Genomic DNA, 115343 nt, shown 5'->3' on the forward strand with positions numbered 1-115343 from the left:
CTTCAATCGCTTGGAATAAGTCAGATACTAAACGTACAACGATTTGCTGAACACGTTCATCAACAGGACCTGTTGCAGTATCAACGTTCATTTTTTTGACTAAAGCATTAATTTGTTCGCGGTTCATACTATTTCTCCTTAAGTATGCTTGCTGTGTGGTGGCTGACTTCTAATGTGTTTGAGCTCGCTGCCACAATCCTTGTTTAAAATGACGCTAAAAAACCTCTGGATGTATTGATGTCATGGCCTGAATCAATCAAGCCAAGACACTTAAAACTTAACGATCATCTTCACGGATAGAAGATGGGTGGCGATTTAACGCCATTACTTCGATATTCATATATGGGTAAAGCGGAAGACCTTGTAAAATTGAATGAAGCTCTTCATTGCTTTCGACATCAAAAATACTGATGTTTGAATACTGACCTGTGATTCGCCAGATATGACGCCACTTGCCTTGTTGCTGTAACTCTTGCGAATACGCCTTTTCAACAGCTTTAATCTCATTCGCTTTTTCAACTGGCATATCCAGTGGGATGTTCACATCCATTCGTACATGAAACAGCATGTCTCACTCCTGATGTATCACGTCGCTTATTTGCGGCGAAGGTTGTCAATCTTGTCTAAATCCAACTCAATACCTAAACCATTGCCTTGAGGCAGATGTAATTCGAAATCACGATATTGAAGCGGGGTCTTTAAAATTTCGTCAGTTAACAGCAATGGACCAAACAATTCAGTGCCATATGCCAAATTCTCAAAGGTCGAGAACAAATGTGCAGAAGCGATGGTGCCAACAGAACCTTCAAGCATCGTGCCACCATACAGATCTACACCAGCGAGGTTTGCAATGGTTGCTACATCACGACCTTCGAGTAGGCCACCAGACTGAGCAACTTTTACAGCAAACACAGAAGCAGCATTACGCTTCGCTAAACGATAAGCTGTACTTGGACCCATCAATGACTCATCCGCCATAATGGCAATATCAAAACGACGAGTTAAACGCTCCATGGCATCAATATTGTCAATCGCACATGGCTGTTCAATTAGATCCACACCACCATCTTGCAGAAGCTGAATACCTTTGATCGCTTCTAACTCAGACCAAGCACGGTTCACATCGACACGGATAGAAATATCAGCACCTAACGCTTTTTTGATGGTGAGAACATGCTCAACATCTGCTTCTACAGCACGAGAACCAATTTTTAATTTAAAGAAGTTATGACGCTTAGCTTCGATCATCTTTTTCGCTTCAGCGATATCTTTATCTGTATCACCAGAAGCCAACACCCAAAGTACAGGAACGCTGTCACGCAGACGGCCACCTAACACTTCAGACAGCGGCAAACCTAAACGTTGAGCCTGAATATCCAGTAAAGCAGTTTGAATGGCACATTTTGCAAAACGGTTGCCATTAATATTCTTCTTCAACACTTGCATAATTTGAGCAATGTTGAAATCAGTAAAAGTTTTGAGTAGTGGAGCAAAATAAGTATCGATATTGGTTTTGATACTTTCAGGGCTTTCTTCACCATAGCCTAAGCCACCGATGGTGGTTGCTTCGCCCCAACCAATGAAACCATCCGAAGTTTCGATTTTAATGAGGACTAAGGTTTGAGTTTGCATCGTTGCGACCGCCATCTTGTGTGGGCGGATCGTCGGGATTTCAACGAGCAAGGTTTCAATATTTTTGTACATGCAGCAATATATTCCATTAATATATGCTAAATACCTTATTTGAAATAAAGTATTGAAAATAGAGGTTAAGTAGTATATTAAAATACTAAAAAAGTATGGATTGAGGAAATTTCAATGGAATTAAGAACATTAAGGTATTTTGCTACTGTGGTCGAAGAAAAAAGTATTACAAAAGCTGCTGAAAAATTATGTATCGCACAACCACCACTTACACGACAAATCAAAAACTTAGAGTCAGAGTTAGGTGTCGTATTATTTGAAAGAGGCATGAGACCGATCAAAACAACTGAAGTTGGAGAATTTTTTTACCAATATGCTGTACAGATACTGACCTTAACAGCACATGCTAAATCGATGGTAAATCGATATAAAGTGACAGATACTACCGTACGAATTGGGTATGTTGGTTCGCTTTTTTATTGGAAATTACCTGAGATTATTGATTATTTAAGAAAGCATATTGCAAATATAAAAGTTGAATTAGTGGAATGCGGAACCAGAGACCAGGTAGAAGCTTTGAAATTGGGAAAAATTGATATTGGGTTTGGTCGATTAGGAATTAGTGATCCTTCAATAAAAAGAATAGTGATCGAAAGAGAGCAACTTTTTTTAGCAGTGCACAAAGATCATACATTAGTGACCCAAAATGTTAAGGAAGTACATTTATCACAATTGGTCAACGAACATATTTATATATATCCAAATACTCCTAAACCAAACTTCTCAACTTTTATTCAAGGAATATTCTCTGAACTTGACTTAATTCCACAAAATCTGATCGAGACGAGAGAAATCCATATGGCATTGGGGATGGTGTCATCTGGTGAGGGGGGGTGTATTATTCCAAAGAGTGCATGCTCTATAGGTATGAAAAATTTGAAATTTATACCAATTCTAGATAATGAGGCTGAAAGTCCAATTACAGTTGCCTATAGAAGTATCGATAATAATGAATACATCAAACAAATATTAGATTATCTAGACGAATTGAAGAGCATGAACTAATTTTTATGATTAGATTAATATAAAATATCTATTTATATGTAATATTTAATGGAAAAATAAATAGAATAATAATGTTAAAAATGATATTAATTTTATAAATCAGCATAAATTGGCATGGATTTGTCATAGGGATAGCGCTGATCTATAAAATATTTAGGATGATTTCGATGGAAAAAATTTCCGAGTTAAAGAGTAATGATGCAAAAAAAAAGGATATTTATGCTTGGTATGTTGTAATACTTTGCATGATTGCATATATATTTTCTTTTATCGATCGTCAAATTTTGGCTTTGATGATTGAACCGATAAAAGCAGATTTGAATTTAACAGACACGCAATTCAGTTTACTTCACGGACTAGCTTTTTCTTTATTTTACGCATTCATGGGTCTTCCATTGGCTTATATCGCAGATCGATTCTCAAGACCAAAATTAATTGCTGCCGGGATTGTATTTTGGAGCATTGCAACAGCTTTATGTGGTTTAAGTAAGAACTTTATCCAGTTGTTTTTGAGCAGAATGGGCGTAGGAATTGGTGAAGCTGCTTTGTCACCTGCAGCCTATTCAATGTTTAGTGATATGTTTGCAAAAGATAAATTGGGTCGAGCTGTCGCTATTTATTCGATTGGATCTTTTGTTGGTGGGGGAATCGCATTCTTAGTAGGTGGTTTTGTCATTGGATTACTCAAGGACATGTCTCTTATTGCTGTACCCTTATTTGGAATGTTAAAGGCATGGCAAGTGGCGTTTATTTTAGTAGGTTTACCAGGAGTCATTATTGGCATATTGGTACTTTTAACTGTTAAAGATCCTAAGCGTAAAGGGCAAATGGTCGATGCGCAGGGGAACGTGGTAAAAGTAAAGCTTAGTGATACTTTTAAATTTTTGAAAAAGCATAAAAAAACATTTACATGTCATTATTTGGGATTTACTTTTTATGCCATGGCATTGTTTTGCTTAATTAGCTGGACACCTGCATTTTACATACGACATTACAATATGACAGCTACTGAAGTGGGCTATATGTTGGGTGCCGTGTTACTGATTTCAAATACTTTAGGTGTATTTGCGGCTGGTTGGATGAATGATTATTTTATTCAAAAAGGCAGAAAAGATTCGCCTATGTTTGTGGGTGTGATTGGAATCGTAGGTCTGATTATTCCAATGATTTTGTTTTCACAAGTTAATGAATTATGGCTATCAGTTACATTGTTGGTTGTTGCAATGTTTTTCGCTTCTTTCCCAATGCCGATCTCAACAACAGCAATGCAAATGCTTTCGCCAAATCAATTACGTGCCCAAATCTCATCTATCTTTTTACTCATCAGTAATTTGATTGCTTTAGGTATTGGTACCACATTAGTGGCTTTAATTACGGATCGTATTTTTGAAAATCCTTTAATGGTCGGTTCATCGATATCTATCGTTGGTGCAATATCATGCGTATTGTGCTTTGTATTATTGAAAGTGGGTTGTAAAGCCTTCGAAAATAGTTTGCAAGTTGAGTCTAAATAAATCATGTCTGAATAAAATAATGAGGGTACACCTATCATGTATTTATCGAATCTGAAACTTTTAAAGAAATTCAACTTATTGTCTTCAAAAGATTATTTTCAGATTAAAGATGTGATAGGACAATACTTGTGCCCTCATCAATTTGAAGTATTGAATGATGAATCTTTAGAAGTAAAATTAAGTGGGTTTTCATTTGGTCAAGTTGCACTATTTGAATTAAGTTACAATGCTCCAGTTCAAATTAGTTTTGGTGCTGAGTGTCAAAGTTATCTGTTTAGATTTAATTTGGAAGGGGAATGTAAAGTCAAATATGATCATTCAACTTATCAACAACGTCCTGGATTACTTACAGTTTCTCATCCTCATTTTGAAAATAGAATTGAACTCCAAGCCAAATGTAGAAATATCATATTAAAAATTGATCATGAGTTGATCAACACTGTTTTATATCGCTTGTTGGGGTATATCCCTCAAAAAAATCTTATTTTCGATAGTGGCATTTCCTATACATCTGAAGAAAGAATTTCAATTTTAGAAACACTGAACTACTTATGCTTTGCATATTCAAATATTGAAAACTGGTGGCAAATTTCTGATAGCTTTAGTTCATATTTGACTGAGTTATTACTGATCAAAATTCCACATAATTTCAGTGAACGAATCGCAGATAAAAAATATCAACTCATCCCAAGTTATATCAAAAATGCAGCTCATTTGATTGAGCAACATTATATGGAAGCAATCTCGATTGAGGAAGTTGCGAGGCTTGTAAAAGTCTCGGTAAGAACGCTTCAAAAGGGATTTAATACCTATTTGAACCAAACGCCTCTCAGTTTCATGACATCAATCAAATTGGACCGAGTTCATCAAGAACTTAAACACACTCAGGTTGATCAGCCTATAATTGATATCTTCAATGCTCATGGTGTAAGAAGTTTTGGACACTTTACTCGGCTTTATAAAAAACGTTATGGATGCACGCCTTCAGAAACCGTGAAACAAAACAAATTAATAGAAATAAATTCGTAATTCGAATAGCAGCACCGCTTTTTGACGCGAGTAAAAGGAAGAATCTTTCCTACTATCACAATACACAATAAATATGTAAGGGAAGAAAATGAAAATCACGGTTCTTGGCGGTGGACATGGATGTTATGCATCAGCAGTGGAGATGGCGGAAAAAAATCACGAAGTTAAATTATGGCGAAGAGATCGAGATTCACTAAAAGAATTAGCGAAATATGGTGAGCTTACTGTAAAAGACTTTCGTGGCACTAGAACAGTATCTGTTGGGGATGAACATCAAAAAATCCAACTTGAAACTGATTTATCCAAAGCTATTGAAAACGCTGAATTGATTATTATTCCTTTACCCGCAACAAGCCATGAAGATTTATCGATTGAAATAGCACCCTACTTAACATCTGGTCAAGTCGTATTTTTACCCCCAGGTACTTTTGGAACATACCTATTTGCTCAAGCAATGCTTAAAGTTGGAAATAAGTCTGACGTGGCTTTTGCTGAAACGGGTACTTTGCCATATTTAGTAAGAAAACATAGTCCGAATTCTATCGTGATTAGTGTATATGCGACGCGATTGCCTACTGGGGTCTATCCAGCAAAATTAAAAGATCATGCTATTAGAGTATTAAAGCAAGCTTATGACAGCATCGAGCCTATAGAGGATGCTTTGAGTGGAGCTTTAATGAATGCAGGACCCATTATTCATCCTCCATTAATTATGCTCAATGCTGCACCTTTAGAACATTTTGATGTATGGGATATTCATAATGAAGGTACTCAACCTTCAGTGAGGAGAGTAACGAGCTTATTAGATCAAGAGCGAATGAATATTCGTGAAGCATTGGGATACTCGAAACAGCATTTCCCACTCGCAGATCATTACAATAAAGAGGGTGAAGGAGATGAGTGGATGTATGGTAGGGGGGCACATGATAAGTTGACTGACAGTGGCGATTGGCGCGAGAAAATAGATTTACATTTACATCGGTATATGCTCGAAGACACACGATTAGGCCTGTCATTTATTGTATCGGTTGGTAAGTATGTTGGAGTCAAAACGCCGATTGCTGAAGGGCTTCTGAATATCGCATCATCAATTACCGGTAGGGATTTGTATAGTGAGGGTCGCACTCTTGAAAATTTAGGGTTATTTGATTTAACACAGCAACAATTAAAACACCTGTTGAACTCCGGAGAGCAATCTGCATGATTAAAAATATTATTATTGTAGGTGCAGGTAGAATGGGTAATGCGATTGCGATCGCATTCGCATATGCAGGAATTGAGATTGCACTTGTAGACGTAAAAGATCGAAACCCAGCAGAAAAAAATGAATTTCTGCAAAAATGGAATGACAGCCTCGACCAAGAGTTGCATCTCTTAGAACATATCGGGATGTTAGTGAATGATCAATGTAAAGTATTAAAAGAAAGAATTCATTTCTATTTCAAAGATAATCAAACTATTGATTGGAAAAATTGTGAATTAATTATTGAAGGTGTACCTGAAATAATGACTCATAAACAACACTGTTTTCGGTGGTTGGAACCCTTAATTTCTAAAAACTGTATTGTGGCATCAACGACTTCGACCTTTTTGGTCACTGATATAGCAAAATTAATTTCTCATCCAGAACGTATTGTTAATGCGCATTGGCTTAATCCTGGATATTTAATGCCTTTAGTTGAGCTAAGCCGATCTGAGCATACTGCTGATATAGCAGTAGAAAAACTAAAAACATTACTTGAGGCAATTGGTAAAGTCCCTGTGATTTGTAATGCAGTTGCTGGATACATTGTTCCAAGAATTCAAGCATTGGCAATGAATGAAGCAGCGAGAATGGTTGAAGAACACGTAGCAAGTGCTGAGGATATTGATAAAGCGATTCGTACAGGTTTTGGTTTGCGTTTTTCTGTGTTAGGTATGCTAGAGTTTATCGATTGGGGTGGAGGAGATATTTTGTATCATGCTTCTGAGTATTTGAGAGAAGAACTTGGTGAGCGTTACAAAGCCCCTGATATTATCAAAAAAAATATGATGGAAAATAGAAATGGCATTAGAGAACTATCAGGTTTTTACAAATATGAAAGTATGGATATTTATCAATATAAACTAAATGTCATATCAAAATTCGCTGAAAATTTGCGATTTAATCAGCTTATTCCACAATATGAAATTATGAAATAAGCGTTAGTAGGTAAAAAGATTTTAGTCTTTTTACCTATTTGGCATTAAATTGAATATTTTCTTTAATTGTAAATTTAGTGACTCAAGTTCTTGTTCATCAAAAGAATTTAATATACCAGCTAAAGTAACACGATTGATCTGATTAATTTCATCCACAAGACCATATCCTTTTTCAGTGAGCTTCACCATAGAAATCCTTTCATCATGAGGGGATGAGAAAACTTCAACTATCCCTTCTTCGACTAATCTATAGATTGCCTTAGTTGCAGTTGTTAATTTGATTGTTGCTAAATTAGCTATTTCAGTGATATTGGCTTCACCGAGAGCATTTGTACTCAAAATGATTTTTCTTTTTGTATTATCGAGACCTATTTTTTTTAAAGATTTATCAATCAATTGGGAATACTTACCATTAACTTGAGATATCCAAAAAAATGGAAAATTTTCCAAACTTTTGGGATCGTTATTTGGCAAATAATTTTCAAAATTTTTTAACATGAGCAGCAATTAAACTTAAAAAAATATAATTGATTATACAAGAAAAAAGACAAAGATTATTTTATTTCAAAATAACTTGACAAATACATTAATTTTTCAGATATTGATGTTGAGTATAAAAATACATGGAAAAGTGAATTGAATATTATATCTAGAAGTCTCTCTTTAGGAGATGGAAAAATTAGAGTCATGGTTAAAGACTCAATTGATATACAAAATGAAGTGACGACACTTGGAACTCAGGCGCGCGTTGAATCATGCCCTGCAAACTCACACGCTGAAATTATAAAAAATATACTCAACAGTGATTGCAAAATTATTGGAAAAACTCATCTTCATGAACTTGCATTCGGTATAACTGGAGTAAACAAAAACTTCGGAACACCTTTAAATGTTAAGTATCCGAAGCTTATTCCTGGAGGTTCTTCCAGTGGTTCGGCTGCAGCTGTTGCGGCGGGTCTAGCAGACTTTAGTATTGGTACAGATACAGGTGGCTCAATTCGTATGCCAGCCGCTTGCTGTGGAGTGTATGGTTTAAAACCTTCATTTGGGCGTGTTAGCCGTGTTGGGGTTTGGCCAAAAGATACCACTTTAGACTGTGTTGGGCCATTCGCATCAGATATCAATAATCTGATTCTTGCTATGCAAATCATTGATCCTACTTTTAAACAAATCCAAATTGATCAACAGCAGATTCAATTAGGAATATTGCGTGTCGAAGCGGAATCTGAAATTTGGCATGTCTTAGATGCTGAGTTAACAAAAATTGATTTACCTCAAAAAAATCTAGTCATAAACAATATTGATGAAGCATATCAAGCAGGTATGTCGATCATTAATTATGAAACTTGGGGTGCATATCATGATCTTACTCAAACTGGACTTCTAGCCAATGATGTTCAGCAGCGTTTATTAAAAGCATCTGAAACCACTCAAAAAGATGTTGAAAATGCTGAATTAATCAGAACTGAATTCACAAAGCAGATCAATGATTTACTCAACAACGTTGATGTCTTGATACTGCCGACACTACCTCAATTTCCACCTAAATTAGACGAAGCTGAAAATACTGTTGCTTTCCTCAATTTAACTAAGCTCGTGCGACCATTTAATTTATCGGGCCATCCAGCGCTCACGATTCCATATGAAACATCAAATGGCTTACCTGTCGGTATGCAATTAATCGCTAAGCATGGTGAAGATGAAAAATTGTGTGCTATTGCACAACACATTGTCGATATTACGAAGCATTCACAAGGAGGTGGCAAATGAGCAATTTAGCCAAAGATCAAACTGAGAGCTTGATTGATCTTGAAGAATTATGTCAAGAGATTAGACAGCGAGCGTGTTCAGGTGAATTCGACGAACAAGCATACGTGAGTCAAGACATTATTCAAAAACTGAAATCAATTGGGGTATATCGTGCTTTAGTTCCTAAACGTTTCGGTGGTGATGAGGTTTCACCGCGTACGTTTTGTGAACTTATTGAAAGGCTTTCTAAAGCAGATGGATCAGTAGGTTGGGTTGCAAGTTTTGGTATGAGCCCAGCTTATCTTGGGAGTTTACCTGAAGAGACACTTTCTGAACTTTATAAAAATGGCCCAGATATCGTTTTTGCTGGTGGAATTTTTCCACCGCAAGCTGCTCAAGTGACCGATGATGGTTTAGTTGTAAAAGGCCGTTGGAAATTCTCAAGTGGTTGTAAAGGTGCAGATATCGTTGGTGTAGGCATTGCCCCGATCAAAGATAATGAATCTCATGGCTTACCACGTATGGCTGTTTTACCAGCGCATAAAGCACAAATTGAAATGACGTGGGATACAGTAGGTTTAAAAGGCACAGGTAGTCACGATCTCATTGTCGATAATGTACTTGTACCTGAGCATTGGACTTTTGTTCGGGGTGAGCCATCTAAACTCAGCGAACCATTTTTCAAATATCCATCCCTCTCTTTGGCGACTCAAGTCCTCACCGTAGTCGGAATTGGCGTAGCCTCGGCGTCATTGGAAGAATTTAGAAAATTAGCTCCAGGTAAGTCGTCGATTACTGGAGGTGCAGAAATTGCTAATCGACCTATCACTCAGTACGAATTTGCGAAAGCTGAAGCTGAGTTCCTAGCTGCAAGAACATGGTTCTACAACACCATGGATATTGTATGGGAAGAAGTACTCAACGGGCGAAAACCTGAACCACATTTAATTAGTGATATGCGTCTATCTTGTACACATGCGGCAAGAGTCTGTGCAAAGGTCACCCGCAAAATGCAAATGTTAGCTGGCATGACTGCCATTTATACCAACCATCCATTTAGTCGCTTTGTGAATGACACGAATGTCGTGACACAGCATGCATTTATGGGTGATGCAACTTTACAAAATGCTGGTGCGATGAGCTTTGGGCTTAATCCGACACCTGGATATTTATAAATGACCGAAAAGAAGGAAATCGAAATGGAAGCTAAAAAATCATTACGCGTATTATTCTGTATGGGGATTAACCAAAACTTCTTTGATGCAGAGCCAGCAGAAGCAAAAGCAGTATGGGCAGCATTTGGTGAAATGTGGAATGGTATCCATGATTTACCTGGCGTTCATGTATACGGCAACTTAGATGATGATCAAAGCATGGTAGGTGCAAGTACGGGTTGGCCTTGGACAACCTATTTATTGGCTGATGTACCTGATATTGAAACAGTTCATGCTGCATGTAATTTATTCCGTACGACTGTGGTCGGAGAAGGTCCATATAAACTTTGGAAGTATTGCAAAGTTGAAGCAAGAGTTGGTCGTGAATTAATTATTCAACGATAAGGATATCGATATGGTCGACTCTAATGAACTCAAAAGCATTCTTCAACGTCTTCAACAGTTGGAAGCGCAGAATCAAATTCGTAATTGCCTAAATCGCTATATGGAAATTTGTGATGAACTTAATCAAAACACAAATTTAGAAGCGCTGATGGATTTATTTGATCGTGAGTGTATTTGGGAGGGGGTAGGGAAAAAATACGCCCAGTCATTTGGTCGGCTTGAGTCTTGGCAGGCAGTATATGACATGTTTAAAAAATACACGCTGAAGGACTCGCATTTTGTTATGAATGCACATTTTGTGAATTCTGAACAAATTTATATTGAGGGTGATGTGGCTGTTGGACACTGGTTGATGTTGCAAACATCAACTTTCAAAACGGGTGCAAGCCACTTGAATGCAGCCAAACTGACAATCCGTTTTAAGCAACAAAATAATGGCATTTGGAAAATCAAACACTTCCAAACAGAAAATATTTTCAGTCGACCAGTAACGCATTGGACCAGTGATGATGAGTTACCAGTACCGCAATCAAATTAAGTCGGTTGAGTTGCATAAGTTATAAGGGAATACATGATGAATAGTGCAATACCAGTTCAAAATATTGAAATTGATTACAATGAATTAGTTCAAAGTGACCGAGTGCATACCTCTTTATATAAAGATGCACAAATCTTTGAAGATGAAATGGAAAAAATTTTTTACAGCACTTGGGTTTGGGTTGCTCATGCAAGTGAAATTCCAGATGCTGGTAGTTATAAAACGATTAATATTGGTAAACAACCTGTAGTTGCTGTACGGGATCGTAAGAAAAAAGTCCACGTTTTACTCAACCGCTGTCGCCATCGTGCTGCTACAGTTTGTGAGCATAAAAAAGGCAAAACAAATAGCTTTGTATGTCCATATCATGGTTGGAGTTACGCTTTGGATGGTACATTGCGTGGCGTTCCTTCACCTGAAAGTTATGGCGAATGTTTAGATAAATCTGAATTTCCACTGATCAGCCTACGTGTAGAAGAATATAACGGTATGATCTTTGCAACCTTCAAAGACGATATCGAGCCATTAGAAGACTTTTTAGGTGCTGCGAAAAAGTGGATTGATCTATTCATGAAGCAAGGCGCAGGTTATCCAGTCAAAGTATTAGGTGAACATCGTTTTACATTCCCAGGTAACTGGAAGATTCAGTTGGAAAATACAACTGACGCGTATCATTTCCCATTAGTTCATAAATCATTCTTAAGTTCTGTAGACGAAAAAACAGAAGAGCTTTTCAACTTTGAAAATCAACCAGGCTATGTTGAAGATCTAGGAAATGGTCACAGCGTGATGGTGATGATTCCAGAACTGGTAGATCTTGATGAAGAGTTGATGGAGCGACCAATCCAAGAGCGTTTTGAAGAACTTGCCCAAGCGCTGCGTGAAGAAGGTCATGAGGAACTTGAAGTTCGTCGAATTTGCCGTGCTGTCGGTGGTTCGGGCTTTAACTTAAATATTTTCCCTAACATTGCATGTTCTATGGCGTTCTTCCGTGTAATGCAACCATTAGCGGTAGATAAAACTGAAATTCACCACTCAGTGATTACGATGGATGGTGGACCACAAATTGCCAACCAATATCGCCTACGTCTACATGAACATTTCCAAGGTCCTTTCGGTTTTGGTACGCCAGATGATGCGGAAGCTTGGGAGCGTGTACAGCATGGTGCAAATGCGGGCAATGATCTTTGGATCATGTTGAACCGTGGTTTACCAGGAGAAGTCAAAACTGAAGATGGTCTGAAGAGTGACGTGAGTGCTGAAACAGGCATGCGTGGCGCTTACCAACAATGGAAAAAGTTGATGACGGCTTAAGGGGAAGAGCATGAAAATTAATTTAAATCTTTTGAACGAAGTAACAGCATTCATTTGGGCTGAAGCTGACATGTTAGATCATTCAGAGTATCAAGCATGGTTAAATTTATGGAATGAAAATGGCAAATACATCATTCCAATTGATCCATCATTGACAGATTACGAAAACCATTTGAACTATGCATATGACAATCACCACATGCGTCAATTACGTGTAGAGCGTTTAGAAAATGGTGAAGCAATCTCGACAGCTCCCAAGGCCAATACTGTTCGCAGCCTGTCACGTGTGCGAATTATTGAAGAAACTGATCAAAAGATAATTTTACGCTGTGCACAAAATTTAAGAGAGTTCCGCAAAGAAAATTTGCGTCATTACACTGCTGATGTGATTTATGAGCTAATACGTCAAGAGAATGGCGAACTCAAAATAGACCGTAAAATTATCAATCTAGTCAATTCGACAGATACCTTAGCTGGTATCAGTTACATTCTATAGGAGGTGACCATGTCACAAGTTGTTTTGGTTACTGGTGCTGCCTCTGGTTTAGGTAATGTGATTGCTGAATATTTTGCTGAACAAGGGCATCAAGTTATTTTAACTGCAAGTACCTTAGAAAAAGCGGAAAGCGCTAAAGCTGCGAGTCAGTATCCATCGCAGATGTATCCCTTAAAACTGGATATATCAGTAGAGCAGGACTTTAGAGATGCAGTGAGTTGGATTGAAACTCATTTCAACAAGTTGGATGTTTTAATCAATAACGCCACAGTAACTAAAGCAACTCCTGTCCTTGAAATCACTGCGAGAGATTTTGATTGGGTGACACAAGTCAACCAACGAGGAACCTTTCAGTCATGTCAAATTATTGGTCAATATATGGCATCTAAAGGCTTTGGTCGAATTATCAACATGGCTTCGTTGGCTGGTCAGAATGGTGGTACTGCAACAGGAGCACATTATGCAGCTTCAAAAGGTGCAATCGTAACTTTGACTAAAATTTTTGCAAAAGAATTTGCCGCTAAAGGTGTGACGGTAAATGCCGTAGCACCAGGACCAATGGAGTCTCCAATAGTACACAGCGTTGTTTCAGATGAAAAAATGGAAGCGTTTATCAATAATATTCCTGTTAAGGCTTTAGGCAGTATGAGTTTTATCGCTGAAACTTGTGCTTTGTTAGCATCCCCACAAGCAGCTTTTGTGACAGGAGCAACATGGGATATTAACGGAGGACTATTTATGCGCTAAGCATTGGCTTAGTCATAAAGGGGGAAAACTATGAACGAAAAATACTCCGTAATAGTAAATAAAAGATCAGTAGAAGCGGAAAATGTTGTTGTCTTAGATTTAATTTCAGCAACTGAGTCTCCATTACCTGAAATCGAAGCTGGATCACATATCGATCTATTCCTGCCTAATGGTTTAATCCGTCAGTATTCTCTATGTCAAGATCCTAGTTTAAAAGGTGTTTTTCGATTAGGGATCTTAAAAGATGAAGCATCAAGAGGGGGATCACTGTCGGCGTTTAATGACATCTCTGAAGGGATGCAACTACAAGTCAGCCATCCTAAAAATTTGTTCCCATTGTTAGATGCATCTCACAGCGTTTTAGTTGGTGGTGGTATTGGGATTACACCGTTAATTACCATGGCTTATGATTTATTGAATAAGAATAAGTCATTTGAATTGCATTATTGTGCAGCCTCTAAACAAACTGCTGCATTTGTAGATGAAATCAAGCAAGGTCCCTTAGCGAGTTATACAACTTTCCATTTTAAAGATGATGGTGCAAATCATCGTGAATTTTTTGATCACGCAATGAAAGATATTGCCAAAGATTCACATTTATATACCTGTGGTCCTAATGGATTTATGGATTGGATTATTAATCTTGCTGAGTCTAAGGGTTTTAGTTCCGATCAATTACATAAAGAATATTTTCAGGTAGATATTGATTTAGGTGGCGCTAGTTTTGAAGTTGTTGCACAACAAAGTGGTAAAACGATTCAAGTAGCTCCAGAGGAAACTATTCTGCAAGCTTTAGCGCGAGAAGGGATTAAAGTCGAGTTATCGTGCGAACAGGGCGTTTGTGGAACGTGTATGTGTGATGTGCTTGAAGGCGAACCCGATCATCGAGACGTCTACTTTACTGACGAAGAAAAAGAAAGTAATGAGCAGATTTTAGTGTGTTGTTCTCGATCAAAAACACCGAGATTAGTTTTAGATATTTAATAGTTGAATTGCCATCATGGAAGGTCATTTTGGGATTCAGGAGAAGGGAATGAATAGTTATCAAAAATCGGAAGAACAAGCTATTGATCCGATGAAATTCCGCAGAGCACTCGGTAATTTTGCAACTGGGGTTACTATTATTACAGCGCAAAATGCGCAAGGTGAAAAAGTGGGTGTAACTGCCAATAGTTTTAACTCAGTTTCATTAGACCCACCTTTAATCTTGTGGAGTATTGATAAAAAATCGACCAGTTTTGAAGTTTTTAAAAACTCTAGTCATTTTGCAGTCAATATTTTATCTGGATCACAAATCGAGGTATCGAATAAATTTGCTAAACGCAATATTGATAAATTCGAAGGAGCAAACTACCGTTTGGGTGTAGGTAATGCTCCAGTTCTGGAAAATTGCTCTGCTGTTTTTGAATGTGAATTATTTCAAATTGTAGAAGGCGGGGATCACTGGATTATTATTGGAAAGGTCGTTAATTTTCAAGATGAAGGTCGTAGTCCATTAGTATATCACCAGGGTGCGTACTCAGCAGTAACACCACACCCAATGTTAAGAATTAAAGATTCAAATCCGGTCCAAACTGATGATTTGGGTCAACTATATCAAGGTAATTTATATAATAATGTTGCCTATCTCATGAGTCGAGCATTCAAGTTTTATCAAAATGATTATATCCCAAAGCAATTAGTCACAGGTTTTAGAACGAGTGAAGCTCGAATGCTTTTAGTGCTAGGCAGTGGTGCAAGTTCATGCAAAGATGATTTGCCACGTGATATAGCAATGCCTATGCGAGAAATAGAAAGAGCAGCGGAAATCCTTAAGAAAGATGAGCTACTAGTCGAAACAGAAGAATTCTACCAATTAACAGATAAAGGTAAAAAAACCTCACATTATTTATTTGATATTGCTGATGAGCATCAAAATGAAGTATTTGCAAAATACAGTGACCAAGAAAAGAATACTTTTATCACCATTCTAAAAGATATTGCGGGTATTCATTAAATCAAATTGGGCTAAATGTTAGATCATTTGGCCTTTTTTTCAATCTATAAAGATTTAAAAGGGATTTAATTATTAATTAAGGTATATAAATATACTTAAAAGAAAATTGAATTTTCTATGGAATTGGAAAAGAATTGGGTTGAATATATGAAATTTCATATAGCTGAATAGAAAAAATTAAACAGGGTTGAGTGAGAAAATCAGTAAAAAACTAAGGGGAAGTTGAGTGAAAAAGTTACCTACATTTGCAATACTAGCAATTTGCTGTAATACAGCAGTTTATGCGGACTTGGTAAAAGATAGTCAAACGACAATAAATTTAAGAAATTTCTTTATTGATCGAAATAACACAACACAGCCTGATGTTGGTAGTTGGTCACAAGCATTAGGTCTAAAGTTTAGTTCAGGTTATACCAATACACCCATTCAGGTGGGTTTTGACGTGACTTCAAGTTACGCACTAAGATTATCAAATCATAATGCTGAAAGGTCTGATTCGATCTTACCATTTGATCCCATAAAAAATGAGCAAGAACGTAGTTATAATAAATTTGGTGCAACCTTAAAGCTGAAATATAAAGATTCTGAGCTATTAGTTGGGGAACTTTCGCCAAAAACACCTGTTGCATTTATTGATGATTCACGTCAGTTGGTGACAACATATGCTGGTGCGGCATTTGAAACCAAAGCCATTCAAGATTTAAAACTGTCTGCTGGACGAATCACGCATATTAATGCGCGTAATGATGATGAGTTTGAAAAACTAAGCTTGTTTGCACCAGGTAAAGCAAGAATAGAAAGTAATGGTTTAAGTTATGTTGGTTTAGACTATAATTTTAGCCCTAAAATTTCAGGCTCTTACTGGTTTGGTCAGCTGGAAGATATTTATAACCAACATTATTTAAATGCAGCATATAACACTCAAATTGGCGACTCTAAAATCAAATTAGATGCACGTTATTTCCATAACAGTGAAGCTGGTGACAAATACTATGGAAACATAGATAGCAAAACATTTGGCGTTCAGGCCAACATTCAAAATGGCTCACATAGTTTTGCTGCAGGTGTTCAAAAAAATTCCGGGGATACCAATTTTCCAACATTTGATGGATTCGCTCCTCAACCGTTCCTACATACTTGGTCAACTTTAGGTTTCATCAAACCTGAAGAACTTACTTATCATGCACTTTATTCTTATGACTTTAAAAATGTTGGTTTGCCGGGTTTAAGAACGACTTTGCGTTATTTATATGGTACGAACATAGAGCGTAATGGCCTACCAGATAATAAAGAAACTGAAGCTAATTTCATTGTCGGCTACACCGTTCCAGAAGGGTCTTTTAAAGGGTTGGGTATAGAATGGAGGTATATCGACACGACTACTAAATATGGTGCAGGAACAACCAATGGTAATGATTTTGTTGAAAATCGAATCATTACTACATATAGCTATAAATTCTAATTACATAAACAGTTAATGGACAAACTGGAGATTATATGATGTTTAAAAAATTATTATTATCAACAAGCTTAATCGCAATTGCCACTTATGCTCAAGCTGATATCACGATTGGAGTTGTGACATCATCATCCGGACCTGTAGCAATGGTAGGTATACCACAAAAAAATACAGTTGCTTTATTACCTAAAAAAATTGGTAATGAGAACGTTCGATATATTTCTCTTGATGATGCGAGTGATCCTACAGCATCTGTCAAAGCTGTCGAGAAACTAATTAAAGAAAACAAAGTTGATGCAATCATTGGTCCTTCTGGTTCACCAAATGCTTCTGCTGTGATTGGGACGATTGCTAAAGCGAAAGTACCTCTTCTTGCACCGGTTGGAACTTCTACGATAGTCATGCCAATGACGGATCAAAAAAAATGGGTGTTTAAGACCACTCAGAATGATGAAATCATCGCAGAAGCGCTTGTGCAAGATATGGTGAAGCGAAAAATTACAACTCTAGGATTTATCGGTACTGCTGATCCGTACGGAGAAAACTGGGGAAAAGTCTTAGCGAATTTAGCAAAGAAAAATGGGATTAAAATCGTTGCTCAAGAATCATTTCAACGTCAAGATACTTCTCTAACTGGTCAAGCGTTAAAACTCATAAGTAAAAAACCACAGGCAATTCTAGTTGCAGCACCAGGTAGTTCAGCAGTGCCTCCACAAACTGCTTTATATGATCGAGGCTATCGAGGGCAAATTTATCAAACGCATGGTGCGGCTTTAGATCAATATTTAAAAATGGGTGGCAAGAAAGTAGAAAATACGATTTTAGCTGCCAGTTTAATGCTTGTTTTAAATGAAGTATCTAATACACATCCTTCTAAGAAAATTGCTACTAAATATATCAATGATTATAAAGCAAAATATAAACAAACACCTGCAACTTTCGGGGCAAATGTGTATGACGCAGGTATTTTGCTTGAAAAAGCTGTACCGACTGCTTTGAAAAAAGCAAAGCCTGGCACCGTGCAATTCCGTGAAGCTCTACGTGATGCATTGGAATCTACAAAAGAAGTCGCAGGAACTCAAGGCGTGTATAACATGAGCCCATCTGATCATAGTGGATTTGACAAGCGTGGGCGTGAAATGATCATTGTTAAAAATGGTCAGTGGAAACTACTGAAGTAAATTTAGCTTTTCATCATAAATAAACTCAGAGCGATATGCATATATCGCTCTAGGTAAATTCATCCTCAAAAAAGGGTAGGAAGATGTTATGGATTTAAATATCGCGTTAATTTTGGGGCAGGATGGTATTACCAGTGGTGCTATTTATGCATTATTAGCGCTATGTATCATTTTAGTTTTTACTGTCACTCGGATATTACTTATTCCATTGGGTGAATTTGCTGTATTTGGTGCATTGACTTTGGCATCCATTCAAGCAGGTATTCCAAGCTTAATAGTTTGGCTGGTAGTTGCGTTTTTTATTGTCAATACAAGTCTGGATTTATACGCTAAATTTTTTAAAAATCAAATATTTAATATCAAAATTTTTATTGCGTCATTGATTTATATTTCTTTGATCGTTATCGCAATGTACACACTACCTTTAGCGACGCTTCCAATGCCAATTCAAGTTTTATTGACTTTGGCTGTGATTACACCGCTTGGTCCTCAAATGTATCGCACTTTTTTTCAACCTTTAGTCGCAGCCAAACCTTTAGTTTTATTGATCGTGTCGATAGCGGTTCATGTGGCATTAGTCGGTTTAGGACTCGTGATATTCGGTCCAAATGGTGCTCAAACACAACCATTTAGTGATAAAAGCTTTGAAATTGGGACTCTTGTTTTAAGCAGTCAAACTTTGATCATTATCGTTTCATTCTTTGTGATGATTTTAGTGCTTTGGTATTTCTTTGAAAAAACACTCTATGGTAAGGCATTGCATGCAACCGCTGTCAATCGAGTCGGTGCACAGCTCATGGGTATTTCTCCAATCTTTGCGGGCAAACTGACTTTTGTTTTAGCTACATTTATCGGAACGTTATCAGGCATTTTAATTGCACCGATCACAACCCTGTATTACGACTCAGGATTTATTTTAAGTCTGAAGGGATTTGTAGGGGCAATCATTGGAGGACTAATCAGCTTCCCAGTCGCAGCAATTGGTGCCGTGATTGTTGGTGTTATTGAGTCTTTCTCGATGTTTTGGGCAAGTGATTACAAAGAAATCATCGTCTTTACATTAATTATTCCTTTCTTACTTTGGAAATCGCTCACAACTCGTCATGTTGAGGAGGATGAAGAATGAAATCAAAAACTTATTTCTTTATATTTGCGCTTATTGTATTCATCAGCCCATTTTTTTTACCGACCTATCAAGTCACTTTATTGAACTATATTGGTCTAAATGCATTAGTCGTGTTGGGTCTTGTATTGGTGACAGGCGTTGGAGGCATGACTACATTTGGTCAAGCAGCCTTAGTGGGAATTGGCGCATACGCAACTGCTTACTTAACTGTGACTGAACAATTACCAAGTTTCCTCGCATGGACAGGTGGAAATCCTTGGTTTGGACTTCTGCTCGGAATAGTTATCACAGTCGCATCTGCGATTTTGGTGGGTGGCTTAACACTTAAACTTTCAGGGCATTATCTGCCTTTAGGTACGATCGCTTGGGGCATTTCACTTTATTATTTCTTTTCCACCATTGAAACTTTAGGTGGGCATTCTGGAATTTCGAATATTCCCTCTATTTCTATCGCAGGATTTGCCTTTGATAATGGCAACAAAATGTTCTACCTCATTTGGCTCATTGTATTCATTGCCATTATTTTGACAAAAAATCTTTTAAATTCTCGAGAGGGTCGAGCAATCCGTGCTTTGAAAGGCGGACAAGTAATGGCTGAGTCTATGGGAGTAAATACGTTTAGAGCAAAAATGATCATCTTTGTGATTGCTGCAATTTTTGCATCAATTTCAGGGTGGCTTTATGCACACACGCAAACTTTTATTAACCCGACACCTTTTGGACTCCAAATGGGTATCGACTACTTGTTTATGGCGTTGTTAGGCGGTGTCGGTAGTATTTGGGGTGCAATATTAGGTGCAGGCATATTCACCATGGTACGCCAATGGTTGCAAGATGCTTTGCCTATTATTTTTGGCGGACAAGGTCATTATGAAACAATCGTATTTGGATTAATCATTGTTGTATTGATGCAAAAAGCACCATCAGGGATTTGGTCATTTATTACTAAGTTGATCCCAAATAAATATAAGCCAGTAGATTTATATCCTTCAATCCACCCCATTCCTCAAATGGACAAAGTAGAAAATCAAATCAACAAGGGTGAATTGATATTAGATGCGAAGAACATCACGAAAAAATTTGGTGGCTTGGTTGCGAACAATGAAATGAATCTGAAAATTCACGCTGGAGAGGTTCTCGCTTTAATTGGTCCGAATGGTGCTGGTAAAAGTACCATGTTCAATCAAATATCAGGTGTAGATGTTCCAACAAGTGGTGAAGTTTTATTTAAAGGTAAAAAAATAAATGGCATACCATCCAGAGAAATTGCCAAATTAGGATTAAGTCGCACATTCCAACACGTAAAAATATTGCCTGAAATGACTGTATTAGAAAATACAGCCATAGGTGCACATTTGCGCGGAGAAAAAAGTGTCATCTCATCCATGTTACTTCTTGATCGAGTTGAAGAAAATGAACTTCTCAATGAGGCTAAATATCAACTAGAACGTGTAGGGCTTGGAGAATATTTGTATGTCGAAGCTGGCAGTTTAGCACTCGGGCAGCAACGTATTTTAGAAATTGCACGTGCTTTATGTGCGAACCCAAGCTTATTACTACTTGATGAGCCCGCAGCAGGATTAAGATTTAAAGAGAAACAAGCCTTAGCTGAACTTCTATCTAAATTACGTGCTGAAGGTATGGCAATTCTCTTGGTCGAGCATGATATGGACTTTGTCATGAATCTCGCAGACCGAATTGTGGTCATGGAGTTCGGTCAAAAAATTGCTGAAGGATTACCAGAAGAAATTCAAAAAAATGAAGCTGTATTGGAAGCTTATTTAGGAGGTGCTGCATGATCACAATGCTTGGAAATCAAGAGGGCACGCCTCTGCTAGAAGTAAATAATTTGAGTGTTGCTTACGGAAAAGTCGAAGCGCTTTCAAATTTTAATATGCGTGTTAATCAAGGCCAAATTGTTTCTGTTGTTGGTCCAAATGGTGCGGGTAAAACAACTTTATTGTCTGCAATTATGGGGGTGCTGGGTTCTAAAGGAAACGTCGATTTCGATGGGCATGTGGAGCAATGTCCACAGGTTGAGCAAATGGTGATTCGTGGGCTCGGATTAGTGCCTGAAAAACGGGAGTTATTTGGAACAATGTCTATTGAAGACAATCTTATGCTTGGCGCTTTTCAACGCTATCGCCAAAGAGACAAAGAAATTTTCAGCACTTTAGATGAAGTGTATGACATTTTTCCTCGTTTGAAAGAAAGACGATCTCAGCAAGCAGGAACACTTTCTGGTGGTGAACGACAAATGCTTGCAGTGGGTCGTGCACTCATGGCTAAACCTAAATTGTTGATGCTTGATGAGCCGAGTTTGGGATTAGCACCACTCATCACTCGAGAAATTTTTAAGGTGATTGACCAATTAAGAGGACATGGCGTGTCTATCTTGTTAGTTGAGCAGAATGCCAGAGCTGCTTTAAAACTTGCAGATTATGCTTATGTCCTTGAAATGGGAGAACTATCAATGGAAGGAAGGGGCTCTGATTTAGTTGAAGATCCAAGAATCATCGAAAGTTACTTAGGAATTAATAGTAAGCATCAAGACGTATTAGCTATATAGAACATAACAAATCATACGATTTTCAGGGATTTGAATGGATGTCAAAAAAAATTTTGGTATATGGTGCTGGAGCCATAGGCTGTGTAGTTGCTGCTAGATTAACGCTAGCAGGACACCAAGTCACTGTTCTAGCGCGAGGGGAAAAAGTCGAAACGCTAAAGCAAAAAGGGATTCATTTAAAAGATGTACTGGGTGAATTTCAAGTACATCCATCTCGAATTGTGGATACTGAAGAATGCATTGAAAAACAGGATTTTATATTTATAGCAACCAAGTTTAACGCTTTATACGAAATCTCAACTCAGCTGAAGCGTTATATGCATAACGCGACAGTCATCGTGCCGTTAATGAATGGAATACCCTTTTGGTATTTTTACGGTTTAGAGAATAACTCTAAAAAATCAAGGATAAATTGTTTAGATCAACAGGGAGTTTTAAACGAGCATTTTCCATTAGAACATTTAATTGGCGCTGTTGTATTTATTACAGCGCAAAGTGTCAATGAAAATGAGGTCAAATCAGACAATCCATATTTGTTGATCTTTGGTGAGCCGAGTCATCAAATGACTGAACGATTACATGCGCTTGTTGAATTGTTTGAAAATACAAGTATCGAAGCACGACCCGTAGAGAACATCCGAGATCAAATGTGGACCAAGGTTATGGCTAACTTGAGCTCCAATCCATTATCGGTTGTGGCTGATGCTCCGCTAAGTAAAATTTATTCTGATCACAATTTAACTCGAATTACGCAACAAATTTTATATGAAGTTCGAGCTGTTGCGGCTTGCTATGGCGCTCGTATCAATATCGACCCAAACACATTTTTAAAATTGGGTGCAGAGATGGGGGAAACATATACATCAATGTGGCATGACTACAAAAATCATCGCCCTTTAGAGTTAGCACCCATTGCAGAAGCTGTATTTGAATTGGCAGATGCTTATGAATGTCCGATGCCGACATCCAAACTTATATATGAATTAACGGTCTATTTAAGCGAACAAGCCAGAACAAGGAATAATGAAGATGAAAAATAATGTATTGAATGTGTCTGAAGCTGAATGGGCGCTCAGAGTTAAATTAGCGAATTGTTATCACCTTATTGATTATTTTGGTTGGACGGAAACAATTTTTAATCATGTCTCAGCGCGCTTACCTGGAGCTGAACACTATTATTTAGTAAATCCTTTCGGCTTGAACTATACGGAAATCACACCCGAAAATTTATTAAAAGTTGATTTAAACGGTAATAAAGTGATTCATTCTGAATATGATGCCAATCCTGCAGGATTTGCTTTACATAGTGCTGTTCATGGTGCTCGTGATGATATTCGATGTTTAATACATACACATACCACACCAATCAGTGCCATTGCACAAAAGGAAGATGGCTTTAAAAATGACAATTTTTATGGTGCGCAGTTATATGGTCGGGTAGGCTATCATGCCTTTGAAGGCATTACCTTATTCGAAGAAGAAAAACAAAGAATGATCAAAAGTTTAGGTGATCATCACATTCTGGTACTTAGAAATCATGGTGTAGCTGTGGGAGAGAGTACGATTGAAAAAGCTTTTTTCCTACTCTGGACAGTTCAACGAGCCGCAGAAATACAATGCCAAGCGGATTCAATGCGTGGTGACGATGTTAAATTAGATCATATCGTAAAACAGAAGTGTGCAGACTTAACTCAAATGTTAATTCAAGAAAGTGCTTTCGCAGATAAGTTTTTTAATGCGATGGTTCGAAAAATGCAGGAAAACAAACACTAGTTCAGGGATAGATTGCGATGAATACGATATTAAAAGAAAAAATCAGTCATAAGTCGGCATGGGTGGGCAAAGACCTAAAAAATCAGACAGATTGGATTTATTATTTAAGCGAAGAAATGCTTCATGAATTAAGCCAAAATTTGCGATTGATAGAACAACAAGATCTAGAAATTGATCAATTGAATAACACGCATTTAACGATTAATAATCCACATGTTTTATCTGAATTTAAAAAATATGCCGATGAGCTTGAGAATGGATATGGTTTCTTTCTACTAAAAGGTTTGGATGTCGATAAATTTAATGAACGCCAATTGGCGATTATTTACTATTTAATAGGCATGTATATGGGTCAACCCGTTACCCAAAATCCTAAAGGCGATTTATTGGGTAAGGTAGAAAACGTTGGAGATCTTAACAACAAATCAACGCGAGTTTATGAAACAAACGCATATCTCCCTTACCACACTGACTTATCTGACGTAGTTGGATTGCTATCAATTAGAAAAGCAAAGAGTGGAGGATTGAGTAGTCTCGTCAGTGCTGCAACAGTTTACAATAGAATTTTAGAAAATTATCCTGAATATCTTGGTTATTATTATCATCCAACATATTGTGATCATTTGGGAGATCTAGAACCTACCTTGACACCAATTTTTAGTTATTATGAAAACAAATTAAGCTGTCGCTATTTAAGAGCTTATATTGAACTTGGGCATGAGCGAAAAGGAATACCTTTATCCAGAGTTCAAGTCGATGCGCTTGATATTTTCGATCAGTACATACAAGATCCTGATCTCAGACTAGATATGATGCTTGAACCGGGTGATATGCAGTTCTGTAATAACTATTGTGTAATGCATTCACGATCGTCATTTGTAGATGATGAAGACATCTCAAAGCGAAGAAAATTATTAAGATTATGGTTAAAAATGCCTAATGCCCGATCTTTAGCCAAGGATTTCCCAGGTAGAAATGGTATTCAAAAAGTAAATCTTTCTTAAAAAATGTTCAATATTTGACTACAACCTGACTCGGACTTTTAAGGCCGAGTCTTTTTTTTGCGATTACTCAAAAGTTGTAAGACTGAATCTGATTCAGAGATGAGTATAAATAATAATTACGCGCTCATCTGATTGATCACCTAAACAATATTCTTTTTTTGTTAACGCGCTATATGGTTCGGCATTATATCGTCTAACAATATTCACACTTTGAATGAGTTAAGTTAAATCAGCTTCTGGAAATGAGTTTTCCTCATTCAGCAGTCCTGAACGCATTTTAGTAAATTTGAGAGTGATTTCTATTCAAGTTGTTGAAGGAGAATAATCTGCTCTTCAAACGAAAAATGTTGAAAGCCTAGACCTGACAGGGGATACGTCGTTTATCTTTATTTAATCGGGCATCGGACATGGGTAATCCTCATAATGCGGCTTTGGCTTACAAGAAGTAGACGTTGATTGTTTTTTATACCTTTGATTAGTTTAATCGTTATTGACTCTCAGTTGAGAAAAAAGAACTCGAACAGATGTTTGAGTTCTTTTTCCAAAATAAACCAAATTTGAGCTTAGATTTAAGAAAATGGTTTTATGCTATTTTGCTCAATTCACCTCTTATCTGACCATTTCATCTTTTTCTACATCTAGACTTTTCACAAAATGTTTACATCCTTTTTTGAGTAAAATAATACTCAATAACGCTGAGAATCCACCTACGATTGAAATTGAATAACCCACCATGTTGGTATCCCCGAATACTTTATCGGTAATTAATGCGACTAAAGTTGTTCCAATACCTAAACCAATTAAGCTACTGATTAACAAGAAAATTGCAGAAATTTGAGCTCGTAATTGATTTGGAGCTAAAATTTGCATAGCTGCTGTTGAGGTTGGCATTGGGAAAGATGCAAAGAACATAGCCACTGTAAAAATAGCAACAGATAACCACAGTGAGTCTACTAATGTATAGCTAATAATCGGTAAGATAATTCCTAAACCACCTAAATAACCAGCATACATTGCAGCATCACGTCGACCTTTACTAGTCAGATAGTCAGTTAACCAGCCTGCAAAGAAAACGCCAGATGTGTTTGCGATAAGTAGAATCATTCCTAACATATAACCTGTTTCAACAGGACTCAGACCAAAGTTACGCATATAAAATGCAGGTGACCAGCTCATGACACAAAACAATGCCATTGCATAGAATGTGAAGCCCATGTAGTGACAAGTAAATGTCTTACTGTGCTTTTTTAAGAATTTAAACGAATCCGTAAATTTAACTTTTACGACATTACCTGAGGCATCGAGTTTTTGTCCTGTTCGTTGCGGATCTCTTACTGTTAAAATAAATAAAAGACCAATAAAAACGCCTGGCAATCCAACGAGAATAAAGGCAACTTGCCAAGCCTTCATCATGCCGAGTAAAGGAACATCAATAAACGTTGCATCTTTTAATAAGCTGATCACATAGCCGCCAACGAGAAAAGCCATCCCTCCACCGATAAAAGAACCAATGGAGTAAATACCAACGGCTTTACCTAATTTGTCTTTACTGAACATATCACTAAACATGGAATATGCTGCGGGTGATAATGCTGCTTCACCAATGCCAATCCCCATTCTTGAAAGAAAAAGTTGAATGAAGTTTTTACTTAGACCACAAGCCGCTGTTGCTAAGCTCCAAAAAATAATGCCAATTGCAATAATTTTTGGTCGGGAAAATCGGTCTGCTAAATAAGCGATAGGCAATCCCATAAATGCGTAAAATAGGGAAAAAGCTAAACCGTGCAATAGACTAAACTGAGTATCAGTTAAATTTAAATCTGCTTTGATCGGTTCAATCATCAAGACTAAAATTTGTCGATCAATATAAGAAAATATATAAGCCAACATACATAGTGTGACTACGTACCAACCGTATCTCGTATTTTTTTTGACCGAAGCGGGTTCTTCAGCATTTAGAGTATTCTGCATTTTCGTATCCTATATCCTTAAGGGTTTGATTTTTATTCCATTATTTTTTTAGCTAAACTGTGACTAGGTATTCAAATTTAAGCAGCATTAGTCATATATAATGCAAAATTAAACTCAAATACTTTTTTATCAGCATACTGATAATATTTATGATTTTATAAAAGGGCAATAGGTATGTTTAAAAAAAATACGAATTCACCTGAAATATTTGATAATGAATCGGGTTACCTTGGATTTTTATTAAGAAAGACATCCCATGTATATCGTTTAAAAATGGAGCGTGTACTTGCTGAATATTCAATCACTCCACCACAGTTCACAATTTTGAAAATTATTTTGACTTACCCAGGTTTCACAAATGCGGAAATAGCACGTTTTGCTTCATTAACACCGCAAACAGTAAATTTGATGATCTCAAAATTAGAAAAACAAAATATTCTCTATAAAACTTCTCATTCTACGAATAAGAAAATTCAATTAATTGAGATATCAGATTTAGGGAAAAAACTTATGGAAGATTGTGGTGATGCTATTGATCGTTTAGAAGATTCTCTAGTCGATGGTTTTAGTGAAAGTGAAATAAGAATCGTCAGGAATTGGATGAAAAAAATTAATGAAGAATAATTTTCTAAATTATTTGGTTTTTGAACTTGCATAATTATCAGCACACTGATAATTTTTAAGTGCATTAAAAAAACTGAATGGATTTAGAGGAAAATAAAATGATCAAACCTTATGGTGTAGTAGGATTAGTTCCAACAATATGGGGCACAAGTTGTAGAGCAGATATTATGAAAAATATCTCTCATTTAGAGGAACTTACATCCGGTGCATTATGGTTGAGTTCTTTAGATATTCCAGTAAGACTGTTGGTTCTCCCAGAGGGGGCATTACAGGGCTTCAACGATGAAGCACTCGATGTTGATATTCAAGAATTCTTGGATGATGGTGCGATCGATATACCAGGCCCTGAAACAGATCGTTTAGGTGAGTTAGCTAAAAAACATAATGTTTTTATCATGGCGCAAGCCAAAGCTAAAAATGAGGATTGGCCAGGCATTATGTTTAATGTCGGATTTATTATAAATCCTCAAGGCGAAATTATTTTAAAACACCACAAAATGTCTGCTTTATTGCCATGCGAGCGTTCAGCATCACCTCATGATTTGTATGATGAGTGGGTAAAAAAATATGGTGAAGAGCTTCAATCATTTTGGCCAGTAGTTGATACGGAAATTGGTCGATTGGGCATCATGATGGCAATGGAAGGTAATTTTCCAGAAAATGGTCGAGGCCTAGCGATGAATGGTGCTGAAGTCGTCTATCGTGCATCTTTACCAGCTTCATTTACTGAAAATGATGTATTTGAAATCTCCAATCGTGCTCGTGCTTTGGAAAATAATATGTACGTAGTAGCACCTAATATTGGGGGGATGTATCTTGATGAAAATACATTAGCACCGATCGATTGTGGTGGTGGTCTTTCTATGATTGTGGACCATAAAGGTAAAATAGTGGGTAAACAGCATGATACCAATGGATCTACCTATGTCACTGGTGTAGTTGATATAGAGGCACTTCGTTATCATCGTACACACGCTCAGGTGACCAATTGGATGAAAGATATACGTGCAGAATGCGCACAATTAATTTATAAAAATAATATATATCCTAAAAATTTGTATTTGCAGCAAAAACAGGGACATCACGACGAATATAAAGCGGAAGTGATTGATAAGCAAATTCAGAAGCTTATTGATATGGGTGTCTGGAAAAAAAGCGCATATGATGAGTCTTAATCAATGCACTAGCTTAAAAACCCAATAATGTATTGGGTTTTTTTGGGTTTATATATTTTTTAAATGATCTTTTTTTACATAAATCAAAGCGCCAGAAGCACCTGCTTTGAATTCAATACGATGTTGAGTCGGAAACCTCATCCACGAACCAGCTGAATAATTTCGTTCATTCATCACCAATTCACCTTCGATAATGAAAATTTCAATACCGTTATGATGTGTTGATTCTAAAACCTGTTGGCTTTCGAGTTTTTCGAGAAAGGTGTCTTCATACTCAGACTGAAATAGTTGGCAAATCTTTCTGTTGTTAAAATAGGTCCAGTTTCGCTCGTCACGAGTATCAATTCGGGTAGCTAATTTTTCTTCTTCAGACATTTGCATGAGTTTCACCAAGATCAGACATCCATCTAAGCTCGAGACAATATGTTTAGAAAGGTGAGGATTTCGCATATACCATCCAGATGGATAGTGCTGATGATCATCTTCAGTAAAAGTCCCTTTTAACACTAGAACTTCTTCACCGAAGGGGTGTTGATGCTCTGGGAACTGAGAATTTGAAGGGAACTCAACTAGGCTGGTTGCTCTTGCTTGTTCTAAGCCAACACGATCAAACATCATTCGTTTAACTTCGCCTCTTGGGGATTGAATCCATTGATAATCCTCTGGAGTAATTATTACAGGTTGAGAGAAGTCAGCATTTAATCTCATGCTTTTAGCCTAAAAAAGAGCATTAAAGTGATTAATATTATCAAAAAAAGCGTGAATTTAAGATGAAAACCTGTTCAAGTTCGAGAGTGATGGGGTGTGGAGCAACTTTGACTTTGGTCGGCTAGCTTCTCTTTTCTCTTTCGAATAATTTAATCTAGGTCGACTTTATTTGAGAATCTAAGTCAATAAAAAAAAGCCTCAATCTTTCGACTGAAGCTTTTAAAATTTTGGAGCGGGAAACGAGACTCGAACTCGCGACCCCAACCTTGGCAAGGTTGTGCTCTACCAACTGAGCTATTCCCGCAATATGGTGTGAATTATAGTGATTTTGCACACCCTGTCAACACTTCCAAAATTTAATTGATGAATTAATCAGCACGCCGCCATAAAGTTCCTTGACGCGTATCTTCAAGTACAATGCCTTGATCAAGAAGATTTTGGCGAATCTCATCTGCACGTGCAAAGTTTTTCTCTTTCTTGGCATCTTTGCGTTGTTGAATGAGATCTTCAATTTCATCATTACTCAAAGATAAGCTTTCTTGACCAATATCTGATTTTAGGAATTCATCAACATTATGTTGAACAAGACCTAAGATATTGGTCAGATGGCGCAAGGTGGCATAATATATGGCCGCCTGTTCAGCAAGTTCGTCTTTTACGGCACGATTTAATTCTTTATTGATTTCAAACAGTACCGCAATCGCTTCAGATGTGTTGAAGTCATCACGCATTGCTGCATTAAACTTTTCAACGAGTACTTCATCGTATTGCGAATTAATTTCGGCACCATATATCTGTTGATATGCTTTAAATGAATGATAAAAACGACTTAATGTGTTTTTAGCTTCTTTAAGCGCGGTATCAGAAAAATTCACAGGACTACGATAGTGTGATGAAACAATGAAGTAACGAATAACTTCAGGATGGAATTTTTCCATGACATCGCGAATCGTGAAAAAATTGCCTAAAGATTTAGACATTTTTTCACCATCGACATTGATAAAGCCTACGTGCATCCAATAGTTTACATATTGTTCGCCAGTTGCAGCTTCACTTTGTGCGATTTCATTTTCGTGATGGGGGAAGGTTAAGTCAGAACCACCACCATGGATATCAAAATGATTACCAAGGCAACATGTAGACATTGCTGAACATTCGATATGCCAACCTGGACGACCATTCCCCCAAGGAGATTTCCAAGAAGGTTCATTTTCTTTTGCATGCTTCCATAGCACAAAATCGAAAGGATGTTTCTTTTCAACTTCAACATCGACTCGTTCGGAAGCACCTGCTTGCATGTCTTCGAGTTTACGACCAGATAGACGCCCGTATTTTTTAAATTTTTCAACTTCGAAGTACACATCACCGTTTGACGCAGGATATGCAGTGCCATTATTGACCAAAGTACCAATCATATTTTGCATTTGATCGATGTACTCTGTCGCACGAGGTGCTTCATCAGGTGCCAAGCATCCTAAATTGGCAGCATCTTCATTCATTGCCTGAATAAAGCGATCAGTGAGTGCTGTAATGCTTTCACCATTTTCATTTGCACGTGCAATGATTTTGTCATCAATGTCAGTAATATTGCGAATATATTTAACTTTCCAACCTTGGCTACGAAGAAAACGAATAATATAGTCAAATGCAACCATAACCCGAGCATGACCGATATGACAGTAGTCGTAAACTGTCATCCCACAGACATACATATCAATATGTCCTTCTTTGCGTGGTACAAACTCAACTTTTTTTCGTTGCTCTGAGTTATATAGAACAAATGGTTGCATAGGTCTTCAAAAAGCTAAAAAAATGGTGGTTCATCTTAACCTAAGGCTTATCTTTCACAAAGTTTTATGCGTAAAAAATCTATGCAAATGAAATTTATACATTTAAGAAAAAGATACTTGCATGCTTATGTTAATATATGAAGAATAATTTAATGATTGAAATTGTGGCTGAATCCAGCCTCAAGGTGCCCAGATTTGAATTCTGAAAATACTACATATCTAATTGATTTTCAAAAGGTTGCAAAGGAAACCTTAGAGATTGAGCGTCAAGCTTTATCGGTACTATCCAGTCAGATTGATGATCGTTTTTCCCAAGCATGTCAAATTATCCTACAGTGTCAAGGTCGTTTAGTGGTCACTGGTATGGGGAAATCTGGTCATATCGGTCGAAAAATGGCTGCAACATTTGCATCAACAGGAACTCCGTCTTTCTTTATGCATCCAGGTGAAGCTGGTCATGGTGATCTCGGGATGTTAGTGCGTGGAGATGTGCTGATCGCGATTTCGAACTCTGGTAAAAGTGATGAAATCATGATGTTAATGCCACTCATCAAACATTTGGGTGTGCCATTGATAACAATTTCAGGTGATGACCGTGGACCAATGCCACAGAACGCTGATGTTGCGCTTACACTTGGTCATATTCAAGAGGCATGCCCATTAGGTTTGGCACCAACTTCAAGCACCACAGCGACTTTAGCTTTAGGTGATGCTTTGGCTGTTGCTTTACTTGAAGCGCGTGGATTTACTGCAAATGATTTTGCCATGTCGCATCCAGCTGGTGCACTCGGTAAGCGATTACTGTTGCATGTTAAACATCTGATGCACGTGGGTGACTCTCTACCAAAAGTTTCACCTGATACACCAATGAATAAAGTTTTATACGAAATATCAAACAAACGTCTCGGATTAACCACAATTGTGGATGAAAATGATGTTCTGTTAGGTATATTTACCGATGGCGACTTGCGACGTCTCATTGATAAGCAACAAGGTTTTGATGTTAATCTTGCTGTATCAAAGGTTATGATTGAAAATCCTCTAACCATTTCACAAGAAGCAAGAGCGGTTGAAGCGCTAGAGCAAATGAATGCTAAAAAAATCAATCAATTTGTAGTAGTCAACGATGCCAAACAAGTGATTGGTGTGATTAGCATGCACGATTTAATTCAAGCTGGGGTAAATTAATTCATGGCATCTTATGTATTGTTAGAACAAGCACGACATATCGAAGCATTGGTTTTGGATGTAGATGGTATTCTAAGTGATGGTTTTGTAACGTTGACGAACTCAGGTGATGAAATTAAGTCATTTGATATTCGTGATGGACTTGGGATGAAACTTGTTCAGCAAGCTGGAATTAAAGTTGTCATTATTACCGGTCGCCAAAGCAATATTGTGACAAAGCGTATGAGTGATCTAGGTGTAGACTTAGTTTATCAGGGGCGTGAAGACAAAGGGACTGCCTTACAGCAAGCTTGTACGCAACTGGGTTTAAAACCAGAAGATTGCTTGTATATGGGTGATGATTGGCCAGATTTATCTGCTTTTGCGATTGCGGGAATGAAAGTAACAGTGCCAAATGGTCATGTTGAGGTTCGTCGTCGTGCAGACCTTGTAACCCAAGCTTATGGTGGTCGTGGCGCTGTGCGTGAAATTTGTGACATGTTATTGTTGTCAAAAGGGGTTTACCATGAACTTCTTGAAAAATATTTGGCTGTAACGCATTAATACGCAGTTGATATGAACGCTGAATATAGTTGATGATTTATGGATACTAAAGTTTTATACATTACTGCTGTTATCGTCGCTGCTATAAGTGGCGGCTATTATTATTACAGTGGTAAAGGGAAAAAATTAGAGGGTTCATCCGCTCAATCGATGACATATTCGGCAAAGAATATTAATCTTTTGCAAACTGATGAAAAAGGCATGCTTTATGTTAAGGCTACAGTGGATGAACTGAATCAAGATATGAAACAGAAAACATCAAGCTTGCAGAATTTAAATGCCAGCATGTTTACTGATAATGTAGAAGACGCTACGTTTTATGCTAAACAAGCACATGGTTTCAATGACAATGAGAAGATTGTGTTATCTGGAGATGTTGTTGCAACCAAGCAAGGAGAAATGGGCAAAATGGTTTTTCGAACCGATGCGCTTACAGGATATCCAAAAACAAGAAAGCTTGAAACATCTGAGCAAGTTACTGTACAAACACCAAATGCAGATTTTGTCAGCCAAGGCTTAGAAGCAGATTTGAATGAAGGTCAGTACGATTTTAAAAATATTCGAGGAAAGTATGCACCAAACTAAACCTTCTTATTTATCAGGTTCGAAAATGCTTAAAGCAATAGCAATGGTGGCACTCAGTTCTATTTCTGTTATGGCATTTGCATTGCCCAGTGATCGTAATCAACCCATCATGCTTTTAGCTGATCGTGCGACCTATAATGACAAAACAGGTATAACGACCTATGTGGGGAATGTTTCAGTTGAACAAGGTACTTTTAAGTTAAATGCAGCCTCTATAGTTGCTAATCTCAATGCCAATCGCCAAATTAGCTCAGTAAATGCGTCAGGTTCTCCTGCAAAGTTCCAACAGCAATTAGAGTCTAAACGTGGCATTGCACGTGGTGAAGCCTCTAAAATTGTATATAACGCAGATACAGGCATTATTACTTTGTCGGGTAATGCATATTTGTATCAAGATGGCGCAAGTATTCGTGGGAACACTTTGCGTTATAGTATGAATAAGGGTGATATCGAAGTTGTAGGCGGTGGCAGTAGTGAAACGGGTAGTTCAAAAGGTCGCGTACAAATTATCATTCCACCTTCTGCCTCAAAATCATTCTCTGGAGTACGTGATTAATGAGCGTCGATGAATCACCAATCCAAACATTAAAAATTAAACATCTTGCCAAAGTTTATAGTAAACGCTGGGTGGTGAAAGATGTTTCATTTAGCATGCAGAGTGGTCAAATTGTTGGTTTGCTTGGACCGAACGGGGCGGGAAAAACGACAAGCTTTTACATGGTAGTCGGACTGGTTCGAATGGATAAAGGTGAAATTCACTTAGATAATCTTGATCTTTCGGACCTTGCAATGCATGAGCGTGCTCGTCATGGAATTGGTTATTTGCCACAAGAAGCTTCAATTTTTCGTAAATTGAGTATTTCAGATAATATTATGGCGATTCTTGAAACGCGGAAGGATCTTAATAAGCAACAACGTAAAGAGAGACTTCAAGAGTTATTAGAAGATTTTAAAATTACACATATTAAAGATTCTTTGGGGATGAGTGTGTCAGGGGGGGAACGTCGCCGTGCTGAAATCGCTCGAGCATTAGCCGCCGATCCTAAGTTTATGCTCCTTGATGAGCCTTTTGCTGGGGTAGATCCAATTTCTGTAGGTGATATCAAAGATATCATTCGCAATTTAAAAGAACGAGGAATAGGTGTGCTTATTACAGATCATAACGTTCGCGAAACGCTCGCGATTTGTGAGCATGCTTATATAGTTAGTGAAGGATCCGTCATTGCAGAAGGGACCCCAGATCAAGTACTTATGGATGAAACTGTCCGTAAAGTTTATTTAGGTGATGATTTCACAGTTTAAAAAAATAGTGTGATATCTATAAAATAATGTTGTTTTATAGATATTTAGACTGTAAATTAACTCAAACAAATCGTAAGTTTACAATTGACGCAGAAATAATATAAAAATCATTGTAGAATACGATTGATTTTATGTGACGTAGTTCACACTTTTTAATAGAGATTACAAGTGGCTAAACATCAATTAAGTCAGAAGGATATGGGGTATATCACGCTGTTTGCGATCAGTTTATGTGCGACACAAGTACATGCTGAAGATGCAATCGCTCCTCTAGCAATTGACGATACCCAACGTGCACTATCAGCAGAATTACAAAAACCCAAAATCAATTTTAGTTTGGAAAAAAAGACTGTTGAAGATATACCTGAACAGCTTGAAAAGCCACGTTTTAAATTATTCCAATCGAAATCCAAAATCTCGAAAGAGCAAGTGAAAGAACAGGTTCTTGTTCCTAAAGTTATTGAACAAGTTCCTGATTTAGACGACATAGTCGAAAATGAAATTGCTCAAGTTAACACTATACCTTTATCTAATTCGAAGTCTCAGAATGAGTCGAAGGAAAAGACTCAAAAGAAATCTTTCTTTGCATTTGTTAAGCGTGAAAAAGCGGCATCTGAACCAAAAGTATTGCTGCCAAAGGTAAAGCAGGATATTGAAGAGGCTTCAGCGCCAAATGTTCTAAAACCTACTATTTCATCTACTGTACAACCCGCTACTAAAGACACTCGTCAGGTTTTAAAACCGCTTAAACCAAAGATCCAAAATGAACTAACAGAATCTTTAATTGAGGCGCAACACGCAAAATTACTAGAAAATGAAACATCGGTTTCAGAAGACAAAACAGAAAAACCAAAAAGTAAACTCTTTACATTTATTGGGAATATAGGCAAAGATAAAACTAAGCTGGATGAGGGTCATCACCAAGCTGCTGGCAATGTATCAAATACAAAAGTTTTGACACCGTCTTTACAAAAATCGGTGAGTGAATCTTCATTGAAAGTGTCTAGTACACCAAAACCGAAGATTGTTAATGATCAACAAATTAACAGCCAAAACAACTTGCTACAAGCTCCACCTTCAACAGTAGCGCAAGTTGAGCATCGTCAAAGTCTTGTATCTAAAGCCAAAGCTTTTTGGCCTTTTAAATCAGGTTCTCATAATAAGTCAGAAACACAGAATGTAATTGAGCGTCCAAACTTGATCGTTCAGCAACCGACTAGTGCTTTGGCTGTAAATAAACCTACAATCGTTTATTCAAAACCAATAGAGCAGAAAGCGAAAATATCTGAACAATTGCAGTCGATTAAGCCAGTTGTAAATATTAAGCCTAAAGCTGATCAAGTCGTATCCGAACAAAAATACAATACGGTGAATGCTGAACCGCAAGAAAAGAAAAAATTCAGTTTAACTGCATTAAAATCAAATATGGATCAGTTTTTTAAACCTAAAGCTGATGATGACTTTAGACAAGTTAAGTTAAATGAACTGAGTGATTTTAGCTTTGATCCTAAACAGGTCGAACAATTGCCTGTGATCACGACACAAGCTTCGCCAAGTGCTCCAGTATCTATGATGCCACTTGTGAATGGGACGGCTGATAAACAAACGTTAAGCTTATACGATGCGATCAAGATCGCAGTAGCGAGACATCCTGAAGTGACACAAAGTGTTTCTTCACTCGCATCACAAAATGCATTTATTGATGTTGCTAAAGCAGGTTATTACCCACAGTTGAGTGCAGGTGTTTCAACTGGAGATATGACTTCAGGAGAAAGAGGGCGTCAATTATTTAATGTCAATGCGACGCAACTACTTTTTGACTTTGGTAAACAAAAATCACTAGTTAGTACAGAAGAAGCCAAGTTACAGTTTAGCCAAGCTCAAGTTCTTGTCACAATTGACCAAATTGCTCTTGAAGTGGCTTCTGCCATTGTGAATATTAAGCGATATGAAGAAATTACACGTATTGCACGTGAGCAAATTGCTGGTATATCACGAATCCGAGAAATTGCTAATTTACGTGCAGAGGCAGGTATCAGCAGTCAGGCCGATCCAATTCAAGCGCAATCATATTATGAATCTGCACAATCAAATTTAATTCTGCAAGAAACACAGCTCAATGTATTTAAACAACGTCTTAGAACTTTGATGGGAACAGATATATCAAAATATAACTGGGAAATTCCTGAGAGTTTAATTAAGGCTTCAGATATTTATTCAGAGCCAAAGTTTAACGAAATTCCGAAAATGATGGCTGCCAAAGCTGAAGTTGATGTTGCAGAATTGGAAAAAAAACAAACTCAATTGAGTCGTTATCCTACGTTAAATGTTAAAGGTACATTAAGTCAAGCAGTCAACGGACGTAATCCGAATAACAATCAAGACGATGGAACAGATAGCTCTATTATGCTTGAAGCAAATAGTACTTTCTTCCAAGGTGGTGCAATTAGTTCACGTAGTCGTGCGGCATCGTTTGCAGAAGAAGCTGCTAAAGCAAAAGTAAATGCAGTTTATTTAGAAACAATTGATGAAATACGTCGTGCTCAAGAGCAAGTAGAAAATAAACAGCGACAAATGAAAGTATTGATTGATCAACAAGCGACATCAGTCAGAACGAAAGAGTTATATCAAGAACAATATAAACTTGGCACTCGTACAGCTGTTGATCTTTTAAATGCTGAGCAAGCGATTCACCGTTCAAATTCAGATATTGAAACGGCACGTTATGATATTTATGAAAACTTAGTTCAATATATTGCCGCTTCTGGTAAGAGCCGCGATGTATATCAACTTAATAATTTGACCATTCAAGGGGTAGAATTGAAACCATGAATACAAGAATAAATTATCAACCATGGTTACAAGGTGTCCTGACGGTTGCACGTCATTATCGAATTGAAACCTCTGCTGAACGTATTCGCTTAGAACTAAATTGGAATCAGAACCAGTCAGTCGATGACATCTTGGCAATTATGACACGCCAAGTAGGTTTGCATGTCCGTAAGGTGGATTTTAGCCCCGATATTTTAAATCCGTGGCGTTTACCGGTATTGGTCGGATTTAAAGATGGGCAAGTTGGCGTCATTGATCGTGCAGATTCACAAGGTAACGCAAGTGTTCAACTGAGCGGTGATGAAGGGTTAGCACAGACATTTTCAGTAGATACATTATTAGATGTCATCGACTCAGTCTATATTTTAAGACCAGAAACCTCAGTACCTGATGCGCGTATTGACGAATACATTAAACCGTACGAAAAAAATTGGTTTTGGGAAATTGTATTACGCGATTGGAAACGCTATATCGATATTATGTTTGCATCATTGCTTGCAAACGTATTAGCACTCGCGACAATCGTCTTCTCGATGAATGTGTATGACCGCGTTATTCCAGCACAATCTATTCCAACCTTGTGGGTATTGGCAGGTGGTGTATTACTTGCTGCAATCTTTGAATTCGCATTGAAATACTCACGATTAATTCTTTCAGATATGATTGGTAAGCGTGCGGATTTAAGAGTCTCGGATCGGGTCTTTGGTCATGCTTTACGTATTAAAAATAGTGAACGATCTAAATCCACGGGAACGTTTATTTCACAAATTCGTGAACTAGAAGGTGTGCGTGAGCTTGTAACATCTACAACAATTACCGCCTTTGCTGATTTACCATTCTTCTTTCTGTTTCTTGGTATTTTTTGGCTTATTGGTGGCAATCTTTTCTGGGTAATTTTGGTGGTTGTGCCGCTGATGATTATTCCAGGGCTTTTGGCGCAAAAAAAATTAGCGCAATTGGCTAAAGAGGGTATGCGTGAGTCATCAATACGTAATGCGATTCTCGTTGAAGCTGTTCAAGGTATTGAAGATATTAAACTGCTACGTGCAGAGTCTCGCTTTCAAAATCAGTGGAATCACATGAATGATGTTTCAGCTTCTATCAGCATGAAACAACGTAAAATTGTAGGCGTATTGAATCTTTGGACTCAAAAATTACAGGGGTTGACTTTTGCAATTGTGGTGTTGGTGGGTTGTTTTGCGGTAATGGATGGAGAAATGACCACCGGTGCGTTGGTGGCATGTTCGATTCTATCATCACGTATGTTAGCGCCAATTGCACAGGTTACAGGTGTTCTTGGTCGTTATCAGCAAGCTAAAACAGCGAAAGAAAGTCTTGATGAATTAATGAGTAAACAGGTTGACCATCCTGAGCGTTCACAATTGATTCAGCGATCAGTACTCGATGGTCATTATGAATTAAATGGTGTGGTCTTTAAATACGGCGAAGAAGATCCTAAACCAAGTATCGTTATTCCTAAACTTGAAATTAAACCAGGTGAAAAAATAGCGATTCTTGGACGTAACGGTGCAGGTAAATCGACCATTCTTCAATTACTTTCAGGTATGCAAACTGCAGTTCAAGGTAAGGTTCAATTAGATAATATTGATATTACCTTGTTAGATCCATCGGACGTTCGTCGTGACGTAGGTTTGTTGAATCAAAATGCGCACCTATTCTTTGGTACAGTCAGAGAAAACTTAACGTTAGGTGCACCATTAGCTACAGATGATGATTTATTAAAAGCACTTGCAGTAACCGGTGCACTCAACTTCATTCAAGAAAAGAAGGAGGGACTAGATCATATTATTTTAGAAGGTGGTGTAGGCTTCTCAGGTGGACAACGTCAGGCACTTTTATTGTCAAGACTCCTCATTTGTCAGCCAAATATTCTGTTGTTAGATGAACCTACAGCTGCGATTGATGATGTATCTGAAAAACAATTAATTGATCATATGAAGAACTGGCTTGGACATCGCACATTGGTTGTGGCAACCCACCGCCGTGCAGTATTAGAGTTAGTGGATCGTATTATTGTGGTGAATGATGGTCGTATCGTTATGGATGGCCCACGTGATCAAATTTTAAATAATTCTGGCCAGCAACAAGCAAATTCAGGGGCTAATTCATGAGCGAAGAATTAAAACAACAACGTTCATTAAAAGTGTCTCAGTTAGAGCCACCATTACCGAAGGTCAGTATTACGATTTGGATTATTGGTCTGGGTTTGCTTGCACTCATTATTTGGGCAGCTATTTTCAAACTTGAAGAAGTTTCTAATGGTACAGGTAAAGTGGTTCCAACTTCTAAAGAACAAGTGATTCAATCTTTAGAGGGCGGGATTCTAACCAAACTTGAAGTTAAAGAAGGTGATATTGTTGAAAAAGGGCAAACCCTTGCTCAACTTGATCCGACACGATTTGCTTCAAATGTGGGTGAATCAGAATCTTTACTACTGTCATCGCAAGCAACAGCTGCGCGTTTACGTGCGGAAGTGAATGGCGGTCCACTGGTATTTCCAGAATCAGTTCAAAAAATTCCAAAATTGGTTGCTGAAGAAACTCAGCTTTATCGTTCTAGACGTGCCAATATGGAAGAGTCTATTGCTGGCCTAACTCAAGCACTTACGTTAGTTCAACAAGAATTGAGAATGACAGAACCGCTTGTTGCCAAAGGTGCTGCGAGTGAGGTTGAGGTTTTACGTTTAAAACGTCAAGCAAATGAATTAACCAACCAAATTAACGATATTCGTAATCAGTACTATGTTCAGGCACGTGAAGAGTTATCCAAGGCGAGCACTGATGTCGAAACTCAACAACAAGTAATCAAAGGTAAATCGGATAGTCTGAATCGTACAATCTTTAAAGCACCAGTCCGCGGTGTAGTGAAAGAAATTGATGTGATGACTTTGGGTGGTGTTATTCCTCAGAATGGTAAGTTGATGACCATTGTCCCTTTGGATGAACAACTTTTAATTGAGGCGCGAATTTCACCGCGTGATATTGCATTTATTCATCCTGGACAGGAAGCTTTAGTTAAAATCACTGCTTACGATTATTCAATCTATGGTGGCTTGAAAGGAGAGGTAACAGTCATTTCTCCTGATACGCTTCGTGATGAAGTTAAACAAGATCAATTCTATTATCGTGTGTATATTCGTACTGATTCAGACAAGCTTTATAACAAAGCTGGGCAAGCATTCCCAATCACCCCGGGTATGGTATCAACGGTCGATATCAAGACAGGTCAAAAAACGATTCTTGAATACCTGTTGAAGCCATTCAATAAGGCGAAAGAAGCGTTACGCGAACGATAATCTTTATTTTTCAGTCTGTTTAAAACCCAATCAATGATCTTTTGATTGGGTTTTTTAATATGATTGAATCACGCATAATGTATGTGAGTTCAATCGTTGTGATTTACCATGCCATTTACTCTTGCTCAGACTTATATCTATGAAGAGGATATTAAGAAAAGCCGTTTTCAGGCGATCACCGCACCTGTGGAAAATGAACAGGATGTAAAAGAATTTTTAAACCAGTACTTTGATGCCTCGACGACCCATCAATGCTGGGCATGGAAAATTGGGCATCAAGTCCGTTTTAATGATGATGGAGAACCTTCAGGAACAGCTGGAAGACCCATACTCGCAACGATTGAAGGGAATGAGTTGACTAATATTATTGTATTGGTGAACCGCTGGTATGGTGGTATCAAACTCGGAACTGGAGGCTTGGTACGAGCATACGGAGGTGTTGCTGGGCAATGTTTATTACAAGTCGAAAAAATTGAACTCATCGAAAAGAAAACTGTAAATTTTAAATGCCAATTTAATGAATGGTCTATTTTTCAATATGAGTTAAATCAACAAAAAATTGAATATATTGAAGAATATGTTGACTCTGGAGTATTGATTTCTGCACGTATGCAAATTCATGAAATTGAGCCGTTTAAACTGAAAATCCAAGATGTGACTCGTGGACGTGAACAATTGAATATAGAGGATGTCGAACGTGACGCAACATGATCCTTTACTCAAGTACCGAGAACAGCATAAACATCGTTTGAATTACATGCCTTGGTTATATTGGTCACTCAAGGCAAAGCATCGTGATTGGGCAGAAGCTTGGCAAAAAGATTATCAAGCCTATTTAATGGATATGGAGACTGTTGAAATTGGAAAAAATTGTTTTATTTCTCCTTTAGCCCATATTTTTGCTGAGCGTGGTCGAAAGATTATTATTGGGGATAATACTTTTATAGCCGCGGATTGTACCTTGCATGGTCCTCTAGAAATTGGGTCTGAAGTCGCCATTAATCATCATTGTATTTTAGATGGTGGACGCGTTGGGATTAAAATTCATGACCAAGTACGAATCGCAGCTTATTGTCATCTTTATGCATTTGATCATGGCATGAGTTTAGATCAACCTATTTACCAGCAAGCAATACGCTCAAAAGGCATTGAGATTCATCGCGATGTTTGGTTGGGGGCACATGTAGGTGTTAAAGATGGCGTGACCATACATGAACAGGCGATTGTAGGTATGAATAGTATGGTTACTAAGGATATTCAGACAAGAGAAGTTGTTGTAGGCAATCCAGCTCAATTTATACGAATGCGTGAATAATTCGTAACGCGAAAGATCGAATTAAATTACATAAACCATGTTCATTTGCCCGAAAGCTATGATAGTTTAAAGAAAAGAACAATCAGACATCATGTCAAAGTGAGGCAATCATGAACCGTGTAATTGCGTGTATTGATTCATCCCCATGTATTCATGCCTTAGCTGAAGCAGCAGCCTGGATTGCGGATCGAACTAAACGTGAGTTAGTCCTTTTACAGGTTTTAGATTACTATCCTGCAAGTTATCATCTGGGTGAAATTAGTGGTGTGATTGGATTTGAAAGTAATGCGATGCTCTTAAAAGAACTCGCGGAATTAGAACAAAAACAAAGCGAATTAGCCTTAGATTATAGTAATAATCTTCTTTCACATATTTCAGAAGTGATTGAAGAAAAATATGGTATTACGCCGATAAAAATTCAAGAAAAAGGCGATTTCCTCGAACAGAGTTTCAATGTTTTAAATGAAAATGACATTGCGATTATTGGTCGAGTGGGTGAGCGCTCCGCGGAAAAACACAAAAGCTTAGGGAGTAATGTAGAGAATTTTATTCGTGGTGCTCGTTGTACGGTTCTAACTGTTGGTGAAACCTTTAAGCCACCAACACGTTTTATTTTCGCCTATGAAGATTCTCAGACTTGTAAAGAGATGATGCATCGTGTTGCTAAAAGTGATTTATTAAGAACACTTCAGTGTCATTTGCTTTATGTGGGTGATCATCCTGAAATTCTTGATATCCCAGCTCAGTATTTACGTGAAGCTGGATTGGATGTGGTTGTTGAATACCGTTTTGGAGATGTCGCTGAGAATATTTTAGATTATCAGCAACAACATCAAATTCAATTAATTGTGCTAGGCGCTTATAGTCGCAGTAAAGTAAAACAATTTTTCTTGGGCAGTATTACGACCAATATATTTAGAAATTCAGTCGTTCCATTGTTGGTTGCGAAATGATCAGTCAGTTTTGATTAATTTTACTTGATAAATATTCGGTCAACTTTACTGGTAGAAGGTGGATAAATTTTTAGAACAGTAGGGTTTTATGGTTTGATTATTTTATAATCTTTTGATTAAAGTTTATGAAAATCAGGTGTTTGCCATAATATTTTATTTTTATCCACAGGAATACAAACAGGAATCGGGGATAACTTTTTCAGGGCTCTAGTGCAAGAAAAAGGAGTATTCAAATTGATGAATACTCCTTTAAGTGATACTAATGACTAGTATTAAGATTTATTTGACAATCGCCAGTGCAAAACCATCATGTCCTTTACTGCCGACGGTTTGTAAGGCTGTACTCGACAATAGTCTAGGATGATTCTGCATAAGGCGGTACATTTCACGAATACCTTCGATGCTTGGTTTGACATTTTTTTCATCCAAAATATCACCAGCGCGAATCACATTATCTAAAAAAATAATGGTACCTGAGCGTGAAAATTTAAGTGATAGTTCTAAATACTCTGGGTAACTTTGTTTATCAGCATCAATAAATATAAAGTCAAATGGCTCAAAATTTTCAGGTAAAGATTTGAGAATATCCGCAGCGCGACCAACTTTTAATTCAACCGTTTGCTTTAATTTCGCATTGTCGATATTTTCTTGACCGAGTGCTGCATGTGTATCACGACCCTCGATCGTCAGAATATATCCATCCTCAGGAAGAGCTCTTGCTAGCCACATGGTGCTATAAGCCGCAAAGGTTCCAAGCTCTAACACACGCTTACACTGATTCATTTGAATCAACATTTGTAATAACATGCCTTGGTTAGCAGCAACTGCTAGATGGTCAGGAAAACCCTTATCAGCTGTATTTTGTAGAGTCTGAGTTAAAATTGGATCTTCTGGCATCAGATGAGATTCAATATAAGCATCAATATCTGACCATTGTTGTTGCATAACTGAGTACCTGTAGGGAGTTCAGTGCATTGTAATCGTTTCGAATGAATGTGCAAATTTCTGATGCTTTGATGCTGAAAAATCAGTCAAAAAAAAAGAGGTCAAAGACCTCTTAATTAAATGTGATCATCTAATATTAGTAATGGCATAAAGATGTATTTCGAGTCAGATCGGGTCCCCAAGTTCGGTAACCTTGAGTATCAATATGTATTTGACCAGTCGCATACAAACCTAAGCCCATATTTAAGCTTTGACCATAATTTTGCCAAAATTGGCACAATTTAAATTTAGAATTTTCGATGAAGGCATAATCTTCAGCCTGAGGAAATTCAGGACCGATTCTGAAATCAATGGCTGAGTTATACAAGTGTCGAGACGAACCTGCGCCACCAGCACACTGATTTAATGGAAGGTCACGATATACAGATGTAACCTCAAAATCAGTTAAAATCCTTGCTGCAACGAGATATTTAAATACCTTCAGTGTCGGTAACTGATTCGACCATAACTCACGGTTCGGAACCATATATTCAGATTTACCACATTTTTGCCAAGCACGTGCTGATTTAAAGAGTTCAAAACTTGGGATAATATTGCCAACATTATTACGTTCTAAGTATTGTTCATATTCTCGTGCTTGAGCTTGGTTATTACCTTGCATCAGCCAAACACGATAAGAATTCGGCATGACTTTTGGTCGCGCTGGACGTTCATAGGTTATTTTTTCTTGTGGAATATATATGCGTTGACCATCATTGGTGACGATTGTTCGTCCTTTTTGAGGGGAGGACGTACATCCAATCAATATCAACGATATTGCACTGATTGAGCACAAGCCCTTCAAAATTAATTTCATTATAAATAAATTTTACTAAAGCAAATAAGTTTCTATTTTATGCTAATTGATTATCAAGAATGCGTATAAATTGCAAATAAATGTACCAATTGGGTATAAAAAAGATCAGCCGAAGCTGATCTCTCATTGGATTATTTTTCTAAATATTGCAATTTATTTGGTTTGCCATTCCATTCTTCACGGTCAGCTGGTTGATCACCAATCTGCGTAATGTTTGGCCATTTTTCTGCAAGTTCAGCATTGAGTTCGATAAAGACTTCTTGACCTTCAGGTAGTTCATCTTCCGAGAAAATGGCATTTGCAGGGCATTCAGGCTCACATAACGCGCAGTCAATACACTCATCTGGATTAATGACTAGAAAGTTTGGACCTTCATAGAAACAGTCAACTGGGCAAACTTCTACGCAGTCTTGATACTTACATTTAATACAATTTTCAGTGACAACAAAGGTCATGGCGTCAGCTACCTAAAAAATATGGTTCTAATAACGAATGCTGTATTTTAGGCAAATTGAACGAAACTAACAATTCCTTTTCTTGATATTTAATATAGGGGATGCTACTAAATCAATAATATTTATGATGAGATCGTACTAATTTGCAAATTCTCAGGCATTCTGCCTCTGATTTCAAAAATCGTGATTAAAAAAAGCCAGCAGATCGCTGGCTTATTGATTGAGTGTGCTTGAACTAAGATTTTTGGAGTAATTGTTTGAGTTGGTAGAGTTGGTCTAAAGCCTGTCTTGGACTTAAGTCATCTACAATAATTTCTGAAAGAAGTTGTTCAACTTGAGAAGGTTGATGAATTTCAACCACATTTTCAACTTCAATAATTTTTTCTACAGGTTCACTATTTGAAAATAAATCTTGAGAGAACAGATCTTTTTGCACAGGTTGAGTTTGCAGTTGGAGTTTCTCCAGTTTTTTAAGTTTAGCTTGAGCCTCTTTAATCACGTTTTGAGGAATACCTGCTAGTTTAGCGACCTGTAAACCATGACTCTGACTTGCAGGACCTTTTTGAACCTTATGCAATAAGATGAGATGACCATTCACTTCTTGCGCAGTGACATGATAATTATCAATACACGGATCCATGCCTAATTCTGTTAATTCAAAATAGTGCGTTGCAAAAAGACATAAACATTTAATGCGATGCGTCAAATCAAGAACACACGCCCAAGCTAATGACAAACCATCATAAGTGCTTGTGCCACGACCTACTTCGTCCATCAATACCAAAGATTGTTGAGTGGCATGATGTAAAATTTGAGAAGTTTCCGTCATTTCCACCATAAATGTAGATTTGCCAGAAGAAAGATCGTCTGCTGAACCGATACGCGTAAAGATCCGATCAATAGGTCCCAATTTTGCAGATTTCGCTGGAACGAAACTACCGCAATATGCCAATAGCGTAATTAACGCCGTCTGACGCATGAATGTAGATTTACCACCCATATTTGGGCCTGTGATAATCGACATACGATGCTGCACATCTAGATAAGTATCATTTGGGGTGTAAGGCGTTTTAATCAGTGATTCAACAACGGGATGGCGTCCTGCTTGAATGTGTATTCCAATTTCAGGGCTAAATTCCGGACGATTCCAATTATATAATCTTGATAGATGTGCGAAGTTTGTAAGAACATCCAGTTGAGCAATAGCGCTCGCCATCATTTGAAGATTGGCGATATCTTGACGTAATTCATCCAATAACATTTCAAACAAAAGTTTTTCACGAGCCAATGCACGTGATTCGCTTGAAAGCACTTTATCTTCGAAAGACTTCAATTCAGGGGTGATATAACGTTCAGCATTTTTTAATGTTTGACGACGAATATAATGGGCAGGAGCTTGTTCTGCTTGCGCTCTGGTTAATTCAATATAGTAGCCACTCACTCGGTTATAACCGATTTTTAGTGTGTTTATACCTGTTGTTTCTCTTTCTTTGATTTCTAAATCAATTAAAAATTGTCCTGCATGATCGCGTATTTGACGAAGTTCATCCAATTCATGATCAAAACCATTTGCAATGACATTACCATCTCTGAGTAGAACAGGTGGGTTTTCCACAATGGCTGACATGAGGCGATGATGTAAACCATTAAAGTCACCCAATTCCTCATTCAGTTGATTGATTAAAGCGGATTGCGGTGTTGAGGTCATTGGTGCTAATGCATGGCGTAAATACGGGATCTGAGCACATGCTTGACGTAGTTGCACTAAATCACGTGGTCGCGCACTTCCTAATGCCACACGGCTGAGTACGCGTTCGATATCACTGATTTCTTTTAATACCAGACGAATTGGAGCTTCATGATAGCCAGATAATATGGTTTGTATCGCATCTAGACGCTGATCCAACAACGCAGTATCACGAATCGGTTGCATTAACGTTCGACTAAGCAGTCGGCTACCCATAGCCGTTTGGCATTGGTTGGTTAAATCAAATAATGAAGTGCCATGCTCAAACAAAGGATCAATAATCTCTAGATTTCGTCGCGTCACAGGATCAAGTGCAATAAAGTCGGAGCTTTGTTCAAGTCGAATTGAACGAATATGTGGCAATGCCGTCTTTTGGGTATCTTTGGCATAATGAATTAAAGCTGCCGCAGCTGCTTTCGCCAACTCAAGATGTTCAATTCCAAAACCAGATAAAGTACTTACGGCGAATTGATCACATAAAGTTTTTTGCGCATTATTCAGATTGAAGTCTACGTTTGGGCGTTTTGTAACGGGACAATCAAGAATTTGCTTGATCTGTTCAACCACTTCTGGATGCTTGAAATCCTCATCAATCAAAAGTTCACTTGGCATAAGACGCGCAAGTTCCAGAGGAAGTTGTTCAGCTTGAAAACTTTGTTGTTGGACTTTAAAAATACCTGCACTGAGATCTAATAGGGCGATACCAATTTCATCAGATTTAATACAGATGGATACTAAATTTGAACTCTGATGGGCATTCAGCAATGCGTCGTCTGTCAATGTACCCGGTGTAATAATTCTGACTACACCACGTTCAACAGGTCCTTTACCAGTGACTTCCCCAAGTTGTTCACAAATAACAACGGTTTCACCTTTTTTAACTAAACGCGCTAAGTATCCTTCTGCTGCATGATACGGAACTCCAGCCATTGGTATCGGTTGTCCATTCGCTTTACCACGGTGGGTTAACGTAATGCCTAAAATTTTGGCGGCTTTATGCGCATCGTCAAAAAATAACTCGTAGAAATCACCCATACGATAGAACATTAACGAATGCGGGTGCTGTAATTTCACCGTCATATATTGCTGCATCATTGGCGTCAATGTTGAAAGATCGATATTGGATTGATCTAAAGTCATCTTTGAAAAAAACCTGTAGTTAAATTTTGAAACGAAGAAGTACTGCTCAAGCTTAGCATGAGAAAAAATGCGTAAATCGATTATAAGATCTATTTTTAGCAAAAGATAAATGAGTCGAACCAATATTATAACCAACGACTCAATTTCGTTCATTGAATAATTAAATTCGATATCCATTTATGCAAATTCTTTGTGTAAAGAATCAGCAGTCTCTGGATAGTCTCCGCATCTTTTGGACAGTTTGTTATCGCATTTCATTTCATGATCAGATCATATTCGATGTCTTAGGGAAGAAAAAATGACAGGTCAAACGATTGAGATCACTACCAAATCGGGGAATCGCTATTCAGGGTATTTGGCAGTCCCAGAAGCAAAGAAAGGTCCTGGGATTGTATTGTGTCATGAAATATTTGGTATCAATGCAGCGATGCGAGCAAAAGCTGACTTTCTCGCAGAGGAAGGCTATACCGTTTTAGTCCCTGATCTATTTTGGCGTACTGCACCAAACATTGATTTAGGTTATACACCTGAGGATTTTGAAAAAGCTTTTCAACTTTATCAGCAATATGATGAAGATCAGGGTGTAAATGATATTCGTGAAAGTTTAGATTTTTTAACGACTTTAGATGCGTGTGACACGACTACGGGTCAGTCAGTGGTTGGATATTGTCTTGGTGGAAAACTTGCATATTTGGCTGCATGCCGTATTGATAACTTAGCGTGTTCGGTTGCTTACTACGGTGTAGGCATTGAAAAAGCGCTCGATGAACTCTCGAATGTGAAGGGTAAGCTTGTGCTACACATGGCTGAACTTGATCAATTCTGTCCAGCTGAAGCGCGAAATCAAATTACTGAAGCATGCGCACAATTTAAACATATTCATGCTTATGTTTATGAAGGTGTTGATCACGCATTTGCACGACCGAACAGCGATCATTATCACAAACCATCGGCGCGATTTGCCCATGAACGTACCGTAACAGCATTACATGAAACGGTTGGCCCTCACTATGACTTAGTTGCATTGTGGGAAGAGCATATCAGACATGAGTTCGACACGCGCGATGTACCAGCAACCATGGCAACGATGGTCGCTCAACCATATGTGAATCACATTCCAACGTTGACAGGTGGTGTGGGATATAGCCAGTTAGCGCGATTCTATCGATATCATTTTGTACATCAAAACCCTCAAGATATGAAAATCACCTCAATTTCTAGAACTGTGGGATCTACTCAGGTTGTGGATGAATTCATCATGAGTTTCACTCACGACACTGAAATTGATTGGTTATTACCAGGTATAAAACCGACTGGAAAATATGTCGAAATTCCAATGTTGGGGGTCATTCAGTTTAGAGGTCCAAAACTTTGTCACGAACATATTTATTGGGATCAAGCTTCTGTACTTGTCCAAATCGGATTACTTAATCCAGAAGGATTGCCTGTTGCAGGTGTAGAAACAGCGAAAAAACTTTTAGATGAAGATATTCCTTCAAATGGCTTGATGCCAAGTTGGGAGTCGAGTGCTGGTAAGCCAATCGAATAATCAAAATATATGGGGCAAAAAATGGAATTAAATATTAAAGATAAAGTTGCCATTGTCAGTGGTGGATCAACTTTGATTGGACAGGCTGTGGTTCAAAGTCTCGTGAATTTAGGGGCTAAAGTTGCCATTTTAGACATTGATGACTACGGAAAAACCATAGCTGCGCAACATCCTTATGAAGTGATGTTTATACAAACTGATCTAACTTCAGACATTGCAATTCAGGAAGCGGTGAACAGCATCAGAAATCATCTAGGTGAAGTCAGTTATTTGGTGAACTTGGCATGTACCTATCTTGATGATGGCTTCAAATCACCAAGATCAGATTGGTTAAAAGCATTAGATATCAATTTGGTGTCTATTGTTGAGCTAACGCGTGCCGTATATGAAGATTTGCAAAAAAATAAAGGGTCAGTGGTGAATTTCACCTCGATTTCAGCGCAATGTGCTCAAACGGGACGTTGGTTATATCCAGTTTCTAAAGCGGCAATTTTACAACTGACCAAATCGATGGCAATGGATTTTGCGCCAGATGGTATCCGTGTCAACTCAGTTTCACCAGGTTGGACTTGGTCGAGAGTGATTTCTGAAGTGAGTGGACAAAATCGTGCGAAAGCTGATGCTGTAGCAAGTGATTATCATCTCTTGGGACGTTTGGGTAATCCGGCAGAAGTGGCAAATGTAGTGACCTTTTTATTGTCGGATGCTGCAAGTTTTGTGACTGGCGCAGATTATGCGGTAGATGGTGGGTATTCAGTCATGGGGCCTGAAACGAATCAACCCGCAATACCACGTTTAGCAGAATAAATTAAATATTGGAGAATAAAGATGAGAAAAATTGCAATTGTTGGTGCAGGTCAGTCAGGACTTCAACTTGGATTAGGACTGCTTGATAAGGGATATGACATCACGATTTTATCGAATAAAACTCCTGATGAGATTCGTCAAGGTAAAGTCATGTCTAGTCAATGTATGTTCCATACTGCGTTACAGACTGAGCGTGATTTAGGACTAAATTTTTGGGAAGAGCATTGTCCAGCGGTAGAAGGTATTAGTTTTGCTTTGGTTGATCCAGCAAGTGGTGAAAGAGCATTTAAATGGAGTGCGCGATTAGAGCGTTATGCTCAATCTGTTGATCAACGTGTCAAGATGCCTTATTGGCTTGAAGAGTTTCAGCGCTGTGGAGGCAAGTTTGTTCTCCAAGATGTCGGTCTAAATGAATTAGAACATTTGGCTGACGAGTATGAATTAGTGCTATTGGCTGCGGGTAAAGGTGAAGTTGTTAAAGAGTTTGTACGTGACGCAGAACGTAGTACTTTTGACAAACCTCAGCGTGCATTGGCTTTGACTTATGTGAATGGAATGAAGCCAATTTCACCATACTCGAGAGTGAGCTTTAATATTATTCCTGGGGTGGGTGAGTATTTTTGTTTTCCTGCGCTTACAGTAAATGGTCCATGTGACATTATGGTTTTTGAAGGAATTCCTAATGGTCCTATGGATTGCTGGGCTGAAGTTAAAACACCAGAAGAGCATTTAAATAAAAGCTTAGAAATTCTGAAAGAACATTTGCCGTGGGAGTATGAGCGTTGTCAAGACGTAAGGCTTACGGATAATGGCGGATATTTAGCAGGACGTTTCCCGCCAACGATACGTAAACCTGTCATGACATTGGCTTCTGGTAAAAAAATATTTGGTATGGCAGATGCATTGGTGGTGAATGATCCAATCACAGGTCAAGGATCAAATAATGCGGCTAAATGTAGCAAGGTTTATTTCGATGCGATCTTAGCACACGGTAATCAAACGTTTACTGAAGATTGGATGGAGTCAACATTTGAAAAATATTGGTCATATGCTGAAAAAGTCGTGAGCTGGACAAATAGTTTATTGGTTCCACCTCAACCTCATATTGTTGAGCTACTGGGTGCAGCATCTCAAAATCATAATTTAGCTTCTCAGATCGTTAATAATTTTGATGATCCACGTAACTTTTCACCGTGGTGGTTTGACGAAAACGCAGCGAAAGAATTATTAGAAAGAGATCAAGTTTCTCAAGTGGCTTGATGGAACTGAGGTGTTAAAAATGGATGTATTAAATAAAATTAATCTGCAAGAGATTGACATCAGTAATCCTCGCGAGATTCGTAATCTTCTTGGTCAGTTTGCCACAGGTGTTACCGTAATCACCACACGTGGAACGGATGGACGAAAAGTGGGTATGACAGCCAATTCATTTTCTTCGTTGTCATTAGATCCACCGCTTGTGTTGTGGAGCTTGTCGAAAACAGCACCAAGTTTGCCCGATTTTGTTGCAGCTAAGCACTTTGCAATTCATATGTTAACGAAGGAGCAGCATCAGCTTTCTACCCATTTTGCCCGTGGTGCACAAGATAAGTTTGCCACAGTTGATCATGGTGAATGTGATACAGGTGTTCCATTACTGAACGAAGCACTTGCTACACTTGTCTGTAAAAATGTACAGCAATACGAAGGTGGCGATCACTTGATTTTTATCGGTGAAATTCAAAAATATCAACAAACTGCTGGTGAGCCCTTAGTGTTTCATGCTGGTCGTTACCAAATTGCAGCGAGCCATCCAGACCTTTAATCATTGCTTTAAAAACCACGATGAATAATCGTGGTTTTTTATGAGAAATACACATGAAAAATAAAATCATATTAAGTGCTTTAACCTTGTTTACTACAGCAAATTCATCACATGTTCTTGCTTATGATTTACCGACTGTGAATTTGGGTATGACCAGTTTTCTAGATGGTGGACTACCAGCTGGACCTGGTTGGTATTCGCAAACGTATTTTCAACATTATGACAGTGACAAGTTGAGAGATGCGAGTGGACAAAAGCTTCCATTGCCCAAAACAGATTTAAATTATCAAGTGATTGTCGAGCAATTAAGTTACATGTCGACCTATAAACCGACTGCTCATTCAAGTCTAGGTCTGAATTTACTTATCCCTTATTTAAGTAAAATCAGTGTTGACGATGGTTTAAATAATCAAGCTTTAAAAGCTAAAAGTGGATTTGGAGATTTGATGATTGGTCCATTTCTCCAGTTTGATCCAGTCATGGGTGAACAGGGACCAAAATTTGTCCATCGAATAGAATTACAGATAAATTTGCCAACAGGGGAATATCAGCAAAACCGTGATATTAATCCGGGTAATAATGCATTTTCCTTCAATCCATATTGGGCTGCAACGTATTGGTTTAATCCGAAATGGACAGCTTCGACACGCGCTCATTATTTGTATAATTTTAAAAACGATGATCCAACTTATGGTTTTGGTGCTGCTGATGACATCCAAGCGGGGCAAGCAGTACACATTAACCTAGCATCTGAATATGCTGTACATGATCAGATTCGGTTGGGTCTAAGTGGATACTACTTAAAACAGCTTACCGATACTAAAGTTGATGGTGTAAAAGTCGATGGTCGCAAAGAAAGTGTGTGGGCAGTTGGACCTGGACTTATGTATAGCCACTCGCCAAAAAATCATGTCATCGCAAATGCATATTTTGAGCATGATGCAAAAAATAGAACTGAAGGCGATCGATTTCAAATTCGATACATTCATCATTTCTAATCAAAAAAGCCTGTGATTTCACAGGCATTTTTATTGACAGACATAAAATCAAGAGAAGAGTGAATTTTGTGTAATCTTACGCGTTGATGATGGCAGCTCGCCATAACGACGTTTGTACTCTTGTGAAAAACGACCTAAATGAGTAAAGCCCCACTTAAATGCAACATCAGTGACCGTGGCATGTTCATTATTCATCAGTTCAAGATGAGCTTGTTCAAAACGAAGCTCACGTAAATATGCCATAGGGGTAATGCCAAAATGGTTTTTGAATCCTGCAAAGAGTGTTCGTGCACTTACACCTGATTGTTCAGCCAAGACTTCTATGTTGAGTGGTTCATGTAAGTGGTGGTGAATGTATGCTTCAGCACGTTTGATAAAGTATGGCGCTAATTTTTTCTCATGATGAGAATTTGCTTTAAAAAAAGCATTATTTGGTTGTCCATAAATAAGCGCATTAAATAGATTTGATTCAAACTGCTTAAATGCAAGTGGGTGGTGGAGAGGATGATGCTCACATTTAAGTGCATCCATCATGGTTCTCAAAAGTTGCAGAAAATAACCACCAGATTGGGTGGTAAAATCAAGTCGAGGATTAAAAATTACATTTTTTTGTTCAGATTTCACGATATGTTGCTGACAATGATGTGCAAAATCATCTTTTGAAATTTTGAGAATGAGTTGAGGGGAGTGAGCACGCCAGCGCATTCTGAGTGATTGGTCAGGTGAGATAATTGACGCTACTTCTGAGTATGAAATAAATTTATCTTGACCAAATTCAATTTCTGCATAGCCTCGAGTAGGAATCTGAATAAGATAAAACTTTTCAAGTTGATCTGGTTCGATCAATACATCTGCGCCATATTCCAAGCGGCTGATAGAAAGAGCCCCAGTTTGAACATGATGCATGCTTGCACTAAATTTTTTAGCTGATTTTAACACTTTTAGAGCATGAGGCTTAAAAATTTGCCCTACATTTTTACAAGTTTCGCTCAAATCTGCTTGATTGAAGACCAAGTTTTGACTGTTGAAAATTGATTCATTACTAAAATTTTGCCCAGTTAGCTGAGAGGAATGAAGCTGGTTCATTGTGAATCCTTTTGGCTCATTAGTAGTCCGTACCATGACAGTAGTGTTAAATTGATATCATGGAATGAGATTTACGATATAAATAAATGAAGCAATATTCAGACCAGAAATAATAATTTTAAAATTTAATAGCTATAGTGGTAATTGAAAAAAATTACATTTATTTATATCAGTCCTATCCTTAGGACGTTATTTAAAAATCTATCTCTATAATCGCTGAATGTCAAATAAAACCGAATTTTTTATCATTGTAATTTTATATAAGTTAATGAAAAATAATAAAAAATTAAAATACCTATTAAGTAATATAAGATACCAAATTAGTATTTTTTAATTTACTAATCTGTGTTCAAAAATATATTTAAATATTTAGTCGAAGCGAAGATACTTTATTTCGACATTATTATTAAAAATGTTTTATAGTATTTATCATGATTCAAAATAGCTAGGTGAACAGGATGATCACACTCAGCCAACATAAGGATCTTAGTCACGCATCGCGTGAATTGAATGTTGCTCAACGATTAATGAGCCTTATTTGTGGTTCACATCAATTAGAAACTGCTCGTAAAGATCAGCTTGATTTTCATTATTCAGGTATACGCTTGCCGAGTAAAAAAATGGCAATTGGCTGTATCAGTTATGGCACAGATGTATCTATTCAAATTCAGCAGCTAGGTGCATACAGTATCAGTTTGCCTATTCATGGACAGCAAACATTGCGTATGAATGGAGAAACTCATTTATCACATAGTAATAATGGAATCATTGTTTCTAGTCAGGATCAGCAAGAACTCATCATTCACCGTAATTGTAAAAAATTTCAAGTGGTGATTCCTGAAGAAAGTGTCAAATCTGTACTTTCCAATTTGCTTTCTAAACCTGTTAAAGAGCGGGTGATTTTTGAGCCAGATATGCCATTTAGTGAAGATAACTTCCTAAGATTGTGGTGGAATAATATTCAACAATGTTTATCGCTCAGGCAAGATTATTCTCGTTTTGATGGTTTAAATCTGCTTTCTCAAGATTATGAAAGTTTTTTGATTAAGGCTTTGCTTTTAACCCAGCAGAATAATTATTCCAATGAATTAAGATCGCTCCAAGAGTATCAGCTTCCGAAGCCAGTCATGGTGGTCAGAGAGTTTATCCATCGTTTTGCTGATCAAGAGTTGGATGCATCAGATTTAGTCATGATATCGGGAACTTCAAAATCGACTTTATACCGTGAGTTTCAACAAGCGCTGCATATGAGTCCTATGGATTATTTAAAAAACTATAGACTTGAACAGATTCATCATGCTTTGCTGCAGAACAATGCAAATATTTCCATTTCGAGATTGGCTTATGACTGGGGATTCAGACATTTAGGACGATTTTCTCAAGAATACAAAGCCAAATATGGGGTTCTCCCGAGTGAAACACTTAAAATAATGGTTTAAAAAAAAGCCCCTTGATTGGGGCTTTTTAATGACTGAGTTGAGATTACTGCGTTACCTCTGCAGTTGCAGTATTGGCTGATTCAGGTTGTTTTAGTCCTTTTAATGCGAGCGCAATAAACGAAATAAATGTCGGAATTGCTAGGACATAGAAAATACCTGCAAGAGATAATTCAAAAGTAAAAATCAGTGATCCGTAGAACGCACCTAAGATCGCACCGATACGACCAATACCATGCATCCATGAAACACCTACACCGCGGCACACTGAAGGGTAGAACAGTGCTGTTAATGGAAGTAGTGATGATTGAGCACCCACTAATAATGCGCCAATTAAGAAAATTGCAATACCGAGTAAAACAATACTTTGGCTTACGAATGCTGCAACGAAGAACAATACAAATGCTGCGAGATAAGAATATTTAATCACAGTATTTGGATTAACTTTATCCATATACCACCCCATAAAGCATGCACCTATTACACCGCCGAATGGGAAAATCGCTGCAATTAAACTAAACTGCTCTGTTGTAAATCCAGCGGTTTTAAGAATAGTTGGCATCCAGCTGGTTAACAGATAAAACACCATTAGGCTGGTAAAGCAACACAGCCAAAGCATTGCCGAACCCCAAAAGTATTTGCTAAACAAAATTTTAACAGGGCTTTGTTTAGGATCTAATACTTCTGCTTCAGGTAGAACAAATACAGTACTTTGATCGAATGTTTGACCGTGAATCTTCTCAAGAATTGGTTTTGCTTTTTCTTGACGATTTTGTTTGATGAGGTATTGAGGTGATTCAGGTAACTTGGTAATCAAAAATACCAATACAATGAGTGGGATTACACCGCCAATAATAATGACATTTGCCCACCCTTGATTCTCTAATAAGAACGCAGATAAGACACCGCCACTTGAGATCCCTAACATAAATCCGCAACCTGCTAATCCGGTCAGGAATGCTTTACGTTTTAGAGGCATGTATTCGGATACCATTGTGCTGATATTCGGCATAGCCGCACCAAGTCCGACCCCTGTAATAAAACGATAGATCATAAGTTCTTGTGTGTTAGAAGCAAATCCACACATGATGGTGAAAATTGAAAACAACAAAGTCGTCATTACGATGACACCCTTGCGTCCAAATTTATCTGATAATGGTCCTGAGATAATAGCGCCGATCGACATACCTACTAAGGCCGCACTGAGCACAGGTGCTAGATCTGGTTTTGAAATCCCCCAATCATCTAACAATGCTGGTGCAATAAAGCCTAAGATGCCAGTGTCTAATCCATCACAGAAAAAAACCAAAAACCCCAGAAAGAAAACTGTCCATTGTAAAGGGGACATTTTTTCCCGATCAATAACGTCATTTACAATTATTTTTTGCATTTAAAATTTCCATATATTCAAACGTTAGAACAAAAAAGGACTATCGTTTGCAAAGAATATTAACGATAGTCCTTAGTGATTGTCATCAGCTCATTTAATTATCTTGAGCTATGACTTTGAATAAACTTCTCACTGTAAACACGTCCGTTGTCTATCTGGTGATCAGCTAACCAATTTTTGACAGCATCGATCATTGGTGGCGGACCACACAAATACATATCGAATGCTGATTTGCTTAATTGCGATTGATCTAAATGTTCGTGGATAAATCCTTTTTTTCCAGTCCAATCATTAGAAGGTTGTCCGATTACGGGATGATACTCAAAGTGTGGAATCTTAGCTGAGTATGCTTTTAACCTTTCTTGTTCACACAAATCTTGCTCTTTGTTTACACCATAATATAGATGTACTGGTGGAATTTGAGGTTGTTTCACAATTTGATCTAGCATTCCTAAAAATGCTGACAATCCAGTACCTCCTGCGACAAAGACTAATGGCTTTTCTTTTTCCACTTCGCGAAGATAAAAACTTCCTAAAGGTGCTTCGAGTAAAATTGTATCCCCAACTTTTGCTCGATCTCGCAGATAGTCACTCATGAGACCTTGCGGGAGTAAGCGAATTAAAAACTGTAATTGATTACCTTCATTGGGTAAATTGGCAAAGGAATAAGAACGCCAATCATTTGCACCAGGAATTTTTAATCGAGCATATTGACCCGGTAAATAATCAATTTTCTGCGTATGTTGACTGGCATCTACATGAATGATTGCCGTAGTTTCAGAGACTAATTCTACGTGAGTCACTTTGGTTTCGAGTTGAAGTGTTTCACCAGCATTACAGAAACTTGAGTCATGATCGAAATAGAATGCAGCATTCGATTGCACTCGTGTTTGACAAGCTAAAATTTTACGCTCTGCCAGATCACGTTCGGTTAATGCTTCTTCATCGACATAATCTTGAGTGTAATTGCCACTTTCACATTGCCCTTGACAGGTTGCGCAAACGCCTTCACGGCAGTCTAAAGGCAATGTGATACCTTGACGGAACGCAGCATCAAGTAAAAGCTCATCATTATTCACAGAGATAAAGAACGTTTTACCATCTGCAAAGTTGAGTGCAACAGAATGACTCATTCTTTTACTCCTTAAACGTGATAGAAGTCGAGCACAGAATCAATTTTGTCATTCAACAAAATGGTGTGCTGTTTACGAATGCGGAAAGTGTCTTCATGTTGACGAAGGATATAAGTGACATGCCCGTAAAAATAGCCTTCTAAACCTTGGCGGTTATAGAATGTCGACCAACCCGCTTTAACTTCTAATAATCCGTCTTCAAGTGTTTTTACACGGATGTTGTGAATCGCATGCATGAGACGCGGAAGGGGCGTAGCTGATGCAGCTTTACCAGTTCCTATACGGAATACGCGATCTTCAAGGCCAGCACGGTTTTCATAATAGATATATGAAAGCCCTTGGTTTGGATCAGTGACGTATTCATGGTCACTAATCCATTGTGGAATGTGGTATTCGCTGTCTTCGTCATAGAGTTCTAGATATGCGTCCCATTCATAGTTGTCACAAAGCGCAGATTTTTCATATAAAAATTGAGAAACTTGATGTACAAGAGCTTGTGTCATGATTAAGCCTCCTCAGTTGTCGCTTGTGATGCAGGGCATTCGTGTGGTTCAGAAGTATCTTCAGTGAGTTTAAGTGCTTTATTTTTTAAGCCTTTTAACATGAGATCGCGCCAAACTTGGTGTTGATTGACATATAAACCTTCTTGAGTGATTTCAGTACCCGTGATGACTGGTTTAATCCCTAATGTTTGAGCATTCGGGCTGTCGCCATAATTCCACTTGTGATAACCGCGCGAAATGTCACTCCAGCGTTCTAAACGAGCTTGGAAACCACGCTGTTGTTCACGGAATTCGACTAAATCGTCAGGTGTGCCTAAGCCCGATACGTTGAAGAAATCTTCGAATTGACGAATACGGTTACGACGTGCTTCAGCCGATTCACCTTTAACACCAATACACTGGCTAATGACTTCAGTTTTATTCCATGCAACTGGACGAATAATACGAAGTTGCGAACTGATTTGATCCATAAAGAAAAGGCTTGGGTATAAGTTCAAGTTTCTGAGACGATGCATTGCCCATTCAGCACGTTTTTGACCATATTTTTCAACCAGATATGGCATCACAGTTGCGTAACCAGGGCGTACAGTTGGGTTAGGCATGTCACTAAACAAAACGTTATGACCATTTTTAAATGAGAACCAACCATCATCAGTTGTGTCATCACCAGCACCTAATTTACTGTAATCAAGTGTGTCCTTTGGTCCAGTCCCTTTTTGTGCATTCAGTTGCTGACGATATTGAACTGTAGAGACATAGTTATAGTGAACAGTACTTACGTGGTAGCCATCTACACCATTTTCATTTTGTAGCTTCCAGTTTCCAGCAAAGGTATATGCTGATTTACCCGGTAAAACTTCTAATTCACCTGTAGGTGATTGTTCAACCATAAGATCAAGGAAAACACGTGTATCACCTAAATAATCTTCTAAGGTGTCTGTAGCTGTTGTATCTAAACTAACGAAGACAAATCCTTTATAACTTGCAATACGTGCTTTTTTTAGACCTCGTGATGATTTATCAAAGTCATCACAATACTCACCAGGAGCTTTAACTTTTACGAGGCGACCATCCGATTTGTAACACCAAGCATGGAACGGGCAGGTAAATGTGGATTGATTACCTTTAGCAACTCGGGTCAATGTAGCACCACGGTGCTCGCAGGCATTGACCATTGCATTTAAATTACCTTGACCATCACGGTTAATGATGAGCGGTTGGCGACCAATTTGAACAGTGACAAAGTCATTTGGTTTTGGAATTTCACTTTCATGACACGCGTAGATCCACACCTTTTCAAAGATCATTTCCATTTCTAGATCAAAAAGTTCTGGTTCAGTAAACATGTCACGTGCGATACGATAGACGCCATCCTCTGGTCGAAAATCGATACATCCTTCAATAAAATCATGCCATTCGATGCTGCTACGAGATCCCATGGTCTAACTCCTTATATCACTTGATTTCATTTATCTTTGAATCTATTGAACAGTGATTAACGGAGTCAGGCTATCCAGTTTGTTCTAATCGTTATCCATTTTTTCTCAAATATTTTATGGAGAAGGTAGTTAAAAATATGAGTGGGATTCAAAAGTCGTCCTTTGGGACTATAAAAACAAAAAGCCGATGCATCTTTGATACATCGGCTGATAAAAGCTAAAGGAAATCGTTATTTGGCAATTCCAAGCTCTGTCAAATGAAGTCTTAGGATTCGTCTTAATTCCAAAACAGCTTCAGGCGTTTCCTGAATTGAGTGACCACCTTTGATAATAATCTCAGATTGTGCCCCTTTAAGATGAGCACTCTGATAAGGCACGATCCCATCTGACATAACAGTAGGATCTTTACTCTCAGTCACATTCCCCATGATGGAGTGAAATTTAAATCCTTTAATTGGCGTCACAGGTGAGGTTAATTTGGTGAAAGGAGAGTTGTGACTCAGATCACTCGGACCATTTTGAATCAATCCATGACCTAAGTCTTTGACAAAATGTTTAATATTAATATCTTTATCTGAGAGCGATTCAGCAAATGCACCCAAAAATGCACCTGGCAACTTGATCACTTTACGCGCAGCTCGTGTAAACCAACGATCAGCATAATCTGTACCTCGATGAGGTGCTGCTAAGAAAATAGCACGATTGAACTGTGGCACAGGTTTGATTTGTAAACGAGCTTTAAATAAAGGTTCATTCTTAAAGCGGCTAATTTGAGAATTTTTTAATTGAGACAATGCAGGTTGTGTTAAATCAGCTTGGCTCACCAATAATCTTGAAATAATACCACCCATACTATGTCCAATCAGAACTGCATCTTTAGCTGATGCTGTAGATTGATCAAGTGAATTAAATGCTTGTTGAATGATCGCATTCACCTGAAAGCGACTTTCTAAAATTGGCATATTGGTTGAGTAAAATACTTGCCAAACTTGATAATGCTCTCTTAGAACATTATCTCCCATAATGTCATTGGTTAATGCAATCCAAGCTTCTGGACTGCTTGCAAGTCCATGCACCAAAACAATAATTTTTTTGTTTGGATTATAGGGTTCGAGCATAAAGAGATGGGGCATTGTGATTGTATTGTCACGATCAATCAAACTCAAATATGCAGCAGCACCTAAGTTATTTTCGGCAAGCCACAAACCATAAGGTGCAGAGTAATTCGCAGCTAAGGGATAAACTTTTCCACCTACTTTTAATTGATCTAATCCATAAGGATCATAAATATTCAGGGTGAAATGCGGGTCATTCAGAATATCCTCTACATTACTCTGACGCGCAGGCTCAGCAGTCATCGTGACTGAAAGATAACGTGGTGGATGAATATTAGGGTTACGACCATTTTTATAAGCGTGATTTAATGGATCTACAATATATTTACCTGAATCGCTATTTCGCTCTGGCGCTGGAAGCGTTGCGACAAATTCCGCACCGAAACCATCCCGACGGTTAATCGAACGCAAGCCACTAAAATTGAGGTTGTAGCTTGAAAGCAGGCTATCTAATTTTTGATTAGCAATCTGAGGGTAATGGTCATAGTTGATGGTATAAATGCTTTCACCAATTTTTATTTGTTTGGGAACTTTTTCACCCGTATAGCGCATACCATAGGTCATCACCATTTTCGCCAAGGCTTGATTGTAGAAATCTCGTATTTGAACTTGTCTATTATCGAAAATACGGTCGCTTGGTTGGCGTTTTGTCTTGAATAGATAGGCATAACTATAACGAATACTTTTATCAAGCATTGCTAACTGTTGGTCAAGACATTGACTATAGTTTTCTTGATGAAGTTTTTGCTTTTCTTCTGACTGATATTTATTAATTAAACTGGTATTACAATCAGAAGAATTACTGAGGGTTAATGCCCGTGTCAAATATGCTTCACTTGCAGTTGAATAAAGTTGTTCATCTTGAATTTGTTTTATTTTTTTTAGATCAGATACGCATTTATCTGGATCATTAGAACAACTTTCAGCCTCACTGCCTGTCATGGAGAGGACATTAAGACTCGCTTCACTCATTTTTTTACGCGTTAATATGCTATCTCGTTCATTCGCGATCGAAACATTAAGCGCTTGATTTTTTACACTGACGACTTGGCAACCTGTCATAAATAGTGGTGTTGCGAGCAGTAGGACGCCGATGTATTTATTGTTCATCATAAACATATTTTCAACTGTCAGCATGAATCATTAACGCTGAGCATACGTTATTTTTAGGGAGATAAAAATAAGTGCTAAAAAAAATAGACTGAATGATCAGTCTATTTTTTTTTAATAAGATTATGATTTCGCTGGATTGTTTAAAATTTGCCAAACATTGTAACGACCTTGTTTCTCAATTTCTTGAATCAAGCGGTCAGCAACTTCAGTTTCTTCAGGATATTTCACCTTGTAATTTTTTAAAGTTGTGATTGCATTTTTCTTTTGGCTCAATGCGAGGTAGTTATTAACAGCTACGAGATAAGCTTCTTGAACACCCGCTTTGATGGCCTTATCGATATATGGAATAGCTTCTTTTTGACCACCACCTTCAGACAAAGAGAAACCAAACCAGAAGTTCGCTTCAGCGTCTTCTTTGTTGATCTTCAGGATTTGTTGTGCATATTTTAATGATTTAGTGGTATAAGCAGAACCAAGATCGAGGTTACGACCCAATATACTTGCTTTAAATGCACGAATTAGGATATCGAATGACGCGTTATCTTTCGCTGCTAAAGTATCTAGTTGAGCTGAAACTTCACGTAATTTAGCTTCAAAACCGCGACGTTCTTGACGATCTGTAAAGCGAGGAGGATAGTGACGTGCTTTACCTTCAACCATCTGGAGGAAGTCATCAATTTCTGTAATATCGATTTCATTTTGACCCGCTAAAACCGTGTATTTCATCGCACGTTGTGAACTATTCACAGTCGGTACGATTAATTTGTTTTGGTCGAGGATCATCTTTCTGTTTGGATTATTTGGATCAGTCACCTCAAGTTTTTGAAGTGGTGCAGCAGCAGCTTTTTTTAGTTCAAGCTCGAATACTGGTGGTTGGCTATAATTAAAAGGATTTAATGCATAAAATGGCGCACTTAAATCAGGCTCAGAAAAGACGATTGGATCGTTTGTTTTAGATTGTTTTTTTACTGCTGGAGAGCTACAAGCACTCAATAATGAAACAGCGATCATGGTGGCAATGAGGGGCTTAATCGTCATATTTTCTTCCAATATTATGTTTTTAAATTCTAGTTCAGGTTGTATCTGAGTCTATGAAAAGTCGAAACAACATGCAACTCAGATTCACCTAACTTAGTCAAACTTATACATTAAGCTTTTGATTGTGCAGTTTGAGCTTCGCACTCACGACGAACTTCGTCAATGATTTTTAACTCTTCAGCACTAAATGGTTGTCCATTACTTTGAGCGTTATTAAATGTTGGATCAAGTAATGAAAGTCGCTGACATAGAGTGTTCATGCGCTTTTCATTGTGCTGTATACGATCCAATAATACTCGCATACCTTCTAACATAGGATCTGATTGATCTTGGGTTGTCGCATACGGCTGAAAACCGATGCTTTCTGCATAATTGCGTCGTTCGGATTCTTTGTCCAAATCTTTTTGCTGATTTTTAATAATAAATCGCGCTGGGTTACCTACGGCAGTAGCACCTTCAGGGACTTCTTTGGTGACCACAGCATTCGAACCCACCTTCGCATTCTTATGCACGGTAAATGGTCCTAAAATTTTCGCACCTGCGCCAACGACTACACCATCTTCTAAAGTTGGGTGACGTTTGCCTTTATTCCAAGTGGTGCCACCTAATGTCACGCCATGATAGAGCGTCACATCATCACCAATTTCAGCTGTTTCCCCAATGACCACACCCATACCGTGATCAATAAAAAAACGTTTGCCAATTTTGGCACCTGGGTGAATTTCGATACCAGTTGCAAAACGACTAAAAGAAGACAGCATGCGGGCTGAAGTTTTACACTCTTTTTTCCAAAGCTCATGCGCAACACGATGCATAATCAGTGCGTGAATTCCTGGATAAGTGGTTAAAACTTCAAATGTGTTGCGCGCCGCAGGATCGCGGGCAAACACAGCTTGAATATCTTCTTTAAGCTGTTTAAGCATCTTTTGATTTCTCTTTAGAATCTGACTTTTTCCATGTGCCATTGTTCAATGCCTGAACACGACTGAAAATACCTCTAAGAAGATGGTACTCCATACGATCTAATTGTATACGTCCGAATAAGCGACGCAAGCGTAAAGGCAATAATCGTGGGTTTTCTGGGTCTAAAAACTCGATTTCGTGCAACATTTTTTCAAAATGAGGATAAAATTGTTCCATCTGTTGATGTGTTACCAACGGCTCATCCCAATGCATAGAATCTTCATCAGTCACTTTCATAACTGCTTGAGGATCTTCAACTTGTTCCATGAGAGCCGTGGTCGCCATTCGCATTTCATAGCAAATAATTTGAATGGCTTGAGCGACATTGAGTACCCCATAGTCTGTATTCACAGGGATGGTCACATGGTAATTCGCCAAAGCCAACTCTTCATTGGTTAATCCGCGATCTTCACGCCCAAATATTACGGCAATTTCTTGTTGTTCTTTGATCACCGCTTGCATCGATTTATCAGCAGCAGGCCGAGCATCTAATAAAGGCCATGGAATAGTTCGGCTACGAGCACTTGTACCAAAGACTAAATGGCAATCTGCGATGGCTTCTTCAAGCGTTTCTACAATCTGAATTTGATCAATTAAATCGGTTGCACCGGCTGCAAGTGCATCAATATCAGGATGAGGATAAGTTTTAGGTGCAACTAAAACCAATTTTGAAAGCCCCATGGTTTTCATTGCTCTAAGTGCGCTACCGATATTCGCAGGCAGGGTAGTATTCACCATGACAATACGCACATGAGACAAATGCGCTGAGACAGCAGCATTATCAATTAAATTCATAAATCTTCCAAAATTAAGAGTATTGACTGACTTCCGTCATGTATTGATCCATTGCTTCATCCATACTGATCTGGTCAGGTGGAGAGGCATGTGATGTGATGACTGGTTCTGATTTTGGTTCTGCGGCGTGGGAACGTGCAGCTTTTGACTTGACATGATACTCCACATGTAAGGCCTCTTTACCAAAATAGTCGCGCAGTTTGAACAATAAGTCATCGAGTGGTGCGACATTCCATTGTGGTGGTAAATGAAAATCAGCCGTTGCATATGGAAAGTCGAGTTGTACTTGTAATGGCACATGCTGACACATATCTACATCACAAAATGGTTGAATGATCTGTGAAAGCTCTTGACCAAGATTTGGCTGAATATGCTCAGGTTGTAATTTGATGAGGATGTGATTCGCACGTTTTTGACGAATTTCGTTTAATGTAAACGCCTTAGTAAGGCGTCCCATCGGACGATCGAAGCCTTCACGTTCATAAATTTCACCTTCAATCACGATCACTCTTTCATTCACAATAATATCTTTAAAACGTTGGAAGCGTTCATGATTTGCTGAGACTTCAATTCGAGCAGTACCATCATCGAGTGTGATCATCATGCGGTTAGGGAAATTTGCGACATCCACAACCAAGCCGGCAAATACTGTAGTCACACCACGACGTGTTGGAGTCAGCTCATTAATTTTGTTAGAAATAAATGCTTTTAACTCGGGGCGATACACATCAATCGGGTGTCCCGTTAAGTATAAACCTAAGGTGTCTTTTTCACCTTTTAAACGGACTTCATCAGACCAAGGTTTTACAGGTTTAGTAGGTTTACGTTGAACTTCTTCAACTTCACCAAATAAATCCATAATGCCAGTTTCGCGATTTGAACGAGCTTGTTCGGCAGCTTGTACAGCTTCAGGCAATTGAGCCATTAAAGTCGCGCGTTCAAGTCCGAGACAATCTAATGCACCTGAGCGAATCAAAGCTTCAAGTGTACGTTTATTAATTTTCTTCAGATCAATGCGATGGCAGAAATCAAATAAATCTTTATAAGGTCCAAGTTGCTTACGTGAATCAATGACAGATTGCATTGCTGCTTCACCAACACCCTTGATTGCACCTAGACCATATACAATGGTTTTTTCATCAATTGCATGGAATTGATAAATCGACATATTGACGGAAGGTGGTAACACATCGAGACCATTGTTACGACAGTCATCAATCAAAAATACAATACTGTCTGTGTTTTGCATTTCCGAAGTCAGTACAGCGGACATAAACTCAGAAGGATAGTGTGCTTTTAACCAAGCCGTCTGATAAGCCACCAATGCATAGGCTGCAGCATGTGACTTGTTGAAACCATAGCCTGCAAATTTTTCCATATAGTCAAAGATATGGTTCGCCGTTTGCTCATCGATATCTTTTTTTGCAGCACCTTCAATAAAGATTTGGCGTTGTTTAACCATCTCTTCAGGTTTCTTTTTACCCATCGCACGACGAAGTAAGTCCGCACCACCTAGACTATATCCTGCACAATACTGAGCTGCTTGCATAACCTGTTCTTGATATACCATAATCCCATAGGTAGGTTCTAAGACACCTTCTAATAGGGGATGTAAGTATTCGAACTCTCCACCATGCATACGATGAATAAAGTCTGGAATTAGATCCATTGGGCCCGGGCGGTACAATGACACGAAGGCAATAATTTCTTCAAATTTACTTGGGCGTGCTTCCTTGAGCATTTTTTTCATGCCCACGGATTCAAATTGGAATACCGCAGTGGTATTTGCTTCGGCAAATATTGAATACGCTGCTTTGTCATTCAGCGGAATATTTTCAATCTTTAGAGGTATATCAAACTTTAATCGTTGGTTAATGTGCTGAATAGCATCTTCAATTACAGTAAGATTTCGCAACCCCAAGAAGTCAAATTTAACAAGTCCTGCCGCTTCAACATCGTCTTTATCAAATTGAGCGACACGACCAGTACCATCTTCTTCACACAGTACAGCTGAGAAGTCCGTAATCTTGGTCGGTGCGATTACAACACCACCTGCGTGCTTACCAGTGTTACGCGTTATTCCTTCAAGTTTAAGCGCCATTTCCCAGATTTCTGAAGCATCTTCATAATCTGGGTTGGATGGGTTGGTTACAATATCTTTAAGTTGTGGTTCTGCTTCTAAAGATTCTTCTAAACTTAAACCTAAAGGTTTAGTCGGGATCATTTTAGAAATACGATCTGCTAAGCCGTAAGACTTACCTAAAACTCGTGCAACATCACGAATTGCGCCTTTCGCTGCCATCGTACCAAATGTTGCAATTTGAGATACAGCATCACGCCCATAAGTTCGTGCTACATAATCAATTACACGATCTCGACCTGCGATACAAAAATCCACGTCAAAGTCTGGCATCGAAACACGTTCAGGATTTAAGAAACGTTCGAAAAGAAGTCCGTATGGCAGTGGATCTAAATCTGTAATTTTTAAACTGTATGCAACTAATGAGCCTGCACCTGAACCACGACCCGGGCCTACAGGTACGCCATTGTTCTTGGACCACTGAATGAAGTCCATGACAATCAAGAAGTAACCTGGGAATCCCATCGAGTTAATGATCTTGATTTCAAAATCTAAACGATCGTCATATTCTTTGCGAATTTCAGGCCAGTCTTCTCCACGTTTCTCCACAGGATAAAGGTGATTAAGACGTTCTTCTAATCCTTCTTTAGACAAATGGGCAAAGAAGGTATCAATTGTATGACCTTCAGGAATTGGATAGTCAGGTAAAAAGTATTTACCTAAGCGAAGTGTCACATTACAGCGTTTAGCAATTTCAACTGTATTTTGAATAGCACTGGGGATATCAGCAAATAACTCCACCATTTGCGCTGTTGTTTTGAAATATTGCTCAGGGCTGTAAGTACGTGGACGACGATTATCACCTAAAACATAGCCATCTGCGATGCAGACGCGCGCTTCATGGGCTTCAAAGTCTTCTTCTCTAATAAAATGAACATCATTATGAGCGACAACACCGATTTGATATTTTGCGGCTAATTTAACAGCTTCAATAATAAAATCTTCTTCTTGTGGGCGATTGGTACGCGTGAGTGCTAAATAGACACGGTTGCCAAATTTTTCTATCCAAGCTTCAAGTAAGGGTTCAGCTTTTTCAGGGCTACTTGAACACAGCATTTCTCCAACATCACTTTTAATCCCTAAAAGTGCAATCATGCCCGGCGCTTGTTCTAACACCCATTCTTTTTTTACACACGGGATACTGAGTTGTTGTCCTTCAATAAAGCCGCGTGATACTACTTCAGTTAAACTACGCCAACCCTCATTATTCATCGCCAGTAAAGTCATACGATGTGATTCATCATTCAAACGAATCACACTTCCTAAAATAGGTTTAATCCCTTTTTTAAGACACGAGGTATAAAACTTCACTGCTGCATGTAAGTTCGATAAATCTGTCATCGCGAGTGCAGGCATAGAATCCTGTACAGCAGACTTCATTAGATCAGGTATACGTACGATTGATTCAGTAATAGAAAATTCTGTATGAACACCGAGATGAACAAACTGCATAGATGAGTCCTTTACAAGAGCAGAGCGTATTTTATCATGCAAAGTGATTTAGAGCTGAGAATCCACGATATTTTATATGATTCGCACAAATTATCTTCGATTTGAATAAAGGCGATTTTATATCAATCAAAAAAAGTGCCATTCGGCACTTTTTTATAACATGAAAATTGGGCTTAATATTCCCAGAACATGCGTTGTATTTCTTTTGCATCTTTGGTTTTGGATAAAGCAAGCGCGGTTAAAATTTTAGCTTTTTGAGGGTTGAAGTCATGTGCAACTACCCAACCATATTTGTCATCTGGCTGTTCGGCATTACGGAGAACGAATCCTTGTGGCACTCGTGAAGAACGTACAATTTGTATACCACTTTGCTGAAGTTGATTCAGCGTGGGAACAATATTTTTCGCGACTGAGCCGTTTCCTGTACCTGCATGGACAATGGCTTTAACCCCAGCCTTGGCATACGCTTGATAAGCATCAGGAATCATGTTGCCAGAGCCATAGACAATTTGAACTAATGGGAGTGTATCACCCTTAATATTCTCGATATTAAATTCTGACCGCTGATTAAATCGCTTAACAGAACTTCGGAACCAATAAGGTTTAGATTCTACCAACGTCCCTAAAGCTCCCCATTGGCTTACAAAGGCATTAGTATGAATATTAATGCCTTTAGTCACATCTCGAGCTGCAAAAATACTATCGTTCATAAGGACGAACACCCCCTTATTTTTTGCACTCGGGTCTGCTGCCAGAGCAACTGCACTATATAAATTTAGTGGGCCATCCGCAGATAAAGCCGTCGATGGGCGCATTGAGCCGACAACAACAATAGGTTTTTCCGTTTGTACGACTAGATTAAGAAAAAAAGCGGTTTCTTCTAAAGTATCTGTGCCATGTGTAATGACAACGCCATTTACATCTGACTTTTTAACCAAATCATTGACTTGGCGGGCAAGGGAAAGTAATTCTTTGTCTGTAATGCTTTCAGAAGCAACCTGCATTGCTTGTACGCCGCTCACATTGGCTAAATCTTTAATTTGAGGAACGGCACTCAGTAAGTCATCAACTGGAACTTTTGCGGCAGTGTAAGTGGCGCTGTTGGTTGAGCTTGCACCAGCACCCGCAATCGTTCCCCCAGTTGCAACGACGACAACGTTATTTTTAGCAAAGCTCGCTAGGGGTAATAACAAGCCAATCGATAGAGTCAGTGCGGTTAGCGTCTTTTTCATCTTTTTTCCTAAATGTTTTTTATAGTATTGTGCATGGATAATGCTTAATCACGATAAAGGAAAAGAAGGGTGTTTGTATATAATCAAAATGAAATTAATATCATGAAATAATCAAAATATTAAATATAAAACCCCCAGATTGAAATCTGGGGGTTTTAAATACATCATTCACATAAAACGACCGAATTAACGCATTTTTGCTAAGAATCTTCCTAAACGATTGATTGCTTCACGTAATTCATTTTCGGCAGGTAAGAACACCACACGGAAATGATCAGGGGTAGGCCAGTTGAATCCTGTACCTTGAACCAATAAAACTTTTTCTGCTTTGAGGAAGTCAAGCATAAACTGTTCATCATCCTGAATAGGATAAATTTCAGGATCAAGTTTAGGGAAACAATACATTGCACCTTCAGGTTTAACGCAGCTTACACCTGGGATTTCATTCAACATTTGCCAAGCAATATTGCGTTGCTCATACAAACGACCACCTGGACGAATTAAATCGTTGATAGACTGGTAGCCACCCAATGCAGTTTGAATAGCGTATTGAGCTTGATGGTTAGCACACAGGCGCATTGACGCGAGCATATCTAGACCTTCAATATAATCTGCCGCACGAGTCTTATCACCCGTAATTGCCATCCAGCCTGAACGGTATCCAGCAATTCGATAGGATTTAGATAATCCGTTAAATGAAATACACAGTTGATTACCCGCAAGGGCAGCGACCGATACATGTTCGATTCCATCGTAAACGATCTTATCGTAGATCTCATCAGCAAATAAAATCAGGTCATATTTTTTTGCAAGAGCGACAATTTTTTCTAAGACATGGCGTGGATAAACAGCACCCGTTGGGTTGTTCGGATTGATAATCACGATCCCACGAGTATTAGGCGTAATTTTGTTTTCCATATCCTGAATATCAGGATACCAATTATCTTCTTCATCACATTTATAATGAATTGCTGTACCACCAGAAAGATTAACGGCAGCAGTCCATAATGGATAATCTGGCATTGGTACCAGCATTTCATCGCCGTCATCTAACAGGCCTTGCATAGCCATTACAATCAGCTCAGAAACACCATTCCCAATATACACGTCATTGACATGCATATTGAAAATACCTTTTTGTTGATAATACTGACAAACCGCTTTGCGGGCAGGGAAAATCCCTTTTGAGTCTGTATAGCCGATTGCATTTGGTAAGTTCAACGCAACATCATTGATAATTTCTTGAGGTGCTTCAAAACCGAAGGGGGCTGGGTTGCCGATATTGAGTTTAATTATCTTATGTCCGGCTTCTTCCATTTCGTTGGCGGCGCGTAACACAGGTCCACGAATGTCATAGCATACATGCTCGAGCTTAGACGATTTCTTAATTTCGCGTGGAGTAGTGTTACCTAAAACGGACATATTCCCATCCAATTATTTTTGAGTGAATAAAAATAGATTACTAAATATCACAATCTATGTAGAAATTTAGCTAGAAATTTTTCAAGCTCTAGCGTAAATATGAAGGTACTGAAGCATGACATTGAATGTCAAAGATTTAAAGGAGTTAATCATGGGAAAACTCAATAAAACAGACCGAGAATGGCAAAGAGAGTTATCACCAGAGGAGTATCGCATTACCCGTCAAAAGGGAACTGAGCCTGCTTTCACAGGGCGATATTGGAATACCAAACAAGAAGGAACTTATGTTTGTCGTTGCTGTGGCGAACCTTTATTTACTTCAGAAACCAAATATGACAGTGGTTGTGGATGGCCTAGTTTTTATCGTCCAATCAGCCAAACAGTCATTGAAGAACATGACGATCACTCACATGGCATGATTCGTACTGAGATTGTTTGTCATCATTGTGACGCACATCTAGGTCATGTTTTTGAGGATGGACCTGAACCTACAGGTCTTCGTTATTGTGTAAACTCAGCTTCATTAGAATTAAAAACCCAAGAAAAAAATGATGAGGAAACCTATCCATGACCAATATTTATCAATTTGAGGCAGAATTGCTAGAAGGGGAAAATAAGCAATTTTCGGACTATGAAGGTAAAGTGCTATTGATAGTCAACACAGCCAGCAAATGTGGATTTACGCCACAATTTGCAGGGTTGGAAGCGCTGTATGAAAAGTATAAAGATCAAGGTTTTGAGGTATTAGGATTTCCGTGCAATCAATTTGGTGGGCAAGATCCGGGTACGCACGAAGAAATTGGTAGTTTTTGCCAGAGAAATTACGGTGTATCCTTTCCGATGTTCGCTAAAGTGGATGTAAAAGGTCCTGAAGCCCATGTGATTTTTCGGTATCTCACCAACAACAGCAAAGGCATTTTAGGAAGTGGAATTAAGTGGAACTTTACCAAATTTTTGATTGGAAAAGATGGCAAAGTGCTTAATCGGTATGCACCTACAACTAAACCAGAAAGCATTGAAGATGATATTCAAAAAGCGCTGGCTCAGTAAAAAAAATCAGCTCAATTGAGCTGATTTTTTTTTATTCATTTAATTTAAGAAACGATAATCGGCTAGATTTGCATTTTTGGTTTCTAGCCAATACTTCCATGTATAACTCGGCCAAAGTGAAAAATTCTTTCCGCCTTCTTGCTGATACCAACTCACACAGCCAGATTGCCAAACTGTGCCTGCAAATTTTTTTTGGATTTTACGGTTGAATTCTTCTTGGACTACATCTTTGACCACAATTGCTTTAGTCTTGGATTTTTCGACAGCTTCAATCAATTGCAGAATATAATTCACTTGAGATTCGATCATAAAAATTACTGAGTTATGACCTAAAACAGTATTCGGGCCTAAAAGTTGAAAGAGATTTGGAAATCCTTTGGTAGAAATTCCATAGTAGCTTTCAGCACCCTCTTTCCATGCTTCTTTCAACTCAATACCATTTTCGCCATAACATTTAAAATCTTTTAAATAAATTCGTGGATCAGTAATAAAACCAGTACCGTAAATTAAGCAATCTATTTCTCGAACTTGACCATCTTTGGTAACAATCGCATTTTCAGTAATTTCTTGAATGCTGCCCGTCACGAGCTCTACATTCTTGCGATTAAATGTTGGGAAATATCGATTTGATACCAAAATTCTTTTACACCCCATGGTGTAATCTGGTGTCAGTTTTTTTGCTATTTCTTTATCTTTGACTTGGAAGCGAATGAAAGCTTCTGCAAGTTTTTGACCCAGTCGCATCATTTGAGGTTTTACAATCGGAACTACGCGTGATTCGTTAGACCAATATAAGCGTGCTCGATGCAATTTTCTAAACCAGTCGTATTGGGCAAATAGTTTTTTGTCTAAAGCATTATAAGCTCGTTCATCGCGCGGTATTACCCATGCAGCCGTTCTTTGAAACACGTATAACTGTTTGGTTTTTGGTGCAATCTCAGGAATATATTGAATTGCACTTCCACCTGTGCCGATACTGGCTACACGTTTACCATTCAGGTCATAAGCATGATTCCAAGATGAGGAGTGGAATACTTCGCCTTTAAATTTTTCGATTCCTTTAATCTTTGGAATTTGAGGAATATGCAATGGACCAGAGGCAAAAATAAGGAATTGACTGTGTAGAGCACTTTGATTCTTGATGGATATTTCCCACGTATGAGCTTGCTCATCGAAGCGTGTCGAAATGACTTCGGTATCAAATTGAATAAATTTTTTTAAATCATATTCTTGAATAAGATCTTGAATGTATTGGAAAATTTCAGGTGCTTCAGCATATCGTTTTGTCCAATCAGATTTTGGTGCAAAAGATAATGAATACATATGAGACTGCACATCACATGCAGCACCTGGGTATTGATTTTCACGCCAAGTACCACCTACATCTTTAGCTTTTTCAAGAATAACAAAATCTTCAATGCCGCGTTTAAGAAGTTGAATAGCTGTGGCTAATCCTCCAAATCCGGCGCCGATAATCGCAATTTTAGAATTTTTCTTGATGAATTGCGTTTCAGTTAAGTCGACTGAATTTGTATCTAGCTGATCTGATGTAACTTCCATTTTAATACTCGTTTATATTATTTGAAGCTATCATAAGCAGTCTGGACTGAAACTGACATGATTTCATTGACATTTAATATTGATATTTTCGGCAATATTCTTTCCCTTTTTTTTAGGGTAAAACATATGCAACTTTAATTTTAAAATTCTGATTTATGAAAAGGTCGATTCTAGGTTTGTTGTATCTCATACAGGGTATGCGACAAGTCGGAATAAATGTGGACGAAAGATTGGAAGCTGTCGGTTTAAAGGCGGACGCCTTAGATCCGAGTTCAACGATTCAACCTGAATTAGAACAAATCATTCAAAGAATTATTGCTAAAGGGGTTAACCCGCTGCTCGGTTTAGATGTCGGTCAACATTATGCGCTCGCAGGCTATGGTCCGCTTCTCATGCTATTGGTCACAAGCCCGAATGTCGGTGCGGCTCTCACAAATGGAATACGCTATCAAGCGCTTACCCATTTATCGGGTAGACTTACATTAGAGCAGACGAGTGTCTATGCGGCTTTATGTTATGAGCCTCTCAATTTACAAAGTGAAGTTGATGAGTTCAGGGCTCAATGTGAAATTTCAGGTACGGTTAAATTCGTGCAAGATATCTACAAAATGATAGGATTGCCTTTTCCTGAAGTGCAGATTGAATTGCCGTTTTCACGACCGAAAGAATCCATTTTTTTGAACAAGTATTTGAATTATTTCAGTGAACAAGTTCGGTTTGAACAAGACAAATTTCGACTGATTTTTGATGCAGAAATTTTAGAATTGAAGTTGCCTTCAGCTGATCAAATCACATTTAATGTCCACCAACAAAGATGTAATGCTGAGATCGAAAGATTAAATGCGCAACAATTGAATCAACACCAGTTGATTCAAAGAATTCACGATTATTTGGATTTACAAACGGGGCAGATTCCAACAATGGCAGAAACTGCTCAAGCTTTGAATATTCCAGAGCGTACTTTGCGACATCAGCTTAACCAACTGAATACAAGCTATAAGCAAATACGGGAGCAACTCATTCGAGAGAAAGCGCTTCGATTGATTGAGTACAAAGAGTATTCGATCGAAGTAATAGCTGAAATGCTTGGATATTCAGAACCTGCAGCATTTAACCATGCTTTTAAAAGATGGTTTGGACAAAGTCCACGACAGTATGGGAAATAACCTCAGCATGTATGCTCAAATGGTATATGCCAAAGTGTTATTTATCATTTTTTTAAATATTCGTTATACTTCCGACGGCCTAAAAAAGTAATCTATATCTATGTTCCATTCTCATTCTTCGCAAAATAGTTTAAGTCACACTCCGCAATCACCTGCAGAACGTTATGCTCACGCAATTTCGTCAGGACAATTTATGCCTGATGATGCTCAAGCTCAAGCTGTACATGAACTTAATCGTGTTTGGGAAGAACTGATCTTACGATATAAAGCTTCTAAAAAAGCGTTTCGACGTTTTCGCCGTCAAACAGCCCCTAAGGGTGTTTATATGTGGGGTGGTGTTGGGCGTGGAAAAACTTGGTTGATGGACCAGTTTTATGATGCGATACCTTTCCGTCGCAAGACGCGTATGCATTTCCATCATTTTATGCAATATGTGCATAAAGAGTTAAATAAAAATTCAGGACAACAAAATCCACTCGACATCGTTGCTGATCAAATTTACAAAGATGCGGTTGTGATTTGTTTTGATGAATTCTTTGTATCAAATGTCACTGATGCGATGATTTTAAGTGATTTATTCCAAAAGCTATTTGTTCGTGGAATTACACTTGTTGCAACATCAAACATTGCACCAGATGGTTTATACAAGAACGGCATACATCGCGACCGCTTTATTCCAACGATTGAAATGGTAAAAAAGAACTGTGTCATTTTGAATGTGGATGCAGGTGTTGACTATCGTTTGCGTGTACTGAAACAAGCGCAATTGTTCAAATCACCTTTAAGCCATGATAATCAGGTATGGATGGCACAACGTTTTTCAGCATTAACCAGTGCTCAAAATGTCAGTGAAGAACCGATCATCATTAATGGACGTAATGTCGATACGATTGGTCATACTGAAGATGTATTGTGGTGTGAGTTTTCTGAACTCTGTATGAAGCCACGAAGTCCTGCGGACTTTATCGAAATTGCGAATACTTATAATACAGTCCTAGTCAGTAATGTTCCCGATCTGAATGATTATTTATCAGAAGGGACACGCCGATTCATTTATTTAGTCGATGAGTTTTATGATCGTGGTGTTAAATTATTACTGACCTCACATGCCAGTATCATTGATATATATAGTGGCGAAAAATTAGCGTTTGAAATCGAACGTACACGTTCACGTTTACTTGAAATGCAATCAGATGACTATTTACAATCTGCGCATCGACAAATTGATAAGCCCGCTGAATAAATGTGAGAATTCACAAATGAACCCAAACAGATGATGTTTGGGTTTTTTTTATTTGGAGTGGAATAAATTTGAAATCGTTCCTTAAAAGCGTAGAGAAAATAGACATATTGGTTTAAATTAAATCAGATTTGATGGAAATTGGCACTTAAGTCTAATTTCTACCTTTATAAAACTTTATACACTGTAATTAGATTGTTGAATTAAAACGACTCAATAAGTAATAGATCAAAAGTCTCATCTGATTGGTGTCTATAATAAATGATCACTATTTAGCAATGTGATATTACTATTCAGCAATTTATAAATGGGTATACTAGATTCTCTTGTATAAAAAGTAGCAATATCAGGAAAGACAATGACTGCACGTATTCAGAAAGGCAAGTTAGCGATTGCTAAAGAACTCTACGATTTCATCGAAAATGAAGCACTACCAGGTTCTGGTTTAGACAGTGAAACTTACTGGAAAAACTTTGAACAAGTCGTTGTTGATCTTAGCCCAAAAAATAAAGCACTCTTGGCTAAGCGTGATCACATTCAAGCGAAAATTGATGAATGGCACCGCAATAATAAATTTGAATTAGGAGCTTACAAAGCTTTCCTGACAGAAATTGGCTACTTATTACCAGAAGTAGAAGATTTTCAAATTACAACTGAAAATGTAGATGAAGAAATCGCACTATTGGCGGGTGCACAATTGGTTGTGCCTGTACGTAATGCACGTTACTGCTTGAACGCTGCAAATGCTCGTTGGGGCTCTTTATATGACGCATTGTATGGTTTCGATGTCATCTCGGAAGAAGGCGGTGCGGAAAAAGGTAAGGGGTATAACCCTGTTCGTGGCGAAAAAGTTATCGCTTTTGCTAAAAATTTCTTAAATGCAACTTTCCCTTTAGCAAATGGATCACATGCGGATGCTACGAAATACGCTGTTGAAGCAAAAAAATTAGTGGTAACGCTTAAAGATGGCAGCACAACGAATTTGGCTAAAGAAGCTCAATTTGTAGGTTTTAATGGTGAAGAGTCTGCGCCGACAGAGATCGTTTTATTAAATAATGGTCTACATGTCATCATTGAAATCGATGCGACAAGCCCAATTGGTCAAACGGATGCTGCTGGCGTAAAAGATCTTGTTTTAGAATCTGCGGTAACAACGATCCAAGATTTGGAAGACTCAATTGCTGCGGTTGATGCTGAAGAAAAAGTTGAAGGCTACCGTAACTGGTTAGGTTTGATGAAGGGTACTTTGGAAGAGAAAATCGAGAAAAATGGTAAAACCATTACTCGTGCTTTAAACAAAGACCGTACCCACAAAAATCTGATCGGTGGCGAAACAACTTTACACGGTCGTTCATTGATGCTTCTTCGTAACGTTGGTCATTTGATGACGAACCCGGCGATCCTAGTGGATGGTCAAGAAATCTATGAAGGTATCATGGATGCATTGATCACACCGTTATTAACGTTTGCTGACATCAAAGGTCAAAATGAAATCAAGAACTCTCGTAAAGGTTCTATGTATATCGTTAAACCTAAGATGCATGGCCCTGAAGAAGTTGCATTTGCAGTTGAACTATTTGAGCGTGCAGAACAAGCTCTAGGTTTGCCAGCAAAAACACTTAAAATCGGGATCATGGATGAAGAGCGCCGTACTTCTGTAAACTTGAAAAACTGTATTGCTCAAGCGAAAGATCGTACCATCTTCATTAACACAGGATTCATGGACCGTACAGGTGACGAAATCCATACCTTTATGGAAGCAGGTCCATTCGTTCGTAAGGGTGAAGTTAAATCTCAAATTTGGTTCCCTGCATATGAAAACCGTAACGTGATGGTTGGTTTACAAGCAGGCTTACGTGGCAAAGCACAAATTGGTAAAGGCATGTGGCCTAAACCAGATATGCTTTTAGATATGTATAAAACCAAAATTGAGCATCCTGAAGCTGGTGCGAGCTGTGCTTGGGTTCCTTCACCATCTGGTGCTGTAATTCATGCGATTCACTATCACCAATGTAATGTTTCAGCGCGTCAAAAAGAGTTGTTAAAAACTGAAGCATTACCTTTAGATGATTTATTAACTCCACCATTAGCGACTGATACGAATTGGACTGATGAAGAGAAAACCAAAGAGTTAGAAAATAACCTTCAGGGTATTCTTGGTTATGTTGTTCGTTGGGTTGATTTGGGTGTTGGTTGTTCTAAAGTTCCAGACATCAACAACGTTGGTTTGATGGAAGACCGTGCAACTTTACGTATTTCATCTCAACACGTTGCTAACTGGTTACGTCACGGTATCGTGACTAAAGAGCAAGTTGAAGAAGTAATGCAACGTATGGCTAAAATTGTAGATGAGCAAAATGTGAACGATCCAGCGTACACACCAATGGCGCCTGGGTTTGACGGTTATGCTTACCAAGCAGCATATGATTTAGTGTTTAAAGGTGCTGAACAACCATCAGGTTATACAGAACCATTACTTCATGCTTACCGCTTGAAGCTTAAAGGTTACACTGGTGACTAATTAAAATAAAAAAGCCTCTCCGGAGGCTTTTTTTACGATTGTGTAAAATAGTTGACCATTGGGTAAAAAGTGGCATGTAGAGGGACATAAAATGACGCAATATTCAAATTTAAATCAACAGTTTATTAACGGTTTTTGGTTAAAAGGCTCTTCAGAGCGTGTCATACAAAATTTAAATCCATTTGATTTAAAAGAAATACACCAAATTCAAGCGGCGAATCAGTCTGATGTTGATCTCGCTTTTTCTGCAGCACAACAAGCATTTGATCTTGGCTTAATTACCTCTGCTGTAGATCGCAAGAAAATCATTCAGAAGCTGCATGACATTATACAATTACGTAAAGACGAAATTATAGATTGGCTGATTACCGAGTCTGGAAGTACGCGTCTCAAGGCAAATATTGAAGTAGGTGCTGCGCTTGATATTATCTCAGAATCATTCACTTTTCCTGATCAAATCCAAACTGTTCAGCTAGAAAGTAAAGATCCTGCGAGAAAAAGTTTTTATCAACGCAAAGCGTTGGGTGTTATTGCTGTCATTAGCCCTTGGAATTTTCCATTTCATTTGTCAATGCGATCGGTTGTTTGCGCAATCGCATGTGGAAATACAGTGGTACTAAAACCTGCGAGTGACACACCTGTTACAGGTGGAACATTATTAGGGAAATTGTTTGAAGAGGCGGGTGTGCCCGCTGGTGTACTGAATGTCATTGTGGGTAGTGGTAGTGAAATAGGGGATTATTTTGTCGAGCATCCTATCCCGAAGATGATTTCATTCACTGGCTCTACAGAAGTAGGACAAAATGTTGGTGCTAAAGCGATGGCCAGCTCTAGAATCAAACGACTTGCTTTAGAGCTTGGGGGGAATGCGCCATTATTAATTCTTAAAGATGCAGATTTAGATTTGGCAGTCGATTTGACGATCAAGGGGCGCTTCCTTCACCAAGGTCAAATCTGTATGAGCACTAATCGTGTCATCGTAGATCAATCGATTCACAATGAATATGTTGAAAAGCTTTTAAACAAAGTCAAAGATATTCCTGTGGGTGATCCTAATCTTGATGAGACGCTTATAGGACCTATTATTAATAATACACAAGTGAAACAGCATCAACGAATCATTGATCAGGCTCAAATAGAAGGTGCTAAGTTGGTCTATGCTGGGGGTATTGAGAATAATTTGGTTTCACCTCATGTGTTTATCGATGTATTGCCGACATATGCAATTGCTCAAGAGGAAAGCTTCGGACCAATTCTGCCGATCATCAGAGCAGATGATGAAGCACATGCAATAAAAATCGCCAATGACACACCGTTTGGTTTATCTGGTGCTGTATGTACATCTGATATTGAGCGCGGAGTAGAAATCGCTTCAAAACTCGATATTGGAATGACACATATTAATGGTATAAGTGTCGCGGACCATGCTAATGCACCATTCGGTGGAGAAAAGAACTCTGGATTAGGGCGCTTTAATGGGCATTGGATTATGGATGAATTCACGCGTACACACTGGATGACAGTACCAATATCATCATAATGAACTGAATTGGATCGGCTATAATAGCCTAAGTTTTTTATAGTATTGAAAATTATGCTATGTGTGCCAACTTTAAGCCAATACAAGCGCATCAAATCCAAGCATTAGAACTTCCACATATTTCATTTGAATATGTGGAAGAGGTTTATCCAAGCTACGAAACCCCGTTATTATTTAAATCTGATCATAGCTACGAGTGGAGGTTAGTTAATTTTGGTTTTATACCAAAATGGGCAACTGATACAGAAATAGCGAAGAAAACCTATAATGCACGCAATGAAACATTAAGCGAAAAAAGAAGTTTTCAAGAAGCATTTGAAAAATGTAAATTTGGTGTAATTCCAGTCACTGAGTTTTATGAAGCAAAATATATTAATGGACGACCGCAACGATGGGGTGTGAGAAGAAAAGATGGTCAGGCATTTTTTATCGCAGCGTTGTATGAAATCACGAAAATTGATCAAATTATTTATCGTTCAGCAACGATGATTACCATGGATGCTATTCATCACGAAATGATGAAGGATTTTCATGAGCCTGGAGATGTTAAACGGTCAGTAATTATTATTCCGCACCATAAATTAGATCAGTGGTTGAGTTTAAAATCCCCCGACATTCAGAACTTTGTTGAAGGCTTTCCAGTAGGGGAATTTGAATGTTTTTATTGTCCAAAACCACGGCAGAACAATACAGCCCAACTCAATATGTTTGATGATGGGCTTTAATCTAAAGTTTAGGAAAATTAATGCGCTAAATTTTTGAAAATATGCTTTAAGCTTTCCATTAGTTTTTCAATTTGAAGTGGGGTTAATCCCTCAAATGTTTGTTCAAGAACCACACTCATCAGGTCATTAATTTTTTTTGTCATTTCTAAACCTTTTGGTGTTAGTACCACACGCGTAATACGGGCATCGTTTTCACACGAGTAAGTGTCAACCATTCCTTCATCTTTTAAACGGTAAACGATTTTTGTAGTCGTCGACATTTTTGACACAATCATGTCAGAGAGTTCTGAAACACTTGCATCTGGTTTAGTAGACAATGCGACAAGCAAACGTCGACGAGAATTATCAACGCCATACTTTTTGAGCACATGGTCAACATTCAGTACATACTGAGAATGGACTTGAGTGATCCAATAGAATGGAAAATTTTCGAGTTCAAAATTTTCAGATGAAGGTAAAAATTTTGCATATTTTTTTGACATCGCTACGTCCTTGTCAGTGTAACTTAATTGTTTTTATTAATTTAAATATTACATGAAGCATAACCTATATTAAAAGAACTATGTTCAAATAATCAACTTATGTTCAAGCGCTTACCTTAAATCAGACAAAAGGTATGACACCTATTGACTTCAGTTTTATAAAACATATTTCAATGATCTGTAAATATCTTTATGTCAATTCCACGCTGACCAAATTCTATTGAAAAATAGAGGAACTATAACTTGGCACTGATATTTTTTTTTGTGTCGAAAATGTCAAAGACTATTCAAGGATGGCAATTACGACTAAAGATATGATCTAAATTTACATAAAAAATTGTTTTGAACATAAAAAAAGTAATTACAAAATAAAATTCTTATGCATAATAGTTTCATCATTTCTGAAAAGGTAACTTTATATATGGACCCGTCGCCGTGTTGGCCTAATTTAGCTTCTTACATTATCTTAAATAATAAGAACCAGGAGATCTAATATGGAATTTTTATTGGATCCTGGCATTTGGATAGGGTTAATTACCCTTATCATTCTTGAAATCGTTTTAGGTATTGATAACTTAGTATTTATTGCGATACTTGCAGAAAAACTTCCTCCAGAACAACGTGATAAAGCCCGTGTAATCGGTTTATCCCTCGCATTATTAATGCGTCTAGGTCTACTTTTTGCGATCTCGTGGTTAGTGACTTTAACTCAACCATTGATTGAAATTTTTGGAAAAACATTCTCAGGTCGGGATTTGATATTACTGTTTGGTGGTCTATTCCTTGTGTATAAGGCTGTCAATGAACTCCATGAAAAAATGGAGGGTAAACCCGAGATTAAAACGAATAACAATGTCGTATACGCTGGTTTTGCTGCAGTTGTGGCTCAGATCGTCGTGCTTGATGCGGTATTTTCACTCGACTCAGTGATCACTGCGATTGGTATGGTGGATAATATTTACGTGATGATGGCTGCGATGATTGTGGCTATGGTTGTCATGTTAATTGCATCAAAACCGTTAACTACGTTTGTTAACCGTCATCCTACGGTGGTTATCCTTTGTTTAAGTTTCTTGTTATTGATCGGTGTAAGTCTAATCGCTGAAGGTTTTGGATTCCATATCCCTAAAGGTTATATTTATTCAGGTATTGGTGTTGCAATTCTAATTGAAGCATTCAATCAATTTTCGAATCGTAATCTTGAAAAAAATCAAGCGAAGATCCCGTTACGTCATCGAACTGCAGATTCAATTTTGAAATTGATGGGCAGTAAATTGGATGCCGATATTGCAACATCCAAAGAAGTTGAAGAAATTCAACAAGCTTTTGGTGATGAAGAGCGTTATATGGTTGGTGGTGTGCTATCACTTGCTGAACGTTCAGTTGCTTCAATTATGACACCTCGAAATCAAATTTCTTGGGTTAATATTGAGGACGATGCCGAAGCAATTCGTGAACAGGTATTAGCTGTACCTCATAGTCTTTTCCCAGTTTGTCGTGGACAATTGGATAAAGTCATCACGATTGTACGTGCAAAAGAATTGATTGATGCATTAGATGATCCAGATCAACTAAAAGATTTGATGAAACGTGTCCGTCCTATTTTCATTTATGAAAAAATGAAAGTGATTGATGCAATTAATACATTAAGAACTTCTAAAGGTTCATTGGTACTTGTTACAAATGAATATGGCAATATTCAAGGCTTAATCTCACCATTAGATGTTTTTGAAGCAATTGCTGGTGAATTCCCAGATGCTGATGAACAGCTTGAATTGGTTAAAATCGATGATACCACTTGGAAGGCGTCTGGTATGTTAGATTTATATCAATTAGAGCTGGCGCTCGATATATTAGATTTAGATCTGGTGCAAGAAGACTCAGGTTACTTTAGTGTTGCAGGACTGATTTTAGATAAAACGAGTGGGGCGGTTGAAGTTGGTATGTTGATTGAACACCAAGGGGTTAATTTCGAAATTCTAGAAATGGAAGATAATCGAATTAAAACCGTTAAAATCACGCTTTAAACTCTAATAAAAAAGCTCCTTATTGGAGCTTTTTTTTGCTTAAATTTCTATATAAGGTATGGAGTTAGCGAAGTCGTAGTACGAAATATGAGATAAGATGCTAAACATATTGCAATCTGTTTTATAGCGAAGGAATGTCAGATGATGATCGATCAAATGGAATTATCGGTAAGACTTGCTATTTTTTTTAGTGGTATTTTTTTATTGACCGGTATGCTTACTGGTGTTTGGAAGTATGTGCAAATCAGCTTATCTAAACAAGCTCGAGCACATTATTATGTTGATATTGCGCATAGGAGTAGTTTGCTATATGCACCTGCAACGTTAATTCTAGCGGTTATGGCATATTTTTCAGCGTTGAATGAATCGACAAATTTGCTCTTTATTTTGATTAATATTTTCTTTTTTGCATTTTCAATTTTAAGTTATATTTTGCATGGCTTATTGAAAGATACGACAAATCAGTTCAAAGAACCACATCAATTAGGGCGTATTGAATTACCAAAATTGCTCATGAGAGGTGCGATGGTACTATTGGTCGTAGGTGAGGTTGGGGCGACCTTAGGTTTGCTTTATGGTTTATATGTTGGGTTATTCTAATAAGTAGAGCAGAATTGAAAAACTTGTTATTTTGATAGAGTGCTTTAAATGATGACATTGACTTTAAGATGGATGCTTTGGCATCCATCTCTTAGTCTAAATGTGCTTCTTGATCAGAAAGCTTTTGAGTACGATATTTCGTGTCAATAAAGGCCCACACGTAAAATGCTAGCGTCGCAGCAAGTGCATAAGCAAAATATTCAAGCTTCAACGTGCCTTGAATTGTACCTTGCACAACAAGTGTCAGCATGAGAGCAAACATTGTGCTTAAAAAAACGACAGCATTGTTGTTCGCTTTAAGAGTATTAATGAAGACTTGCTTGTTGAAATGTAATGATAACATCTCCATCCCTCCTGATAATTCATGACAAATCTGAATGATTTAGTCGACTTTGTTTACATACTTGTACAGGGGATTGAAGAATAAAGCAAGTTTTTAACACTCGATTATGTAAATAAATTATGACATTAATATGACAAAAGTCGAAATATTTGAAATTAAGATACTACGTGAGCTAAGTGCTAGAATTATTTCGATAAATCGTGATGAGATGAATAGAGTTTCTTGTAATTCTTTAATCTATTTACTTTTTATCATCTTGCAAAACAAATAAATAGTAGCAAAAGTCATTCCAAATCTGACTGATGAGATCAAAGTTAAGGTGGGTAAGCAATAATAGTCTGTTGGATAAACGAGACAATTATTGATTACAGAACAAATACGGCTTGGGTAAAACAATATTTATTGATAAATCACCTGAATTTACTTCTTCAGTCTATCCAGTGTGTAGACAATGACAAATACAACTAAAGAAGGAATCAACCATGCTAAATTTTGTTCAGCCAATGGTAGATTGTTCATAAATGCTGGCAAGAAATGATCTAATTCTGCAACCTTAAGTCCATCAATAATACCGAATATGAAAGCAACCGCTGTAACAGGCGCAATGACGCGTGGAGCAGAATTAAAGAACTTCCACATAAATCCCATCATGATCACCACAATCGCTGGTGGGTAGATTGCACTTAATACAGGTACAGAGAAGGCGATTAACTTGGTTAAACCTAAGTTGGAAATGACAAATGAGAAACCAACAAGAATGAAAACCCATTTTTTGTAAGTAATCTTCGTGATTTGCGAGAAATATTCTGCACATGCACAAGTCAAACCGATTGCCGTAACCATGCATGCAATAAAAATCATCGCCCCTAGAAAATATGAGCCAAAGTCACCAAAGGCATGCTGAACATAGCCATGGAGAATAATGGCACCATTTGCAGCGTTAGGTGCAGCTTCGTGACTACTCAGTCCAAGCTTAAATAGGCTAATGTAAACCAGTGTAAGGCCAATACCTGAAATTAAACTTGCGATCACTGCATATTTGGTAATTAACTTTTGATCAGTTACACCACGTGAACGTATCGCATTAATAATGACAATACCAAATACTAAAGCCCCTAAAGTGTCCATGGTTAAATAACCATTAACAAAACCTTCTGAAACAGGACTATTGATATAGTTTCCAATAGGTGCAGGGATATAATCTGCAGAAACTAAAAAGGCACTACCACCTAAAATGATCAAAGAGAGAATTTTGAGTGGAGATAAAACATAGCCGACAGTATCCAAAATTTTATTCGGATAAAGTGAGATTAACGTTACAAATGCAAAATAAATTGCACTGTAGATCAACAAGGTCGAGGAAGACGTTTCAAAATAACTCGAAAAACCAATTTCAAAAGAAACTGTAGCTGTCCGAGGTGTCGCGAAAAGTGGTCCAACAGCAAGATAGCATGCTACGGTTAAAATTAAACTTGCAATCTTACCCAGTGGAGAGCTTAATAGTTGAATAGAGCCTTCAACACGCGATAGCGCAATGATCGTGATAACAGGAAGGCCAACAGCAGTAATTAAGAAGCCAAAAGCAGCTAACCAAACATGTTCACCCGCTTGTTGAGCAACAATAGGTGGGAAGATAATATTGCCTGCACCGATGAATAGTGCAAAGGTCATAAAACCTAAGGCAATAATGTCCCGTGTACGCAAATTGGTCATAAGGGAGATCGGTTCAAGAAAAAAGAAAGCGATTTTAGAGCAAATGTCAGTAAATAGGGAGGGTGGTCATCCATCGATTGGAATGGTAAAAAAGCAAGAAGCGAATAATTTTATTAGATGGAAAATTATGAGTTAAATTAAGTCTATGTATTTATAAAACTAATAAAATAAATTTATTTATTGAATTGAAATCAATCAGAGCGCAAACCTAGATTCGCAAAATAAAATAATGTACTGAATGGTTAAATAATAGTCGAAAATGATTGAGTTAAAGACAATTTATAGCGTTTGTGATCGAGAAATGAAAGTCCTATAATGAATCCTGAATTAAAAAGGGGTTCATCATGAAGGCAATAGCTGTCACCATTAAAACTGAACAAGATATTGAAAAACTAAGAATATCGGGTCGGCTTGCGGCACAAGTGCTAGCGATGATTGGTGATTATGTGAAGCCAGGTGTGAGTACTGAGTATCTTGATGATATCTGTAATGATTACATCGTCAATACACTCAAGGTGACGCCAGCAAATGTCGGTTATTATGGATATACAAAAACAACCTGTATTTCGAAAAATGAAGTTGTATGTCATGGTATCCCTGCTTCCAATATTATCTTAGAGGATGGAGACATCATTAATATTGATGTTGCAATCATCAAGGATGGTTATTTTGGTGATACCAGTCGAATGTACTATGTAGGTACAATTAAGCCTGAAGCAAAAAAATTAGTCGATACGACTTATGAGGCGATGCTTGCAGGTATTAAAACGGTTAAACCTGGCGCTACACTTGGTGACGTGGGTCATGCTATTCAACAAGTTGCGCAACGCGAAGGTTTTACGATTGTACGTGAATATTGTGGTCACGGTATTGGAAAAACCTACCATGAGCAACCGAATGTATTGCATTACGGACAGCCTGGTCAGGGATTAGTATTAAGAAAAGGAATGGTGTTTACCATTGAGCCTATGGTGAATGCAGGCAAAGCCAAAGTTAAAGAATTAAAAGACGGATGGACAGTAGTAACAGCAGATAAATCTTGGTCTGCACAATGGGAACATATGGTTGCTGTGACTGATGAAGGATATGAATTATTGACACCTTGGCCTGAAGGTACGGGTGAATATCCTGTAATTTAATTCCCAAAAGCCTATTTTTTTAAATAGGCTTTTTAATTTGTATACGCATCAAATGATAAATAATAAATCCAATAACCAATCCCCAAAAAGCAGATCCAATGCCCAAAAACTGAACTCCAGATGCAGACATTAAAAAAGTGATTAAAGCAGCATCACGATCTAAATCTTCTTTAAATGCGATACTGATGTTATGTCCAATCGTTGCAAAAAGTGCGATCGCCGCCAAAGTGGTGATCATTTCTCTAGGGAATGACAGTAATAATCCCGTTAGTGTCGCTGCAAAAATGCCCATAAAGATATAGAACACTCCACAAGCCATACCTGCAATATAGCGTTTAGCAGGGTCTTGATGAACTTGTTCATCAAGGCTCACAGCTGCACTAATTGCTGCGATATTGGTTGAAAATGCCCCGAACGGAGCGAATATTGCTTGAGCAATTCCTGTCCAACTTACTAATTGGTTGACATGAGGTTTGTAACCATAGGATCTGATCATTGCTAAACCAGGTAAATATTGTGAAGCCATATTGATGATCAAGAGGGGAATAGCTAAACCCAGAATACTTGACCAGTGAAATTCAGGCTGAATCCATACTGGATACGTCATTCCGTAGTGAATTTTGGTTGCTGTATATTCAAAGAAAAAAGGTGTGGCGATAATGCAAGCTAACAATGTAATGACAATGGAGTGACGGGGTAATGCTTTTTTACTTATAAAATATGTACTGATCAAGATTAAAACATAGATCAATTGGTCTTGCATGACCGTAAATAATGAAATGCCAAATTTTAATAACACTCCAGCTAACATGGCGCTTGTAAGAGATTGCGGTAAAAATTCAAGAATTCTTTGAAATATTCCAAAAAAGCCCAATACAGCAGTCATAATTCCGCATATTAAAAATGCCCCTATCGCCTCATTCAAATTGTATCCTGAGCCTGTAGCGATAATCAGTGCTAGTCCTGCTGTTGACCATGATGTTGCAACTGGATATTTAAACTTCCAGCTTAAGATCAGTCCTGATAATCCTATACTCAAACCCAGTGCCCAAAACCATGAGCTAATCTGTGCTTGATTTGCACCTAATACTTGTCCAGCTTGAATAACCAGTACAGATGAAACGCTAATGCCAATTAAAAATGTAATAAAGCCAGCGAAAACAGCAGGTAGACTTAAATCTTTTTTTATTCTTGTTATCACGTCTATGAGCATTTTTATATTATTTCCCTAATGATTCTGTGAAGTTAAGATTACATTGTTGATGTCGCAAGTTTGATCCCAAACAATCCAAATAAAATACCAATAGCGGCAACAGAAGCAGCTGCTAATTTATAATGCGTGTTGAAGTAATTTGAAATTTTGATACCTGTGAAGATCAACATACTTAAGTAGGCTATACTCATCAATTGTAAAATTACAGCAAGCATTAAAAAGCTTTGGGCTGGATAAGGATAAGCTGGATCTACAAATTGAACAAAAAACGATAAAAAGAACAGTATTGCCTTTGGGTTAATCAGACTAATGAGTAATGCGGTACGAAAAGGATGAAATTTTTCTTGTTTTTGTACAATAGAAACATTAGCTTGATCTTTACTTGGACGTTTCCAAGTTAAATAGGCTGCATATATTAAACGGATACCTAAATAACTAAGATATAAAGCACCAATAATTTTTAGGGCGAAAAAAATCCAGGGAAATTGATGCAATAATGTTGCGGCACCTAAGACAGTTAGCAAAATAAGGATGCTATCTCCACACAAAATACCGAAAGCACCTTGATAGCCCACTTTTATGCCAAAGCGAGTCGCAATAGACATGACATAGAGCGAGTTAGGTCCAGGTAATAAAATAATAAGTAATGTACCTATTAAATAGGTTGGAAGATCAGTTATACCAAACACTCATTTATCTCTTAAAAAATAATCGAGCTCCTAAGAGCTCGATTGAAAGAATGATGGATAGGTGCAATTAAGCTTTTATATCAGCATCTATGCCAAATGATTGTTTTAACAGAGAGCTGAGTTGATCTCTTGCCTTAATAAAGCCATCTATACCGCCTTGCAATAATTGCGATGCCATAAGATCTTTCTGAATTTGCGCTTTAAAATCTATTTCAGTGATTGGACTAAGTGATTCGATATTTGAGCTGTGTGCATTTGCATTTAACTGAACTTCAACTTGGCGATGATCTTGAGCCAATTCGTCAAGTAAATTCGGTGATACAGTTAAGAGGTCGCATCCAGCAAGTCCGAGAACCTGTTCTATGCTACGAAAGCTTGCGCCCATAACTTCAGTTTTCACCTGATTTTGTTTGTAGAACTGGTAAATTTGTTTAACGGATTGCACACCAGGATCTTGTTCAATTGGATAGTGATCCACATTTTCAGCTTTTTTATACCAATCGAGAATACGACCTACAAATGGTGAAATTAATGTGACCTGAGCATCCGCACATGCTTTTGCTTGATGTAAGCCAAACAACAAAGTTAAGTTGCAATGAATGCCTTCTGCTTCAAGAACCTTAGCAGCTTGAATACCTTCCCATGTTGAGGCGATTTTAATTAAAATTCGGTTTTGATCAACACCATAAGTCGCATAGAGAGCGAGTAATTCTTTAGCTTTAGCAATTGTCGCGGCTGTATCGTATGAAAGTGCTGCATCAACTTCTGTTGATACTCGACCTTCAACTACTTTTAGAATTTCCACACCTAATTTGACAGTCAGGATATCAATTGTTCTATCGATTAACTCATCTGACTGATAACCCTCTGACTTTGCATGATCAAATGCAGCTTCAATCAGTTCTTTGTTTTCAGGGAATGAAGCTGCTGCCGTGATGAGTGAAGGGTTAGTGGTAGCATCCAATGGCTTAAATTTTTTTATAGCGTTTAAGTCACCTGTGTCTGCAACAATTGTAGTGAAGTTTTTTAATTGAGATAAAGCTGTTTCAGTCATTGCGATCTAATTCTTTGTTTCATTACTTATACCATCTTTATAACACATGATTATTTTGAAACATGCTACAAAAGTTTTAAATCAAGTTATTTTCCTACATTTTTCTTTTATTTCTGATGTGATGAATTAAAAATTGAGCAGCTTTTCCCAATGGTTGCTCTTTACTCCAAACCAGATCGATAAAATAATCAAATTTTGGAGTGAAATCTGAAAATCGTAGAACTTTAAGTTTTTTCTTTAATGTTGGTTGTTCGATAAGCATTTCAGTGGGTAAAACTCCCCATCCAAGTCCTTGTGAAATTAATCTACATGCAGAATGGTGATTGTCTGTACGCCATGCATCTTTGGAGAAGAGTAATTCAGGCTTAATGTTCCGATCGCGACTAGCGACTACAATCTGACGACTTTGAAAAATTTCTTCATAGCTCACTTTTTGATTTTGGCACAGCGGATGATGAACAGATGCAACTGGAATTAAACTTTCTTTCATTAATTCCACGAATTGTTCATTCGCCTCAATATGTTCACGCTCAAACATCAATGCTAAATGTGCTTTACCCGTTAAAATCATTTGTTGAGCATCTTCTTGTGGTGCGCTGAATATATTGATTTGTAGTTGAGGAAATTGTTGTTCTAATAAAACAATATAATCAGTCCATCTACTATGCAGTAACTCAGATACCACCACAATATTTAATTCGGTTTCGATGCCGCTACTCAAACCAAATGCATGTTGTTTCCATTGATTCATTTCAATCAATAAATGATTAGTACGTTCATACAAAACTTTGGCTTGAAGTGTTGGCTGTGGTTCACGTCCTACTCTTTCAAACAGTTGAAGATTCAGATCAATCTCTAAATTTGAAATCGCCATACTGACAGCAGAGGGGACCTTGCCTAACTGACGTGCGGCTGCGGAAAAAGAACCTGTTTCCATCACAGTTTTAAAAACGACCAATTGTTCTTGATTAATATTCATGTTTATTCTTTCAAAAATTTTGATAGATTCTAACTCGATCATTCAATATTATGAAAATAAAATGCGCTCATGAATAACAATGTTGATGAGTGAACGCATGTTTTTTTCAAAGAGAAGAATTATTCACGCAATAAGCTATGAAATCATTCTATTGGTGATCATCGCAATTTCTTTGAGTTTTATTTTTGAAGTTCCACTGGAGATTGCAGGTTCATTAGGTGTGATTATGGCTGTACTTTCAGTGATCTGGAATATGATTTTCAATCATTATTTCGAAAAAATTGAAGCGCGCAATCAGTGGAAGCGTACTGTAAAAGTTCGTATATTGCATGCGCTAGGATTTGAAGTTGGCTTAATGTTAGTGACCATTCCAATTGTTGCATATATGATGGATATGACGCTCATACAAGCTTTTATCGTCGACTTAGCTTTGACGCTTAGTATTCTGGTGTATACGTTTATATTTCAATGGTTCTATGATGGGATCGAAGCTAAACTGGGTTATGCACCTGAGGCTTTAAATCACTAAAACTCAAAATAAAAAAGCATCTCTATTGAGATGCTTTTTTTATTTAAAATTTGTAACCAATTCCAATATAGCTGATTAAAGGATTAAGATTGATTTTTGTTGATGATGAAACTAATGGACGCCCTGATATTTGGTCATAAACTGTAATTTTCGACTTATTCGATAAATCTACATAGGTTAGTGATCCGGTAATATAGATTCTATTTGAAATGTCGTAATTTGCACCTAAAGTAAATACTGCTCCTAAAGCATCAGTGGCTTTCACTTTAACCTTTGGATCTACTGGAGAATTAATTCTTACTGCTATAGGATCTACAAGAGCATCTAATAGATTTCCATTGATATCCTTTGATGGATCACTATCTCTAACAATATTTGTAATATGACCGATACGATGTCCAGCAGTTATTAGTTCTTCCTCAAGACCTTTATCAATTTTTAGTCCAGTAAATGTTGCATACATGACACCTGCACCGACATAAGGTCTAAATTTATTTATACCTGTAGTACCAAAGTGGTACTGTGCGGTTGCAGCTGGAGTCCAAGCTGTTGCTTCTGCCAACTTTGATCTGCTCCCAAGATCAGTTACAAACAAATTTCGATCAGGCCCTAATATATCAATAATAGCAGCATCAATCATTGGATTAAGTGCAATAGGTTTTGCATTAATCTGACCTTTCCCCTTAATATCAATTTTGGGTGGAACACCTCCAATCATTTGAAGTGAAATGTTATCATTGACATAATAATTAATCATTAAACCCAAAGTATCCCCATCCTTAGGTTTTAAGCCAGCATTTTCAGTCCAATTGCTTAATCCGTCCATTTTTGAGGTTATGCCCATATTTTTCCATAGGTCGTACTCATAATCAGGATCAACGGCTGTATTAATCGACGTATTTCCATATTTCCCCTGAGGCATTATATGTAGCCATCCAGTACTAACAGACCATTTATATTTAGGCTCAACTGAGTTCGCCAAAATTGTGGTACTGATGCAACATAATAGAATTACTGAGTATATGTTTTGTATCTTTTTCATTTTTTTTCCTTTAATTGGCTAAAATCCATTTTTAGCTCTTTAATTATGTAATAAAATGCTAATTTTTAAAGTTTAATGTCAGTCATTCGTCTAAAAAAAATAAATACTCTGTCAATCTTTTTTATGAAAATAAAAAAAGCCCCTCAATCGAGGGGCTTTTTTGTTAAGAACATCGAATTATTTTTCAATAATTGCCGTTACACCTTGACCACCTGCAGCACAGATCGACACAAGTACACGACCTGAACCTTTTTCATTTAAAATTTTTGCAGCAGTTGCGATAATACGTCCACCTGTTGCGGCAAATGGGTGACCTGCAGCCAACGAAGAGCCTTTAACGTTTAACTTCGCACGATCAATTGAACCTAAAGGCGCATCTAAGCCTAGACGTTCTTTACAGAATTTAGGATCTTCCCAAGCTTTTAATGTAGAAAGAACTTGAGATGCAAATGCTTCATGAATTTCATAGTAGTCAAAATCTTGAAGTTTTAAATTAGCACGCTCGAGCATACGTGGAACTGCGTAAGAAGGAGCCATTAACAAACCTTCTTTTTTACCAATGAAATCTACAGCAGCAGTTTCAGAGAAACTTAAATACGCTAAAATTTCGTGACCATTTGCTTTAGCCCATTCTTCTGATGCTAATAATACACAAGAAGCACCATCGGTAAGTGGAGTAGAGTTACCCGCAGTCATTGTACGGGCATCACCTTTACCAAACGCTGGCTTAAGTTTTGCAAGCTTTTCTACAGTTGAGTCAGGACGTAAGTTGTTGTCGCGCTCAAGGCCGAGGAATGGCGTCATTAAATCGTCAAAGAATCCTGCTTCATAAGCTGCAGCCATTTTCTGATGAGACGATGCAGCAAGTTCATCTTGAGCTTCACGAGAAATGCCCCACTCAAGTGTTGTGATCGCTTGGTGATCGCCCATAGATAAGCCAGTACGAGGTTCACCATTTTTAGGAGCATCTAGCAAATCTTTTACGTTAATTTTAGTTAACGCTTTAAGACGATCTTTACCTGTTTTTGCAACGTTGAGTTCTAAGAGGGCTTTACGTAATCCATCACCAAATGCGATAGGAGCATCTGAAGTGGTATCTACTCCACCTGCAATACCCACCTCAATTTGACCTAATGCAATTTTGTTCGCTACGAGGAAAGCAGCTTGAAGCCCAGTACCACAAGCTTGTTGGATATCGTAAGCTGGAGTCTCAGGTGCAAGCTCTGTGCTTAACACACATTCACGCGTCATATTGAAATCACGGCTGTGTTTTAGTACAGCACCAGCAACGACTTCACCCAGACGTTGACCTTGAAGATTAAAACGCTCAACTAGACCATTCAATGCTGCTGTAAGCATATCCGTATTTGTGGCTGTGAAATAAGCACCATTAGAACGTGCGAAAGGAATACGATTACCACCGATAATTGCAACACGGCGTACAGTATTTTGAGTCATAGTTTTTTCCTGTTCAGCGGAAGATTGAGTCGTAGTTGCTGAAGTTTGATTTTCAGCTTTAGTTTTATTTGTTGCTGCTGTTTTTTTGCGAGTCGTCGACGTACGAGGGCGAGTCGCTTTTGGAGTATTTGCGTTGTTGGCACTGTTTGCATTACCACTACTCGCATTTGAACGAGCTTTTGATGTATTTGACACAGTCGCTTTCGCAGAATTCTCAGTTGTTGGATTTTCTTGAGTTGTTTTGCTCATAAGGCTTTTCCAAGCATATTTGGGATATTCTTGAGTGCTACATTAGCATAATCGCTAAGAGGTCGTATTGACTAAAATGACATTTAGCAATGCTTTCAGGTCAAGACATACATAGAGTAACTCAAGTATTATTTAACTGAAACGCAGGGATCGATTAATTTACTAAGTATCAGAGTTTGAACTGAACTTCATCTACATCATAGATCCTTCAAAAAATTATTCTATCGAGAGATCATATTCATGACTGACCAATATCAAGCTTTTGCAAAATCTCCAATTGGTAAATTTGTCATCAAAAATTTAGGTTTACCATCTCCAATTCACTTAGATCGCTTTGAATCAGCAACGCCTGTTGTTCAAGGCGCTGTTTTATTCGGTTCTGCGTCTAAAAGTCTTTTTAATGGTGAAATTGCGCAAGTTCTGAGTAATATTCATGCCAACAGCTATGCGGGAAACAATGCTGAGTTACAACAAGCTGCAGCTAAAGTAGGGTTGAACTTAGGTGCGTTTAATGAAGGCGATAAAGAGTCCAAATTCAAAGCAGTTGTGTTTGATGCTTCGGGTATTCAGGACTCTGAACAGTTAATTGAATTGTATAAATTCTTTAATCCAATTGCTCGCCAAATTCAAACTTCAGGTCGTGTAGTCGTCGTTGGCTTGACACCAGAATCAGCACCTACAGTGAAACAAGCGATTGCTCAACGTGCATTAGAAGGATTCGTGAAATCTGTAGGTAAAGAATTTAAGAAAGGTATTGCTGCACAATTGGTTTATGTAGATCAAGATGCTGCTTTAAATCTTGAATCTACACTTCGTTTTGTACTTTCTCCGCGCTCAGCGTATGTATCAGGTCAAGTCATTCGTGTTTCAAAAGCAAATGTTGTTGATGTTGATTGGACTAAACCACTTGCGGGCAAAACTGCAGTGGTCACAGGTGCAAGTCGTGGTATTGGTGAAGCGATTGCGCATGTTTTGTCGCGTGATGGTGCTCATGTCATTTGCTTAGATGTACCACAACAACAAGCAGATCTTGATCGTGTTGCGAGTGAAATTGGTGGATCGACTTTAGCGATTGATATCACTGCACCAGATGCTGGAGAAAAAATCAAAGCTGCAGCGGCTGCTCAAGGCGGGCTAGATGTGATTGTCCATAATGCCGGTATTACACGTGATAAAACGCTTGCTAATATGAAGCCAGAGCTTTGGGATCTTGTGATTAACATTAACTTATCTGCGATTGAGCGTGTGAATGACTATTTGTTGTCTAATGAAGGCATCAATGAAAATGGTCGCATCGTTTGCGTATCTTCGATTTCAGGTATTGCGGGTAACCTCGGTCAAACGAACTACGCAGCTTCTAAAGCTGGTGTGATTGGTTTAGTGAAATTTACAGCACCAATTTTGAAAAATGGTGTAACGATTAATGCTGTTGCTCCTGGATTTATTGAAACTCAAATGACAGCAGCGATTCCATTCGCAATTCGTGAAGCGGGTCGCCGTATGAATTCGATGAGTCAAGGTGGTCAACCAGTTGATGTGGCTGAAACAATCGCATTATTTGCTTCATCTGCTTCAACGGGGCTGAATGGAAACATTGTACGTGTGTGCGGTCAAAGTTTATTAGGTGCTTAAGCTTTAGTGGTCATAGATTGTTAAATGAAAGAGAGTAATGTTCAGGCATTGCTCTCTTTATTGCTCGTATGATTTGTTATGATCGTTTTGTTGAGCTGCAAACTTTAAATTTTTTATAAAGATAAATGGGAATTTTTAACATGAAAACACGTCACTTTAGTCAATTGCCAAAAGCTTATTTAGCTTATCCTAAAGTCATTAAAGGTTTAATTTTTAAAAAACCGAAAGGCGAAAAGACACTGCCACAAGTGGATTACATCGTTGATGAATATCGTGTTGATCATGACCATTTAAAATCTTATAACGAAATTTGTGGTTATAAGAATAATGGATATGTACCATCGACTTACTTGGCAGTCATTTCTCAAAGTTTGCAGATGCAAATGATGACACAAGAACCTTTCCCATTTGCTTTGCTGGGTTTAGTTCATATTCGTAATCAAGTTAAGCAGTATCGCAAAATTGGAGTGAATGAAACCATCACGCTATCATGCAAATTTGGTGAGTTAAAACCACATGACAAAGGTTTGCAATTTGACTTCATTACCACTGCGAAAGTAGGTAATGATGTGGTGATGGAGGGTTTAACAACCTATCTTTCTCGTGAAAAAACAAATACTTCATCCTCTTCAAAGGCGAAAGAAGATCAGTTGCCTGAATTTAAATCACAGGGTAATTGGAAAGTCGCTGAAAACACGGGTCGTCGCTATGCGCTCGTTTCAGGTGATTTTAACCTCATTCATATTCATGCAGTTACAGCGAAAGCATTTGGTTTTAAACAAGCGATTGCGCATGGCATGTGGAGTAAGGCTAAAGCATTAGCAAGTATTAGTTTACCGGATGCTTATGATGCTGATGTTTATTTTAAGTTGCCTATGTTTTTACCATCTGAGGTTGAATTTTTAACGGGTGAGCGAGATCAAGCGACATATTTGTTAGTTCGTAATGCAAAATCACAAAAACCTCATGTTTCTGGTGTTGTGAAACCACTTTAATAGATGCTCTAGGCCTAACATGTTTGTTAGGCTTTTTTATAACTATAAATCAAGGATAGAAGATGAAAATTCTAAAAGATTTAATTTACGCTGACACACATAATTATAAGGGTATCGTTCACCATCAGTTTGCAGATTTGGCACATTTATTTAGTCGTTTACAAGACTCTCGTACTGAACAAGGTGGTGCATCATTGGCTGTATATTATGGTCAAGAAAAAGTGGTTGATATTTATGTTGGAAAAAAGTCTTCGAGTGAAGAGTGGTCAGAAGACACGATGGCGATGTGCTATTCCACCGGAAAAGGGATCTTAGCGACTTTGTCGCATATTCTAGTGAGTGAAGGGAAATTAGATTATCGTCAACCCATAGCTGATTATTGGCCAGAATTTGCTGAACATGGAAAATCTGAGATTACTTTGGCTGACGTATTGAGTCACCGTAGTGGTTTATATGATGTTAGAAATGTCATTGCTCAAGCATCTGAAATGGCAGACTGGGATCACATGCTCAATGTGATGGCTAGCGCGACACCACGTTTTAAACCCAATTCAAATTATGCATATCAAGCACTTACGTATGGCTGGTTATTAGGAGGGCTGATTGAAAAAGCGACTCAGCAAAATCTTTCTGAGCTGATGAATCAATATTTAGTAGAACCACTGCAATTAGATGGTGCCTATTTTGGTGTCCCTCAGGATCAACTTTCAAGAATAGCCAAACCTCTAGAAAAAACAAATATTGAAAAAAAGTCATCAACTACTCAAGTTGCACAACAAAAGAAGAAAAAACAGAAAGTTTCATTTTCGGATCGTATCATTCAATATTCTGGTCAAAATCCTGATGATTTTATAGATGCAATGATTCCAAAGGGAATGAAGGGGTTTAGCTTTTTTGATGATCGTGTTCTGACTCAACCCATTCCTGCTGCTAATGGTGTCTTTACAGCCAGAAGTTTAGCGAAAATCTATGCCATGATGGCGCACTATGGTCAGTTCGAATCAAGACAATTTATCAAGCCACTTGTATTCAAACAACTTTCGCAAATTCAAAGCTATGATCGAGACAAGGTGATGCCAATACCTATGCATTGGCGTTTGGGTTATCACAGAGTTATCACGCTGGGTAAAAGTGCAAAAAATGGATTTGGTCATATGGGCTACAACGGATCAGGGGCTTGGTGTGATCCTGAAAGAAAATTAAGCTTTGCCTATACCCATAATTATCCTGTTGGGTCAATTACAGGGGATTATCGTTTGTGGAGTTTATCGCAAGAGGCATTAAGATGTGTGGATCACATTAATAATGGTAAAAAGGGATGGTTTTAACATTTACAAAGGAGAATTTGTATTTATAATGTATACTAACTTTAACTAAAATAAACAAATAGTGACATGATGAATAAAAAAATTACCTTTTTACTAATGGGTTGTTTGATGAGTGGTGTTGTGGCAAGTACAGTACTTACACCAAACCAAAATCAGCAAAGCGGGCAGATTCCGAGCGGTTATGCTGAATTAGAATTCGAATTGCGTGATGGAAATTGGACGAAACAAATCTATCTGCCAAACAATCCAAAAAATAATGACAAGATTAGAATTTCCTCATCGGCGGGATATGCGGCATATCTAGATACTTCCAATATTGATATTCCCCTTGAATCAATTCAAATCAATAAAGGAAACACATTCGACTTTATTTATAGTGAATCTTTAAAAAAATGGCGAATCAACAGTACACCCAGTGTCATTTTAGATAATTCAAGTGTACAAAATATTATATCTAATCAACAAACAATACAGCGAGTTCATCTAAAAGATGGCGCTTGGGCAAAGAAAATAGTATTGCCGAGCGATGTTGCTAACAATACGGTAATGTTGATTGAATCTGATGCAGGCAGGGATTCATCAATTGATACAACAAATCTTCTTTTTTCGAGTAATTTTAATTTAAAAAAAGGAGATCGCTATTGGTTTGTATTTAATCAAAATCTAAAAAAATGGGTGCCTGAATATATCAAGCCGAGACAACTAAATGTTAGTTCAGTGGGTACTCAGTTAAATAAAACAGATAGCCCTTTAACTGAAATTATTTTTGGTGATGGAAACTGGGTGTCACAATTCACATTACCAAGTTCAGCATATGACCGTGATCGTGTGATCGTGAAGTCGACTGCAACATGGCAAGCTACTATTGCAAATCAGAATATCAATACCTCAGCAACTTTAAAACTAAATAGAGGTGAACGATATGAATTTATGTTTGTAAAAGAATTAGCGAAGTGGATTTTAGTTTCTGCACCAGAACGTGTGATACAAGCGAAAGATTTAAATAATCAAAAAGTTCCTGATCCTAAACAACCAGTGACACGTGTTAAGTTGGCAAATGGAAATTGGCAATCAGTAATTAATTTACCTGATCGCGCTCAAATCAATGACAAGATAATCATAAGTTCTGGAGCGGCGTGGAGCAGCACAATTCAGGCATCCAATAATTTACGACAAACGATTCAAACTGGTGAAACGCAACGTTTTGTCTATACATCTCAAGGATGGCAAGCTGATAGTTCAACGATTGACATGCTTTTGGTGAGTAGTCCTGCTGTTACAGAGAAATTAGGTGCAAATGCAGCGAAAATTAGATTGATTGAAGGCTTTGACCTAACCAATGTGTCTGCAGAGAATTCAAATGCCAAGTTTTATCTACGCAACGTTGGTTATCTGCAATATAAAACACCAGGTTCTAAAACATTAAACAATGTCCTTGATATTGGTCGTGTGGACAAAGTTATTCAGAATGAGCGTAATCGCTTAAAAGCTGATGCTATATATTATGAAGGTGATGAAGAGGGCTGTGGTTTAGCGTACTTACTTGTAAACCCTAACTCCAATTATATGATCGGTAGTGGAAGTATTAACTGTGGAATCACGGTTTTACGACATGAATTCGGTCATAATATGGGGGTTAATCATCATGATACCGCTGGGCCAGCACGTGGTTTGGAGCATCCTTTGGGTAGTACGATTATGGGAGGTAATAGTATCTCTTATTTCTCAAGCCCAGATTTATTCCATCCAAAGTATGGATACCAATTAGGGGGTACGAATGATCGTGATGCTGTCACTATGATTAATAAAAATGCTAAAGCAGTGTCGCTATTCAAATAATATATGAAAGTAATTTATATTTTATTGGGTGTAGCAGTTTTTGTGACTGCTACATTTACGTTATATCTAAAACCCGAAAAAGACAAACCATCTGCAAGCTTACAGCAGCATCAAGTTGAAAATGAACTGGGTCAAAATGTTTATGCTCATGACGAACGCCTTAAAAATAAGAATGAGTCATCGAGTTCTCATTTGATGCCTGAGCTTATGCCTGTACTAGAACAAAATGTTGAACGGCATATGATTCTTCCAGAAAGTTTTCAGCATCGGGCTGACACGGGTTATTTATTTAAGTTTAGCCCTGATCAAGTGGCGAGCATGAAAGAGGGCAGTAAATTTCCCTTGAAACTTTTGCAATTTGGTATCAATCGTGTGGCCGAAATTACTGAGATTGAACAAGTTGAGGATGGAATTGTGAGATATAAGGGGCAATTTGAGGATTATCCTGCTGATCTAAACTATTTTACGATTACTCAAAGTATTGAAGATCAATATGCAATTATTAAAGTTTATACAGATAAAGGGTCATATTTTGCTGAAGTAATTAAAGGGATTGGACTCGCTTACCCTGATCAAGTTTTACATGATGATGGGGTTCACGTGCACCAACATACGCATTGATTCATATGCAGACTTGAGATATGGTAATTTTCACAAAATTGTTAAAATTGATTTGTGATTATGCGCCGTAGTACTGTCATCCCATTCGTTTTGATATCGTCGATTCATATGGCTTCTTGCGATCAGTCCACGCAATCAAATCAACTCTTGAAACAGAATGATTCAATAAAAAATCAAGTAACACCTCAATATATTGGTTTATATCAAGGTACTACGCCATGTATGGGGTGTTTTTCGCGTTGTGATGATTGTCCTGGTATGGCTGTTGATTTACAACTTAACGCAGACCAAACGTATGTGTTGTCACGATTAAGTCTAAGCGGTCATAACCAAGCAGAAGAAATCAAAGGTCAGTTCAAATTCATTAATACTGAGAAGTCTTTGATTCAATTAAACGGTGTTCCAACCAGAAATATCATTCTTGTCGATTTGGTCAACAAAATGCTAGAAATTCGTATCGATGGGACTGGTGAGGAATACGAAAATTTTGATGATTTTAGTTTGAATTTAACAGGTTAAATTTTCCCAAGAAAAAAGAGTTGGGTTTAAATTGTTTTTTGAATGTATGAATGATCTGTAACGCATTCACTCTTGCCAAAAAAAACAGTATGCTTAGTCCTGTAATTAGGGAGCATTCATGTATCAGGTTCTTGCGCGTAAATATCGTCCACGTAATTTTTTAGAATTGGTTGGTCAAAACCATGTGTCGCGTGCATTAACCAGTGCTTTAGAGCGTGGTCGACTGCATCATGCTTATCTTTTTACGGGGACGCGTGGCGTTGGTAAAACAACGATTGCAAGGATTCTTGCTAAATGTCTGAACTGTGAAACAGGTGTAACATCTACACCGTGTGAAGTATGCCCAACGTGTACCGCAGTCAATGAAGGTCGATTTATAGACTTAATTGAAATTGACGCAGCCTCCCGAACCAAAGTTGAGGATACACGAGAATTATTGGATAACGTACCTTATGCACCAACGCAAGGTCGTTTTAAAGTGTATCTCATTGATGAAGTACACATGCTGTCCACACATTCTTTCAATGCTTTACTCAAGACACTTGAAGAACCGCCTGAACATGTCAAATTTTTATTTGCGACGACAGATCCTCAAAAACTTCCAATTACGGTTATTTCACGTTGTTTGCAATTTACTTTACGCCCATTGGCGGTTGATGAAATCACTTCACATCTCACACAAATTTTAACTAAAGAATCAATTAATGCGGAAGCTGATGCGATTTGGCAGATCGCTGAGTCAGCACAAGGTTCTTTACGTGATGCACTGTCGCTAACAGATCAAGCAATTGCATATGGGCAAGGTGCGATTCACCACCAAGATGTGAAAGAAATGCTGGGTTTGATTGATCGCACGATTATTTTCGACCTTATTTTGGCGATACATCAAAATCAACGTGCTAAAGTCAGTGCTTTATTACTCCAATTCCGTCAACAAGCACTTGATGTTTCTTTGGTGTTGGATCAACTCATTTCAACTTTACATGAGTTGGCTTTACTCCAATACTTACCAGACTTGAGTTTAAAATATAGTGCTGAGATTAATCAGAAAATTATGCAGCTTTCGAGCATGATTTCTGCTCAAGATCTACAATTGTATTATCAAATTGCATGTAAAGGTCGTGCTGAATTACAAATTGCAGTGACTCAAGAGCAAGGCTTTGAAATGTGTGTGCTCAGGTTGTTGGCATTCCGCCCGATGGCGAATAATGAGCAGCTGACCACTCAAGCACCTCCAGAACAATCAAATGTCTTAAAAGAAGCTGAAAATTTCAATCAGATTTCGACAGAGAATTCAGAATCTATATCGGCTGATCATCAAGAGGCAGGATCGAAAATCAGTTCGCCTGAGAATAATACGAGTTCGATTCAGCGTAGTCGTGATGTAAATGATGAGGAAAATACGGATCTAATCTTATTTCAGCAGATGATGGCATCAGATGATGAGGCTGTTCCTACGGAGTCAGTTCATCCTGAAAAATCTGAATCTGAAAGCTTGCATTCAACAGAATTAAATCATGCGGATGATGTCGGTCAGTCTGTATCTGTTGAAGTGAAACAAGAGAATTTAACCAACTCTGTGGTAGGCAGTGGGGAGATTGAGCTGACTTCATTTGGAGCAAGCTTTAATTCAGAGCCTGTTGAATCTTCTATTGTTGATCAAGACAATATTTTCTTTTTAGAGCCTAAGCCAAGTGAACATTCTGCTGAAAGCGCTGAATTGTCAGTTCAAGAAGAAGGATCATCGAATGGCACTCATTGCCCAAGTCTAGATCTACTTGATGAGAATAAAAATATTGTCGCAGATGCTGGCTTAAAAGGTTTAATGCCTCAAGATATTTTAAGGCTTGAGCCTGTCGAATTGGTAGGTGAATGGGATACTCAAAAGTGGGAATATTGGTTCAGAAATAGTCCATTAACACCTGCGGTACAAGAATTAGCACAACAAGGTCTTATGCAAGGTCAAATTGATGGAACATGTGAATTCTATATCCCTGCAAAATACGAAGCTTTATTGCACTCACTCATTCCGAGTTTAGAAGCAGCACTCAAGCAATCATTTTCAAAATCTCAATTAATCGTAAAATACAACGAACCAAACGGTGAGACGCCTTTCGATCTGCAGGAAAAGCGTAAGCAAAAGGCATATCGACGTGCTGAAGAATTGATTCATCAAGAACCCGTCGTGGAAGACTTGTTAAAAATTTTCGGCGGTGAGCTACATAATATTCAGCTTAAGTCTTAAGTTGATTTCGTCATAAACGTAGTTAAGGCTTCGCGTATTGAGTTTGGTAATTCAATACTTTTACGAGAGTCACGGTCGACAAATACATGCACAAAATAACCTTGAGCAGCAGGCTCTGATTGATTTTTCTTAAATATTGAAATGCTATACGTCACTGAAGATCGTCCAATCTTTTCGATAGCGACAGCAACATCAATCACTTCGGGGTAGGATAGTTCAGAAAAATATGTACATTTTGATTCAACAACGAGTCCAATGATAGGCGAAGTTTTAAAGTCAAATAGTGCGTGTTGAATAAGTAGCGCATTTGCGGCGGTGTCAAAGTAGCTGTAATAAGTGACGTTATTGACATGCCCATACACGTCATTATCAGCCCAACGGGTTTGGATGGGAAAAAAGAATTGATAGTCTGCTCTAGTTTTTTTTGAAATAGTTGTCATATTTTATTCAGAAAGTTGATTAAAGATTTCGAGTCATTTAATGATAAATTGCTTGGTAGATGCTTAAAGCATCAGCATAGCTTAGAGCTCTAGGATTGTTTTGTAAGAGGCGCGTTTGTTGCATCGCATCATTAGCTAACATCTCTAAATCTGATTCTTGTACACCTAGCTCATTGAGTTTTAAGCTCAACCCACTCTGGCTAACATGCCTTTCCATATGATCAATAAATAAATCACATAAGCCATCAGTATTGCCTTTGCTATATGGGTCAATCCATTGCATCAGTTCAGCATAGTATTTCTTCGCTTGAGGTGCATTGAATTTCAGTGTTTCAACAAGCACGATTGCATTGGTATGACCATGCGATAAGTGATAATGCCCGCCCAAAGGATAGGCAAGCGCATGAATAGCTCCAACAGGAGCATTTGCAAATGCTTGTCCAGCCAACATAGAGCCTAAGAGCATTTTTTGGCGCGCTTCTAGGTTTTGGGGTTGCTCTAGAACAAGTTTTAAATTTTGATTCAATAAATCCAATGCTTGTTTAGCGAGCAAATCAGAATAGAAATTTTTCTTTAGTTTTGAGGTGTAGGCTTCAATTGCATGCACCATTGCATCAATTCCTGTTGCTGCAGTGATGTGAGCCGGAAGACCTTGAGTAAAAGTTGCATCTAAAATGGCAGTATCCGCATACAGAACGGGTGAAACAATTCCTGTTTTTGTTGTTTTGCCTGTAGTGACAATAGAGATTGGTGTAACTTCAGAACCCGTACCTGCAGTTGTAGGCACTAAGATAAGTGGTAATCGTGGCGATTGAGCTTGATTGACGCCATATAACTCAGAAATCGTTTGGGTTTGATTGGGGTGTGCAAGTACGGCAATAATTTTTGCCACGTCTAAGGAGCTACCACCGCCAAAACCAATGACTGCATCAATGTGTAAACGTTTTGCTTCATCTACTGCATTTAAGATGACTTCCTCAGGAGGGTCTGCAACGACATCGGAAAAAATACTGAACTCAGTCCCAGTAGCGTTGAAAATGTGAAGAATAGGTTGGTGGAGGTGATGATCAATCATTCCTTGATCTGTGACGAGAAGAACTTTATTAAATCGATGTTGTTTTAAAATTGAGCCAAGCTGTTGAATACTCCCTAAACCAGAAATAATATTCCCGACAGTTTGAAATTGAAATTGGCTCATCACACATCCTTTTTGCGCTTTAAATAAGATTATTGTTTTACAGTTCTATAGGATTCACTCCTTAAATAACTTAACATATGCACTGCGAAAGTATATGTATTTTTGAGGCGAAGATGACGACGAAAATGCCATACAAAATTTTATGTGTATGTTTAGGAAATATTTGTCGTTCCCCAACAGCAGAAGTGGTAATGAAACACTTTGCTGATTTAGAAAAATTAAATATTGAAGTTGATTCAGCTGGAACCAGTAACTACCACCCAAACAAAGCGCCTGATCATCGAAGTCAAAAGCACGCATTGAAACGAGGGTATGATTTATCTTCATTACGTGCGAGACAGATTCGTATTGAAGACTTTAAGGAATTTGATTTAATCTTGGCGATGGATCATGAAAATCTAGTCAATATTCAGAAACTGCAAGTTGAAGCAGCGCAGATATTTCAAAACCATGAATTGCGAGCAAAAATAGAGCTCATGAGTGCCAAGGATCATTCATATTTAAATCAACCCGTACCAGATCCTTACTATGGTGGAGATGATGGCTTTGAGTTGGTCTTAGATCAATGTGAGTCGAACAGTAAAGCATGGATTAGTTACTTAAAACCAATGTTGCAGCAGTCAAACGTTGAGTAAGATAAAAATATGATTGATATTCAAACTAATATACAACTCCAGTCTTTCAATACGTTGAATTTAAATGCTGTTGCATCTCATTATTGTATTGTTCGATCTCTTCAAGATTTGCGAGAAGCAATTCAATTTGCTGAGCAAGCTCAATTAAACATGATGATACTTTCTGGGGGGAGTAATATGCTGCTTCCCGAGTATCTAGATGCTTTGGTTGTTCAATTACATTTAGATGATCTTGTCCTGCTTGCTGAAGATGATACCTATGTAACAATTCGAGTAGGTGCTGGACGTCACTGGCATGAGTTCGTGCTATGGACAACAGAGCAAGGTTTTTATGGATTGCAAAATCTCGCATTGATTCCAGGGTGGGTGGGTGCTGCACCTGTTCAGAACATCGGTGCCTATGGCGTTGAAGTCGGTGAATTTATTGAATTTGTAGAGGCTTTTGATCGTACTAAAAATGAAATCGTACAAATCCAAGCGAGTGATTGTCATTTTTCATATCGACACAGTATTTTTAAAGATCACCCTGAGCGGTTTGTTATTACTGCGGTCATCTTTAAATTACTTAAACACCCACAACTCAAAATGCATTATGGAGATTTAAATGCTGCGATGGGCGATGACATTACGCCATATAATTTACAGCAACAAGTGATCAAAATTCGTCAAAGTAAACTCCCAGATCCTGCAGAATATCCAAATGCAGGGAGCTTTTTTAAAAATCCGATTTTAATTAAAACGAAATTTGAGGAAGTTTTACAGCTTCATCCCACGATTCCACACTATCCTCAAGCGGATGGTTCCGTAAAAGTTGCAGCTGGTTGGTTGATTGACCAATCAGGCTGGAAAGGAAAAAAATTAGGAAAAGTGGGAATGTTTGATCGACAGGCTTTAGTTTTAGTCAATTACGCCGATGCATCTCTCACAGATGTGCAGGCAACCTATCGCTCTGTGCAGCAAGATGTGTTAAATAAGTTTGGTATTTTATTAGAACCTGAGCCTGTTTTGTTCGATCAAAAAGGTTCTATTCAATCTCATTTAGTATAAAAAGGACAGTATGTCTAGAAAACATTGGATGGTGACAACGGTGCGTATGATGGCGATCATATTCGCACTTTTGGGCTGTCTCATGGTTTTCTGGTATACACCATTTTATTCAGCACTTGTTGTGAAATCACTTCACGCATTTGTCCCTATCAAAGTTGACGAAATTGCTGCCAAGAGCCAGCAAATGGCAGCATTAACTGATAAGGAGGATTTGGAGCCTGGTTCAAGATTGTGGATTGCAAGACAAGCTTATCTCAAACTTATTGAAGAACAATTGAATGATCAAGGGGCTGAACAGCTTGCTGAAATTCAAACTCGCTATGTTTTATTAAAACAAAAAATTAAAGATGAATTGCTTATAGATGTAAATACAAAGAATGAAACTAAAGAGGATGTTGTCTTCGCAATTGATCAGCCTGATTCAGCCAGTGATGTTGCCATAAGCCAAACTGATTCAACAAACTCATCCATCAATGAAGAAAAAAATCAGCGCTTGGCTTTAATGGAAAAATATGAATTTTTCCTTAGAAATCATCCCTTAGAAGAAGACGATGTTCAAACATTAGATCCGCAAATCTACAAAGATATCGCGTTGATTCAAAATGAAAATAAAACTTTATCAAATCAACAGGATAAACCTTATGCGATAGTAGTGTTGGGTGGAGGGTTGACGCTAGGGGATAATAAAATTGATATCGTAGTTAATGATTATACACGCTCTAGACTAGAAAAAACACTTGAGATTGAGAAGCAAACGGATTTACCTATTGTGTTGAGTGGTGTTGAAGCACCGTACATGCAAGCTTGGCTAGCATCGCGTGGCGTAGAAGCGAATCTATTAGAGCAACGCAGCATGAATACCTGTGAGAATACACGCTTTAGTTCATTATTATTACAAAAAAAAGGAGGAGCGCCGACAGTGATTCTGATTACCGATCGTTATCATATGACACGTACGCGACGTCTTTTTGCTTTGAACGGTATCAAGACAATTCCTGTTGAAGCGCCTATGCCTACAATGCTGACAACATGGCGTCCTAGCCAATTAAATTACGATCACAGTCGTCGTGCAAATTATGAATTACTTGCCACGATCAGAGATGTAATGTTTGGCTCTAGCAGTTGTCGGGAGGTGCCATAATGTCTGATATTCCATTTCTGAATCCAAATGTGTTGAAACAACTCGATTTACCTATTCCGAATCGAGAACAAACACCACTAAGGTTGGAACCTTTAAACTTAAATCGACCTTATTCTCCTTCGAAAGAGATTCAAGCTTATCGTCATCTTTACGCACTTGATCGTCTTGAAGCGAATTATTGGCAGGGTTATATCAAAATGCCTTTGTTCAAACTTCATGTGCAGGTGTATCAACCTCGCATAGAGCAGGTGAAAGGTACTGTATTCTTATTGCATGGCTATTTGGAACACAGTGGGATTTACCAACCAATTATTGGTGAATTGCTGGATCAAGGGTTTAGTGTTTTAACTTATGACTTGCCTGGACATGGGTTAAGTGATGGCAATGCTGCCAGCATTCAGAACTTTGATCATTATCAGCAAGTACTCCATGCGGTTCACCAATATGTAAAACAAGCTGATCAATTGCCTAAACCATGGCTAGGTATCGGACAGAGTACTGGTGGTGCAATTTGGATGCATCATTTGTTGGAGTTTGCTGAACAACGTAAAAATCCAATTGTAGAACGCGTATTACTCTTGTCGCCATTAGTCAGACCTGCAAAAACAGCATGGTGGCATAATCCAGTAGGCTTGGGCATCATTCGCCGTATTAAACGTGAAGTTCCGAGACATTTTAAACGCAATAATCACAATCCTGAATTTTTAAGATTTGTACGTCTAAAAGATCCACTACAACCGCGTATGATGGGGATGGATTGGATATTAGCAATGTCAAAGTGGATGTTGGAAATGGAAAATCGACCTGCATGCCGAATTCCAGTTTGGCTCGCTCAAGGTGCTCAAGATCAAACCGTAGACTGGCGTTATAATATCGAATTTATACGCAGAAAGTTTCGCCTTCAGACCTTGCTCATGTTAGAGGAGGGATCTCATCAGTTGATCAATGAGCGTGCGGATATACGGGCAGCATTAACGGGTTTAATCCCAGCATTCTTACATGCGCAAAGTCATAAAGGATACTTTTAAAATAAAGGTGCTGATTTCAGCACCTTTTTGATGAAACTAGAATTTGCTGGCATCTGCCAAATTCCACATTCTGAAATAGAAATTTTCTTCGTCTTTATCTTTACAGTTCAATAGTTGACCCGATTCTAACCAAAAATGTAATTGAGCATAATTTTTGATTTCACGATCATTTATACGTTGCGCGAGATGATGAGCTTTAATTTCGCTCGGATGATTTAAACCTGCAGCTGCTATCATTTCCGCCAGTGCATGCAATGTATTTTTGTGGAAATTATAAACACGTTCTGCTTTCGTTGGTACATGGACTGCTTTTTGGCGCTCAGCATCTTGTGTTGCAACCCCAACTGGACACTGATTGGTATGGCAACTTTGAGCTTGGATACAACCGACAGCAAACATAAATCCACGAGCTGAATTCACCCAATCTGCACCTAAGGCAAAGGTACTTGCAATATCAAAAGCACTGATGATTTTACCACTTGCACCAATTTTTACTTTATCTCTTAATCCAGCACCTACTAAGGTATTGTGTGCAAACAAGAGCGCTTCACGCAGTGGTGTTCCGATATTATCGCTAAATTCAATCGGTGCAGCACCGGTTCCACCTTCTGATCCATCTACGACGATAAAATCAGGAACAATATTGGTTTCAAGCATCGCTTTGACAATACTCATAAATTGCCAAGGCTGTCCGATACATAATTTGAATCCAACAGGTTTACCACCTGATAGTTCACGTAACTTTTGAATAAAATGCATCATTTCAATCGGTGTATTAAAGCTAGGGTGGCTTGGCGGGGAAATACAATCGCGATCACGAGGAACACCACGAATCTTCGAAATTTCTTCTGTAATCTTATGTTTGGGTAAAATACCGCCGTGACCTGGTTTTGCACCTTGAGACAGTTTTAGCTCAATCATTTTGATATTGGGATGTTTGGCTTGAGCTTTAAATTTTTCAGGATCAAATAGACCGTCTTCAGTTCGACAACCAAAATATCCACTGGCGATTTGCCAAACAATATCTCCATTATTTTCAAGATGGTAGGGGCTTAGGCTTCCTTCGCCAGTATCATGATAGAACTGACCCATGTGGGCACCGAGATTAAGTGCGCGTATTGCATTAGCACTTAAACTCCCAAAACTCATGGCTGAGATATTCATGATTGATGCACTATAAGGTTGAGCGCACTGATCATTACCCACTTTAATACGGAAGGTGCTGGTATCAGCTGGGAGTTTCGGTGCAAGAGAGTGAGTAATGAAACGATAGTCATCTTGATATACATCAATAATTGAACCAAAAGGCTTATCAGCATTTTCATTCTTTGCACGCTGATAAACTAAGCTACGTTGCATTCTTGAAAAGGGTAAAGCGTCTTGGTCTGATTCAATAAAATATTGACGAATTTCGGGTCTGAAATCTTCAAATAAGAAGCGAAAATGCCCCATGATTGGGTAGTTCTTTAAAATTGAATGTTTATTTTGAAGTACATCATATAGGCCTAAGACACTGAGTAAACTGGTCAGTAGCCAAATAATATTAATGACACTGTCGGATAGAAAATAATAAATATAATGGGGGCTGTAAAATAGCCTAAGCCACGTAATACTCAGGGCGATGATAATACATGCGAACCATACAGAATGTCTTGAAAAAAAAGTGTTCAGTAATTTATGTCTTATTGCTTGAGCAGGACTTGCCATTTTTATTTTCCATCGTTCTTTACTGTAATTACCTTACGAACTTCTATGGAATCAGACAAGTAGTGAATTGTTAGCTTACAGCTGTAAGCTAACAATTTATATTTATAGGTTTAGTTTTCTTCCGAAGGAAGCAACATAATGATCGAACTATTCAAGAGTTCAGCGAGATCTTCAAGAATATGTTGATCATATAAACTTTCATCTAAAGCGATCATTTCACCATCAGCGATACGTTTTAAATGAGGTTTAAATTCTTCGGAGATACATAAGCGCTCTCCATTTGCCCAAAAGTTAAGTTCATCATTGAAGTTGCTATACAGCAAACGTGAAGCAGGTTCGATTTTTAATAAATAACCTTCTTCAAGTGCTTCTTCTAAATCACCTGTTCCAATTTCGTCATTTTCTGGAATATTGTTAGGATAACCAGGTTGCGAAGCGAGACACATGATTGCTTCATTTAGCATCTCAGGATTTTGCAGTTGAGCTAAAAGTTGTTCGCGCAAATAGCTAAGCTCATGATCTGAAATTTCGCCGACAGCAGTGCTGACAGAGCGTGTGATATCTAATAATGGTTTTTTCAGTTGCTCTTGTTCTGAAAAAGAATCACCAAGACTATCCATCATGTCTGAGATATTTGGCATGCGGAAACCGAAAGAATAGGTTAAACACTCATCTTCAGCTACGCCATAATGAGAAAGACCAGGTGGGACATATAGTAAATCTCCTGGCGCCAAAACTTCATCAAAATGAACTTCCATTTCTTGCAAAAGTTTTAAAGGCTGACCTGCAACGAGTGCTGTCTGTTCATCACACATTTGGCCTAATTGCCAACGGCGATGTCCGTAACCTTGAACTAAAAATACATCATAAAAATCGAAGTGTTTACCGACAGAACCACCTTGTGGTGCGTAAGACACCATAATATCTTCACGACGCCATTGAGGAATAAAAGGAAATTTTTTCCATAACTCAGCAAGATCAAACGAATAGTGATCGACCGCTTGAACGAGTAGTGTCCATAATTTTGGCATTTTTTGGAAGTCTGCTTTGAGCAGTGGCGATGACTTCACATTCCATTGATTAGGGTCACGATCTTTTTGTTTGATCAAACGTGCAGTCACGTTTTCATCGAGTGCAAGCTCCATAACATCATTGGGTTCAAGTAAACCCACAATTTCAGGAACTGCATTACGAACGAGGAGCGGTTTTTTTTGCCAATATTCCGTAAGGAATTGTTCAGCGCTAATACCGCCGAGAACGTCTAAAGTTTGGGACATAATAAGGACTACAATTTAGTTTGGCTTATTGTCCCTTGAACGATGCAAGTTCTGCAAGTGACACGGCTTTAAAAGCGCATGTTTTCTTGCTTATGGATGATACAAATGAATATGAAAAAAATGAATATAGCTATTTTAAAGAAATAATTAATTTACACTTTGAGGGGAATTTCATATCGTATAACAGCCATTATGTTAAATGAGGCAGATTTATTGAATCAAATATTAACTAAACTAATCATCATCAAAAGGGCTTTCAGCACTAAAACTATTTATACAGGCTTTGGATGTATATAGAAGCCCACCTCCTGAAGAATGAATGCTGACCAAGAAGTCTTTTGTTTCGAAAATTTCAGGAGGGGGTATAAGGTATATTTTTTCTTGAACTACAAATCTGTAGACTAAGTTAAGTAAAAAAAGTGCGCTAGCTGAGTCTAATAGATTTTTTAAGTTCGCGAGATTTCTATTAATCTCACGATCATGCTTAATTTTATTATGGTGATTCCACCATAAAATTGTTTCATCGCTATCTATCTTATCAAATGGAGTGAATTTTAAAGATGTATATTTAATTTTTACGTCAGACTTTAAGAGAGATAGACTTTGTAGTTGTGTTTCATCTTTATAGTATTCACGAAAATCTCTAAAGTTGAATGAATTACCAATATTAGATGTACAAGCCTTAAAAATAGCTTCAATTTCTGAACAAATTGTAAGATACAAATTCATTATTTCTATAGAAAAAGTTTCATTGTTTCTAATGTCAAAATCTACGTGAGTACTAAATTCTTTTAGTTTTTTTTCTATATGTAGAAATCTATTCCAGTAGTTATCATGCATATGTATCCCCCTAAAGATATTATCCAAAATTGAAAAAAACTTTAACAATGATAACTTAAACTAAGATAATGGATGTTATACAAAGTTTCTTAACTTGTTCATGTAATTCATATTCTTAACTTGAAATGAACAACCCAAATATGATCATTTGAACTTTTTTACAATTTCTATGTTTTGAGATCGCTTATCGATCAATTTTCCACAGCTTTGTGTAGATAAATTAATTTAGCTCAGTTGTAATTATTTGAGCTAAAAATAGGGTATTTATTTCATTCATCAGTTGCTAGTAACAAATAATTCCAAAAAAACCGAGTCATTGAACTCGGTCTTATTTATTAATAAGCAACGTATCAAGGCACTAGAATTTTCAATTCACGTAAAATCTTACACAATTGGATCATCGGCATACCCATTAAAGTTGTTTGATCCTGACCGATCATTTCTTCAAATAAGCTGATGCCCAAACTTTCGCATTTGAAACTTCCAGCACACTGTAAAGGTTGTTCAAGTGCGACATAACGCTGAATTTCTTCCAGATTCAAATGCCTAAATTTGACCTTATAATGTTCAACAATGGTTTCTTCAAACCCAGATGAAGCGTGTTGAACACTCAATGCCGTACTGAAATAAACAATTTTTCCTGAATTTGCTTGAAGTTGTTTGATTGCTTTTTCAGGAGATAAAGGTTTTCCAATAAATATGTCAGGTGCGCCTTCACGCCAAGCCACCTGATCAGAACCGATAACGATCGCATCTGGATCTTTCTCAGCAAAATATTTTGCTTTTTCATATGCAAGTCGATAGGCAAGATCATCGGCATGGCTTTCCCCACGCGGAGTCTCATCGATATCGGGTGATATTTGTTCAAAATCGATATGTAATCGATTAAGTAGTTCCTTACGTGTCTGACTGCCAGAAGCTAAAATAATTCTTGCTGACGTTGAAGCAACATGATGATTCATTACACTGAGAATTCCATTAAAATGTCAATCGGGACATAAGCAAGTACTGATTGATGACAAGCCTGAAGTTTTAAATTCGGTGCCATATCATTCTGATAAGCTTCAACCCAGCGCGTCACACAAATACACCAGAAATCACCAGGCTTTAAACCGGGAAAACCAACTTCGGGTAGTGGTGTTGTCAAATCATTCCCAATTCGTTGCGAGAAACTTAAGAATTCAGACGTCATTTCGGCACAGACTGTATGTTGACCTAAATCAGAGGGCGCAGTGTGGCAAAAACCATTTCTGAAATATCCTGTAATAGGATCAAAACAACAACTGGCGAGCGGTTCGCCGAAAACATTTAAACGATTAATACTTGGATCTGGATGGATAGACATAGCAACACTTTGTGGTTCGACTCCATCTATCATAATCAAATCTAAAGATTTCTACAGCTTTTCTGAAATTTTACTCACCTTTTTTAGCATAATCATTTAGAATCTATGCGGTTTTGATATCTATAAAGTGAGCTATACATGAACTTTCAGCGTATGACTGACCTCGATTTAGCAGGTAAACGTGTTCTGATCCGTGAAGACTTAAACGTTCCTGTTAAAAATGGTGTGATTACGAGTGATGCACGTTTACGCGCTGCATTACCAACAATTAAAGCCGCTCTTGAAAAAGGCGCAGCAGTAATGGTTTATTCTCACCTTGGTCGTCCAGTTGAAGGTGAGCCTAAAGTTGAACAATCACTTGCACCTGTTGCTGCCTACTTAAC

At 37.9% G+C, this 115343-nt stretch carries 103 protein-coding genes, 1 tRNA gene and 1 pseudogene (1 of these 105 running past the window's edge); 64 read left to right on the forward strand and 41 right to left on the reverse strand.

Features of this window, described 5'->3' with window-relative positions; translation table 11 throughout:
* The 3 genes and pseudogenes from AC1M86_RS11890 to AC1M86_RS11900 all read right to left on the reverse strand — a co-directional run.
* Positions 1-127: pseudogene (locus tag AC1M86_RS11890) on the reverse strand (catechol 1,2-dioxygenase); the annotation flags it as partial.
* A gap of 150 nt (positions 128-277) precedes the next feature.
* Entirely contained in the window at positions 278-568 is a 291-nt protein-coding gene (gene catC, locus AC1M86_RS11895) for a muconolactone Delta-isomerase (protein ID WP_092766278.1), read from the reverse strand.
* Positions 569-594: 26 nt separating this feature from the next.
* Complete coding sequence (locus tag AC1M86_RS11900; RefSeq protein WP_481608041.1) at positions 595-1704, reverse strand: muconate/chloromuconate family cycloisomerase; 1110 nt, start codon at positions 1702-1704, stop codon at positions 595-597.
* 114 nt (positions 1705-1818) lie between these two features.
* Here AC1M86_RS11900 and AC1M86_RS11905 point away from each other — a divergent pair, with 114 nt between their 5' ends.
* From AC1M86_RS11905 to AC1M86_RS11925, 5 genes are all read left to right on the forward strand, one after another.
* Positions 1819-2709, forward strand: a complete 891-nt coding sequence (locus AC1M86_RS11905) for a LysR substrate-binding domain-containing protein (protein ID WP_481608042.1) — start codon at positions 1819-1821, stop codon at positions 2707-2709.
* A gap of 167 nt (positions 2710-2876) precedes the next feature.
* A complete protein-coding gene (locus tag AC1M86_RS11910; RefSeq protein WP_481589338.1) occupies positions 2877-4223 on the forward strand; it encodes a spinster family MFS transporter in 1347 nt (448 codons plus the stop codon).
* A gap of 36 nt (positions 4224-4259) precedes the next feature.
* On the forward strand, positions 4260-5252 hold the full coding sequence (locus AC1M86_RS11915; RefSeq protein ID WP_481587688.1) for a helix-turn-helix transcriptional regulator: 993 nt from the start codon (positions 4260-4262) through the stop codon (positions 5250-5252).
* An 88-nt stretch (positions 5253-5340) separates the two neighbouring features.
* Positions 5341-6456, forward strand: coding sequence for an NAD/NADP octopine/nopaline dehydrogenase family protein (locus AC1M86_RS11920; protein ID WP_481608043.1), 1116 nt, complete (start codon positions 5341-5343; stop codon positions 6454-6456).
* A complete protein-coding gene (locus AC1M86_RS11925; protein WP_481596413.1) occupies positions 6447-7433 on the forward strand; it encodes a 3-hydroxybutyryl-CoA dehydrogenase in 987 nt (328 codons plus the stop codon). The genes AC1M86_RS11920 and AC1M86_RS11925 overlap by 10 nt, the downstream gene beginning before the upstream one ends.
* Before the next feature lie 30 nt (positions 7434-7463).
* Here the strand turns inward: AC1M86_RS11925 and AC1M86_RS11930 are convergent, their stop codons facing one another.
* Positions 7464-7931: a MarR family winged helix-turn-helix transcriptional regulator gene (locus tag AC1M86_RS11930; RefSeq protein ID WP_092767678.1), complete on the reverse strand. Its 468-nt coding sequence runs from the start codon at positions 7929-7931 to the stop codon at positions 7464-7466.
* 138 nt (positions 7932-8069) lie between these two features.
* On the opposite strand from AC1M86_RS11930, the gene AC1M86_RS11935 reads away from it, so the two are divergent.
* From AC1M86_RS11935 to AC1M86_RS12015, 17 genes are all read left to right on the forward strand, one after another.
* Complete coding sequence (locus AC1M86_RS11935) at positions 8070-9203, forward strand: amidase (RefSeq protein WP_481608044.1); 1134 nt, start codon at positions 8070-8072, stop codon at positions 9201-9203.
* Positions 9200-10357: an acyl-CoA dehydrogenase family protein gene (locus AC1M86_RS11940; protein ID WP_481608045.1), complete on the forward strand. Its 1158-nt coding sequence runs from the start codon at positions 9200-9202 to the stop codon at positions 10355-10357. Before AC1M86_RS11935 ends, AC1M86_RS11940 begins: the two co-directional genes overlap by 4 nt.
* 24 nt (positions 10358-10381) lie before the next feature.
* Positions 10382-10741 carry a hypothetical protein gene (locus AC1M86_RS11945; protein WP_035266405.1) on the forward strand — a complete coding sequence of 120 codons (360 nt, stop codon included), beginning with the start codon at positions 10382-10384 and terminating at the stop codon, positions 10739-10741.
* Positions 10742-10751: 10 nt separating this feature from the next.
* Positions 10752-11279 carry a nuclear transport factor 2 family protein gene (locus AC1M86_RS11950; RefSeq protein WP_481608046.1) on the forward strand — a complete coding sequence of 176 codons (528 nt, stop codon included), beginning with the start codon at positions 10752-10754 and terminating at the stop codon, positions 11277-11279.
* 36 nt (positions 11280-11315) lie between these two features.
* Positions 11316-12593: an aromatic ring-hydroxylating oxygenase subunit alpha gene (locus AC1M86_RS11955; protein ID WP_035266339.1), complete on the forward strand. Its 1278-nt coding sequence runs from the start codon at positions 11316-11318 to the stop codon at positions 12591-12593.
* Between the two features lie 10 nt (positions 12594-12603).
* Entirely contained in the window at positions 12604-13089 is a 486-nt protein-coding gene (locus AC1M86_RS11960) for an aromatic-ring-hydroxylating dioxygenase subunit beta (protein ID WP_481608047.1), read from the forward strand.
* Positions 13090-13098: 9 nt separating this feature from the next.
* Positions 13099-13836, forward strand: a complete 738-nt coding sequence (locus AC1M86_RS11965; RefSeq protein WP_481589334.1) for an SDR family NAD(P)-dependent oxidoreductase — start codon at positions 13099-13101, stop codon at positions 13834-13836.
* Between the two features lie 30 nt (positions 13837-13866).
* Positions 13867-14820, forward strand: coding sequence for a PDR/VanB family oxidoreductase (locus tag AC1M86_RS11970; RefSeq protein ID WP_481592082.1), 954 nt, complete (start codon positions 13867-13869; stop codon positions 14818-14820).
* A 49-nt stretch (positions 14821-14869) separates the two neighbouring features.
* Positions 14870-15832 (forward strand): p-hydroxyphenylacetate 3-hydroxylase reductase component, encoded by a 963-nt coding sequence (locus AC1M86_RS11975; protein ID WP_481608048.1) that lies wholly within the window; start codon positions 14870-14872, stop codon positions 15830-15832.
* A gap of 226 nt (positions 15833-16058) precedes the next feature.
* Entirely contained in the window at positions 16059-17294 is a 1236-nt protein-coding gene (locus AC1M86_RS11980; protein ID WP_481587681.1) for an OprD family outer membrane porin, read from the forward strand.
* Positions 17295-17332: 38 nt separating this feature from the next.
* Entirely contained in the window at positions 17333-18472 is a 1140-nt protein-coding gene (locus AC1M86_RS11985; RefSeq protein ID WP_481587680.1) for an ABC transporter substrate-binding protein, read from the forward strand.
* A gap of 88 nt (positions 18473-18560) precedes the next feature.
* Positions 18561-19598: a branched-chain amino acid ABC transporter permease gene (locus AC1M86_RS11990; protein ID WP_035266350.1), complete on the forward strand. Its 1038-nt coding sequence runs from the start codon at positions 18561-18563 to the stop codon at positions 19596-19598.
* Positions 19595-21397 (forward strand): branched-chain amino acid ABC transporter ATP-binding protein/permease, encoded by a 1803-nt coding sequence (locus tag AC1M86_RS11995; RefSeq protein WP_092767697.1) that lies wholly within the window; start codon positions 19595-19597, stop codon positions 21395-21397. Before AC1M86_RS11990 ends, AC1M86_RS11995 begins: the two co-directional genes overlap by 4 nt.
* Entirely contained in the window at positions 21394-22167 is a 774-nt protein-coding gene (locus tag AC1M86_RS12000) for an ABC transporter ATP-binding protein (RefSeq protein WP_035266352.1), read from the forward strand. Before AC1M86_RS11995 ends, AC1M86_RS12000 begins: the two co-directional genes overlap by 4 nt.
* Positions 22168-22205: 38 nt before the next feature.
* Positions 22206-23207 carry a ketopantoate reductase family protein gene (locus tag AC1M86_RS12005; protein ID WP_481608049.1) on the forward strand — a complete coding sequence of 334 codons (1002 nt, stop codon included), beginning with the start codon at positions 22206-22208 and terminating at the stop codon, positions 23205-23207.
* Entirely contained in the window at positions 23197-23940 is a 744-nt protein-coding gene (locus tag AC1M86_RS12010) for a class II aldolase/adducin family protein (RefSeq protein ID WP_481597784.1), read from the forward strand. Before AC1M86_RS12005 ends, AC1M86_RS12010 begins: the two co-directional genes overlap by 11 nt.
* A 17-nt stretch (positions 23941-23957) precedes the next feature.
* A complete protein-coding gene (locus tag AC1M86_RS12015; protein WP_481608050.1) occupies positions 23958-24944 on the forward strand; it encodes a TauD/TfdA family dioxygenase in 987 nt (328 codons plus the stop codon).
* 609 nt (positions 24945-25553) lie between these two features.
* Here the strand turns inward: AC1M86_RS12015 and AC1M86_RS12020 are convergent.
* A complete protein-coding gene (locus tag AC1M86_RS12020; RefSeq protein ID WP_481608051.1) occupies positions 25554-26915 on the reverse strand; it encodes a spinster family MFS transporter in 1362 nt (453 codons plus the stop codon).
* Between the two features lie 174 nt (positions 26916-27089).
* On the opposite strand from AC1M86_RS12020, the gene AC1M86_RS12025 reads away from it, so the two are divergent.
* Together AC1M86_RS12025 and AC1M86_RS12030 are read left to right on the forward strand one after the other, a co-directional pair.
* Positions 27090-27539, forward strand: a complete 450-nt coding sequence (locus tag AC1M86_RS12025; protein ID WP_092767707.1) for a MarR family winged helix-turn-helix transcriptional regulator — start codon at positions 27090-27092, stop codon at positions 27537-27539.
* A gap of 98 nt (positions 27540-27637) precedes the next feature.
* Positions 27638-28714, forward strand: a complete 1077-nt coding sequence (locus AC1M86_RS12030; protein ID WP_180028226.1) for a nitrilase-related carbon-nitrogen hydrolase — start codon at positions 27638-27640, stop codon at positions 28712-28714.
* A 48-nt stretch (positions 28715-28762) separates the two neighbouring features.
* Here AC1M86_RS12030 and AC1M86_RS12035 read toward each other — a convergent pair whose 3' ends face one another.
* From AC1M86_RS12035 to cysS, 3 genes are all read right to left on the reverse strand, one after another.
* Positions 28763-29422, reverse strand: coding sequence for a cupin domain-containing protein (locus AC1M86_RS12035; RefSeq protein WP_481608052.1), 660 nt, complete (start codon positions 29420-29422; stop codon positions 28763-28765).
* A gap of 228 nt (positions 29423-29650) precedes the next feature.
* Positions 29651-29726 (reverse strand) — tRNA-Gly (locus AC1M86_RS12040).
* A 64-nt stretch (positions 29727-29790) separates the two neighbouring features.
* Positions 29791-31212 carry a cysteine--tRNA ligase gene (gene cysS / locus AC1M86_RS12045; protein ID WP_481596392.1) on the reverse strand — a complete coding sequence of 474 codons (1422 nt, stop codon included), beginning with the start codon at positions 31210-31212 and terminating at the stop codon, positions 29791-29793.
* A gap of 222 nt (positions 31213-31434) precedes the next feature.
* Here cysS and AC1M86_RS12050 point away from each other — a divergent pair, with 222 nt between their 5' ends.
* The 11 genes from AC1M86_RS12050 to AC1M86_RS12100 all read left to right on the forward strand — a co-directional run bounded on the left by AC1M86_RS12050 (position 31435) and on the right by AC1M86_RS12100 (position 43246).
* Positions 31435-32400: a KpsF/GutQ family sugar-phosphate isomerase gene (locus AC1M86_RS12050; protein ID WP_481596412.1), complete on the forward strand. Its 966-nt coding sequence runs from the start codon at positions 31435-31437 to the stop codon at positions 32398-32400.
* 3 nt (positions 32401-32403) lie between these two features.
* Positions 32404-32943, forward strand: a complete 540-nt coding sequence (locus AC1M86_RS12055) for a KdsC family phosphatase (protein ID WP_179999563.1) — start codon at positions 32404-32406, stop codon at positions 32941-32943.
* Between the two features lie 39 nt (positions 32944-32982).
* On the forward strand, positions 32983-33528 hold the full coding sequence (gene lptC / locus AC1M86_RS12060; protein ID WP_481593664.1) for an LPS export ABC transporter periplasmic protein LptC: 546 nt from the start codon (positions 32983-32985) through the stop codon (positions 33526-33528).
* 25 nt (positions 33529-33553) lie between these two features.
* Complete coding sequence (gene lptA, locus AC1M86_RS12065) at positions 33554-34084, forward strand: lipopolysaccharide transport periplasmic protein LptA (protein WP_481593707.1); 531 nt, start codon at positions 33554-33556, stop codon at positions 34082-34084.
* The gene (gene lptB / locus AC1M86_RS12070; RefSeq protein WP_481587670.1) at positions 34084-34830 is read left to right on the forward strand and encodes an LPS export ABC transporter ATP-binding protein; all 747 of its coding nucleotides are present in this window, start codon (positions 34084-34086) and stop codon (positions 34828-34830) included. The genes lptA and lptB overlap by 1 nt, the downstream gene beginning before the upstream one ends.
* A 1425-nt stretch (positions 34831-36255) precedes the next feature.
* Positions 36256-37662 (forward strand): TolC family outer membrane protein, encoded by a 1407-nt coding sequence (locus AC1M86_RS12075; RefSeq protein WP_481596411.1) that lies wholly within the window; start codon positions 36256-36258, stop codon positions 37660-37662.
* On the forward strand, positions 37659-39794 hold the full coding sequence (locus AC1M86_RS12080; protein ID WP_481608053.1) for a type I secretion system permease/ATPase: 2136 nt from the start codon (positions 37659-37661) through the stop codon (positions 39792-39794). Before AC1M86_RS12075 ends, AC1M86_RS12080 begins: the two co-directional genes overlap by 4 nt.
* Entirely contained in the window at positions 39791-40978 is a 1188-nt protein-coding gene (locus AC1M86_RS12085) for an HlyD family type I secretion periplasmic adaptor subunit (protein WP_035266373.1), read from the forward strand. The genes AC1M86_RS12080 and AC1M86_RS12085 overlap by 4 nt, the downstream gene beginning before the upstream one ends.
* 108 nt (positions 40979-41086) lie before the next feature.
* Positions 41087-41689, forward strand: coding sequence for an IMPACT family protein (locus AC1M86_RS12090; RefSeq protein ID WP_481608054.1), 603 nt, complete (start codon positions 41087-41089; stop codon positions 41687-41689).
* On the forward strand, positions 41676-42293 hold the full coding sequence (locus tag AC1M86_RS12095) for an acyltransferase (protein WP_481608080.1): 618 nt from the start codon (positions 41676-41678) through the stop codon (positions 42291-42293). Before AC1M86_RS12090 ends, AC1M86_RS12095 begins: the two co-directional genes overlap by 14 nt.
* Positions 42294-42403: 110 nt before the next feature.
* A complete protein-coding gene (locus AC1M86_RS12100) occupies positions 42404-43246 on the forward strand; it encodes a universal stress protein (RefSeq protein WP_035266378.1) in 843 nt (280 codons plus the stop codon).
* A gap of 279 nt (positions 43247-43525) precedes the next feature.
* On the opposite strand, the gene AC1M86_RS12105 is transcribed toward AC1M86_RS12100, so the two are convergent.
* From AC1M86_RS12105 to mutS, 4 genes are all read right to left on the reverse strand, one after another.
* Positions 43526-44191 carry an O-methyltransferase gene (locus tag AC1M86_RS12105; protein ID WP_035266381.1) on the reverse strand — a complete coding sequence of 222 codons (666 nt, stop codon included), beginning with the start codon at positions 44189-44191 and terminating at the stop codon, positions 43526-43528.
* Between the two features lie 136 nt (positions 44192-44327).
* The gene (locus AC1M86_RS12110; protein ID WP_035266384.1) at positions 44328-45047 is read right to left on the reverse strand and encodes a D-Ala-D-Ala carboxypeptidase family metallohydrolase; all 720 of its coding nucleotides are present in this window, start codon (positions 45045-45047) and stop codon (positions 44328-44330) included.
* A 131-nt stretch (positions 45048-45178) separates the two neighbouring features.
* Positions 45179-45502 (reverse strand): ferredoxin FdxA, encoded by a 324-nt coding sequence (gene fdxA / locus AC1M86_RS12115; RefSeq protein ID WP_035266386.1) that lies wholly within the window; start codon positions 45500-45502, stop codon positions 45179-45181.
* 235 nt (positions 45503-45737) lie between these two features.
* A complete protein-coding gene (gene mutS / locus AC1M86_RS12120) occupies positions 45738-48389 on the reverse strand; it encodes a DNA mismatch repair protein MutS (protein WP_481608055.1) in 2652 nt (883 codons plus the stop codon).
* Positions 48390-48687: 298 nt separating this feature from the next.
* Between mutS and AC1M86_RS12125 the strand changes: the two genes are divergently transcribed.
* The 5 genes from AC1M86_RS12125 to AC1M86_RS12145 are packed head-to-tail and all read left to right on the forward strand — an operon-like array spanning position 48688 to position 53547.
* Positions 48688-49938, forward strand: a complete 1251-nt coding sequence (locus AC1M86_RS12125) for a dienelactone hydrolase family protein (RefSeq protein WP_180028213.1) — start codon at positions 48688-48690, stop codon at positions 49936-49938.
* A 21-nt stretch (positions 49939-49959) separates the two neighbouring features.
* The gene (locus AC1M86_RS12130) at positions 49960-50745 is read left to right on the forward strand and encodes an SDR family oxidoreductase (protein WP_092767734.1); all 786 of its coding nucleotides are present in this window, start codon (positions 49960-49962) and stop codon (positions 50743-50745) included.
* Between the two features lie 21 nt (positions 50746-50766).
* Complete coding sequence (locus AC1M86_RS12135; protein ID WP_481608056.1) at positions 50767-52005, forward strand: styrene monooxygenase/indole monooxygenase family protein; 1239 nt, start codon at positions 50767-50769, stop codon at positions 52003-52005.
* Between the two features lie 19 nt (positions 52006-52024).
* Positions 52025-52549 carry a flavin reductase family protein gene (locus AC1M86_RS12140; protein ID WP_481608057.1) on the forward strand — a complete coding sequence of 175 codons (525 nt, stop codon included), beginning with the start codon at positions 52025-52027 and terminating at the stop codon, positions 52547-52549.
* Between the two features lie 53 nt (positions 52550-52602).
* Positions 52603-53547, forward strand: a complete 945-nt coding sequence (locus AC1M86_RS12145) for a SphA family protein (RefSeq protein ID WP_481608058.1) — start codon at positions 52603-52605, stop codon at positions 53545-53547.
* Positions 53548-53595: 48 nt separating this feature from the next.
* Here the strand turns inward: AC1M86_RS12145 and AC1M86_RS12150 are convergent, their stop codons facing one another.
* Entirely contained in the window at positions 53596-54633 is a 1038-nt protein-coding gene (locus AC1M86_RS12150) for an AraC family transcriptional regulator (RefSeq protein WP_481589312.1), read from the reverse strand.
* Between the two features lie 458 nt (positions 54634-55091).
* Here AC1M86_RS12150 and AC1M86_RS12155 point away from each other — a divergent pair, with 458 nt between their 5' ends.
* Positions 55092-56072, forward strand: coding sequence for an AraC family transcriptional regulator (locus AC1M86_RS12155; RefSeq protein ID WP_481593673.1), 981 nt, complete (start codon positions 55092-55094; stop codon positions 56070-56072).
* Between the two features lie 43 nt (positions 56073-56115).
* Here AC1M86_RS12155 and AC1M86_RS12160 read toward each other — a convergent pair whose 3' ends face one another.
* From AC1M86_RS12160 to AC1M86_RS12210, 11 genes are all read right to left on the reverse strand, one after another.
* Positions 56116-57459 carry an MFS transporter gene (locus tag AC1M86_RS12160; RefSeq protein WP_092767747.1) on the reverse strand — a complete coding sequence of 448 codons (1344 nt, stop codon included), beginning with the start codon at positions 57457-57459 and terminating at the stop codon, positions 56116-56118.
* A 98-nt stretch (positions 57460-57557) separates the two neighbouring features.
* Positions 57558-58592: an anthranilate 1,2-dioxygenase electron transfer component AntC gene (gene antC / locus AC1M86_RS12165; protein WP_481608059.1), complete on the reverse strand. Its 1035-nt coding sequence runs from the start codon at positions 58590-58592 to the stop codon at positions 57558-57560.
* An 11-nt stretch (positions 58593-58603) separates the two neighbouring features.
* Entirely contained in the window at positions 58604-59095 is a 492-nt protein-coding gene (gene antB, locus AC1M86_RS12170) for an anthranilate 1,2-dioxygenase small subunit (protein WP_035266119.1), read from the reverse strand.
* 2 nt (positions 59096-59097) lie between these two features.
* The gene (antA, locus tag AC1M86_RS12175) at positions 59098-60534 is read right to left on the reverse strand and encodes an anthranilate 1,2-dioxygenase large subunit (RefSeq protein WP_035266117.1); all 1437 of its coding nucleotides are present in this window, start codon (positions 60532-60534) and stop codon (positions 59098-59100) included.
* A gap of 230 nt (positions 60535-60764) precedes the next feature.
* The gene (locus AC1M86_RS12180; protein WP_481608081.1) at positions 60765-62768 is read right to left on the reverse strand and encodes an esterase/lipase family protein; all 2004 of its coding nucleotides are present in this window, start codon (positions 62766-62768) and stop codon (positions 60765-60767) included.
* 114 nt (positions 62769-62882) lie between these two features.
* On the reverse strand, positions 62883-63800 hold the full coding sequence (locus AC1M86_RS12185) for an ABUW_2363 family tetratricopeptide repeat lipoprotein (RefSeq protein ID WP_092767751.1): 918 nt from the start codon (positions 63798-63800) through the stop codon (positions 62883-62885).
* A gap of 110 nt (positions 63801-63910) precedes the next feature.
* Entirely contained in the window at positions 63911-64723 is an 813-nt protein-coding gene (cysE, locus tag AC1M86_RS12190; protein WP_035266113.1) for a serine O-acetyltransferase, read from the reverse strand.
* Positions 64716-65558: an RNA methyltransferase gene (locus AC1M86_RS12195; protein WP_092767753.1), complete on the reverse strand. Its 843-nt coding sequence runs from the start codon at positions 65556-65558 to the stop codon at positions 64716-64718. Before AC1M86_RS12195 ends, cysE begins: the two co-directional genes overlap by 8 nt.
* Before the next feature lie 13 nt (positions 65559-65571).
* Positions 65572-69150: a DNA polymerase III subunit alpha gene (gene dnaE, locus AC1M86_RS12200; protein WP_481608060.1), complete on the reverse strand. Its 3579-nt coding sequence runs from the start codon at positions 69148-69150 to the stop codon at positions 65572-65574.
* Between the two features lie 173 nt (positions 69151-69323).
* Positions 69324-70382 carry a type II asparaginase gene (locus AC1M86_RS12205; protein ID WP_481608061.1) on the reverse strand — a complete coding sequence of 353 codons (1059 nt, stop codon included), beginning with the start codon at positions 70380-70382 and terminating at the stop codon, positions 69324-69326.
* Positions 70383-70568: 186 nt separating this feature from the next.
* Positions 70569-71804, reverse strand: a complete 1236-nt coding sequence (locus AC1M86_RS12210; protein WP_035266106.1) for a pyridoxal phosphate-dependent aminotransferase — start codon at positions 71802-71804, stop codon at positions 70569-70571.
* Positions 71805-71955: 151 nt separating this feature from the next.
* Between AC1M86_RS12210 and msrB the strand changes: the two genes are divergently transcribed.
* Complete coding sequence (gene msrB, locus AC1M86_RS12215; protein WP_481608062.1) at positions 71956-72375, forward strand: peptide-methionine (R)-S-oxide reductase MsrB; 420 nt, start codon at positions 71956-71958, stop codon at positions 72373-72375.
* On the forward strand, positions 72372-72854 hold the full coding sequence (locus AC1M86_RS12220; protein WP_035266096.1) for a glutathione peroxidase: 483 nt from the start codon (positions 72372-72374) through the stop codon (positions 72852-72854). The genes msrB and AC1M86_RS12220 overlap by 4 nt, the downstream gene beginning before the upstream one ends.
* A 39-nt stretch (positions 72855-72893) precedes the next feature.
* Here AC1M86_RS12220 and AC1M86_RS12225 read toward each other — a convergent pair whose 3' ends face one another.
* On the reverse strand, positions 72894-74414 hold the full coding sequence (locus AC1M86_RS12225; RefSeq protein WP_481608063.1) for a flavin-containing monooxygenase: 1521 nt from the start codon (positions 74412-74414) through the stop codon (positions 72894-72896).
* 155 nt (positions 74415-74569) lie between these two features.
* On the opposite strand from AC1M86_RS12225, the gene AC1M86_RS12230 reads away from it, so the two are divergent.
* The 5 genes from AC1M86_RS12230 to AC1M86_RS12250 all read left to right on the forward strand — a co-directional run bounded on the left by AC1M86_RS12230 (position 74570) and on the right by AC1M86_RS12250 (position 81606).
* Entirely contained in the window at positions 74570-75580 is a 1011-nt protein-coding gene (locus AC1M86_RS12230) for an AraC family transcriptional regulator (protein WP_481587653.1), read from the forward strand.
* 100 nt (positions 75581-75680) lie between these two features.
* On the forward strand, positions 75681-76823 hold the full coding sequence (gene zapE / locus AC1M86_RS12235) for a cell division protein ZapE (RefSeq protein ID WP_092767765.1): 1143 nt from the start codon (positions 75681-75683) through the stop codon (positions 76821-76823).
* Between the two features lie 355 nt (positions 76824-77178).
* Positions 77179-79341 (forward strand): malate synthase G, encoded by a 2163-nt coding sequence (locus AC1M86_RS12240; protein WP_481608064.1) that lies wholly within the window; start codon positions 77179-77181, stop codon positions 79339-79341.
* A 91-nt stretch (positions 79342-79432) separates the two neighbouring features.
* Positions 79433-80881: an aldehyde dehydrogenase family protein gene (locus tag AC1M86_RS12245; protein ID WP_481608065.1), complete on the forward strand. Its 1449-nt coding sequence runs from the start codon at positions 79433-79435 to the stop codon at positions 80879-80881.
* Between the two features lie 59 nt (positions 80882-80940).
* Positions 80941-81606: an SOS response-associated peptidase gene (locus AC1M86_RS12250; protein WP_481592103.1), complete on the forward strand. Its 666-nt coding sequence runs from the start codon at positions 80941-80943 to the stop codon at positions 81604-81606.
* Positions 81607-81623: 17 nt separating this feature from the next.
* On the opposite strand, the gene AC1M86_RS12255 is transcribed toward AC1M86_RS12250, so the two are convergent.
* Positions 81624-82088 (reverse strand): MarR family winged helix-turn-helix transcriptional regulator, encoded by a 465-nt coding sequence (locus tag AC1M86_RS12255; protein ID WP_035266085.1) that lies wholly within the window; start codon positions 82086-82088, stop codon positions 81624-81626.
* Positions 82089-82582: 494 nt separating this feature from the next.
* Here AC1M86_RS12255 and AC1M86_RS12260 point away from each other — a divergent pair, with 494 nt between their 5' ends.
* Entirely contained in the window at positions 82583-84115 is a 1533-nt protein-coding gene (locus AC1M86_RS12260) for a TerC family protein (protein ID WP_092767773.1), read from the forward strand.
* A gap of 141 nt (positions 84116-84256) precedes the next feature.
* Positions 84257-84715, forward strand: a complete 459-nt coding sequence (locus AC1M86_RS12265; RefSeq protein ID WP_092767775.1) for a hypothetical protein — start codon at positions 84257-84259, stop codon at positions 84713-84715.
* A 91-nt stretch (positions 84716-84806) separates the two neighbouring features.
* Here AC1M86_RS12265 and AC1M86_RS12270 read toward each other — a convergent pair whose 3' ends face one another.
* Both AC1M86_RS12270 and brnQ read right to left on the reverse strand, forming a co-directional pair.
* Complete coding sequence (locus tag AC1M86_RS12270; RefSeq protein ID WP_035266079.1) at positions 84807-85058, reverse strand: hypothetical protein; 252 nt, start codon at positions 85056-85058, stop codon at positions 84807-84809.
* A 420-nt stretch (positions 85059-85478) separates the two neighbouring features.
* Complete coding sequence (gene brnQ / locus AC1M86_RS12275; RefSeq protein WP_481608066.1) at positions 85479-86771, reverse strand: branched-chain amino acid transport system II carrier protein; 1293 nt, start codon at positions 86769-86771, stop codon at positions 85479-85481.
* A 344-nt stretch (positions 86772-87115) separates the two neighbouring features.
* On the opposite strand from brnQ, the gene map reads away from it, so the two are divergent.
* Positions 87116-87910 (forward strand): type I methionyl aminopeptidase, encoded by a 795-nt coding sequence (map, locus tag AC1M86_RS12280; protein WP_481593685.1) that lies wholly within the window; start codon positions 87116-87118, stop codon positions 87908-87910.
* Positions 87911-87929: 19 nt separating this feature from the next.
* Here map and AC1M86_RS12285 read toward each other — a convergent pair whose 3' ends face one another.
* The 4 genes from AC1M86_RS12285 to aceR form a co-directional block, all read right to left on the reverse strand.
* Positions 87930-89108, reverse strand: coding sequence for a benzoate/H(+) symporter BenE family transporter (locus AC1M86_RS12285; protein ID WP_481587691.1), 1179 nt, complete (start codon positions 89106-89108; stop codon positions 87930-87932).
* Positions 89109-89161: 53 nt separating this feature from the next.
* Positions 89162-89812 carry a leucine efflux protein LeuE gene (leuE, locus tag AC1M86_RS12290; RefSeq protein ID WP_481587646.1) on the reverse strand — a complete coding sequence of 217 codons (651 nt, stop codon included), beginning with the start codon at positions 89810-89812 and terminating at the stop codon, positions 89162-89164.
* Between the two features lie 67 nt (positions 89813-89879).
* Positions 89880-90866 carry a transaldolase gene (tal, locus tag AC1M86_RS12295; RefSeq protein ID WP_481608067.1) on the reverse strand — a complete coding sequence of 329 codons (987 nt, stop codon included), beginning with the start codon at positions 90864-90866 and terminating at the stop codon, positions 89880-89882.
* 94 nt (positions 90867-90960) lie between these two features.
* Positions 90961-91845 (reverse strand): HTH-type transcriptional regulator AceR, encoded by an 885-nt coding sequence (gene aceR, locus AC1M86_RS12300; RefSeq protein ID WP_092767852.1) that lies wholly within the window; start codon positions 91843-91845, stop codon positions 90961-90963.
* A gap of 97 nt (positions 91846-91942) precedes the next feature.
* On the opposite strand from aceR, the gene aceI reads away from it, so the two are divergent.
* Entirely contained in the window at positions 91943-92374 is a 432-nt protein-coding gene (aceI, locus tag AC1M86_RS12305) for a chlorhexidine efflux PACE transporter AceI (protein ID WP_481608068.1), read from the forward strand.
* A 43-nt stretch (positions 92375-92417) separates the two neighbouring features.
* Here the strand turns inward: aceI and AC1M86_RS12310 are convergent, their stop codons facing one another.
* Both AC1M86_RS12310 and AC1M86_RS12315 read right to left on the reverse strand, forming a co-directional pair.
* On the reverse strand, positions 92418-93416 hold the full coding sequence (locus AC1M86_RS12310) for an OmpW/AlkL family protein (protein ID WP_481596373.1): 999 nt from the start codon (positions 93414-93416) through the stop codon (positions 92418-92420).
* Positions 93417-93593: 177 nt separating this feature from the next.
* A complete protein-coding gene (locus AC1M86_RS12315) occupies positions 93594-95123 on the reverse strand; it encodes an acetyl-CoA C-acetyltransferase (protein WP_481608069.1) in 1530 nt (509 codons plus the stop codon).
* A 240-nt stretch (positions 95124-95363) separates the two neighbouring features.
* On the opposite strand from AC1M86_RS12315, the gene AC1M86_RS12320 reads away from it, so the two are divergent.
* From AC1M86_RS12320 to dnaX, 7 genes are all read left to right on the forward strand, one after another.
* Positions 95364-96755 (forward strand): 3-oxoacyl-ACP reductase, encoded by a 1392-nt coding sequence (locus tag AC1M86_RS12320; RefSeq protein WP_035266061.1) that lies wholly within the window; start codon positions 95364-95366, stop codon positions 96753-96755.
* 140 nt (positions 96756-96895) lie between these two features.
* Positions 96896-97750, forward strand: coding sequence for a MaoC family dehydratase (locus AC1M86_RS12325; RefSeq protein ID WP_481597806.1), 855 nt, complete (start codon positions 96896-96898; stop codon positions 97748-97750).
* Positions 97751-97818: 68 nt separating this feature from the next.
* Positions 97819-99078 carry a serine hydrolase domain-containing protein gene (locus AC1M86_RS12330; RefSeq protein ID WP_481608082.1) on the forward strand — a complete coding sequence of 420 codons (1260 nt, stop codon included), beginning with the start codon at positions 97819-97821 and terminating at the stop codon, positions 99076-99078.
* Between the two features lie 108 nt (positions 99079-99186).
* Complete coding sequence (gene cpaA / locus AC1M86_RS12335; protein WP_481608070.1) at positions 99187-100917, forward strand: metalloendopeptidase CpaA; 1731 nt, start codon at positions 99187-99189, stop codon at positions 100915-100917.
* 3 nt (positions 100918-100920) lie between these two features.
* Positions 100921-101538: a metalloprotease secretion chaperone CpaB gene (cpaB, locus tag AC1M86_RS12340; protein ID WP_092767795.1), complete on the forward strand. Its 618-nt coding sequence runs from the start codon at positions 100921-100923 to the stop codon at positions 101536-101538.
* Between the two features lie 60 nt (positions 101539-101598).
* Positions 101599-102057, forward strand: coding sequence for a copper resistance protein NlpE N-terminal domain-containing protein (locus AC1M86_RS12345; RefSeq protein ID WP_092767797.1), 459 nt, complete (start codon positions 101599-101601; stop codon positions 102055-102057).
* Between the two features lie 118 nt (positions 102058-102175).
* The gene (gene dnaX, locus AC1M86_RS12350) at positions 102176-104302 is read left to right on the forward strand and encodes a DNA polymerase III subunit gamma/tau (RefSeq protein WP_481593689.1); all 2127 of its coding nucleotides are present in this window, start codon (positions 102176-102178) and stop codon (positions 104300-104302) included.
* On the opposite strand, the gene AC1M86_RS12355 is transcribed toward dnaX, so the two are convergent.
* Positions 104299-104742: an acyl-CoA thioesterase gene (locus AC1M86_RS12355; RefSeq protein ID WP_092767801.1), complete on the reverse strand. Its 444-nt coding sequence runs from the start codon at positions 104740-104742 to the stop codon at positions 104299-104301. The two genes, dnaX and AC1M86_RS12355, sit on opposite strands and share 4 nt — an antisense overlap.
* A 37-nt stretch (positions 104743-104779) precedes the next feature.
* Positions 104780-105940 carry an iron-containing alcohol dehydrogenase gene (locus AC1M86_RS12360; RefSeq protein WP_481590722.1) on the reverse strand — a complete coding sequence of 387 codons (1161 nt, stop codon included), beginning with the start codon at positions 105938-105940 and terminating at the stop codon, positions 104780-104782.
* A gap of 113 nt (positions 105941-106053) precedes the next feature.
* Between AC1M86_RS12360 and AC1M86_RS12365 the strand changes: the two genes are divergently transcribed.
* Genes AC1M86_RS12365 through AC1M86_RS12380 form a run of 4 tightly spaced genes read left to right on the forward strand, consistent with a single transcriptional unit; the run spans position 106054 to position 109791 of the window.
* Positions 106054-106575 carry a low molecular weight protein-tyrosine-phosphatase gene (locus tag AC1M86_RS12365; RefSeq protein WP_481590721.1) on the forward strand — a complete coding sequence of 174 codons (522 nt, stop codon included), beginning with the start codon at positions 106054-106056 and terminating at the stop codon, positions 106573-106575.
* A gap of 12 nt (positions 106576-106587) precedes the next feature.
* On the forward strand, positions 106588-107622 hold the full coding sequence (murB, locus tag AC1M86_RS12370) for a UDP-N-acetylmuramate dehydrogenase (RefSeq protein WP_481590758.1): 1035 nt from the start codon (positions 106588-106590) through the stop codon (positions 107620-107622).
* A gap of 10 nt (positions 107623-107632) precedes the next feature.
* Positions 107633-108763, forward strand: coding sequence for a YdcF family protein (locus AC1M86_RS12375; protein WP_481608071.1), 1131 nt, complete (start codon positions 107633-107635; stop codon positions 108761-108763).
* Positions 108763-109791, forward strand: a complete 1029-nt coding sequence (locus AC1M86_RS12380; protein ID WP_035266046.1) for an alpha/beta hydrolase — start codon at positions 108763-108765, stop codon at positions 109789-109791. Before AC1M86_RS12375 ends, AC1M86_RS12380 begins: the two co-directional genes overlap by 1 nt.
* A 36-nt stretch (positions 109792-109827) precedes the next feature.
* Here the strand turns inward: AC1M86_RS12380 and AC1M86_RS12385 are convergent, their stop codons facing one another.
* The 5 genes from AC1M86_RS12385 to AC1M86_RS12405 form a co-directional block, all read right to left on the reverse strand.
* Positions 109828-111498 (reverse strand): FMN-binding glutamate synthase family protein, encoded by a 1671-nt coding sequence (locus AC1M86_RS12385; protein WP_481608072.1) that lies wholly within the window; start codon positions 111496-111498, stop codon positions 109828-109830.
* 110 nt (positions 111499-111608) lie between these two features.
* Positions 111609-112775, reverse strand: a complete 1167-nt coding sequence (locus tag AC1M86_RS12390; RefSeq protein ID WP_481608073.1) for a ribosomal protein uL16 3-hydroxylase — start codon at positions 112773-112775, stop codon at positions 111609-111611.
* Positions 112776-113009: 234 nt separating this feature from the next.
* Positions 113010-113615 carry a hypothetical protein gene (locus tag AC1M86_RS12395; protein ID WP_481608074.1) on the reverse strand — a complete coding sequence of 202 codons (606 nt, stop codon included), beginning with the start codon at positions 113613-113615 and terminating at the stop codon, positions 113010-113012.
* 350 nt (positions 113616-113965) lie between these two features.
* The gene (locus AC1M86_RS12400) at positions 113966-114577 is read right to left on the reverse strand and encodes a Maf family protein (protein WP_481592480.1); all 612 of its coding nucleotides are present in this window, start codon (positions 114575-114577) and stop codon (positions 113966-113968) included.
* The gene (locus AC1M86_RS12405; protein ID WP_035269188.1) at positions 114577-114960 is read right to left on the reverse strand and encodes a DUF2237 family protein; all 384 of its coding nucleotides are present in this window, start codon (positions 114958-114960) and stop codon (positions 114577-114579) included. The genes AC1M86_RS12400 and AC1M86_RS12405 overlap by 1 nt, the downstream gene beginning before the upstream one ends.
* A gap of 138 nt (positions 114961-115098) precedes the next feature.
* Between AC1M86_RS12405 and AC1M86_RS12410 the strand changes: the two genes are divergently transcribed.
* Positions 115099-115343 carry the 5' end (the start) of a phosphoglycerate kinase gene (locus tag AC1M86_RS12410; RefSeq protein ID WP_481608075.1) on the forward strand. It continues 943 nt past the right edge of the window, so only the first 245 of its 1188 coding nucleotides appear in the window; the start codon lies at positions 115099-115101; its stop codon lies beyond the right edge, outside the window.

Source organism: Acinetobacter sp. ANC_7654, assembly GCF_056779855.1.

Excerpts from the sequence above, each read along its gene's own strand:
- catC (WP_092766278.1), bottom strand. The coding sequence starts at position 568 with ATGCTGTTTCATGTACGAATGGATGTGAACATCCCACTGGATATGCCA.
- AC1M86_RS11900 (WP_481608041.1), bottom strand. The coding sequence starts at position 1,704 with ATGTACAAAAATATTGAAACCTTGCTCGTTGAAATCCCGACGATCCGC.
- AC1M86_RS11905 (WP_481608042.1), top strand. The coding sequence starts at position 1,819 with ATGGAATTAAGAACATTAAGGTATTTTGCTACTGTGGTCGAAGAAAAA.
- AC1M86_RS11910 (WP_481589338.1), top strand. The coding sequence starts at position 2,877 with ATGGAAAAAATTTCCGAGTTAAAGAGTAATGATGCAAAAAAAAAGGAT.
- AC1M86_RS11915 (WP_481587688.1), top strand. The coding sequence starts at position 4,260 with ATGTATTTATCGAATCTGAAACTTTTAAAGAAATTCAACTTATTGTCT.
- AC1M86_RS11920 (WP_481608043.1), top strand. The coding sequence starts at position 5,341 with ATGAAAATCACGGTTCTTGGCGGTGGACATGGATGTTATGCATCAGCA.
- AC1M86_RS11930 (WP_092767678.1), bottom strand. The coding sequence starts at position 7,931 with ATGTTAAAAAATTTTGAAAATTATTTGCCAAATAACGATCCCAAAAGT.
- AC1M86_RS11940 (WP_481608045.1), top strand. The coding sequence starts at position 9,200 with ATGAGCAATTTAGCCAAAGATCAAACTGAGAGCTTGATTGATCTTGAA.
- AC1M86_RS11945 (WP_035266405.1), top strand. The coding sequence starts at position 10,382 with ATGGAAGCTAAAAAATCATTACGCGTATTATTCTGTATGGGGATTAAC.
- AC1M86_RS11950 (WP_481608046.1), top strand. The coding sequence starts at position 10,752 with ATGGTCGACTCTAATGAACTCAAAAGCATTCTTCAACGTCTTCAACAG.
- AC1M86_RS11955 (WP_035266339.1), top strand. The coding sequence starts at position 11,316 with ATGAATAGTGCAATACCAGTTCAAAATATTGAAATTGATTACAATGAA.
- AC1M86_RS11960 (WP_481608047.1), top strand. The coding sequence starts at position 12,604 with ATGAAAATTAATTTAAATCTTTTGAACGAAGTAACAGCATTCATTTGG.
- AC1M86_RS11965 (WP_481589334.1), top strand. The coding sequence starts at position 13,099 with ATGTCACAAGTTGTTTTGGTTACTGGTGCTGCCTCTGGTTTAGGTAAT.
- AC1M86_RS11970 (WP_481592082.1), top strand. The coding sequence starts at position 13,867 with ATGAACGAAAAATACTCCGTAATAGTAAATAAAAGATCAGTAGAAGCG.
- AC1M86_RS11975 (WP_481608048.1), top strand. The coding sequence starts at position 14,870 with ATGAATAGTTATCAAAAATCGGAAGAACAAGCTATTGATCCGATGAAA.
- AC1M86_RS11985 (WP_481587680.1), top strand. The coding sequence starts at position 17,333 with ATGTTTAAAAAATTATTATTATCAACAAGCTTAATCGCAATTGCCACT.
- AC1M86_RS11990 (WP_035266350.1), top strand. The coding sequence starts at position 18,561 with ATGGATTTAAATATCGCGTTAATTTTGGGGCAGGATGGTATTACCAGT.
- AC1M86_RS11995 (WP_092767697.1), top strand. The coding sequence starts at position 19,595 with ATGAAATCAAAAACTTATTTCTTTATATTTGCGCTTATTGTATTCATC.
- AC1M86_RS12000 (WP_035266352.1), top strand. The coding sequence starts at position 21,394 with ATGATCACAATGCTTGGAAATCAAGAGGGCACGCCTCTGCTAGAAGTA.
- AC1M86_RS12005 (WP_481608049.1), top strand. The coding sequence starts at position 22,206 with ATGTCAAAAAAAATTTTGGTATATGGTGCTGGAGCCATAGGCTGTGTA.
- AC1M86_RS12010 (WP_481597784.1), top strand. The coding sequence starts at position 23,197 with ATGAAAAATAATGTATTGAATGTGTCTGAAGCTGAATGGGCGCTCAGA.
- AC1M86_RS12015 (WP_481608050.1), top strand. The coding sequence starts at position 23,958 with ATGAATACGATATTAAAAGAAAAAATCAGTCATAAGTCGGCATGGGTG.
- AC1M86_RS12020 (WP_481608051.1), bottom strand. The coding sequence starts at position 26,915 with ATGCAGAATACTCTAAATGCTGAAGAACCCGCTTCGGTCAAAAAAAAT.
- AC1M86_RS12025 (WP_092767707.1), top strand. The coding sequence starts at position 27,090 with ATGTTTAAAAAAAATACGAATTCACCTGAAATATTTGATAATGAATCG.
- AC1M86_RS12030 (WP_180028226.1), top strand. The coding sequence starts at position 27,638 with ATGATCAAACCTTATGGTGTAGTAGGATTAGTTCCAACAATATGGGGC.
- AC1M86_RS12035 (WP_481608052.1), bottom strand. The coding sequence starts at position 29,422 with ATGAGATTAAATGCTGACTTCTCTCAACCTGTAATAATTACTCCAGAG.
- cysS (WP_481596392.1), bottom strand. The coding sequence starts at position 31,212 with ATGCAACCATTTGTTCTATATAACTCAGAGCAACGAAAAAAAGTTGAG.
- AC1M86_RS12055 (WP_179999563.1), top strand. The coding sequence starts at position 32,404 with ATGGCATCTTATGTATTGTTAGAACAAGCACGACATATCGAAGCATTG.
- lptC (WP_481593664.1), top strand. The coding sequence starts at position 32,983 with ATGGATACTAAAGTTTTATACATTACTGCTGTTATCGTCGCTGCTATA.
- lptA (WP_481593707.1), top strand. The coding sequence starts at position 33,554 with ATGCTTAAAGCAATAGCAATGGTGGCACTCAGTTCTATTTCTGTTATG.
- lptB (WP_481587670.1), top strand. The coding sequence starts at position 34,084 with ATGAGCGTCGATGAATCACCAATCCAAACATTAAAAATTAAACATCTT.
- AC1M86_RS12075 (WP_481596411.1), top strand. The coding sequence starts at position 36,256 with ATGGATCAGTTTTTTAAACCTAAAGCTGATGATGACTTTAGACAAGTT.
- AC1M86_RS12080 (WP_481608053.1), top strand. The coding sequence starts at position 37,659 with ATGAATACAAGAATAAATTATCAACCATGGTTACAAGGTGTCCTGACG.
- AC1M86_RS12085 (WP_035266373.1), top strand. The coding sequence starts at position 39,791 with ATGAGCGAAGAATTAAAACAACAACGTTCATTAAAAGTGTCTCAGTTA.
- AC1M86_RS12090 (WP_481608054.1), top strand. The coding sequence starts at position 41,087 with ATGCCATTTACTCTTGCTCAGACTTATATCTATGAAGAGGATATTAAG.
- AC1M86_RS12100 (WP_035266378.1), top strand. The coding sequence starts at position 42,404 with ATGAACCGTGTAATTGCGTGTATTGATTCATCCCCATGTATTCATGCC.
- AC1M86_RS12105 (WP_035266381.1), bottom strand. The coding sequence starts at position 44,191 with ATGCAACAACAATGGTCAGATATTGATGCTTATATTGAATCTCATCTG.
- AC1M86_RS12110 (WP_035266384.1), bottom strand. The coding sequence starts at position 45,047 with ATGAAATTAATTTTGAAGGGCTTGTGCTCAATCAGTGCAATATCGTTG.
- fdxA (WP_035266386.1), bottom strand. The coding sequence starts at position 45,502 with ATGACCTTTGTTGTCACTGAAAATTGTATTAAATGTAAGTATCAAGAC.
- mutS (WP_481608055.1), bottom strand. The coding sequence starts at position 48,389 with ATGACTTTAGATCAATCCAATATCGATCTTTCAACATTGACGCCAATG.
- AC1M86_RS12125 (WP_180028213.1), top strand. The coding sequence starts at position 48,688 with ATGACAGGTCAAACGATTGAGATCACTACCAAATCGGGGAATCGCTAT.
- AC1M86_RS12130 (WP_092767734.1), top strand. The coding sequence starts at position 49,960 with ATGGAATTAAATATTAAAGATAAAGTTGCCATTGTCAGTGGTGGATCA.
- AC1M86_RS12135 (WP_481608056.1), top strand. The coding sequence starts at position 50,767 with ATGAGAAAAATTGCAATTGTTGGTGCAGGTCAGTCAGGACTTCAACTT.
- AC1M86_RS12140 (WP_481608057.1), top strand. The coding sequence starts at position 52,025 with ATGGATGTATTAAATAAAATTAATCTGCAAGAGATTGACATCAGTAAT.
- AC1M86_RS12145 (WP_481608058.1), top strand. The coding sequence starts at position 52,603 with ATGAAAAATAAAATCATATTAAGTGCTTTAACCTTGTTTACTACAGCA.
- AC1M86_RS12150 (WP_481589312.1), bottom strand. The coding sequence starts at position 54,633 with ATGAACCAGCTTCATTCCTCTCAGCTAACTGGGCAAAATTTTAGTAAT.
- AC1M86_RS12155 (WP_481593673.1), top strand. The coding sequence starts at position 55,092 with ATGATCACACTCAGCCAACATAAGGATCTTAGTCACGCATCGCGTGAA.
- AC1M86_RS12160 (WP_092767747.1), bottom strand. The coding sequence starts at position 57,459 with ATGCAAAAAATAATTGTAAATGACGTTATTGATCGGGAAAAAATGTCC.
- antC (WP_481608059.1), bottom strand. The coding sequence starts at position 58,592 with ATGAGTCATTCTGTTGCACTCAACTTTGCAGATGGTAAAACGTTCTTT.
- antB (WP_035266119.1), bottom strand. The coding sequence starts at position 59,095 with ATGACACAAGCTCTTGTACATCAAGTTTCTCAATTTTTATATGAAAAA.
- antA (WP_035266117.1), bottom strand. The coding sequence starts at position 60,534 with ATGGGATCTCGTAGCAGCATCGAATGGCATGATTTTATTGAAGGATGT.
- AC1M86_RS12180 (WP_481608081.1), bottom strand. The coding sequence starts at position 62,768 with ATGTTTATGATGAACAATAAATACATCGGCGTCCTACTGCTCGCAACA.
- AC1M86_RS12185 (WP_092767751.1), bottom strand. The coding sequence starts at position 63,800 with ATGACGATTAAGCCCCTCATTGCCACCATGATCGCTGTTTCATTATTG.
- cysE (WP_035266113.1), bottom strand. The coding sequence starts at position 64,723 with ATGCTTAAACAGCTTAAAGAAGATATTCAAGCTGTGTTTGCCCGCGAT.
- AC1M86_RS12195 (WP_092767753.1), bottom strand. The coding sequence starts at position 65,558 with ATGAATTTAATTGATAATGCTGCTGTCTCAGCGCATTTGTCTCATGTG.
- dnaE (WP_481608060.1), bottom strand. The coding sequence starts at position 69,150 with ATGCAGTTTGTTCATCTCGGTGTTCATACAGAATTTTCTATTACTGAA.
- AC1M86_RS12205 (WP_481608061.1), bottom strand. The coding sequence starts at position 70,382 with ATGAAAAAGACGCTAACCGCACTGACTCTATCGATTGGCTTGTTATTA.
- AC1M86_RS12210 (WP_035266106.1), bottom strand. The coding sequence starts at position 71,804 with ATGTCCGTTTTAGGTAACACTACTCCACGCGAAATTAAGAAATCGTCT.
- msrB (WP_481608062.1), top strand. The coding sequence starts at position 71,956 with ATGGGAAAACTCAATAAAACAGACCGAGAATGGCAAAGAGAGTTATCA.
- AC1M86_RS12220 (WP_035266096.1), top strand. The coding sequence starts at position 72,372 with ATGACCAATATTTATCAATTTGAGGCAGAATTGCTAGAAGGGGAAAAT.
- AC1M86_RS12225 (WP_481608063.1), bottom strand. The coding sequence starts at position 74,414 with ATGGAAGTTACATCAGATCAGCTAGATACAAATTCAGTCGACTTAACT.
- AC1M86_RS12230 (WP_481587653.1), top strand. The coding sequence starts at position 74,570 with ATGAAAAGGTCGATTCTAGGTTTGTTGTATCTCATACAGGGTATGCGA.
- zapE (WP_092767765.1), top strand. The coding sequence starts at position 75,681 with ATGTTCCATTCTCATTCTTCGCAAAATAGTTTAAGTCACACTCCGCAA.
- AC1M86_RS12240 (WP_481608064.1), top strand. The coding sequence starts at position 77,179 with ATGACTGCACGTATTCAGAAAGGCAAGTTAGCGATTGCTAAAGAACTC.
- AC1M86_RS12245 (WP_481608065.1), top strand. The coding sequence starts at position 79,433 with ATGACGCAATATTCAAATTTAAATCAACAGTTTATTAACGGTTTTTGG.
- AC1M86_RS12250 (WP_481592103.1), top strand. The coding sequence starts at position 80,941 with ATGTGTGCCAACTTTAAGCCAATACAAGCGCATCAAATCCAAGCATTA.
- AC1M86_RS12255 (WP_035266085.1), bottom strand. The coding sequence starts at position 82,088 with ATGTCAAAAAAATATGCAAAATTTTTACCTTCATCTGAAAATTTTGAA.
- AC1M86_RS12260 (WP_092767773.1), top strand. The coding sequence starts at position 82,583 with ATGGAATTTTTATTGGATCCTGGCATTTGGATAGGGTTAATTACCCTT.
- AC1M86_RS12265 (WP_092767775.1), top strand. The coding sequence starts at position 84,257 with ATGATGATCGATCAAATGGAATTATCGGTAAGACTTGCTATTTTTTTT.
- AC1M86_RS12270 (WP_035266079.1), bottom strand. The coding sequence starts at position 85,058 with ATGTTATCATTACATTTCAACAAGCAAGTCTTCATTAATACTCTTAAA.
- brnQ (WP_481608066.1), bottom strand. The coding sequence starts at position 86,771 with ATGACCAATTTGCGTACACGGGACATTATTGCCTTAGGTTTTATGACC.
- map (WP_481593685.1), top strand. The coding sequence starts at position 87,116 with ATGAAGGCAATAGCTGTCACCATTAAAACTGAACAAGATATTGAAAAA.
- tal (WP_481608067.1), bottom strand. The coding sequence starts at position 90,866 with ATGACTGAAACAGCTTTATCTCAATTAAAAAACTTCACTACAATTGTT.
- aceR (WP_092767852.1), bottom strand. The coding sequence starts at position 91,845 with ATGAATATTAATCAAGAACAATTGGTCGTTTTTAAAACTGTGATGGAA.
- aceI (WP_481608068.1), top strand. The coding sequence starts at position 91,943 with ATGTTTTTTTCAAAGAGAAGAATTATTCACGCAATAAGCTATGAAATC.
- AC1M86_RS12310 (WP_481596373.1), bottom strand. The coding sequence starts at position 93,416 with ATGAAAAAGATACAAAACATATACTCAGTAATTCTATTATGTTGCATC.
- AC1M86_RS12315 (WP_481608069.1), bottom strand. The coding sequence starts at position 95,123 with ATGAGCAAAACAACTCAAGAAAATCCAACAACTGAGAATTCTGCGAAA.
- AC1M86_RS12320 (WP_035266061.1), top strand. The coding sequence starts at position 95,364 with ATGACTGACCAATATCAAGCTTTTGCAAAATCTCCAATTGGTAAATTT.
- AC1M86_RS12325 (WP_481597806.1), top strand. The coding sequence starts at position 96,896 with ATGAAAACACGTCACTTTAGTCAATTGCCAAAAGCTTATTTAGCTTAT.
- cpaA (WP_481608070.1), top strand. The coding sequence starts at position 99,187 with ATGAGTGGTGTTGTGGCAAGTACAGTACTTACACCAAACCAAAATCAG.
- cpaB (WP_092767795.1), top strand. The coding sequence starts at position 100,921 with ATGAAAGTAATTTATATTTTATTGGGTGTAGCAGTTTTTGTGACTGCT.
- AC1M86_RS12345 (WP_092767797.1), top strand. The coding sequence starts at position 101,599 with ATGCGCCGTAGTACTGTCATCCCATTCGTTTTGATATCGTCGATTCAT.
- dnaX (WP_481593689.1), top strand. The coding sequence starts at position 102,176 with ATGTATCAGGTTCTTGCGCGTAAATATCGTCCACGTAATTTTTTAGAA.
- AC1M86_RS12355 (WP_092767801.1), bottom strand. The coding sequence starts at position 104,742 with ATGACAACTATTTCAAAAAAAACTAGAGCAGACTATCAATTCTTTTTT.
- AC1M86_RS12360 (WP_481590722.1), bottom strand. The coding sequence starts at position 105,940 with ATGAGCCAATTTCAATTTCAAACTGTCGGGAATATTATTTCTGGTTTA.
- AC1M86_RS12365 (WP_481590721.1), top strand. The coding sequence starts at position 106,054 with ATGACGACGAAAATGCCATACAAAATTTTATGTGTATGTTTAGGAAAT.
- AC1M86_RS12375 (WP_481608071.1), top strand. The coding sequence starts at position 107,633 with ATGTCTAGAAAACATTGGATGGTGACAACGGTGCGTATGATGGCGATC.
- AC1M86_RS12380 (WP_035266046.1), top strand. The coding sequence starts at position 108,763 with ATGTCTGATATTCCATTTCTGAATCCAAATGTGTTGAAACAACTCGAT.
- AC1M86_RS12385 (WP_481608072.1), bottom strand. The coding sequence starts at position 111,498 with ATGGCAAGTCCTGCTCAAGCAATAAGACATAAATTACTGAACACTTTT.
- AC1M86_RS12390 (WP_481608073.1), bottom strand. The coding sequence starts at position 112,775 with ATGTCCCAAACTTTAGACGTTCTCGGCGGTATTAGCGCTGAACAATTC.
- AC1M86_RS12395 (WP_481608074.1), bottom strand. The coding sequence starts at position 113,615 with ATGCATGATAACTACTGGAATAGATTTCTACATATAGAAAAAAAACTA.
- AC1M86_RS12400 (WP_481592480.1), bottom strand. The coding sequence starts at position 114,577 with ATGAATCATCATGTTGCTTCAACGTCAGCAAGAATTATTTTAGCTTCT.
- AC1M86_RS12405 (WP_035269188.1), bottom strand. The coding sequence starts at position 114,960 with ATGTCTATCCATCCAGATCCAAGTATTAATCGTTTAAATGTTTTCGGC.